113 protein-coding genes and 1 rRNA gene (1 of these 114 running past the window's edge) are annotated in these 111,398 nt (G+C 64.6%); 52 read left to right on the top strand and 62 right to left on the bottom strand.

Annotated elements, in window-relative coordinates; all coding sequences use genetic code 11:
* The 4 genes from cas3f to ACE3OV_RS15270 form a co-directional block, all read right to left on the bottom strand.
* Window positions 1-571, bottom strand: partial view of a type I-F CRISPR-associated helicase Cas3f gene (cas3f, locus tag ACE3OV_RS15285; protein WP_374328320.1) — the 5' end (the start) only. 2,714 nt of this gene lie to the left of the window's left edge; the window shows 571 of its 3,285 coding nt (coding positions 1-571); its start codon is at window positions 569-571; its stop codon lies beyond the left edge, outside the window.
* Window positions 568-1,545 carry a type I-F CRISPR-associated endonuclease Cas1f gene (cas1f, locus tag ACE3OV_RS15280; RefSeq protein WP_374328319.1) on the bottom strand — a complete coding sequence of 326 codons (978 nt, stop codon included), beginning with the start codon at window positions 1,543-1,545 and terminating at the stop codon, window positions 568-570. Before cas1f ends, cas3f begins: the two co-directional genes overlap by 4 nt.
* Window positions 1,546-1,599: 54 nt before the next feature.
* Window positions 1,600-2,595: a helix-turn-helix transcriptional regulator gene (locus ACE3OV_RS15275; RefSeq protein WP_374328318.1), complete on the bottom strand. Its 996-nt coding sequence runs from the start codon at window positions 2,593-2,595 to the stop codon at window positions 1,600-1,602.
* A 99-nt stretch (window positions 2,596-2,694) separates the two neighbouring features.
* Entirely contained in the window at window positions 2,695-3,303 is a 609-nt protein-coding gene (locus ACE3OV_RS15270; protein WP_374328317.1) for a M15 family metallopeptidase, read from the bottom strand.
* A gap of 202 nt (window positions 3,304-3,505) precedes the next feature.
* Between ACE3OV_RS15270 and ACE3OV_RS15265 the strand changes: the two genes are divergently transcribed.
* Window positions 3,506-3,871, top strand: a complete 366-nt coding sequence (locus ACE3OV_RS15265) for an arsenate reductase (RefSeq protein ID WP_374328315.1) — start codon at window positions 3,506-3,508, stop codon at window positions 3,869-3,871.
* Window positions 3,868-4,749, top strand: a complete 882-nt coding sequence (locus ACE3OV_RS15260) for an Hsp33 family molecular chaperone HslO (RefSeq protein WP_374328313.1) — start codon at window positions 3,868-3,870, stop codon at window positions 4,747-4,749. Before ACE3OV_RS15265 ends, ACE3OV_RS15260 begins: the two co-directional genes overlap by 4 nt.
* A 9-nt stretch (window positions 4,750-4,758) precedes the next feature.
* Here the strand turns inward: ACE3OV_RS15260 and ACE3OV_RS15255 are convergent, their stop codons facing one another.
* Both ACE3OV_RS15255 and ACE3OV_RS15250 read right to left on the bottom strand, forming a co-directional pair.
* Window positions 4,759-5,265, bottom strand: a complete 507-nt coding sequence (locus tag ACE3OV_RS15255; protein ID WP_374328312.1) for an OmpA family protein — start codon at window positions 5,263-5,265, stop codon at window positions 4,759-4,761.
* A 1-nt stretch (window position 5,266) separates the two neighbouring features.
* Window positions 5,267-5,773, bottom strand: coding sequence for a MarR family winged helix-turn-helix transcriptional regulator (locus ACE3OV_RS15250; protein ID WP_374328310.1), 507 nt, complete (start codon window positions 5,771-5,773; stop codon window positions 5,267-5,269).
* A 296-nt stretch (window positions 5,774-6,069) separates the two neighbouring features.
* Between ACE3OV_RS15250 and ACE3OV_RS15245 the strand changes: the two genes are divergently transcribed.
* A complete protein-coding gene (locus tag ACE3OV_RS15245; protein ID WP_374328309.1) occupies window positions 6,070-6,867 on the top strand; it encodes a 4-hydroxy-tetrahydrodipicolinate reductase in 798 nt (265 codons plus the stop codon).
* Here the strand turns inward: ACE3OV_RS15245 and ACE3OV_RS15240 are convergent.
* Window positions 6,806-8,203, bottom strand: coding sequence for an FAD-binding oxidoreductase (locus tag ACE3OV_RS15240; RefSeq protein WP_374328361.1), 1,398 nt, complete (start codon window positions 8,201-8,203; stop codon window positions 6,806-6,808). The genes ACE3OV_RS15245 and ACE3OV_RS15240 overlap by 62 nt on opposite strands.
* Window positions 8,204-8,347: 144 nt before the next feature.
* On the opposite strand from ACE3OV_RS15240, the gene ACE3OV_RS15235 reads away from it, so the two are divergent.
* Window positions 8,348-8,695, top strand: a complete 348-nt coding sequence (locus tag ACE3OV_RS15235; RefSeq protein WP_374328308.1) for a DUF3024 domain-containing protein — start codon at window positions 8,348-8,350, stop codon at window positions 8,693-8,695.
* On the opposite strand, the gene rimO is transcribed toward ACE3OV_RS15235, so the two are convergent.
* Window positions 8,696-10,018, bottom strand: a complete 1,323-nt coding sequence (rimO, locus tag ACE3OV_RS15230) for a 30S ribosomal protein S12 methylthiotransferase RimO (protein ID WP_374328307.1) — start codon at window positions 10,016-10,018, stop codon at window positions 8,696-8,698. It lies immediately after the preceding gene.
* A gap of 78 nt (window positions 10,019-10,096) precedes the next feature.
* Between rimO and ACE3OV_RS15225 the strand changes: the two genes are divergently transcribed.
* The 6 genes from ACE3OV_RS15225 to ACE3OV_RS15200 all read left to right on the top strand — a co-directional run bounded on the left by ACE3OV_RS15225 (window position 10,097) and on the right by ACE3OV_RS15200 (window position 13,484).
* A complete protein-coding gene (locus tag ACE3OV_RS15225; RefSeq protein WP_374328305.1) occupies window positions 10,097-10,618 on the top strand; it encodes a DUF2478 domain-containing protein in 522 nt (173 codons plus the stop codon).
* A gap of 174 nt (window positions 10,619-10,792) precedes the next feature.
* On the top strand, window positions 10,793-11,179 hold the full coding sequence (locus ACE3OV_RS15220) for a hypothetical protein (protein ID WP_374328304.1): 387 nt from the start codon (window positions 10,793-10,795) through the stop codon (window positions 11,177-11,179).
* A complete protein-coding gene (locus ACE3OV_RS15215; protein WP_374328303.1) occupies window positions 11,151-11,342 on the top strand; it encodes a hypothetical protein in 192 nt (63 codons plus the stop codon). The genes ACE3OV_RS15220 and ACE3OV_RS15215 overlap by 29 nt, the downstream gene beginning before the upstream one ends.
* Entirely contained in the window at window positions 11,323-12,081 is a 759-nt protein-coding gene (locus ACE3OV_RS15210; protein ID WP_374328301.1) for an ATP-binding cassette domain-containing protein, read from the top strand. Before ACE3OV_RS15215 ends, ACE3OV_RS15210 begins: the two co-directional genes overlap by 20 nt.
* Entirely contained in the window at window positions 12,054-12,779 is a 726-nt protein-coding gene (gene modA / locus ACE3OV_RS15205) for a molybdate ABC transporter substrate-binding protein (RefSeq protein WP_374328300.1), read from the top strand. Before ACE3OV_RS15210 ends, modA (ACE3OV_RS15205) begins: the two co-directional genes overlap by 28 nt.
* Complete coding sequence (locus tag ACE3OV_RS15200) at window positions 12,780-13,484, top strand: molybdate ABC transporter permease subunit (RefSeq protein WP_374328298.1); 705 nt, start codon at window positions 12,780-12,782, stop codon at window positions 13,482-13,484. It abuts the gene before it with no gap.
* A gap of 49 nt (window positions 13,485-13,533) precedes the next feature.
* On the opposite strand, the gene ACE3OV_RS15195 is transcribed toward ACE3OV_RS15200, so the two are convergent.
* Window positions 13,534-13,962 carry a molybdopterin-binding protein gene (locus ACE3OV_RS15195; protein WP_374328296.1) on the bottom strand — a complete coding sequence of 143 codons (429 nt, stop codon included), beginning with the start codon at window positions 13,960-13,962 and terminating at the stop codon, window positions 13,534-13,536.
* 177 nt (window positions 13,963-14,139) lie between these two features.
* Here ACE3OV_RS15195 and ACE3OV_RS15190 point away from each other — a divergent pair, with 177 nt between their 5' ends.
* The 6 genes from ACE3OV_RS15190 to ACE3OV_RS15165 are packed head-to-tail and all read left to right on the top strand — an operon-like array spanning window position 14,140 to window position 18,759.
* Window positions 14,140-14,958, top strand: coding sequence for a TOBE domain-containing protein (locus tag ACE3OV_RS15190; protein WP_374328294.1), 819 nt, complete (start codon window positions 14,140-14,142; stop codon window positions 14,956-14,958).
* 29 nt (window positions 14,959-14,987) lie between these two features.
* Complete coding sequence (modA, locus tag ACE3OV_RS15185) at window positions 14,988-15,734, top strand: molybdate ABC transporter substrate-binding protein (RefSeq protein ID WP_374328292.1); 747 nt, start codon at window positions 14,988-14,990, stop codon at window positions 15,732-15,734.
* Between the two features lie 12 nt (window positions 15,735-15,746).
* Window positions 15,747-16,424: a molybdate ABC transporter permease subunit gene (modB, locus tag ACE3OV_RS15180; RefSeq protein WP_374328290.1), complete on the top strand. Its 678-nt coding sequence runs from the start codon at window positions 15,747-15,749 to the stop codon at window positions 16,422-16,424.
* Window position 16,425: 1 nt separating this feature from the next.
* The gene (gene modC, locus ACE3OV_RS15175) at window positions 16,426-17,496 is read left to right on the top strand and encodes a molybdenum ABC transporter ATP-binding protein (RefSeq protein WP_374328288.1); all 1,071 of its coding nucleotides are present in this window, start codon (window positions 16,426-16,428) and stop codon (window positions 17,494-17,496) included.
* A gap of 4 nt (window positions 17,497-17,500) precedes the next feature.
* The gene (gene modD / locus ACE3OV_RS15170) at window positions 17,501-18,337 is read left to right on the top strand and encodes a ModD protein (protein WP_374328286.1); all 837 of its coding nucleotides are present in this window, start codon (window positions 17,501-17,503) and stop codon (window positions 18,335-18,337) included.
* Window positions 18,338-18,366: 29 nt separating this feature from the next.
* Window positions 18,367-18,759, top strand: coding sequence for a NifB/NifX family molybdenum-iron cluster-binding protein (locus ACE3OV_RS15165; RefSeq protein WP_374328284.1), 393 nt, complete (start codon window positions 18,367-18,369; stop codon window positions 18,757-18,759).
* Between the two features lie 10 nt (window positions 18,760-18,769).
* On the opposite strand, the gene ACE3OV_RS15160 is transcribed toward ACE3OV_RS15165, so the two are convergent.
* The gene (locus tag ACE3OV_RS15160; RefSeq protein ID WP_374328282.1) at window positions 18,770-19,444 is read right to left on the bottom strand and encodes an SIMPL domain-containing protein; all 675 of its coding nucleotides are present in this window, start codon (window positions 19,442-19,444) and stop codon (window positions 18,770-18,772) included.
* A gap of 148 nt (window positions 19,445-19,592) precedes the next feature.
* Between ACE3OV_RS15160 and ACE3OV_RS15155 the strand changes: the two genes are divergently transcribed.
* On the top strand, window positions 19,593-20,552 hold the full coding sequence (locus ACE3OV_RS15155; protein WP_374328280.1) for a hypothetical protein: 960 nt from the start codon (window positions 19,593-19,595) through the stop codon (window positions 20,550-20,552).
* Between the two features lie 6 nt (window positions 20,553-20,558).
* On the opposite strand, the gene ACE3OV_RS15150 is transcribed toward ACE3OV_RS15155, so the two are convergent.
* On the bottom strand, window positions 20,559-21,497 hold the full coding sequence (locus ACE3OV_RS15150) for a diguanylate cyclase (RefSeq protein ID WP_374328279.1): 939 nt from the start codon (window positions 21,495-21,497) through the stop codon (window positions 20,559-20,561).
* Between the two features lie 203 nt (window positions 21,498-21,700).
* Here ACE3OV_RS15150 and ppk1 point away from each other — a divergent pair, with 203 nt between their 5' ends.
* Together ppk1 and ACE3OV_RS15140 are read left to right on the top strand one after the other, a co-directional pair.
* Complete coding sequence (ppk1, locus tag ACE3OV_RS15145; protein WP_374328277.1) at window positions 21,701-23,779, top strand: polyphosphate kinase 1; 2,079 nt, start codon at window positions 21,701-21,703, stop codon at window positions 23,777-23,779.
* Between the two features lie 137 nt (window positions 23,780-23,916).
* Window positions 23,917-24,327, top strand: a complete 411-nt coding sequence (locus ACE3OV_RS15140) for a DUF4332 domain-containing protein (protein ID WP_374328275.1) — start codon at window positions 23,917-23,919, stop codon at window positions 24,325-24,327.
* Window positions 24,328-24,384: 57 nt separating this feature from the next.
* On the opposite strand, the gene lolA is transcribed toward ACE3OV_RS15140, so the two are convergent.
* Both lolA and ACE3OV_RS15130 read right to left on the bottom strand, forming a co-directional pair.
* Window positions 24,385-25,005, bottom strand: a complete 621-nt coding sequence (lolA, locus tag ACE3OV_RS15135; protein ID WP_374328273.1) for an outer membrane lipoprotein chaperone LolA — start codon at window positions 25,003-25,005, stop codon at window positions 24,385-24,387.
* A gap of 69 nt (window positions 25,006-25,074) precedes the next feature.
* Entirely contained in the window at window positions 25,075-27,339 is a 2,265-nt protein-coding gene (locus ACE3OV_RS15130) for a DNA translocase FtsK (RefSeq protein WP_374328271.1), read from the bottom strand.
* A 199-nt stretch (window positions 27,340-27,538) separates the two neighbouring features.
* Between ACE3OV_RS15130 and trxB the strand changes: the two genes are divergently transcribed.
* Together trxB and ACE3OV_RS15120 are read left to right on the top strand one after the other, a co-directional pair.
* Window positions 27,539-28,498: a thioredoxin-disulfide reductase gene (gene trxB / locus ACE3OV_RS15125; protein WP_374328270.1), complete on the top strand. Its 960-nt coding sequence runs from the start codon at window positions 27,539-27,541 to the stop codon at window positions 28,496-28,498.
* Entirely contained in the window at window positions 28,458-29,345 is an 888-nt protein-coding gene (locus tag ACE3OV_RS15120; RefSeq protein WP_374328268.1) for a Smr/MutS family protein, read from the top strand. The genes trxB and ACE3OV_RS15120 overlap by 41 nt, the downstream gene beginning before the upstream one ends.
* Before the next feature lie 53 nt (window positions 29,346-29,398).
* Here the strand turns inward: ACE3OV_RS15120 and ACE3OV_RS15115 are convergent, their stop codons facing one another.
* The 22 genes from ACE3OV_RS15115 to gyrA all read right to left on the bottom strand — a co-directional run bounded on the left by ACE3OV_RS15115 (window position 29,399) and on the right by gyrA (window position 54,236).
* A complete protein-coding gene (locus ACE3OV_RS15115; protein WP_374328267.1) occupies window positions 29,399-31,441 on the bottom strand; it encodes a sodium-translocating pyrophosphatase in 2,043 nt (680 codons plus the stop codon).
* Window positions 31,442-32,065: 624 nt separating this feature from the next.
* On the bottom strand, window positions 32,066-32,404 hold the full coding sequence (locus ACE3OV_RS15110; RefSeq protein ID WP_374328266.1) for a P-II family nitrogen regulator: 339 nt from the start codon (window positions 32,402-32,404) through the stop codon (window positions 32,066-32,068).
* A gap of 27 nt (window positions 32,405-32,431) precedes the next feature.
* Entirely contained in the window at window positions 32,432-34,048 is a 1,617-nt protein-coding gene (locus ACE3OV_RS15105; RefSeq protein ID WP_374328264.1) for an NAD+ synthase, read from the bottom strand.
* Window position 34,049: 1 nt separating this feature from the next.
* Window positions 34,050-34,598: an inorganic diphosphatase gene (ppa, locus tag ACE3OV_RS15100; protein WP_374328263.1), complete on the bottom strand. Its 549-nt coding sequence runs from the start codon at window positions 34,596-34,598 to the stop codon at window positions 34,050-34,052.
* Between the two features lie 64 nt (window positions 34,599-34,662).
* Complete coding sequence (locus tag ACE3OV_RS15095) at window positions 34,663-35,448, bottom strand: 3'-5' exonuclease (protein ID WP_374328261.1); 786 nt, start codon at window positions 35,446-35,448, stop codon at window positions 34,663-34,665.
* A gap of 118 nt (window positions 35,449-35,566) precedes the next feature.
* Window positions 35,567-36,466, bottom strand: a complete 900-nt coding sequence (cysM, locus tag ACE3OV_RS15090) for a cysteine synthase CysM (protein ID WP_374328260.1) — start codon at window positions 36,464-36,466, stop codon at window positions 35,567-35,569.
* Window positions 36,459-37,457: an ADP-glyceromanno-heptose 6-epimerase gene (gene rfaD, locus ACE3OV_RS15085; RefSeq protein ID WP_374328259.1), complete on the bottom strand. Its 999-nt coding sequence runs from the start codon at window positions 37,455-37,457 to the stop codon at window positions 36,459-36,461. The genes cysM and rfaD overlap by 8 nt, the downstream gene beginning before the upstream one ends.
* Before the next feature lie 105 nt (window positions 37,458-37,562).
* Window positions 37,563-38,489 (bottom strand): D-glycero-beta-D-manno-heptose-7-phosphate kinase, encoded by a 927-nt coding sequence (gene rfaE1, locus ACE3OV_RS15080; protein WP_374328257.1) that lies wholly within the window; start codon window positions 38,487-38,489, stop codon window positions 37,563-37,565.
* Window positions 38,490-38,496: 7 nt separating this feature from the next.
* Complete coding sequence (gene lapB, locus ACE3OV_RS15075; protein ID WP_374328254.1) at window positions 38,497-39,669, bottom strand: lipopolysaccharide assembly protein LapB; 1,173 nt, start codon at window positions 39,667-39,669, stop codon at window positions 38,497-38,499.
* The gene (locus tag ACE3OV_RS15070) at window positions 39,666-39,947 is read right to left on the bottom strand and encodes a lipopolysaccharide assembly LapA domain-containing protein (protein ID WP_374328253.1); all 282 of its coding nucleotides are present in this window, start codon (window positions 39,945-39,947) and stop codon (window positions 39,666-39,668) included. Before ACE3OV_RS15070 ends, lapB begins: the two co-directional genes overlap by 4 nt.
* Before the next feature lie 67 nt (window positions 39,948-40,014).
* A complete protein-coding gene (locus ACE3OV_RS15065) occupies window positions 40,015-40,299 on the bottom strand; it encodes an integration host factor subunit beta (protein WP_374328250.1) in 285 nt (94 codons plus the stop codon).
* 9 nt (window positions 40,300-40,308) lie between these two features.
* Entirely contained in the window at window positions 40,309-41,985 is a 1,677-nt protein-coding gene (rpsA, locus tag ACE3OV_RS15060) for a 30S ribosomal protein S1 (RefSeq protein WP_374328248.1), read from the bottom strand.
* Between the two features lie 91 nt (window positions 41,986-42,076).
* A complete protein-coding gene (locus ACE3OV_RS15055; RefSeq protein WP_374328247.1) occupies window positions 42,077-44,008 on the bottom strand; it encodes a bifunctional 3-phosphoshikimate 1-carboxyvinyltransferase/cytidylate kinase in 1,932 nt (643 codons plus the stop codon).
* A 67-nt stretch (window positions 44,009-44,075) separates the two neighbouring features.
* Window positions 44,076-44,624 (bottom strand): dTDP-4-dehydrorhamnose 3,5-epimerase, encoded by a 549-nt coding sequence (gene rfbC, locus ACE3OV_RS15050; RefSeq protein WP_374328246.1) that lies wholly within the window; start codon window positions 44,622-44,624, stop codon window positions 44,076-44,078.
* Window positions 44,624-45,511: a glucose-1-phosphate thymidylyltransferase RfbA gene (rfbA, locus tag ACE3OV_RS15045; RefSeq protein WP_374328245.1), complete on the bottom strand. Its 888-nt coding sequence runs from the start codon at window positions 45,509-45,511 to the stop codon at window positions 44,624-44,626. The genes rfbC and rfbA overlap by 1 nt, the downstream gene beginning before the upstream one ends.
* Window positions 45,508-46,572: a dTDP-glucose 4,6-dehydratase gene (gene rfbB, locus ACE3OV_RS15040; RefSeq protein ID WP_374328243.1), complete on the bottom strand. Its 1,065-nt coding sequence runs from the start codon at window positions 46,570-46,572 to the stop codon at window positions 45,508-45,510. Before rfbB ends, rfbA begins: the two co-directional genes overlap by 4 nt.
* Before the next feature lie 47 nt (window positions 46,573-46,619).
* Window positions 46,620-47,453, bottom strand: a complete 834-nt coding sequence (locus ACE3OV_RS15035) for a DNA ligase (protein WP_374328241.1) — start codon at window positions 47,451-47,453, stop codon at window positions 46,620-46,622.
* A 2-nt stretch (window positions 47,454-47,455) separates the two neighbouring features.
* Window positions 47,456-48,334, bottom strand: coding sequence for a prephenate dehydrogenase (locus ACE3OV_RS15030; RefSeq protein WP_374328240.1), 879 nt, complete (start codon window positions 48,332-48,334; stop codon window positions 47,456-47,458).
* Window positions 48,335-49,423, bottom strand: coding sequence for a histidinol-phosphate transaminase (gene hisC / locus ACE3OV_RS15025; RefSeq protein WP_374328237.1), 1,089 nt, complete (start codon window positions 49,421-49,423; stop codon window positions 48,335-48,337). It lies immediately after the preceding gene.
* 9 nt (window positions 49,424-49,432) lie between these two features.
* The gene (pheA, locus tag ACE3OV_RS15020) at window positions 49,433-50,524 is read right to left on the bottom strand and encodes a prephenate dehydratase (protein ID WP_374328236.1); all 1,092 of its coding nucleotides are present in this window, start codon (window positions 50,522-50,524) and stop codon (window positions 49,433-49,435) included.
* Window positions 50,525-50,528: 4 nt separating this feature from the next.
* Window positions 50,529-51,614 carry a 3-phosphoserine/phosphohydroxythreonine transaminase gene (gene serC / locus ACE3OV_RS15015; RefSeq protein WP_374328234.1) on the bottom strand — a complete coding sequence of 362 codons (1,086 nt, stop codon included), beginning with the start codon at window positions 51,612-51,614 and terminating at the stop codon, window positions 50,529-50,531.
* Window positions 51,615-54,236: a DNA gyrase subunit A gene (gyrA, locus tag ACE3OV_RS15010; RefSeq protein ID WP_374328232.1), complete on the bottom strand. Its 2,622-nt coding sequence runs from the start codon at window positions 54,234-54,236 to the stop codon at window positions 51,615-51,617. It abuts the gene before it with no gap.
* Between the two features lie 102 nt (window positions 54,237-54,338).
* Between gyrA and ACE3OV_RS15005 the strand changes: the two genes are divergently transcribed.
* From ACE3OV_RS15005 to gph, 4 genes are all read left to right on the top strand, one after another.
* Window positions 54,339-55,685: a TRZ/ATZ family hydrolase gene (locus ACE3OV_RS15005; RefSeq protein WP_374328231.1), complete on the top strand. Its 1,347-nt coding sequence runs from the start codon at window positions 54,339-54,341 to the stop codon at window positions 55,683-55,685.
* A 43-nt stretch (window positions 55,686-55,728) separates the two neighbouring features.
* Window positions 55,729-56,397: an OmpA family protein gene (locus tag ACE3OV_RS15000; protein ID WP_374328229.1), complete on the top strand. Its 669-nt coding sequence runs from the start codon at window positions 55,729-55,731 to the stop codon at window positions 56,395-56,397.
* A 70-nt stretch (window positions 56,398-56,467) separates the two neighbouring features.
* Complete coding sequence (gene ubiG, locus ACE3OV_RS14995) at window positions 56,468-57,166, top strand: bifunctional 2-polyprenyl-6-hydroxyphenol methylase/3-demethylubiquinol 3-O-methyltransferase UbiG (protein WP_374328227.1); 699 nt, start codon at window positions 56,468-56,470, stop codon at window positions 57,164-57,166.
* Window positions 57,159-57,815, top strand: a complete 657-nt coding sequence (gph, locus tag ACE3OV_RS14990; protein WP_374328225.1) for a phosphoglycolate phosphatase — start codon at window positions 57,159-57,161, stop codon at window positions 57,813-57,815. Before ubiG ends, gph begins: the two co-directional genes overlap by 8 nt.
* Here the strand turns inward: gph and ACE3OV_RS14985 are convergent.
* The gene (locus ACE3OV_RS14985; RefSeq protein ID WP_374328224.1) at window positions 57,799-59,946 is read right to left on the bottom strand and encodes an ABC transporter substrate-binding protein; all 2,148 of its coding nucleotides are present in this window, start codon (window positions 59,944-59,946) and stop codon (window positions 57,799-57,801) included. The two genes, gph and ACE3OV_RS14985, sit on opposite strands and share 17 nt — an antisense overlap.
* 80 nt (window positions 59,947-60,026) lie before the next feature.
* On the opposite strand from ACE3OV_RS14985, the gene ACE3OV_RS14980 reads away from it, so the two are divergent.
* Both ACE3OV_RS14980 and ACE3OV_RS14975 read left to right on the top strand, forming a co-directional pair.
* Window positions 60,027-60,482, top strand: a complete 456-nt coding sequence (locus ACE3OV_RS14980) for a peroxiredoxin (protein ID WP_374328222.1) — start codon at window positions 60,027-60,029, stop codon at window positions 60,480-60,482.
* Window positions 60,483-60,508: 26 nt separating this feature from the next.
* A complete protein-coding gene (locus ACE3OV_RS14975) occupies window positions 60,509-61,927 on the top strand; it encodes a PhoH family protein (RefSeq protein ID WP_374328220.1) in 1,419 nt (472 codons plus the stop codon).
* Between the two features lie 40 nt (window positions 61,928-61,967).
* Here the strand turns inward: ACE3OV_RS14975 and ACE3OV_RS14970 are convergent, their stop codons facing one another.
* Window positions 61,968-62,162, bottom strand: a complete 195-nt coding sequence (locus ACE3OV_RS14970) for a hypothetical protein (protein ID WP_374328219.1) — start codon at window positions 62,160-62,162, stop codon at window positions 61,968-61,970.
* Between the two features lie 40 nt (window positions 62,163-62,202).
* Here ACE3OV_RS14970 and ACE3OV_RS14965 point away from each other — a divergent pair, with 40 nt between their 5' ends.
* Entirely contained in the window at window positions 62,203-63,249 is a 1,047-nt protein-coding gene (locus ACE3OV_RS14965; RefSeq protein ID WP_374328217.1) for a transglutaminase-like domain-containing protein, read from the top strand.
* 319 nt (window positions 63,250-63,568) lie between these two features.
* Here ACE3OV_RS14965 and dnaB read toward each other — a convergent pair whose 3' ends face one another.
* From dnaB to ACE3OV_RS14920, 9 genes are all read right to left on the bottom strand, one after another.
* Window positions 63,569-64,975, bottom strand: a complete 1,407-nt coding sequence (gene dnaB, locus ACE3OV_RS14960) for a replicative DNA helicase (RefSeq protein WP_374328216.1) — start codon at window positions 64,973-64,975, stop codon at window positions 63,569-63,571.
* A gap of 62 nt (window positions 64,976-65,037) precedes the next feature.
* The gene (rplI, locus tag ACE3OV_RS14955; protein ID WP_374328215.1) at window positions 65,038-65,484 is read right to left on the bottom strand and encodes a 50S ribosomal protein L9; all 447 of its coding nucleotides are present in this window, start codon (window positions 65,482-65,484) and stop codon (window positions 65,038-65,040) included.
* Window positions 65,485-65,502: 18 nt separating this feature from the next.
* Window positions 65,503-65,778, bottom strand: coding sequence for a 30S ribosomal protein S18 (rpsR, locus tag ACE3OV_RS14950; RefSeq protein ID WP_028995326.1), 276 nt, complete (start codon window positions 65,776-65,778; stop codon window positions 65,503-65,505).
* Window positions 65,750-66,070, bottom strand: a complete 321-nt coding sequence (gene priB / locus ACE3OV_RS14945) for a primosomal replication protein N (protein WP_374328360.1) — start codon at window positions 66,068-66,070, stop codon at window positions 65,750-65,752. The genes rpsR and priB overlap by 29 nt, the downstream gene beginning before the upstream one ends.
* Window positions 66,071-66,105: 35 nt before the next feature.
* Entirely contained in the window at window positions 66,106-66,480 is a 375-nt protein-coding gene (rpsF, locus tag ACE3OV_RS14940) for a 30S ribosomal protein S6 (protein ID WP_374328213.1), read from the bottom strand.
* Window positions 66,481-66,655: 175 nt separating this feature from the next.
* Complete coding sequence (locus ACE3OV_RS14935; RefSeq protein ID WP_374328212.1) at window positions 66,656-68,311, bottom strand: FimV family protein; 1,656 nt, start codon at window positions 68,309-68,311, stop codon at window positions 66,656-66,658.
* A 104-nt stretch (window positions 68,312-68,415) separates the two neighbouring features.
* Entirely contained in the window at window positions 68,416-69,081 is a 666-nt protein-coding gene (locus ACE3OV_RS14930; protein WP_374328211.1) for an energy-coupling factor ABC transporter permease, read from the bottom strand.
* A 9-nt stretch (window positions 69,082-69,090) separates the two neighbouring features.
* A complete protein-coding gene (locus ACE3OV_RS14925; RefSeq protein ID WP_374328210.1) occupies window positions 69,091-70,023 on the bottom strand; it encodes an electron transfer flavoprotein subunit alpha/FixB family protein in 933 nt (310 codons plus the stop codon).
* A gap of 1 nt (window position 70,024) precedes the next feature.
* On the bottom strand, window positions 70,025-70,774 hold the full coding sequence (locus tag ACE3OV_RS14920) for an electron transfer flavoprotein subunit beta/FixA family protein (RefSeq protein WP_374328208.1): 750 nt from the start codon (window positions 70,772-70,774) through the stop codon (window positions 70,025-70,027).
* Window positions 70,775-70,889: 115 nt separating this feature from the next.
* Between ACE3OV_RS14920 and ACE3OV_RS14915 the strand changes: the two genes are divergently transcribed.
* Window positions 70,890-71,513 carry a TetR/AcrR family transcriptional regulator gene (locus ACE3OV_RS14915; protein WP_374328207.1) on the top strand — a complete coding sequence of 208 codons (624 nt, stop codon included), beginning with the start codon at window positions 70,890-70,892 and terminating at the stop codon, window positions 71,511-71,513.
* 6 nt (window positions 71,514-71,519) lie between these two features.
* Here ACE3OV_RS14915 and ppx read toward each other — a convergent pair whose 3' ends face one another.
* The 4 genes from ppx to ACE3OV_RS14895 form a co-directional block, all read right to left on the bottom strand.
* Window positions 71,520-73,007, bottom strand: a complete 1,488-nt coding sequence (gene ppx / locus ACE3OV_RS14910; RefSeq protein WP_374328205.1) for an exopolyphosphatase — start codon at window positions 73,005-73,007, stop codon at window positions 71,520-71,522.
* A 115-nt stretch (window positions 73,008-73,122) separates the two neighbouring features.
* Window positions 73,123-75,015, bottom strand: coding sequence for a propionate--CoA ligase (locus ACE3OV_RS14905; RefSeq protein WP_374328204.1), 1,893 nt, complete (start codon window positions 75,013-75,015; stop codon window positions 73,123-73,125).
* A gap of 50 nt (window positions 75,016-75,065) precedes the next feature.
* Window positions 75,066-76,181: a response regulator gene (locus ACE3OV_RS14900; protein ID WP_374328203.1), complete on the bottom strand. Its 1,116-nt coding sequence runs from the start codon at window positions 76,179-76,181 to the stop codon at window positions 75,066-75,068.
* Between the two features lies 1 nt (window position 76,182).
* The gene (locus tag ACE3OV_RS14895; protein ID WP_374328202.1) at window positions 76,183-77,178 is read right to left on the bottom strand and encodes an oxidoreductase; all 996 of its coding nucleotides are present in this window, start codon (window positions 77,176-77,178) and stop codon (window positions 76,183-76,185) included.
* A 134-nt stretch (window positions 77,179-77,312) separates the two neighbouring features.
* Here ACE3OV_RS14895 and ACE3OV_RS14890 point away from each other — a divergent pair, with 134 nt between their 5' ends.
* The 3 genes from ACE3OV_RS14890 to ACE3OV_RS14880 all read left to right on the top strand — a co-directional run bounded on the left by ACE3OV_RS14890 (window position 77,313) and on the right by ACE3OV_RS14880 (window position 79,653).
* On the top strand, window positions 77,313-77,822 hold the full coding sequence (locus ACE3OV_RS14890; protein ID WP_374328200.1) for a C40 family peptidase: 510 nt from the start codon (window positions 77,313-77,315) through the stop codon (window positions 77,820-77,822).
* A gap of 111 nt (window positions 77,823-77,933) precedes the next feature.
* Window positions 77,934-78,950 carry a Fe(3+) ABC transporter substrate-binding protein gene (locus ACE3OV_RS14885; RefSeq protein WP_374328199.1) on the top strand — a complete coding sequence of 339 codons (1,017 nt, stop codon included), beginning with the start codon at window positions 77,934-77,936 and terminating at the stop codon, window positions 78,948-78,950.
* Window positions 78,951-79,026: 76 nt separating this feature from the next.
* Window positions 79,027-79,653, top strand: coding sequence for an ankyrin repeat domain-containing protein (locus ACE3OV_RS14880; protein WP_374328196.1), 627 nt, complete (start codon window positions 79,027-79,029; stop codon window positions 79,651-79,653).
* 2 nt (window positions 79,654-79,655) lie between these two features.
* Here ACE3OV_RS14880 and ACE3OV_RS14875 read toward each other — a convergent pair whose 3' ends face one another.
* A complete protein-coding gene (locus ACE3OV_RS14875; protein ID WP_374328195.1) occupies window positions 79,656-81,311 on the bottom strand; it encodes an ABC transporter permease in 1,656 nt (551 codons plus the stop codon).
* A gap of 24 nt (window positions 81,312-81,335) precedes the next feature.
* Between ACE3OV_RS14875 and ACE3OV_RS14870 the strand changes: the two genes are divergently transcribed.
* From ACE3OV_RS14870 to ACE3OV_RS14840, 7 genes are all read left to right on the top strand, one after another.
* Window positions 81,336-82,466 (top strand): ABC transporter ATP-binding protein, encoded by a 1,131-nt coding sequence (locus tag ACE3OV_RS14870; protein WP_374328194.1) that lies wholly within the window; start codon window positions 81,336-81,338, stop codon window positions 82,464-82,466.
* 6 nt (window positions 82,467-82,472) lie between these two features.
* Window positions 82,473-83,174 (top strand): leucyl/phenylalanyl-tRNA--protein transferase, encoded by a 702-nt coding sequence (gene aat / locus ACE3OV_RS14865; RefSeq protein ID WP_374328192.1) that lies wholly within the window; start codon window positions 82,473-82,475, stop codon window positions 83,172-83,174.
* A gap of 5 nt (window positions 83,175-83,179) precedes the next feature.
* Complete coding sequence (locus tag ACE3OV_RS14860) at window positions 83,180-83,911, top strand: arginyltransferase (RefSeq protein WP_374328191.1); 732 nt, start codon at window positions 83,180-83,182, stop codon at window positions 83,909-83,911.
* Between the two features lie 66 nt (window positions 83,912-83,977).
* The gene (locus tag ACE3OV_RS14855; RefSeq protein WP_374328190.1) at window positions 83,978-85,270 is read left to right on the top strand and encodes an EAL and HDOD domain-containing protein; all 1,293 of its coding nucleotides are present in this window, start codon (window positions 83,978-83,980) and stop codon (window positions 85,268-85,270) included.
* A 42-nt stretch (window positions 85,271-85,312) separates the two neighbouring features.
* Window positions 85,313-85,906, top strand: a complete 594-nt coding sequence (locus ACE3OV_RS14850; RefSeq protein ID WP_374328188.1) for a LemA family protein — start codon at window positions 85,313-85,315, stop codon at window positions 85,904-85,906.
* A gap of 3 nt (window positions 85,907-85,909) precedes the next feature.
* Window positions 85,910-86,725, top strand: coding sequence for a YgcG family protein (locus ACE3OV_RS14845; RefSeq protein ID WP_374328187.1), 816 nt, complete (start codon window positions 85,910-85,912; stop codon window positions 86,723-86,725).
* A gap of 1 nt (window position 86,726) precedes the next feature.
* On the top strand, window positions 86,727-87,227 hold the full coding sequence (locus ACE3OV_RS14840) for a TPM domain-containing protein (protein ID WP_374328186.1): 501 nt from the start codon (window positions 86,727-86,729) through the stop codon (window positions 87,225-87,227).
* Here ACE3OV_RS14840 and ACE3OV_RS14835 read toward each other — a convergent pair whose 3' ends face one another.
* Genes ACE3OV_RS14835 through ACE3OV_RS14820 form a run of 4 tightly spaced genes read right to left on the bottom strand, consistent with a single transcriptional unit; the run spans window position 87,228 to window position 91,763 of the window.
* Entirely contained in the window at window positions 87,228-88,448 is a 1,221-nt protein-coding gene (locus tag ACE3OV_RS14835) for an ABC transporter permease (protein WP_374328184.1), read from the bottom strand.
* Window positions 88,445-89,143, bottom strand: a complete 699-nt coding sequence (locus tag ACE3OV_RS14830; protein ID WP_374328182.1) for an ABC transporter ATP-binding protein — start codon at window positions 89,141-89,143, stop codon at window positions 88,445-88,447. Before ACE3OV_RS14830 ends, ACE3OV_RS14835 begins: the two co-directional genes overlap by 4 nt.
* Complete coding sequence (locus ACE3OV_RS14825; RefSeq protein WP_374328180.1) at window positions 89,143-90,375, bottom strand: efflux RND transporter periplasmic adaptor subunit; 1,233 nt, start codon at window positions 90,373-90,375, stop codon at window positions 89,143-89,145. Before ACE3OV_RS14825 ends, ACE3OV_RS14830 begins: the two co-directional genes overlap by 1 nt.
* A complete protein-coding gene (locus ACE3OV_RS14820; RefSeq protein WP_374328178.1) occupies window positions 90,372-91,763 on the bottom strand; it encodes a TolC family protein in 1,392 nt (463 codons plus the stop codon). Before ACE3OV_RS14820 ends, ACE3OV_RS14825 begins: the two co-directional genes overlap by 4 nt.
* Window positions 91,764-91,837: 74 nt before the next feature.
* On the opposite strand from ACE3OV_RS14820, the gene ACE3OV_RS14815 reads away from it, so the two are divergent.
* The 10 genes from ACE3OV_RS14815 (at window position 91,838) to ACE3OV_RS14770 (ending at window position 100,391) form a co-directional block, all read left to right on the top strand.
* Window positions 91,838-92,554 carry an AzlC family ABC transporter permease gene (locus ACE3OV_RS14815; RefSeq protein ID WP_374328176.1) on the top strand — a complete coding sequence of 239 codons (717 nt, stop codon included), beginning with the start codon at window positions 91,838-91,840 and terminating at the stop codon, window positions 92,552-92,554.
* Window positions 92,551-92,871: an AzlD domain-containing protein gene (locus ACE3OV_RS14810; RefSeq protein WP_374328174.1), complete on the top strand. Its 321-nt coding sequence runs from the start codon at window positions 92,551-92,553 to the stop codon at window positions 92,869-92,871. The genes ACE3OV_RS14815 and ACE3OV_RS14810 overlap by 4 nt, the downstream gene beginning before the upstream one ends.
* 67 nt (window positions 92,872-92,938) lie before the next feature.
* Window positions 92,939-93,994, top strand: a complete 1,056-nt coding sequence (locus ACE3OV_RS14805) for a quinone-dependent dihydroorotate dehydrogenase (RefSeq protein ID WP_374328359.1) — start codon at window positions 92,939-92,941, stop codon at window positions 93,992-93,994.
* 76 nt (window positions 93,995-94,070) lie between these two features.
* Window positions 94,071-94,655, top strand: a complete 585-nt coding sequence (gene rsxA / locus ACE3OV_RS14800; protein WP_374328172.1) for an electron transport complex subunit RsxA — start codon at window positions 94,071-94,073, stop codon at window positions 94,653-94,655.
* 5 nt (window positions 94,656-94,660) lie between these two features.
* Window positions 94,661-95,233, top strand: coding sequence for an electron transport complex subunit RsxB (rsxB, locus tag ACE3OV_RS14795; RefSeq protein WP_374328358.1), 573 nt, complete (start codon window positions 94,661-94,663; stop codon window positions 95,231-95,233).
* Window positions 95,233-96,945: an electron transport complex subunit RsxC gene (gene rsxC, locus ACE3OV_RS14790; protein WP_374328170.1), complete on the top strand. Its 1,713-nt coding sequence runs from the start codon at window positions 95,233-95,235 to the stop codon at window positions 96,943-96,945. Before rsxB ends, rsxC begins: the two co-directional genes overlap by 1 nt.
* The gene (locus ACE3OV_RS14785) at window positions 96,942-97,964 is read left to right on the top strand and encodes an RnfABCDGE type electron transport complex subunit D (protein WP_374328169.1); all 1,023 of its coding nucleotides are present in this window, start codon (window positions 96,942-96,944) and stop codon (window positions 97,962-97,964) included. Before rsxC ends, ACE3OV_RS14785 begins: the two co-directional genes overlap by 4 nt.
* Window positions 97,961-98,626 (top strand): electron transport complex subunit RsxG, encoded by a 666-nt coding sequence (gene rsxG / locus ACE3OV_RS14780; RefSeq protein WP_374328167.1) that lies wholly within the window; start codon window positions 97,961-97,963, stop codon window positions 98,624-98,626. Before ACE3OV_RS14785 ends, rsxG begins: the two co-directional genes overlap by 4 nt.
* Complete coding sequence (rsxE, locus tag ACE3OV_RS14775) at window positions 98,623-99,315, top strand: electron transport complex subunit RsxE (RefSeq protein WP_374328166.1); 693 nt, start codon at window positions 98,623-98,625, stop codon at window positions 99,313-99,315. Before rsxG ends, rsxE begins: the two co-directional genes overlap by 4 nt.
* Window positions 99,316-99,326: 11 nt before the next feature.
* Window positions 99,327-100,391 carry an RNA methyltransferase gene (locus ACE3OV_RS14770; protein ID WP_374328165.1) on the top strand — a complete coding sequence of 355 codons (1,065 nt, stop codon included), beginning with the start codon at window positions 99,327-99,329 and terminating at the stop codon, window positions 100,389-100,391.
* Here the strand turns inward: ACE3OV_RS14770 and ACE3OV_RS14765 are convergent.
* Together ACE3OV_RS14765 and ACE3OV_RS14760 are read right to left on the bottom strand one after the other, a co-directional pair.
* Window positions 100,356-102,938, bottom strand: coding sequence for an EAL domain-containing protein (locus ACE3OV_RS14765; protein WP_374328163.1), 2,583 nt, complete (start codon window positions 102,936-102,938; stop codon window positions 100,356-100,358). The two genes, ACE3OV_RS14770 and ACE3OV_RS14765, sit on opposite strands and share 36 nt — an antisense overlap.
* Entirely contained in the window at window positions 102,935-103,948 is a 1,014-nt protein-coding gene (locus ACE3OV_RS14760) for a cytochrome-c peroxidase (protein WP_374328162.1), read from the bottom strand. The genes ACE3OV_RS14765 and ACE3OV_RS14760 overlap by 4 nt, the downstream gene beginning before the upstream one ends.
* A 185-nt stretch (window positions 103,949-104,133) precedes the next feature.
* On the opposite strand from ACE3OV_RS14760, the gene nth reads away from it, so the two are divergent.
* Genes nth through ACE3OV_RS14745 form a run of 3 tightly spaced genes read left to right on the top strand, consistent with a single transcriptional unit; the run spans window position 104,134 to window position 106,206 of the window.
* Complete coding sequence (nth, locus tag ACE3OV_RS14755) at window positions 104,134-104,766, top strand: endonuclease III (protein WP_374328160.1); 633 nt, start codon at window positions 104,134-104,136, stop codon at window positions 104,764-104,766.
* Complete coding sequence (locus tag ACE3OV_RS14750) at window positions 104,763-105,794, top strand: FIST C-terminal domain-containing protein (protein WP_374328158.1); 1,032 nt, start codon at window positions 104,763-104,765, stop codon at window positions 105,792-105,794. The genes nth and ACE3OV_RS14750 overlap by 4 nt, the downstream gene beginning before the upstream one ends.
* A complete protein-coding gene (locus ACE3OV_RS14745; protein WP_374328156.1) occupies window positions 105,775-106,206 on the top strand; it encodes a DUF1841 family protein in 432 nt (143 codons plus the stop codon). The genes ACE3OV_RS14750 and ACE3OV_RS14745 overlap by 20 nt, the downstream gene beginning before the upstream one ends.
* Window positions 106,207-106,213: 7 nt before the next feature.
* On the opposite strand, the gene ACE3OV_RS14740 is transcribed toward ACE3OV_RS14745, so the two are convergent.
* The 5 genes from ACE3OV_RS14740 to rrf form a co-directional block, all read right to left on the bottom strand.
* On the bottom strand, window positions 106,214-106,987 hold the full coding sequence (locus ACE3OV_RS14740; RefSeq protein WP_374328155.1) for an MBL fold metallo-hydrolase: 774 nt from the start codon (window positions 106,985-106,987) through the stop codon (window positions 106,214-106,216).
* Window positions 106,988-107,092: 105 nt separating this feature from the next.
* Window positions 107,093-108,886 (bottom strand): GspE/PulE family protein, encoded by a 1,794-nt coding sequence (locus ACE3OV_RS14735; protein WP_374328154.1) that lies wholly within the window; start codon window positions 108,884-108,886, stop codon window positions 107,093-107,095.
* Between the two features lie 68 nt (window positions 108,887-108,954).
* Complete coding sequence (locus ACE3OV_RS14730; RefSeq protein ID WP_374328151.1) at window positions 108,955-109,182, bottom strand: DUF3820 family protein; 228 nt, start codon at window positions 109,180-109,182, stop codon at window positions 108,955-108,957.
* Between the two features lie 29 nt (window positions 109,183-109,211).
* The gene (gene htpG, locus ACE3OV_RS14725; RefSeq protein WP_374328149.1) at window positions 109,212-111,134 is read right to left on the bottom strand and encodes a molecular chaperone HtpG; all 1,923 of its coding nucleotides are present in this window, start codon (window positions 111,132-111,134) and stop codon (window positions 109,212-109,214) included.
* Window positions 111,135-111,291: 157 nt separating this feature from the next.
* A 5S ribosomal RNA gene (gene rrf / locus ACE3OV_RS14720) occupies window positions 111,292-111,398 on the bottom strand; the annotation flags it as partial.

Genomic DNA, 111,398 nt, shown 5'->3' with positions numbered 1-111,398 from the left:
CGTCCTTGAGCAAACGAGTTTCGACTTCCTTGGCTGCGCCATCCGGAAGCTCGACCAGCCGCGCCAGCCAGTCGGCATCGTCATCGCCATTGACGAAGGCTTCGAACAGGCGCAGCGAAACCCATTCGTGGCGATAGGCATCGGCCAGGGGTTTGCTGCTTTTTAGTTTGGCCTGAAAAGCTTCGCTGGCCTTGCCGAAGTCGTGGAACAGCGCGGCAATACTTGCGAGCAGGCGGATCACTTCGGCGCTGTGCCAGTCGTTTTCATCGTTGGCACGCAGGATGTCGCGGCTGGAGGTGTTGGTCGGCGTGGCGCCGCGTTCGTTGAATTGGCGGGCATCGCCGACGATCCAGATCAGTTCGCTGTGGTCCTTGCCGCGTATCCAGTGGCAGGCCACCGCCGTATTCTTGCGGGCAGTCTGGCGCAGCAGGCGGCGCAAGGTATCCAGGCCATTTTGGGTAATCGCCGTCTGCCAGGTGCGCTCGCCGCGCCGTTCGGCGAACTGGTCGAGGATGCGCCGGGTTTCGACCAGCGCATTCTTACTGCACTGGGAAATCAGCATGATGTTCATGACTCGGCCGCCCCCGTTTTGAGCGCAACGGCCTTGATCGTATCGATGGCGAAGTCGAGCGCCTCGGTCTGGGTAAAGCGTTCGATGCAGCCCTGACGGAAAGTCTGCTCATCGTCGCCGCGCATGGCCGAGATGAAGGCTTGCGGCAGAACCAACGCATCCTTGATCAAATCGGCGACATCAAAGACCAGTCCGCCACGCCGCGTCTTGCCGTGCAGGATCGCCAGCCCGTGCGGCAGGCCGAGCACCCAGGTAGCCGTCGCCCCGAGGCCGTAGGCGAGATAGTTGCCGTGATCGAGGAAACGATTCGCCGGATCGGTGCCGCCACCGCGTTTGGCGCGCGTGAATTCACCGTAGCCAACCGCGTTCACTGCCAGTTTGAAGAGATGCTTGGTCAGCCGCGCCTCTTCGGTCAGCAGCGCGGTGTTGTCGATTGCCGCTTCGACATGCTGGCGCGATGATTCCAGCGCATTGAGCAGGACCTGAGCATCGACCTGAAAACCGGCATCGGACAACTGCCGATTGTTGGTCCACTGCTTGGCAATGAAGTCGAGACGGACCCGCTGGAAGGCTTTCGCGGCTTCGAGGCGCTTGGCGTCGTCGAACCAGAAACGAACCCAGGCCTGCAGATACTCAGTCGGACGATATTCGCTTTGCGGCGAAAACCAGGCGACTTCGACATCGATTTCGTTGGCACTGAACAAGGGCGTACCGCCGCCCCCGCAGAAGCCGACCATCACGCCAGCCTTGGCCAACTCCCGCATGGCAGCTTGCGTGATTGACGTCCCCGTCCCGAGCATGACCGACGTGGTATTGGCGATGGGAATATTCCAATACATGGAGCGAGCTCCCTCGTCGGTCACGTATTCGACGCGACCACCATTGACCAGAACCCGGCAGTGTTCGAGGTAGTAGAGATTGGCCCGCTTCGAGTGCAGGATGGTTTTCAAGTCGGAGGGGGTGAAGTCGTCCATTTCGCTATCCGTTTGAGGTATTCAAAGGGCTAAGGCATAAATTTTCTGTCGATCCTACCCGCCCCCAGTCTCACCATCTGCGACTCCCCGATACATCCCCCGCGTTTCCTCCAGCAGCCCGATCACCCGCTGGCGCAGGGTTTCGGGTTCGAGGACTTCGCAGTCCGGCCCGTATTTGAGGATGTCCATGAGCAGTTCCGGGTCGGCGCTGTAGGGTAGGCGTAGTTCGTAGCGGCCGTCGGGGAGCAGTTGGCCCTGCTGTTGCGGGTGCCACTGTTCGCCGGCGACCCAGCGGGCGCGCATGGCGGAGAAGCGCAGGCGCGCCCAGCGTACTTCGCTGCCGGCGAAGATGCCGTAGCCGGCGGCGAGTTGGCGGTCGAGTTCGCTGTCGGCGATGTCCTGGGCCGGGGTGGCGAGGGTTCTTGCCTTTTCGATGGCGTCAACGGCAAAGCTGCGCAGCGCCTGCCGGGTGTGGCACCAGGCGTCGAGATACCAGTTGTCGCGGTAGTGGACGAGACGTTGCGGGGAGACTTCGCGGGTCGTGGTGGCGGCGCTGGCCCGGGCGCGGTAGCGGATTTCCAGGCGGCGGCGGGCGAGCAGCGCGTCGGCAACGGTCTGGAAGCTGGCGGCGTGGCATTGGCGCGGCGTGGCGGCGATGATGCGGATGCGCCGGGCGATTTCCTCGGCGGTGTGGCTACCCGCGCCGAGCATGCCGATCAGGCGCTGGCGCAGGGGTTGGAGCTGGTCGCGCAGGATGCCGCTGGCGTCGATGTTTTCCAGCAGCTGCTGCATGCTGAGCAGGGCGTGGATTTCGTCGGCGCTGAGCCAGACGCCAGGCAGTTCGGCGCTGCCTGTCGGGGCGCTCAGGCGGTAGGCGCCAAGTTCGCGGTCGAAGTCGACCGGCATGCCGAGGCGGTTACGGAGGAAGGCAATGTCGCGGAAGATGGTGGCCCGCGAGACTTCGAAGTGGGACATCAGTTCCTGCAGGCTGACGCTGCGGCGGGCGCCGAGCATGCTGCGGATGTGTTGATAGCGCTCGGTTTTCGCCAATTTTCTCCCTTTCCGGACAGCAATCCCTTGGCGTGGCTCACCAACGCCGCTTTGGCAGCGGATAAAAATCAGCCGGGACTGAACCCGGCTGTATTCGCTTCAGGCGTAGATCGGTCGCCCGGCGCTGGTGCGGGCGCGCAGTTCGGCCAGCATGTCGCGTTCGCGCAGGTCGGTGGCCCAGGCGGGGCGGAGCTGGAAGTGCGGCTGGTCGACGATGGTTTTCCAGCTGCCGCCCCATTCCAGGCCGAGGTCCATGCCGAGCGCGCCGACCGCCTTGTACTTCGGGGAATCGGCCAGGTAGCGGGCGCCTTCGAAGACGCCGATGTCGAAGGCGATGCCGAAGTTGTGGTTGGAGTAGCCGGCGCGGGCGTTGGTGACTTTCGGGCCGGGGGCGGTGCGGCCCTTGGCGTAGAGGGCGTCCTGTTCGGCGTAGCTGCGCAGGCCGCTGAGCACCTTGATGCTGATGCCGTGCAACGCGGCTTTCTGGACCAGGGCGCGGGCCATCGGCTGGACTTCGGGGAGCAGCGTCAGGATGTTCTTCTCGCTGCGCGGGTCGACCGGCGAGACGGCGACGCTGACCGCCGGGGTCGCCGCTTTCGGCTTGACGATGCGGGTGTGGATGGCGCTCCAGGTTTCCGGGCCGGCCTTGCCGTCCACGCCGACGCCGAGTTCCTGCTGGACTTCCCTGATCATTTCTTCGATCTTCATTTTTCGCTCCTCCAAGTTTCACATGGGGTTGCCCCGGTTGTTCTTCAGAAACGACAAAACCAGATGTCATGATGCCATCTTGCTACCGGAAGTTCCTGCCTTTTTTGCGGCCGGCGGGATGGCTGCGGCGGCCGCGAGCGGGCTGTTATCATTGCGCCCTGTCGCGGGCCCGGCCCGCTTCCTTACCTGCAGAGCCCCGGACATGAACCCAGCCTCCCCGAGCCAGCCGATCCTGTTCGGCATCAAGAATTGCGACACCATGAAGAAGGCCATGCACTGGCTGAGCGAAAACGGCGTCGCCTACGAGTTCGTCGATTACAAGAAGGCCGGCATCGCCGCCGCCAATCTGCCCGACTGGGCGGCGCGCGCCGGCTGGCAGAAGCTGCTCAACACGCGCGGCCTGATGTGGAAGAAGCTGTCGGAGGCAGAGCGCAGCGCTGTCGACGAAGCGAAGGCGCTGCAGTTGATGGCGCAGTATCCGGCGCTGATCAAGCGGCCGGTGCTCGATCTGGGTGGCGAGCTGCTGGTCGGTTTCAGCCCGGAAAGCTACGCGGAGAAACTGAAGTGAGCGGCGGCAGCGTACGGCGTTTCCTGTTCGAGGGGCTGGATATCCGTGGTGCCGTGGTGCATCTGGGCGAAGCCTGGCAGCAGATGCAGGCGGGGCGCGATTACCAGCCGCCGGTGGCGCAACTGCTCGGCGAGGTGGCGGCGGTCACGGCGTTGATCGCCGGCCAGTTGAAGCAGCCCGGGCGGCTGACGCTGCAGTTGCGCGGCAGCGGGCCAGTGCAACTGCTGGTGATGGATTGCAACGAGGCGCTGCAGATGCGCGGCATGGCGCGCAGCAACCCGGTGGTGCTGCCGGCGCCGATACCGGAACTGCTTGGCGCGCAGCAAGGCGGCCAGCTATTGATGAGCCTGGACCTACCGACCGCGCGCCAGCCTTACCAGAGCTACGTGCCGCTGGTCGGCGACAGCATCGCGGCGATCTTCGAGCATTACCTGGTGCAGTCGGAGCAGCAGCCGTCGCGCCTGTTCTGCACGGCGGCGCCGCAGGCCGCGGCCTGCCTGTTCCTGCAGAAGATGCCGGACGCCGACCGCCACGATGCCGACGGCTGGCAGCGCGTGACCCAACTGGCGTCGACGGTGAAGACGGCGGAGCTGCTGACGCTGGATGCCGAAGAACTGCTCGGCCGGCTCTTCCACGAAGAGATCGCGGCTGGCGGCGTGCGCGTCTATGACCCGCAACCGGTGGTCTATCACTGCCCGGAAGATTGGGACAAGGTGCGCGACATGATCCGCGGCATCGGCCGCGCCGACGCCGAGACGATCCTTGCCGAACACGGCGAAATCCTGATCCGCGACGATATCTGCAACCGCGATTACCGCTTCACGGCGACCGACGTGGCGGCGATCTTCGCCGCCAGCGAGGGCAAGGCGCTCAACTGAGCGCCCCGCTCACTTCTGGTAGACCAGCTGCACGCGGCGCATCAGCTTGCGGCATTGCGGCGAGCGACAGGCTGGGCTGACCTCTTCCGAGCCGACCGCCTCGCGCCGGATCTGCGTTACCGGTATGCCGGCGCCGCGTAGCACGGCGAAGACGGCGTTGATCCGCTGTTCGGCGATGGCCAGGTTGTAGGAGCGGCTGCCCAGGTGGTCGGCGTGCCCGACCAGGGTGACGACCAGTTCCGGGTCGGCCTTCAGGCGAGCGGCGTGTTCGAGCAGGCGCTGCCGCCCTTCAGCGTCGATCGTATTGCCCGACGAGGCAAAGAAGACGCTGTTGTCGACATCGACCGCCGCCATCGCGGCTTTTTCTTCCTGCGCCGGGTTGCTGGCCGGCCTGGAGGCATCGCTGCGCACGGGCTGAGTTTCCGGCGGCGGAGCTTCGCTGACTGGTGGTTGAGCGGCGCAAGCGCCGAGCAACAGGACAGCACCGAGGACAATCACTAGCTTGGTGGTCGGCAATTCAGTCTCCTTCGCTGTTCCTGACCATATCGGCCAGCGGCATGTTGGCGTATTTTTCGTCCTTGCCGGGGATATGCTGCAGCAGTTCCGCAAGATTGATCTGCAATGTTTTCAGGACGACTTCCGGCACCGCCGCCAGCGCCTCAGGCACGACACCTTCGGCCGGGCCGGGCAAGGCGGCCAGGGCCTCATGACCGCGCTCGGTCAGTTGCAAGCCAACCCGGCGCTGGTCGCCCTTTTTCTTCTGTTTGTCGAGGCAATCCTGGGCCACCAGCTTGTCCACCAGCTGGCTGCAGGTGGACTGGTGAACGCCCATGCGCTCGGCGAGCTCGCCGATGCCGATGCCTGGCGAACGCTGCACTTCCTGCAGCACCCACATCTGCGAACCGGACATGCCGCAGCGTTCTTCGACCAACCGGAAATGCCGGCGCATGGACCCGTAAATCAGGCGGAATTGTTGCAGGACATCAATGACCCGCTGCTCCTTGGAGCTACTCAAAGCGTTCAAAACTGGCTCTTTCGAATAATAGTATTGCGCGAATTTTAAGCCTCAATTATATTGAGCACCAATGGAGTTGTAACTTAGGTCATAACCCCATTCCTTTTCGACGAGGTTTTCCATTGGGGGGTGTAACCCCCCATTTTTTTCCCGCCCGTCGCCCAGCAGCGCGCGCCGCACCTTTTGCCGGCGCCCAGGATGCGTCAAAGAACGTACACAAATCGTCCCCGCCGGGACGTCAGGCTTAGCGTTGCCCGCCAACCGGAGCGACCTGGAGATGACAAACTGCACTTGGAGGAAGAGCCATGATCAAGATTGGACTCATTGGTTACGGCAAGGCCGGCCAGGCCGTTGCCAGCGTACTGCGGGAAGACCCGCGTTTCGAGTTGTGCTGGGTGGCACGCGGCTCAAGCAGCGAGGGCGTCGACGGCCTGCCGGCAGTGAAACTGGAAGCAGAGAGTTTCGGCGACTGGCTGGACGCCCACCCGGTGGACGGCATCATCGACTTTTCGAACCCGCAGGCGATCCTCGGCTACGGCGAAGCGGTCCGCCAGCGCGGCATCATGGTGGTGACGGCGATTTCCGGCTACCCGCCGGAAACCCTGGATTACATCCGCGACCTCGGTCGCGACATCCGCATCATGTCGTCGCCCAACATCACCCTGGGCATCAACTTCCTGCTGCTGGCGGCGCAGATCCTGCGCCGCATCGCCCCCTTCGCCGATGTCGAGATCGTCGAGCAGCATTTCCGTGACAAGCCCGAGGTCTCCGGCACCGCGCGCCGCATCGCCGAGGTGCTCGATGTCGACGACGAGCGCATCACTTCGCTGCGCCTGGGCGGCATCGTCGGCCACCATGAAGTGATCTTCGGCTTTCCCTACCAGACCGTGCGCCTGATCCACGACTCGATCCGCCGCGAGGCTTTCGGCACCGGCGCCGCCTTTGCGATCGAACAACTGTCGCGCTGCGAAACCGGTTTCTACACGCAGGACAAGCTCCTGATGCGGGTGATCCGCGAAGAACTGCAGGCCGAGGAAACGCTTAGCGCGGCCCGGGCAGTTTCCCCGGATTCATCAGACCACGCGGATCCAGTGCCTGCCTGATGGTGCGCATCAGGTCGATTTCCAGCGCCGGCTTGTAGCGCAGGATTTCCTCGCGCTTCAACTGGCCGATCCCGTGCTCGGCGGAGATCGTGCCGTTCAGCGCGTGCACCGTGTCGTGCACGATGCGGTTGACCTCCGGCTGGCTGGCCAGAAAGGCGGCGTTGTCGGCGGCATCCGGCTTCGACAGGTTGTAATGCAGGTTGCCGTCGCCGACATGGCCGAAGGCGACCACGCGGATGCCGGGGAAGGCCGCCGCCAGCGCGGCATCGGCGCGCGCCAGGAAATCCGGGATGCGCGAGACCGGCACCGCGACGTCGTGCTTGATGCTGACGCCCTCGACTTTCTGCGCTTCCGAGATGGCCTCGCGCAGCGCCCACAGCGCCCGCGCCTGGCCTTCGCTGGCGGCAAGGGTGCCGTCGCCGACGGCGCCGCTGGCCAGGCAGTCGGCGAGCCAGCGCTCGACCGCCGCCGGCTCGGCATCGGAAAACTCGGCCAGCACGTACCAGGGGCTGGCGGCCGCCGGCCGCCGGGCGCCGGGGATGTGGCGCAGGACGAGGCCGAGCGCGGTTTCGGAAACCAGTTCGAAGGCGGTCAGTTGCGCGTCGAAGGCACTGCGCGCGCGGTTCAGGAGATCGACCGCGGCGGCCGGCGTCGCCACGTTGAGCCAGCAGGTGGTCTGCGTCTTGGGCAGCGGGAAGAGCTTGAGCACGGCGGCGGTGATGATGCCGAGCGTGCCTTCGGCGCCGATGAAGAGCTGCTTGAGGTCGTAGCCGGTGTTGTCCTTGCGCAGGCCGCGCAGGCCGTCCCAGAGTTCGCCGCTGGGCAGCACCACCTGCAGGCCCAGCGTCAGTTCGCGGGTGTTGCCGTAGCGCAGCACCTGGACGCCGCCGGCATTGGTCGACAGGTTGCCGCCGATCTGGCATGTCCCTTCCGATGCCAGCGCCAGCGGAAAGAGCCGGCCGGCGGCGCGCGCCGCGCCCTGGACGGCGGCCAGCGTGCAGCCGGCTTCGACGGTGATCGTGTTGTTTTGCGCGTCGACGCCGAGGATGTGGTTCATCCGCGCCAGGCTGACGACCACTGCCCGACCGCTGTCGTCCGGGGTGGCGGCGCCGCACAGGCTGGTATTGCCGCCCTGCGGCACGATCGGCGCACCGGCAGCGACGCAGGCGCGGACGACGGCGGCGACCTCGGCACTGCTACCGGGCTGCACCACGCACAGGGCGCGACCGCGGTAGCGGCCGCGCCAGTCGGTCAGCATCGGCGCCATGGTGGCCGGATCACTGAGCACCCGGTCGGCGCCCAGCAGTTGGCGCAAGTTGTCGAGCAAAGCCTGCATCACGTCGTGCATCACGTCGTATTTCCGTCGATTGCCGCCCTTGGCGGCGCAAAGCGCATTGTCGGCAGCCACCGGCGCAGCGTCAAACGCTTTCCCGGCAGCGGCCCAGCCGCTATGATTCGTTCATACCCAAGGCCCGAACCCATGCCCCTGCCCGTCCTCGCCCAGCACCTTGCCCGCAATCGCCTCGCTGCCTATTGCGAGCAACGCTACCCCCCGGAACTGCAGGACAGCGTCCGCCTCGACCTGCGCTTCGAGGACGACGCGGTCGTCCTCTACGAATCACGCCCGTCGCCGCAGCAGGCCGGCGAGTGGATCCACCTCGACATCGCGCGTTTCCGCTACAACCTCGGCTCCGGCACCTGGCTGCTCGACGCGCCGAGTTTCGGCGGCCATTCGCCGTGGCGCCAGTATTCGCACCGCCCGGAGCGCGAGCTGCGCCGCCTGCTGGCGCTGCTCGACGAAGACGCCGAGGGCGTCTTCTGGTCCTGATCAGGCAGGCTGGGCGTAGAGGTCGTGGTGGTCGGCGTCGATGACGCGGACCTTGAGGAAATCGCCGGGCTGGGCGTCGAAGAAGCCATCGAGGTAAACGACACCGTCGATTTCCGGCGCGTCGGCCTTGGAGCGGGCGATCGTCCCTTCGTCGTCGACTTCGTCGACCAGTACCTCGATCACCGTATCGATCTTCGCCGCCAGCTTGTCGGCGGAAATGTCTTCCTGGACCTGCATCAGCCAGCGCCGGCGATCCTCGCGCACGTCTTCCGGCGGCAGGCCGGGCAGTTCGTTGGCGGTGGCGCCCTCGACCGGCGAGTAGGCGAAGCAGCCGACGCGATCGAGCCTGGCGTCTTCGAGGAACTGGATCAACTGGTCGAAATCCTCGTCGGTCTCACCGGGGAAGCCGGTGATGAAGGTCGAGCGGATGACCAGTTCCGGGCAGATTTCGCGCCATTTGGCGATGCGCTCCAGCGTGTTCTCGCTCGAACCGGGACGCTTCATCGCCTTCAGTATCTTCGGGCTGGCGTGCTGGAAGGGAACGTCGAGGTAAGGCAGGATCTTGCCTTCGGCCATCAGCGGGATGACGTCGTCGACCGAGGGATACGGATAGACGTAGTGCAGGCGGACCCAGATGCCGAAGGAGGCGAGCGCGTCGCACAATTCCTTCAGGCGGGTCTTGACCGGCTTGCCGCCCCAGAAGCTGGTGCGGTACTTGAGGTCGACGCCGTAGGCGCTGGTGTCCTGCGAGATGACGAGAATTTCCTTGACCCCGGCGCGGGCCAGGTTCTCGGCTTCGGCCAGCACATCGCCGACCGGGCGCGAGACGAGCGGGCCGCGCAGGCTGGGGATGATGCAGAAGGTGCAGCTATGGTTGCAGCCTTCGGAAATCTTCAGGTAGGCGTAGTGTTCCGGCGTCAGGCGGATGCCCTGCGGCGGCACGAGGTCGGAATACGGGTCGTGCGGCTTCGGCAGGTGCTGGTGCACGTGGCCCATCACCTCTTCCATGGCGTGCGGGCCGGTAATGGCGAGCACCGACGGGTGCGTGCTGTGCACGATGTCGCCCTTGGCGCCGAGGCAGCCGGTGACGATCACCTTGCCGTTCTCGTTCAGCGCCTCACCGATGGCGTCGAGCGATTCCTCGACGGCGGCGTCGATGAAGCCGCAGGTATTGACGATGACCAGGTCGGAATCGTCGTAGCTGGGCGAAATCTCGTAGCCTTCGGCGCGCAGCCGGGTGAGGATGAGTTCGGCGTCGGAGCTGGCCTTCGGGCAGCCGAGGGAAACGAAGCCGACGGTCGGCACTTTCTGAATTTGTGTCATGCGGGATTCCAGACTGGACCGGCCGGGCCGGTGGAGAAAACGCGTATTTTATGGGGAAACGCCGAGTAAAATCGCGCCATGATGCCGCCAGCCGACCACGACCCCGAACTGCCGCCGATCGCCACCATCGTCGCCACCGCCCGCGGCGCTGCCGATACGGCGCTGCGCGACTTCGTTGCTGACCTGCGCCGGCGCGGCGTGCGGGTGCGCGGCCTGCTCCAGGAAAGCCAACCGGACAGCAGCGGTTGTCGGCACCTCCTGGTCGACATCGAAAGCGGCCGCCACTTCCCGATCTCGCAGCAACTCGGCAGCCAGTCCAACGCCTGCACCCTCGACACCGCGGCGCTGGTCGAAGCGACCTCGGTACTGCGCCGGATTGCCGACGAAGGCGCCGACCTGGCGGTATTCAACCGCTTTTCCAAACTGGAAAGCAGCGGCGAAGGCTTCGCCGCCGAAATGCTGCAGGTCATGAGCAACGGCATTCCGGTGCTCACCATCACGCCCCCCGCCTACCTGGAAAGCTGGCGCCACTTCACCGGCGGCATCGCCCGCGAACTGCCGCCCGACGCCGGCGCCCTGAACGACTGGTTCGCTGCCTGAATATTTTGTGAACGGCATTGGCGGATAGCTGACAATCGTTATATACACTACAACATATCGTAACGAATCCGACACGGCACAACAACCAAACAGCCGAAAACGCATGGCATCACTTTTGCTGAGTGAAGGGTAGTCGCTATATATGCCCTTATATTTCTAGACGAGATCCCAACAATGCAGCAGCCGCAAACCGAACAGCAACGCCGCCTGGCCGGCGACCAGGAAGCCAGGATCGACTGGTTGCGCCTGTTGCCGGCCGAATGGCGCGACGCGGTGGACGCGCCGCTGTATTTCCGGCGCTACCGCGAATACGAAATCCTCGCCGAGCGCACCATCGGCTACGACGAAGACGCCCGCCCCTGTTTCATCACTCATCAATTCGCGCTGACCCGGCTGCTGAGCGACGACGACGAGGAGTTTTACGAAAGCGTCAGCCTGGCCGAGGAAATGACCGCCTGGCGCCTGCACGACGGGCGCTGGCTGGTGCTGCGCAACACACAACCCGACCCCGGCAGCAAGAATGGAGACTTCTATGCCATCCACCCCGACGCCCCCCGCTGACGAAGCCTTCGCCATCCCGCCCGGCGCCGCCCGCGCCCACGGCTGCTGTTGCGGCTGGCGAGCGCCCGGCGGACGACCGACGGCCGAGGTCATCGAACTGGCAACGGCGCAAGCACCAGTCAGCAACACCGAAGACAAAACGCATGACGACCCCGCGCGCTGAAACCGCCGCCCGCCAGCTCTCCTTCACCCTGCGCAAGCCGCTCAATTTCGCCTGCGGCGCGGCGCAGCTCGACGCCAGCCTGCGCCTGCCGCCGGGGCAGTGGCTGGCCCTGCAGGGGCCGTCCGGCGCCGGCAAGACGACGCTGCTGCGCCTGCTCGCCGGACTGGAAAACGCCACCGAAGGGCTTATCCGCATCGACGACGAAACCTGGCTCGACAGCCACCACAGCATCTGCGTTCCCACCCGGCTGCGCCGCGTCGGCGTTGTCTTCCAGGAACTCGGCCTGTTTCCGCACATGAGCGCGCGCCGCCAGGTCGATTTCGCGCGCCGGCCGGACAGCCAGGTGCTGCCGACCGGGCAGTTGCTCGAGCTGGTCGGCCTGGAAAAGCTCGCCGAGCGTTATCCGGCCGAACTCTCGGGCGGCCAGAAACAACGTCTGGCGCTGGCCCGCACGCTGGCTTCGGCGCCGCGCCTGCTGCTGCTTGACGAGCCGCTGTCGGCGCTCGACCCGGAACTGCGCCGCGCAATGCAGACGCTGCTGCAGGAAGTGCGCGCCAGCGCCCTGGTCGATTACGCGATCCTGGTCAGCCACGATTTCGACGAAGCCTGTCAGCTCGCCACGCGCATCGTCCGCCTGCAGCGCGGCCAGGTCTGCGCCGACACCCCGCTTTCCCTCCCCCTCGCCCAGCCCTCACTGTTCAAGGAAACCTCATGTCCCTCTTTCGCCGTCTGCTGCTGATCGCCGGCCTCTGTGCCGCCCTCCCCGCCTTTGCCCAGAACCTGCTGATCGCCGCCGGCGCCGGCTACAAGCGCCCGCTCGGCGAACTCTGTGCCGCCTTCCAGAAACAGAGCGGCATCAAGGTCGAGCAGGTCTACGGCAACATGGGCAACATCGTCGCGCAAACCAAGCAGGGCGGCGACATCGCCGTCATCTTCGGCGACCAGGCTTTTCTGGCCGGCGTCGACGAGCTCGACTTCGCCAGCTTCCTGCCGCTCGGCAACGGCCGCCTGGTCGTCGCCTGGCCGAGCGGCGGCAAGCTGGGCTCGCCGGCCGAGCTGGCCGACGCCCGCTTCGCCCGGATCGCCATGCCCAACCCGAAGGCGGCGATCTACGGCATCGCCGCCAGCGAGTTCATGGAACGCAGCAAGCTCAAGGCAGCGTTGCAGGATCGCCTGCAGGTCGTCGCCACCGTGCCGCAGGTTTCCGCCTACCTAATTTCCGGCGACATCGACGCCGGCTTCATCAATCTGACCGAGGCCCTCGCCATCGCACCCAAGATCGGCGGCTACCAGGAAATCGACGGCGCCCTGTATACGCCGATCCGCATCGTCGGCGGCGTCCTCCGGGCGCAGGCGCAACGGCCCGAGGTGCTGGCGCTCGGCCGCTTCCTGGAAAGCGACGAGGCCCGTGCCATCCTCAAGCGCAACGGGCTTTGAATGGAGGTTTCCAGCGCATTCCTGGAATTGCTGGCGACGCCGGGCAACCGGCAGATGCTGTGGCTGACCGCCCGCGTCGCGCTGGCCGGCACGCTGCTCCACGCCGTCTGCGGTCTCGCCCTCGGCTACGCGCTGGCGCGGCCGGGCTGGCGCGGCCGCAACCTGCTCGACATCGTGGTCACGCTGCCCTTGGTCTTCCCGCCGATGGCCACCGGCTTCCTGCTGCTTCTTCTGCTCGGTCGCCGCGGCCCGCTCGGCGAGCCGCTCCAGCAATGGTTCGGCATCGCCCCGGTGTTCGCCTTTTCCGGGCTGCTGATCGCCGCCTTCATCGCCGGCCTGCCGCTGGTCGTCAAGCCGGTGCAATCGGCCTTCGAAAGCCTGCCGAAAATCCTGCCGGAAGCGGCGCGCACGCTGGGCAAGAACGAATGGCAGATTTTCTGCTACGTGCTGCTGCCCAACATCCGCAACGCGCTGGCCGGCGGCCTGATCCTCGCCCTCGGCCGCTCGCTGGGCGAAGTCGGCATGACCATGATGGTCGGCGGCAACATCGAGGGGCGCACGGTGACCGCCTCACTCGACATCTACAATGCGGTGAGCAGCGGCGACTTCGCGCGCGCCGCCGCCGTCTCGCTGCTGCTCGGACTGGTCAGCAGCGGCCTGTTCGTCCTGCTGCGCCGTAATGCCCGCGCCCCGCTCGGCTGGTGAACGAAAAAGGCGGCCCGCCGGCCGCCTCGCGTTCACGCCCGGCGCAAGCTCAGGCCGGCACGCCGAGGATCACGTGACTGGCCTTGATCAAGGCCGTCGCCGGTTCGCCGAGCTTGAGGCCGAGTTCGAGCACGGCTTCGTTGGTCACCACCGAATGAACGACGGTACCGCCAGCCAGCGTGATGCCGACTTCGGTATTGACGGCGCCCTTGGTCAACGCGCTGACCGTGCCGGCGAGCTGGTTGCGTGCCGAGAAACGAACGTCCGGCGCGCCCGACAGCAGCATCACCCACGGCGCCTTGACGTAGGCGACAGCGTCCTTGCCGACCGCCAGACCGAGCGACTGGACGCTGGCCTCTGTGACGATTGCGACAATTTTGTCGCCTCCCGACAAAGTGAGTTCGACTTCGGCGTTAACCGCACCATCGGTCAAGGCGGTGATTTTTCCTGCAAAAACATTGCGTGCGCTGACATTCATGAGCTTCTCCTTGGTTATCAATCCGGCTGGCCCGCTTTTCGCTATATACCTTGGCAAGCAGCGGAATCATCCCGGTCTGTCGGCAATATAACGAAACCATTTATGCACGAGCAACCATAGCGCCCCCTGGAATTTCCGGTAAACTCGAATCCGCTATATATCGAAAGACATAACAGTATGGATCAAGCCCTTCCCCGCCTGCGCAGCAAACTCGAATTCGCCGGCCCGCTCGGCACCTACCTGGGCGACACCCGCATCCGCCTGCTCGAGGCAATCGACCACCAGGGCTCGATCTCGCAGGCAGCAAAAGCCGTGCCGCTGTCGTACAAGGCGGCCTGGGATGCGGTCGACGCCATGAACAACCTGGCCGAGCAGCCGCTGGTGCTGCGCTCGACCGGTGGCAAGCACGGCGGCGGTACCCAGCTGACCGATTACGGACGCAAGGTGATCGCCCTCTACCGGGCGCTCGAAGCCGAGTACCAGGCGGCGCTCGACCGCCTGACGGCAAGCATGAACGACGGCCAGGCGAGCGACTTCCAGCAGTTCAGCCAGTTGCTCAAGCGCATGTCGATGAAAACCAGCGCCCGCAACCAGTTCGCCGGCAAGATCGTCGGCCTGCGCGAGGGCGACGTCGATTTCGAGGTCCGCCTCCGGCTCGACGACGAAAACGAGCTGGTCGCCGTGATCACCGGCGAATCGGCGGAAAACCTCGGCCTAGCGATCGGCATGGAAATCAGCGCCCTGGTCAAGTCGTCGTCGGTCCTGCTGCTCAACGACCCGGCGGTCAGAACCACCGCCCGCAACCACCTGTGGGGCGAAATCACCCGTATCCACGAAGGCCCGGTCAATTCCGAAGTGACGCTGGCGATGCAGAACGGCAAGTCGGTGTGCGCCGTCGTCACCCACGACAGCGTCGACAAACTCGGCCTCGCCGTTGGCGGCACCGCCTGCGCGGTGTTCAAGGCTTCGTCCGTGATTCTCTGCAAGTACGCCTGACCTCTTCCAACCTTTCCAGGAGAACCCCCATGAAGCGCCTGTCCACCCTTGTTGTCGCCCTGCTCGCCGCTGTCGGCGCGCACGCCGCCGAAGTCCAGGTTGCCGTCGCCGCCAACTTCACCGCCCCGGCCCAGCAGATCGCCGCCGAGTTCGAACGGCAGACCGGCCACAAGGCCGTGCTTTCCTTCGGCGCCACGGGCAAGTTCTACGCCCAGATCGTCAACGGCGCGCCGTTCGAGGTCTTCCTGGCGGCTGACGACACGACCCCGGCCAGGCTCGAAAAGGAAGGCCAGGCCGTCGCCGGCACGCGCTTCACCTATGCCGTCGGGACGCTGGTGCTGTGGTCGGCGAAGCCCGATTTCGTCGATGCCAAGGGCGACATCCTGAACAAGGGCAGCTTCAACAAGCTGGCCATCGCCAACCCGAAAACCGCGCCCTACGGCGCCGCCGCCATCGAAACGCTGAGCAAGATGAAGCTGCTCGCCGCCGTGCAGCCGAAATTCGTCCAGGGCGAGAACATCGCGCAAACCTTCCAGTTCGCCAGCACCGGCAACGCCGACCTCGGCTTCGTCGCGCTGTCGCAGGTGTTCAAGGATGGCAAGCTGACTGCTGGCTCGGCCTGGATCGTCCCCGGCGCCATGCACGAGCCGATCCTGCAGGACGCGGTGATTCTCGGCAAGGGCAAGGACAAGCCGGCAGCCCAGGCATTCCTGGATTACCTGAAGACGCCGCGCGCCCACGCCATCATCACTTCCTTCGGTTACGCGCTGCGCTGAGCCAGGGCAAGAATGCTGACCGACACCGACCTCCAGGCCTTGTGGCTAACCGTCCGCCTGGCGGCAACGACGACCCTGATCCTGTTCCTGCTCGGCACGCCGCTGGCCTGGTGGCTGGCGCGCAGCCGGGCCTGGTGGAAACAGCCGATCGGCGCCGTCGTCGCGCTGCCGCTGGTGCTGCCGCCGTCGGTGATCGGTTTCTACCTGCTGCTGATGCTGGGGCCAAACGGCCCGGTCGGCCAGTTCACCCAGTCGCTCGGCATCGGCACCCTGCCCTTCACCTTCTGGGGGCTGGTCGTCGCCTCGGTCTTCTATTCACTGCCCTTCATGGTGCAGCCACTGCAAGGCGCCTTCGAGGCGATCGGCGAGCGGCCGCTGGAAGTGGCGGCGACCCTGCGCGCCTCGCCGCTCGACACCTTCTTCAGCGTCGCCGTGCCACTGGCGCTGCCCGGCTTCATCACCGCCGGCATCCTCAGCTTCGCCCACACCGTCGGCGAATTCGGCGTCGTCCTGATGATCGGCGGCAACATCCCCGGCGTCAGCCGAGTGGCATCGGTGCAGATCTACGACCACGTCGAAGCCATGGAATATGCCGACGCGCACCGCCTGGCCGCCGTCATGCTGATCTTCTCCTTCCTCGTCCTGCTGGCGATGTACGTCTGGCGGCCGGGTCACCGGAAGGGAGCTTGAGATGCCGGGAATCGCTGCCCGCTTCAAGCTCGACTGGCCCGGTTTCAGTCTCGACGTCGACCTGCACCTGCCCGGCAAGGGCGTGAGCGCGCTGTTCGGCCACTCCGGCTCCGGCAAGACCACGCTGCTGCGCTGCATCGCCGGTCTCGAACGGGCGGCGCACGGCCGCCTGGCATTCAACGGCCGCACCTGGCAGGACGCCGGCACCTGGCTGCCGACGCACCGCCGACCGATCGGCTACGTCTTCCAGGAAGCCAGCCTGTTTCCCCACCTGTCGGTGCTCGGCAATCTCGACTACGGACGCCAGCGGATCGGCGGTGCCGGACGGGTGGCGCTCGACCAGGCGGTGGAACTGCTCGGCATCGGCCACCTGCTGCAGCGCAAGCCGGACAGTCTGTCCGGCGGCGAGCGGCAGCGCGTCGGCATCGCCCGGGCGCTCGCCGTCAGCCCGGAAATCCTGCTCATGGACGAGCCGCTGGCTGCACTCGACCTGAAACGCAAGCAGGAAATCCTGCCCTACCTCGAACGCCTGCACGACGAACTCGACATCCCGGTCATCTACGTCAGCCACGCGCCCGACGAAGTCGCCCGACTCGCCGACCACCTGGTCGTCCTCGACGGCGGCCGCGTCGTCACTGCCGGCCCGCTGGCCGAGACGCTGGCCCGCATCGACCTGCCGATCCGCCTTGGCGAGGATGTCGGCGTCGTCCTCGAGGCCACGGTCGAGCACATCGACGAGACCTGGCAGCTGATGCGCGTCGTCTTCCCCGGCGGCAGCCTGTGGACGCGCGCCCGCGACCTGCCGCCGGGACGGCGCGTGCGGGTGCGCGTGCTGGCGCGCGACGTTTCGCTGGCGATCGACGAACCCGGGCCCAGCAGCATCCAGAACATCCTGCCGGCGACGGTCGACGCCGTTGGCCCGGACGAACACCCCGGCCTGCTGCTGGTCCGCGTCGCGCTCGGCGAGAGCCGGCTGGTCGCCCGCCTGACCCGGCGCTCGGCCGAGCAACTCGGCATCGTCGCTGGCCGGCCGGTGCATGTGCAGGTCAAATCCGTTGCCTTGATGGAGTGAAACCGTGAATCCCTACACCCTGCCCGATCCCGAACTCGAGCGCCTGCTCGGCGAGGACGTTCCCGCTGGCGATGCGACGACGCTGGCGCTGGACATCGGCGAGCGCCCCGGCCGCCTCGACTTTCGCGCGCGTTACGAAATGGTCGTCTGCGGCAGCGAGGAAGCCCGCCGCCTCGGCGAACTGCGCGGCCTCACCGTAAGCGGCGCAGTGGTCGCCAGCGGCACGCCGCTCGCCGCCGGCGCCACCATCCTCAGCCTCGAAGGCCCGGCGAGCGGCCTGCACACGGTCTGGAAAACCGCCCAGACGCTGATGGAATACCTGTCCGGGATCGCCACCAGCACTGCCGCCATCGTCGCCGCCGCGCGCCGTGGCGACCCCAATTGCGCGGTGGTGTGCACGCGCAAGAACTTCCCGGGCACCAAGGCGGCGGCCGTCAAGGCGGTTCTCGCCGGCGGCGCCAGCCCGCACCGCCTGAGCCTCTCGGAAACCCTGCTCGTCTTCGCCGAACACCGCGCCTTCCTCGACGCAACGCCGGCCGCCAGCATCGCCCGGCTGCGCCGCCGCTGGCCGGAGCGGGCGGTCGTCGTCGAAGTCGGCAACATTGGCGAAGCGCAAACCTGGGCGGCGGCCGGCGCCGACATCCTGCAACTGGAAAAATGGCCGGTCGAGGCAGTCGCCGACATCATCCGGCAATTGCCCGGCACGCGAATTGCTGCAGCGGGTGGTATCAACGCCAGCAACGCCGAGGCCTACGCCCGCGCCGGCTGCCGCATCCTGGTCAGCAGCGCGCCGTATTTCGCCGGCCCGCGCGATGTGGCGGTGACCCTGTCCGCGCTGTAGGCGCCTGTAGGTTTCCCGACAAATCGACCATGAAAATCGCCATCGCCACCAAGAACTACCTCGAAGTCAGCGGCCACGCCGGCCAATGCCGGCACTGGCTGCTCTACGACCTGAGCCAGCACCAGAGCAAGCAGCTATTGCCGGCGCCCGCCTTCGTCGAACTGGACAAGACGGAAATCCTGCACAGCTTCGCCGACGACCGCCCGCACCCGCTCGACGGCGTGGACCTCATGGTCTGCGCCAGCGCTGGCGACGGCTTCATCCGCCACATGAAGAAGCGCGGTTGCGAGGTGCTGCGCACCGGCGAAACCGACCCGGCGCTGGCGATCACCCGCATCCTCGCCGGTGAAGCGCTGTCCGACCCGCGCTTCGACATCACCACCTCGCTGTGCAAGCTGCGCGACCTCTTTTCGCGCCACTGACTCCAGCCAGTTAGTCAGCCAGCTCGATCTGACCGCTGACCGTCGTCGTCAACTGGCTTTCGCCGGCTTCCAGCGGCGCCGGCGCGGCGTCGGCCAGCATCGCCTTGGTCGCCCGGAAGACCGGCATCGGCTGCGGGCCGCCCTGCTGCGACACCGCCAGTTGCTTGATCTTCCAGGATTTGCCAAGCGCCGCGGCGATCACTTCGGCGCGCGCCTGGAAGGCGCGGATGGCGTCGCGCGTCGCTTCGTCCTCGACCTTGCGCCGGGTTTCCGGCGACGGCATCTGGCTGACCTGACCGACCGCCAGCTTGCGCTGCTGCAGTTCGCCGAGCAATTCGGAGACTGCCGCCAGATCGCGCGACTCGAGGACGAGTTCGCTGCGCATCTGCCAGCCCTCGATCTTCTGCTCCCGGCCATAGACCGGATAGGTGGACTGGTTGCCGCTTTTCGCCTGCACCCCGGCCTTGCCGCGGATCAGTTGCAGTGCGCCGGCGATTTCCTGATTGACCTGGCGCGCCAGCAGCGCCGGGTTGGCGCCGCGCGCCTCGACATAAACCACTGCCTGCACCTGGTCGTTGACGGCTGGCCGCGAGGCCTCCGCTGCCAGATCGACGGTGGTACCGGCCTGTGCCGCGGAAACACCAAGCAGGGCGAAGGCAGCAATGCGCGGAAAAAGGGTTTTCATGGGCGGACTCCAGCATTGATCTGGAACGATCATAGCGAGAGCCCAGTCGAAAGGACTGTTGCCAAAAGTAAAAATATGTTGCTTCGTAGTAAAGCGGAGATCGCTTTATCTTGTTTCCGACTCTGCCTTTTGTAATACTTGCTCCCCCATGATCAACGCAACCCACATCGATCAGCTGTCCGTCCACGAGACGCTTCCCGAAGAAGGCTCACGCCGCATCATCAACGGGGAAGAACGCGTCTACTACGACGGTTACTGGATCAAGGTCTATCAGGTGCCGGCGGATACGCTGGAGGCAAAGAAACGTCTGATCGATGCGCTGACCCGCCGTCTCTTCAACCACACCGAGCACGGCCTCAACATTCCCGGCACCCGGCTCGCCGAAGCGCGCGCCTCATTCGAAGCGGAAAGCGATATTGCCCGCCGCCGGATCAAGGGAGCAATGCTGGCCGGCGCGCTGTTCAACCGCGCGGCCGACATTTTCCGCAAGCTGGTCGAGTTGCAGGCCTGTGGCATCGAAATTCTCAGCGACAATCCGCTGATGCGTGAATGCGGTCGCTGCCTGCTGGAAGCGATGGAGCTGGGCAAGAACGTGCTGCACCGCAGCGGCGAGGAAGGCATCGACGAACTGTGGGGCGAGCCTTTCCGCGCCTTCTCGATTCCACTCGAGGATTTCTACGAAAGCCGCTACATCAAGATCGGTCAGACGATGCGCGACATCGACCGGATCGCCAGTTGCATGATCACCAACCTGGCCCGCCTGCCGGCCTTTGTCGGTGCCGAACCGGTGATCCTCGACCTGGCCCGGGCAGCCAAGATCAAGACCGAGACGCTGCGTACCGACCCCGACATTTTCGACGTCTGGGCCATCATGGTGACTGCCGGCGAACGCCTCGACGGCCTCACTCCGAACCCGCTCGACTGCAGTTGCAACGTCGTCCACGACACCGCGGTCGGCCTGCAGTTGCTGCGCCAGGGGCGCGACCTGATCTTCTACATCACCCGCGCCCGCACGCCGATGCCGAAGAGTACCCGGGAATTCATCGAGCGCTGCGCGGCCTTCCATGCCAGCGGCCACACGCCGCTGATCCATTTCCGCCAGGACTGAAACCCTTCAGTTCGATTCGCAGCGATTGCGGCCAGACGCCTTGGCCTTGTAGAGCAGTTCGTCGGCCTCGCGGAAAACCTGCTTGACCAGGCTGCTGGCCGGCGACACGCAGACCGCGCCGACCGACACCGTGACCCGCCCCCAGGCTTCGTTGCGTTCATGCGGCAGATTGAGTGCCGCCACCGCCTCGACAATGGCCATGCCGACACCGACATGCACGCCCGACGGTGCTTCCGGAATCACTACCGAAAACTCCTCGCCACCGTAACGCGCGGCAAACGCCCCCGGCGCCAGCCGGTCGGCATCGGCTCGCAAGGCCACCCCGTCGATAGCCTGGGCAACGGCACGCAGGCAGTCGTCGCCGGCCTGATGCCCGTAGTGATCGTTGTATTTCTTGAAATTGTCGACGTCGATCATCAGCAGGCTGAAGGGCTTGCCGTTCTGCACCGCGGTTTCCCACAAGGTATCGATGCGTAGATCCATGGCCCGCCGGTTGAAGAGACCGGTCAGCCCGTCATGATTCGCCTGGTCCTGCAGCTTGCCGTTGGCTTGCGCCAGACGCGAGCGCAGCGCGGCAATCCGCGACATCGCCTTCATCTTCGCCTGCAGCACGCTTTCCGGTGAACTCTTCGAGATGAAATCGTCACCGCCGGCCTCGATCGCGGTCACCAGGTTGGTATCGCTGTCAGTCGCGGTAACGAAGATGATTGGCGTCCAGGCCCAGGGTTCGTGTCCTTCCAGGCCGCGAATCCGCGTCGTCGTCTCGAAGCCGTTCATGCCCGGCATCTCGATGTCCATCAGGACGAGATCGAAGGATTCGTTGCGAAACATGTCGATCGCGGCCTGACCGTTGTTCGCATGGTGCACTTCGTGACCGAAGGATTCCAGACGTGCCGTCGTGATCATGGCGATCGCCCGCGAGTCATCGACCAGAAGGATTTTCATGACAATGTGAATTCACAAAAAGAGCCGACAGCATACCCTGTTATGTCGCACTGGGGTAGAACGAAAGTCGTATATCCCCTACGCTGGCAGCAAGTCCCCAGTCGCTGCCAGACCGCCGGCAGATTAATCTGGCTGTAACATTAACGCAACAAAATGAGCAGCTTGAAGCCTATACTTGAGAAACCCCTTCCGGATCGCGCGCCATGATCAACAACGACCAATCCTCACGCTTCCCGTCCGACAATTACCTGAACCGCGAACTCGGCCTGCTCGCCTTCAATCGCCGGGTACTCGCCCAGGCGCAGGACGAGAGGATGCCGCTGCTGGAACGCCTGCGTTTCCTGTGCATCGTTTCCAGCAACATGGACGAATTCTTCGAGATCCGTGTTTCCGGCCTGAAAGAACAAATCCGCGCCAAATCGTCGGTGACGACGATAGACGGCAAGACGGCGCAGGAAACCTTCCGCCTGGTTTCGGCAGAAGCCCATGCCATCGTCCATGAGCAGTACCAGCACCTCAACGACGTGATCCTGCCGGCACTGGCCGAACAGGGCATCCGCTTCCTGCGCCGTTCCGGCTGGAACGAAGCGCAGCGTGAATGGATCCGCGACTATTTCCTGCGCGAAATGGTGCCGGTGCTGACGCCGATCGGACTCGACCCCTCGCACCCCTTCCCGCGCGTCCTCAACAAGAGTCTCAATTTTGCCGTCGAACTGGAAGGCAAGGACGCTTTCGGGCGCAGTTCCAACATCGCCATCGTCCAGGCGCCGCGCGTGCTGCCGCGCGTCATCCAGCTCCCCGAGGAACTCGCCGGCTGCGCTTACGGTTTCGTCTTCCTGTCGTCGATCCTGCACGAGTTCGTCGGCGAACTGTTCATGGGCATGACCGTGCTCGGCTGCTACCAGTTCCGGGCGACGCGCAACTCCGACCTCTTCGTCGACGAGGAAGAAGTCACCAACCTGCGCACCAAGCTGCAGGGCGAACTGCCGCAGCGCCATTTCGGCAATGCTGTGCGCCTGGAGGTTGCCGACAACTGTTCGTCGGCGATCACCGAATTCCTGCTCTCGCAGTTCGCGCTGCAGCCGGTCGACCTCTACCGTGTGCATGGCCCGGTCAACCTGGTGCGCCTGATGCAGGTGCCGGACTGGGTCGACCGCCCGGACATGAAGTTCCGCCCCTTCATTCCCGGCTCGCCGAAAGGCCTGAGCAAGGGTGTCAGCATCTTCGACAGCATCCGCAAGGGCGACATCCTGCTGCACCATCCCTACCAGTCGTTCGCGCCGGTCATCGAACTGCTCAGCCAGGCAGCGACCGACCCCAGCGTGGTGGCGATCAAGATGACGGTGTATCGCACCGGTACCGATTCGGTGCTGATGGAATCGCTGGTCCGCGCCGCCCAGAACGGCAAGGAGGTCACCGTCGTCGTCGAACTGATGGCGCGCTTTGACGAGGAGGCCAACATCAGCTGGGCGACCAAGCTCGAACAGGTCGGCGCCCATGTGGTTTACGGCGTCGTCGGCTACAAGGTGCACGCCAAGGCGCTGCTCATCGTCCGCCGCGAAGAAACCGGCCTCAAGCGTTACGCCCACCTCGGCACCGGCAATTACCACCCGCGTACCGCCCGCCTCTATTCCGACTTCGGCCTGATGACCGCCAACGAGGAAATCACCCACGACGTTTCCGAAGTCTTCAAGCAGCTCACCGGCCTGGGCAAGGCGCGTACCCTGCGCCACCTGTGGCAGGCGCCGTTCACACTGCAGCCGAATGTCGTCGCGGCAATCCAGGCTGAAGCGGAAGCAGCGCGCAACGGTCAGAAGGCGCGCATCGTCGCCAAGATGAACTCGCTGGTCGAGCGCGAGGTCATCCACGCACTCTACGAAGCCTCGCAAGCCGGCGTCGACATCGACCTCATCGTGCGCGGCGTCTGCATGCTGCGCCCGGGCGTTCCCGGACTGTCGGAGAAGATCCGCGTCCGCTCGATCATCGGCCGCTTCCTCGAACATCACCGCGTGATGTATTTCTACGCTGGCGGCAAGGAAGACGTCTACCTCTCGTCGGCCGACTGGATGGACCGCAACTTCTTCAAGCGCATCGAACTCGGCTTCCCGCTGCTTGATCAGAAACTCAAGAAACGCGTCATCACCGAAGGTCTCAAGTTCTATCTGGCCGACAACCAGCAGGGTTGGGACATGAACAGCCAGGGCCACTATCAGCGCCGCCGTTCGGCCCGCAGCAAGCCGCACAACGCACAGGGCGAACTGATGCTGACACTGGGCGGCTGAGCCCACCACTCCGGCGCGGGCGCTGCCATGCCAACGCTGCGCGCCGGTCGACAGGGCAGTCCTACAAAATATTACCTTCGGCGTAGGCCGATCCCCTAAACTGGACCCTCCTTCAATACCGCTTCAGGAGTCAACACATGGCCAACAAGAAGATCGAGGACGTCGAGGGCATCGGACCGGTTACCGGGGAAAAGTTGCGTGCCGCTGGCGTCAAGGACACCGACAGTCTGCTGGAAAATGCGCGGACGCCGAAACAGCGCAAGGAACTGGCGGAGAAGACCGGCCTCACGGAAAAGCAGGTACTCAAGTTCGCCAACATGGTCGACCTGTACCGGATCAGCGGCATCGGCTCGGAATATGCAGAATTGCTTGAGGTTAGCGGTGTCGATACGGTGCCGGAACTGGCCCGGCGCAACGCCGCCAACCTGGCAGCGGCAGTCGCCGAAATCAACGCCGAGAAGAAGCTGAGCGGCCGCACCCCCGGCGAAACCGAAGTTGCCAAATGGATCGCCCAGGCCAAGGACTTGCCGCGCGTGCTCGAATACTGAGCGGCACCGTCGGGAAAAATCCAGGCAGGCCATACGGCCTGCCTTTTTTACGCCGCTTTACTGCCCGATGACGTCGGCACCGGCGGGCGGCGTGAAGCGGAACAGGGTCGCCGGCAGCGCTGGGTTGCGCTCGCTGCGCAGGAGCCGGATCAGCGTCGTCTGGCCGAAGTTGTCGAACAGCTCCATCGCCTTCATTTCCTTGCCGAGCAAGCCGATGCGCACCTTCTCGAAGCCGCTTTCGGTGGTTTTCGGCGTTGCCTCGACCCATGAGAGGCCGTCGCGTTCGCCCCCCTCCTTGAGCACGAAGTTCTTTTCCAGCGCATTGCTGCCGGCGAGCAGCGCCGCCGGCGTGGCGCCGATCGCTTCGCCGGCCGGGCGCACGGTGACCTGCTGCAGTTCCGGATCGTGGATCCAGATCTTTTCGCCGTCGCCGACCACCAGTTGCGGATAGGGCTTGAGGATTTCCCAGCGCAGCTTGCCCGGCCGCAGGATCGCCAGCTTGCCCGAGGACTCCTGGGGCTTGCGGCCGTTGCGGGCGAGCACCGACTGCTCGAAATCGGCGCGGTAGCTGCGGGTATCGTCGAGGAAGGCGCGCAACTGGTCGATGGCGCCGGCGTGGGCGAAGGCCGGAGCAAGGACGAAGGCGGCAGTAGCGAGGAGTTTTTGGGCGAGGTTCATGGGCGCAGCTTACGCCGGCTCAAAGGCCGGCGCTGTTTCAATGTGTAAGGGTTTGTCGTGCCGGCGGCGTCATTCGGCCGGCTTCTTCATCAGCACTTCGCGACCGCCGCGGCCGTCCATCGCCGACACCAGGCCGGCGTTCTCCATCGCCTCGATCAGCCGCGCCGAGCGGTTGTAGCCAATGCGCAGGTGGCGCTGCACCAGCGAGATCGAAGCGCGCTGGTTCTTCAGCACGATGTCGACCGCCTGGTCGTAGAGCGGATCACTCTCGGCGTCGCCGCCACCCTCGCCGGCCTCGCCGCCGCCCTCCTCGTCGCCGCCGGCGCCGCTCAGGATGTCGGCGACGTACTCGGGCGCGCCACTCGCCTTGAGGTGTTCGACGACGCGATGCACTTCGTCATCGGAAACGAAGGCGCCATGGACCCGCGTCGGATAGCCGGTGCCGGGCGCCAGATAGAGCATGTCGCCCTGGCCGAGCAGGGCTTCGGCGCCCATCTGGTCGAGGATGGTACGCGAATCGATCTTGCTCGACACCTGGAAGGCGATGCGGGTCGGGATGTTGGCCTTGATCAGGCCGGTGATCACGTCGACCGACGGACGCTGTGTCGCCAGCACCAGGTGGATGCCCGAGGCGCGCGCCTTCTGGGCGAGGCGGGCGATCTGCTCTTCGACCTTCTTGCCGACCACCATCATCAGGTCGGCCAGTTCGTCGATGATGACGACGATGTAAGGCATGTGCGTCAGCGGCTCGGGCGCTTCCGGGGTCAGGCTGAGCGGGTTCGGGATGTGCTCGCCGCGCTTCTCGGCGTCCTTGATCTTGGTGTTGAGGCCGGCGATGTTGCGCACGCCCATCGCCGACATCAGCTTGTAGCGCTTTTCCATCTCGGTAACGCACCAGTGCAGCGCGTTGGCCGCCTGCTTCATGTCGGTGACGACCGGCGCCAGCAGGTGCGGGATGCCTTCGTAGATCGACAGTTCGAGCATCTTCGGGTCGACCATGATGAGACGGACGTTTTCCGGCTCGGACTTGTAGAGCATCGACAGGATCATCGCGTTGACCCCGACCGACTTGCCCGAACCGGTGGTGCCGGCAACCAGCAGGTGCGGCATGCGGGCCAGGTCGGCGACCACCGGCAGGCCGCCGATGTCCTTGCCGAGGCAGACGGTGAGCGGACTGCCCATGTCGTTGTAGGGCTTGCTCGAAATGATCTCGGACAGCTTGACCATCTGCCGCTTGGTATTCGGCAGCTCGAGCGCCATGCACGACTTGCCGGGCACCGTCTCGACGACGCGGATCGACACCATGGCCAGCGCGCGCGCCAGGTCGCGCGCCAGGTTGACGATCTGCGCGCCCTTGACGCCGACCGCCGGTTCGATTTCGTAACGGGTGACGACCGGCCCCGGCAGGGCGGCGATCACCTTGACCTGGACGCCGAAGTCGGCGAGCTTGCGTTCGATCAGGCGCGAGGTGAATTCCAGGGTTTCGGCACTGACCGTCTCGGTCGCCGGCGGCGCCGGGTCGAGCAGGTGCAGCGGCGGCAAGGTGCCGCCGACGATCGCCTCGGGGAACAGCAACGCCTGCTTCTCGCGCTCGACGCGGGCTTCCGCCTTCTTCGACACCGGCACTTCCGGCGGCGGCGTATCGATGAAGATCGGCTCGTGCAATTCGACCCGCCGCTTTTCCTCCTCGACGACGACTTCGCGGCGCTGCGCGACCTCCTTGCCGATGCGCCGGTCACGCCAGGCGTCGATGCGGCCGTAGACAAACAGGGTCAGCGCCTCAAGCAGCAGGCCGAGCTTTTCGAAGGCCCAGATCCACGACATGCCGGAAAACGCGCTCCAGGCAACGCCGATCAGCGCCAACAGCAGTAGCGTCGCGCCGGTAAAACCGAACAGGCTGGCCAGCCAACGGCTCAGTTCGACGCCGAGCATGCCGCCTGCCGCCAGCGGCAACTGGACATCGAGGGTATGGAAACGCAGCGCTTCCAGCGCACAACTGGCGAGCAGCAAGACGATGAACCCCGGTACCGCCAGGTAGGGCGAATGCGCCGCCCCCTGCGCGCCGGCGTGCAACCTGCGGAAGCCCCACCAGACCAGCATGCCGAGCAGGACCACCCACCACCAGGCGGAGAGTCCGAAAACGTAGAGCAGCAGATCGGCGACCCAGGCGCCGGCACGACCTGCCGGATTCTGCGGACTGCCGTTGCCGATCGCGTGCGACCAGCCGGGGTCGGTACGCTGGAATCCCCACAACGCCATGACCAGGAACAGCGCCAGCGCGCCAACCCCCAGCCAGCGGGATTCCTGGAGCAGGCTGCCGATCTTGTCGGGCATCGGACTGGGGTCGTTTCGTCTTGCCATTGAATTCCTTAATCCCGTTCCATGACTACCACGAACGGTGTAAATCATTTCAAGTCATACAGTTAGCTGAGAATTATAAACCGGTTTGATAGATTGGTTACGATCCGGCATAAAACGGCGCTTCATTAGGCGGCTATAATTTTTGCCGTTCAACCCATAGGCAGAGACCAACATGACGACCCGTCACACCCCGCTGATCATTCTCGGTTCCGGCCCCGCCGGTTATACCGCCGCCGTTTATGCGGCGCGCGCCAACCTCAAACCGGTGCTGATCACCGGCATGGCCCAGGGCGGCCAGCTGATGACCACCACCGAAGTCGACAACTGGCCGGCCGACGCCGACGGCGTGCAGGGACCGGAGCTGATGCAGCGCTTCGAGAAGCATGCCGCCCGCTTCGACACCGAGATCATCTTCGACCACATCCACACCACCAAGCTGACCGAAAAGCCGTTCACGCTGGTCGGCGACAGCGGCACCTACACCTGTGACGCGCTGATCATCGCCACCGGCGCCTCCGCCATGTACCTCGGTCTGCCGTCCGAACAGGCTTTCATGGGCAAAGGCGTCTCCGCCTGCGCCACCTGCGACGGCTTCTTCTACCGTAACAAGCCGGTCGCCGTCGTCGGCGGCGGCAACACCGCGGTCGAAGAAGCGCTCTACCTGGCCAACATCGCCAGTCACGTCACGCTGATCCACCGCCGCGACAAGTTCAGAGCCGAGAAGATCATGCAGGACAAGTTGTTCCAGAAGGAAAAGGAAGGCAAGGTCACCATCCTCTGGAACAGCACCCTCGACGAAGTGCTCGGCGACGACTCTGGCGTCACCGGCCTGGCGATCAAGAACATGTCCTCTGGCGAAATAAGCAAGATCGACGTGCACGGCGTCTTCATCGCCATCGGCCACAAGCCGAACACCGACATCTTCATCGGCCAGCTCGAGATGGACCACGGTTACCTCGTCACCCAAGCCGGGCGCAACGGCAACGCGACGCAGACCAGCATCCCCGGCGTCTTCGCCGCCGGCGACGTGCAGGACCAGATCTACAAGCAGGCCTGCACCTCGGCCGCCAGCGGTTGCATGGCGGCACTCGATGCCGAGCGCTACCTCGACAACCTTGGCCACCAAGGCTGAGCAAAACGCGCTGAAAGACGGCCTGCGGGCCGTCTGGCGGCAACGCGCGGCGACCCCGGTCGCCGCGTCGCCCACACCACCGCGCGACACGGCGCCGGACCCCGGCAAGGACGACGAAGCTGCCCTCTTCCGCCAGGCGGTGGCTGGTGCCCGGCCGCTGCCCGACGCCAACCGGGTGATTCTGGAACAACCGCCGTCACGCCGCGTTGCCGTTTCCCGGCCGCCAGCCGCAAGCCATCCGGGACGCCCTGCGCCCCGCGACGACGCGCTGCCCGCCCGCTGGCAGGACGACACCCGCCCGCGGCGCCTGCCCGACGATCCCGAGCAGGCGGCTTTCGTCCTGGCGATGAGCGGCGTCGAGCCTTTGCCCGACCGCAATCTGGCCGCCCTCGACTCCCCCCGGCCACAGCCAGCGCCGCAGCAGTCGCTGGCCGACCGTCAGGCGGTACTGCACGAGAGCCTGCACGCGCCGATCGCCCTACAGGACCGCCTCGAGGGCGGCGACGAAGCGGCCTACCTGCGCCCCGGCCTGGCGCAGACGGTATTGCGCGATCTGCGTCGCGGCCGTTGGGTGGTGCAGGACGAGATCGACCTGCACGGCCTGAACCGTGAGCAGGCGCGCCACCTGATCGCCGGTTTCCTGCACACCTGCCTGCACCAGGGCAAGCGCTGCCTGCGCATCGTGCACGGCAAAGGGCACGGTTCGCCGCACAAACTGTCGGTGCTGCGCCAACTGGTACGCGGCTGGCTGGCGCAGCGCCACGAAGTCCTCGCCTATTGCCAGGCCAAGCCGCAGGACGGCGGCGAAGGCGCCCTGCTGGTCCTGCTGCGCGCGCCAAAAAGCTGAAGCAAAAAAAATGCGCCCCGCAGGGCGCATTCCTTGAACCGAAAAGCTGGCGATCAGACGATCAGCGGCACGATCAGCAGCGCGACCAGGTTGATGATCTTGATCAGCGGATTGACCGCCGGACCGGCCGTATCCTTGTAGGGATCGCCGACGGTATCGCCGGTGACCGCCGCCTTGTGCGCATCCGAGCCCTTGCCGCCGAAGTGGCCATCCTCGATGTACTTCTTGGCGTTGTCCCAGGCACCGCCGCCGGTGGTCATCGAGATGGCGACGAAGAGGCCGGTAACGATGGTGCCGACAAGCAGGCCGCCGAGCGCCTGCGGGCCGAGCAGCAGACCGACGACGATCGGCACGGCGACCGGCAGGATCGACGGAATCATCATTTCCTTGATTGCGGCAACGGTCAGCATATCGACCGCGCGCGAGTAATCGGGCTTGGCCGTGCCTTCCATGATGCCGGCGATTTCCTTGAACTGACGCCGCACTTCGACGACCACGGCACCGGCCGAACGCCCCACCGCTTCCATCGCCATCGCCCCGAACAGGTAGGGAATCAGGCCACCGATGAAGAGGCCGATAATCACCATGTGGTTCGACAGATCGAAAGTGAATACCTGGCCGGTCGCCGCTTCCAGCGCATGCGTGTAGTCGGCGAAGAGGACCAGCGCGGCAAGGCCGGCGGAACCGATGGCGTAGCCCTTGGTCACCGCCTTGGTGGTGTTGCCGACGGCGTCGAGCGGATCGGTAACGTTACGCACATCGGGCGGCAGCTCAGCCATTTCGGCGATACCACCGGCGTTGTCGGTGATCGGACCGTAGGCATCAAGCGCGACGACGATACCGGCCATCGACAGCATCGAGGTGGCGGCGATCGCCAGCCCGTACAGGCCACCGACCGAATAGGCGGCCCAGATCGAGGCGCAGACGGAGAGCACCGGCAGCGCCGTCGCCTTCATCGAAACGCCGATACCGGCGATGATGTTGGTCGCATGACCGGTCTGGCAGGCCGAAGCGACATGCTTGACCGGCGCGTATTCGGTGCCGGTGTAGTACTCGGTGATCCAGACCATCGCCGCCGTCAGCACCAGACCGATCACCGCGCAGGTGAACATGCTGGCGGTCGTTACCTGCACCGCCGCATCGCCTGCGCCGATCAGCCACGAGGTCACCGGGTAGTAGAAGGCCAGCGCCAGCACGCCGGCGACGATCAGGCCCTTGTACAGCGCGCCCATGATCTTGCCGCCGTCCGAAGTCTTGACGAAGTAGCAGCCGACGATCGAGGCAATGATCGACACCGCGCCCAGCGCCAGCGGGTAGAGGATCAGCGCATCGCCGAGGACGGCCGAGGTCTTCAGCATCAGCGCGCCGAGCACCATGGTAGCGACGACGGTGACGACATAGGTTTCGAACAGGTCGGCGGCCATGCCGGCGCAGTCGCCGACGTTGTCACCGACGTTGTCGGCGATCACCGCCGGGTTGCGCGGATCGTCCTCGGGAATGCCGGCTTCCACCTTGCCGACGAGGTCGGCGCCGACGTCGGCCCCCTTGGTGAAGATGCCGCCACCGAGACGGGCGAAGATCGAGATCAACGACGAGCCGAAAGCCAGACCGATCAGCGCGTGCAGCGCCGCATCCTGGCTCAGGCCGAAGGCCTGCATGCCACCGTAGTAGCCGGCAATGCCGAGCAGGCCGAGGCCGACCACCAGCATGCCGGTGATCGCGCCACCCTTGAAGGCCACGTCAAGCGCCGGCGCAATTCCGCCGCGTGCCGCTTCGGCGGTACGCACATTGGCGCGCACGGAAACGTTCATGCCGATGAAGCCGGCGGCACCGGAGAGCGTGGCGCCGATGACGAAACCGACCGCCGTCGCCATGCCAAGGAAGATGGCGATCAGCACCGCCATCACCACACCGACCATGGCAATGGTCTTGTACTGCCGGCTCAGATAGGCAGCCGCCCCTTCCTGGATCGCCTTGGCGATTTCCTGCATGCGCTCGTTCCCCGCCGGCAACGCAAGAATGGAACGACTGGACAACCAGCCGTAAATGACCGCCAACCCCGCACATAACAACGCCAACCACAATGCAGAAGACATTACTACTCCCTCTCTTTATTTAGACTGACAAGAATTGAACAGGCTATATCTCCGGGAAACCCTCCGGACAAGCGGCCTCCTCCCGGAACGGAAGCGCAAGACAGCGCGCGCCACGTTCCCGGATGGAAAACCTCCGGAAATGAAAGGAAAACGGGGTGTTATCGGTCTGTGCCGAATCGGGTCTTGACTGGAAAACCGCTTCGCTCGCGGCAGCACTTCCGGATACTGCGTGGAAGGCTGGCCGCGTCGTCATGCTCTGGCCCTTAATTCAGGGACATGGCGCAGCCGGACATACCGACCCTGCCATCGTCACATGCCTTGCGGCATGCCGGGAAGATTGGGGATGAGTGACGGCGGTTGCCGTCACATCTTCTCTCTACCTGAATGATGTTCATGAAATCCCGCTTGCCATTGAATCGTTGGAGAATCCTGACTGACGGATACGAGGAGAAAGCCTCCTCTGGCAAGGAAATTACCCGGTTTTCCCGGGGCGGTCAAACGGTTTGCTCAAGCTTTGCGCAAAACGCCGAAACCCACAAAATCAATACATAAGCATATCCTGATGCCCCTGCAAAAACGGGACGGCCGTGGCCGTCCCGTTCCTGAAACAACAGCAGGCGGATTTCAGATTGCCGCTTCGTTGGTCTCGCCGGTGCGGATACGGACAACCTGCTCGACCGAGGTGACGAAGATCTTGCCATCGCCGATCTTGCCGGTACGCGCCGCCTTGACGATGGCATCGATGGCCGGCTCGACCTGTTCGGTGGTAACGACGATCTCGATCTTGATCTTGGGCAGGAAATCGACGACGTATTCAGCCCCGCGATACAGTTCGGTGTGGCCCTTCTGGCGCCCGAAACCCTTGACCTCGGTGACCGTCAGGCCGGTGATGCCGACTTCCGACAGCGCTTCGCGCACTTCGTCGAGCTTGAACGGTTTGATGATGGCTTCGATTTTTTTCATGTCTGTTTCCCTCTTCTCGATTGATGCTCAATATTCGTCAGCATACCGGTTGGTGATCGGATAGCGCCAGTCCTTGCCGAAACCGCGCGGCGTGATGCGGATGCCGACCGGCGCCTGGCGGCGCTTGTACTCGGCAATGCGCAGCAGGCGGACGACGCGGCGCACGTCGGCCTCGGGCAGGCCGGCGGCGATGATCTCGCGCGGGCTGCGGTCCTCTTCCATGTAGGCGCGGACGATGGCGTCGAGTACCTCGTACTCGGGCAGCGAATCCTGGTCCTTCTGGTCCGGCTTCAGTTCAGCCGACGGCGGGCGGACGATGATGTTCTCGGGAATCACCGGGTCGCCGCCGCACAGGGTGTTGCGGTAACGTGCCAGACGATAGACCAGCGTCTTGTAAACATCCTTGATCACCGCAAAACCGCCGGCCATGTCGCCGTACAGCGTGCAGTAGCCGACCGCCATCTCCGACTTGTTGCCGGTGGTCAGGACCAGCTTGCCGGTCTTGTTGGAGAGCGCCATCAACAGGTTGCCGCGGATGCGCGCCTGGATGTTCTCTTCGGTGGTGTCGCTGGGCAGGCCGGCAAAGAGCGGCGCCAGCATGCTTTCGTAAGTGGCCATCGCCGGGGCGATGGCGATCTCGTCGTAGCTGCAGCCCAACTGGCGGATCATCTCGCGCGAATCGTCGAGACTCATCTGCGCGGTGTAGGGCGACGGCATCATCACCGCGTGCACCTTGTCAGCGCCAAGTGCATCGACCGCGACGCACAGCGTCAACGCCGAGTCGATGCCGCCGGAGAGGCCGATGGTCGCCCCTTTGAAACCGCTCTTGCCGATGTAGTCGCGCACACCCATGACCAGCGCCGAATAGGCTTCGGCCTCCAGCGCCAGCGGCTCGACGAGGTCGGCAGAGCGGAGTCGCGGCCCGTCGACCTCGACGATACCGAGCGCTTCCTCGAATTGCGGCAAGCGCATGACGACCTGGCGGCGGGCATCAAGGGCGAAGGAGCCGCCGTCGAAGACCAGTTCATCCTGGCCACCGACCAGGTTGCAGTAGATGGCGGGAATGCCGGTGGCGGCGATCCGTTCGCCGAGCACCTCGGCGCGTTCCTGGTGCTTCTCCAGGTGGCAGGGCGAGGCGTTGAGCACCAGCACGACTTCGGCGCCGGCCTGGCAGGCCTGTTCATAAGCGCCCTCTTCCCAGATGTCGGCACAGATGTTGATGCCGCAGCGGACGCCGCCGAGTTCGACGACACAGGCCGCGCGCCCGGCATCGAAATAACGCTTCTCGTCGAAGACGTCGTAATTGGGCAGGCGCATCTTGCGGTAAACGGCAAGCTGGCGGCCGTTTTCGATCACCGTCGCAGCGTTGTAGCAGGCGCCTTCATGTTCTTCCGGATGGCCGACGACCAGCGCAATGCCGTCGATGCGGGCAGCCAGATCATCGAGCGCGCGCTGGCAGGCGCGGTAAAAATCCGGGCGCAGCAGCAGGTCTTCCGGGGGATAGCCGCTCAACGCCAGCTCCGGCGTCAGCAGCACCTGGGCGCCGCGGGCCTTGGCCGCGGCAGCACAGGCGACGATGCGGTCGACGTTGCCGGTCAGGTCACCGACGACGGCGTTGAACTGGGCAACGGCGATACGCAGCATCTTAGTAGTTCGGCTTGTCTTTCGCGTCGTTGTAACGCTGGATGCCGGTCATGACTTCTTCGCGCGCGGCGTCGATGCCCTGCCAGCCATTGACCTTGACCCACTTGCCCGGCTCCAGATCCTTGTAATGCTCGAAGAAGTGCGCGATCTGCTGACGCAGCAGTTCCGGCGTGTCTTCGTAGGTCTTGACGTCGTTGTACAGCGGGGTCAGCTTGGACACCGGCACGGCGAGCAGCTTGGCGTCTTCGCCGCCTTCGTCGGTCATCGACAACTGGCCGAGCGGACGGCAGCGGACGACGACGCCCGGCGGCAGCGGGAAGGGGCTCATCACCAGGACGTCGACCGGGTCACCGTCGCCGGCGATGGTGTGCGGGATATAGCCGTAGTTGCACGGATAGTGCATCGACGTGGACATGAAACGGTCGACGAAGATGGCGCCGCTTTCCTTGTCGACTTCGTACTTGACCGGGTCGGAATGGGCGGTGATCTCGATGATCACATTGAAGTCGTCGGGAAGGGACTTGCCGGAGGGAACGTTGTTAAGAGCCATTGTTTTCTCTCTGCGTTTGGGTTTGAAAAAAAGCTTCGCGATTATAGCTTGCTGCGCTGCACTATCAGCCCCAGGCAGCAAGAAACTCGCGCCAGTGCTGGGCATCGATCCTGGCCAGTTGCGCCTTGATGAATTCCTGTTCGGCCATCTCCTCGTCGGCGGTGAACTCGCCACGCATGCGCCGGAAGCGGTTGTAGACCAGGTAGGTATTGACCACGTCGGTCTCGCAGTAATCGCGAATGTCGGCGGCCTGCCCGGCCTGCCAGGCGTCCCACACCTTGCTGCCGTCCATGCCGAGCTTGCCGGGAAAGCCGAACAGTTTGGCCAGCTCGTCGAGCGGCGCGTTGGCGCGACCGTTGTACATCGCCAGCAGGTCCATCAGGTCGAGGTGACGGGTATGGTAGCGGCTGATGTAGTTGTTCCACTTGAAGTCGCGCGAGTCGGCGTAGTCGCCGTCGCCCATGTCCCAGTAGCGCGGCGCGCTGACACCGTGCAGCATGCCGCGGTAGTGCAGCACCGGCAGGTCGAAGCCGCCGCCGTTCCAGGAAACGATCTGCGGCGTGAATTTCTCGATGCCATCGAAGAAGCGCTGGATGATCGCGCCTTCGTCGAGGTCGGGCTCGGCCAGCGACCACACGCGAAAACCGTCGAGCGTGCGCAACACACAGGAAATGGCGACGATGCGCTGCAGGTGCAGCGGCAGGAAGTCGCTGCCGTTCTTCGCCCGCCGTTGCTGGAAGGCCAGTTCGGCAACCTCGGCATCGGACAGTTCGCCCGGCAGTTCGTTGATCCGGCGCAAGCCGGGCACATCGGGAATGGTCTCGATGTCGAAGACAAGGATGGGTTTCATGATTTAAAGGCGCCTCACCGCAAAGACGCCAAGGCGCAAAGGAAACGCGAAGAAAAGGGACGAATTGCCTTTCTCTGCGCAATCTTCGCGTCTTCGCTTCTTTGCGGTGAAAGATTTTTCACGCTGGAAACACACCAGTCGACAGATAGCGGTCGCCGCGGTCGCAGACGATCGAGACGATGGTCGCGTTCTCCACTTGCGCGGCAATGCGCAAGGCGACGGCGAGCGCCCCGCCGGACGAGATGCCGGCAAAGATGCCTTCCTCGACGGCGAGCCGCCGGGTCATGACTTCGGCGTCGGCCTGGCTGACGTATTCGATGCGGTCGACGTTGGTCGGCGCGTAGATCTTCGGCAGATAGGCTTCCGGCCACTTGCGGATACCCGGAATCTGGCTACCCTCTTCCGGCTGACAACCAACGATGGTGATCGCCGGGTTCATTTCCTTGAGGTAGCGGCTGGTGCCCATGATGGTACCGGTGGTGCCCATGCTGGAAACGAAATGGGTGATGCGACCGCCAGTATCGCGCCAGATTTCCGGTCCGGTGCCTTCGTAATGGGCGACCGGGTTGTCCGGGTTGGCGAACTGGTCGAGGATGATGCCCTTGCCCTCGTCACGCATTCGTTCGGCGACGTCGCGGCACAGCTCCATGCCGCCGTCTTTCGGGGTCAGCACCAGTTCGGCGCCGTAGGCGCGCATGCTCTGGCGGCGCTCGACGCTCTGGTTCTCGGGCATCACCAGGATCATCTTGTAACCCTTGATCGCCGCCGCCATGGCCAGTGCGATGCCGGTGTTGCCGGAGGTTGCCTCGATCAGCGTATCGCCCGGCTTGATGTCGCCGCGCGCTTCGGCACGCTGGATCATCGACAGCGCCGGGCGATCCTTGACCGAACCGGCCGGATTGTTGCCTTCGAGCTTGGCCAGAATGACGTTGCCGCGGCCTTCGTTATCGGCGCCGGGTATGCGCTGCAAGCGAACCAGCGGCGTGTTTCCGACAAAATCCTGCAGGGTTTTATACATGTGCATGCAACCAGGCGATGTATTGGGAAACGCCCTCCTCGACCGTCGCCATCGGCGCCTCGTAGCCGGCTTCGCGCAGCCTGGTCAGATCGGCTTGCGTGAACGCCTGGTACTTGCCCTTGAGCGCCTCGGGAAAGGCGATGTATTCGAGCAAGCCCTGTGCCCGGAGTTCCTCGAGCCCGAGCGGCGCCTCGTTTCTTGCCTGGCGGCAGCCGTTGACCGCAGCCACCGCGACATCGTTGAAACTCTGCGCGCGCCCCGAACCGAGGTTGAAGATGCCGGATTTTTCCGGATGGTCGAGGAAGAACAGATTGACCTTGGCAACGTCGCCGACGAAGACGAAGTCGCGCATCTGGCCGCCGTCCGGGTAGCCGTGCGAGCCTTCGAACAGCTTGACCTTGCCGTCGGCGCGGAACTGGTTGAAGTTGTGAAAGGCGACCGACGCCATCCGCCCCTTGTGGTTCTCGCGCGGGCCATAGACGTTGAAGTAGCGGAAACCGACAATCTGCGACGACGGTTGCTGCGCCAGGCGCTGACGGACGATCTGGTCGAACAGGAACTTCGAGTAGCCATAGACGTTGAGCGGCCCTTCGCACTCGCGTTCCTCGCGGAAAATGCTGGACGCGCCGTAAGTCGCCGCTGACGACGCGTAGAGGAACTGCACGTCCTGGTCGAGGCACCAGTCGAGCAGGATGCTGGAGTAACGGAAGTTGTTCTCCATCATGTAGCGACCGTCGGTCTCCATGGTGTCGGAACAGGCCCCCTCGTGGAAGATGGCCTCGACATCGCCGTCGAAACAGCCGCTCTGGATGCGCTCGATGAAATCCTGCTTGTCGATGTAATCGACGATCTCGCAGTCGATCAGGTTCTTGAACTTCTCGGCCTTGCTCAGGTTGTCGACGGCGATGATCTTGGTCACGCCGCGCTCGTTGAGCGCCTTGACGATGTTGGAACCGATAAAACCGGCCGCGCCGGTGACAATTGTTTTCATAAGTATCTCCTGCCGGTTTCAGAGAAGGCTCATGCCCGCCATGGCGGGGGTGATGCCGGAACTAAAACCGGCCGCGCCGGTGACGATGGTCTTCATCTCTTCTCCTTAGAAGGCGCCCGCGATTTCGTCGCGGGTGACGACGGCAGTACCGAGCTTGCCGACGACGATGCCGGCGGCGACATTGGCAATGCGGATGGCTTCAGCCCAGTCGGCGCCAGCCGCGAGCATGACGGCAAGGGTGGCGATGACGGTGTCGCCAGCGCCGGAAACGTCGAACACTTCGCGCGCCTGCGCCGCCTGGTGGAAGGTCTGGCCGTCGGCGAAGAGGGTCATGCCCTCCTCGCTGCGGGTGACCAGCAGGGCTTCCAGCCCGAGTTCGCCACGCAGCTTGTCGGCCTTGGCGAACAGGATCTCTTCCGAGGCCCAGCGGCCGACGACGTCACGCAGTTCCGATCGGTTCGGCGTGATCACCGTCGCCCCGGCGTACTTTCCCCACTCGTCGCCCTTCGGATCGACCAGCACCGGCTTGGCAGCGGCGCGGGCGAGTTCGATCATCTCGGCGATGTGGGTGAGGCCGCCCTTGCCGTAATCGGAGAGGATGACGATGTCGCAATCGGCCAGGCGGCGCTCGTATTCAGCCAGCTTGGCCTGCAGGATTTCATGCGACGGGGTGGTTTCGAAATCGATGCGCAACAACTGCTGCTGGCGGCCGATGACGCGCAACTTGACCGTGGTGTCGATCTCGCGGTCGATCTGCAGGTCGGCGGCGATCCCCTCGGCGGCCAGCAGGCGGGATAGCGAACGGCCGGCGTCGTCGTCGCCGACCACCGACAGCAGCGTGGTCTGCGCGCCAAGCGAAGCGGCATTGCGGGCAACGTTGGCGGCACCGCCGAGGCGCTCTTCCATGCGCTCGACCTTGACCACCGGTACCGGCGCTTCTGGCGAAATCCGGCTGACCTCGCCGAACCAGTAGCGGTCCAGCATGACGTCGCCGACGACGAGCAGGCGCACCTGCGAGAGTTTTTCCAGCATCGAAGTCCTACAGGGATTGATCGAATTCCTCGCTGCGCCGCGGCGGACTGGTTTCCCAACCGCCGCAGGCCGGGCAGCGCCAGTAGAACTGACGCGCCTTGAAGCCGCAATTATTGCACCGATAGCGCGACAGGCGGCGGGTATAGCCCTGGACGATGGTCTTGCCCAGTTCCAGGTCACCGCGCACTTCCGGCGCCGCCAGCGGCAGGCGGGCGGCGATCAGCCGCTCGAGACCAACCAGCGTCGGGTTGCGCTGCAGCTCGGCGCGCACCAGGCGATAGGCGGCCTCGTTGCCCTCGTTTTCCAGCACCAGCTGGTAGACAACTTCGAGCAGGTCGATCGACGGATAGTGTTCGAGATAGCCCCGCAGCAGCGCCACGCCCTCGGCGAGCCGGGACAGCTTGCGGTAGGCGTCGAGCAGACGCTGGGCGACCAGCGACAGGTAGGCGGGATCCTGCTGTTCGATGCCTTGCCAGATGGCGATCGCTTCCTCGCTCCTGCCCTCCTGGGCACAGAGGTCGCCGAGCAGGATGCTGGCACGCACGCACTTGCGGTTTTCCTGGATCGCCACCTCGAGATACTGACGCGCCGACTCGTGGCGCGAGCGCATGATCTCGCCGGCCGCCAGTTCGCAGTAGTACTCGGCGATTTCCTTGTGCGTCGCGACATCGGGCAGCTCGCGAGCGATCTCGATCGCCTTCTGCCACTCCTTGCCGATCTGGTAGATCTCGAGCAGCGAGCGCTTGGCATCGGCCTCGCGGACGCCACCGAGCAGCTTGTTGAAAATCTCCTCGGCGCGGTCGAGCAGGCCGGCCTTGAGAAAGTCCTGACCGAGTTCGACCATCGCCTGCAGGCGGTGTTTGTCCTCGACCTCCGGCAGCTCGAGCAGGTTCTGGTGCATGCGGATCGCCCGCTCGGTCTCGCCACGCCGGCGAAACAGGTTGCCGAGCGCAAAATGCAGCTCGACGGTCTGCGAATCGACCTTGGCGACTTCGAGGAAGGAATCGATGGCCTTGTCCGGCTGCTCGTTGAGCAGGAAGTTCAGACCCCTGAAATAGGAACGCGGCAGCGCACGTGATTCGTGTACGACCTGCCGCATGTCGACACGCGCGGCAGCCCAGCCCATGGCGAAAAACACCGGGACCAGCAGGAGCTGCCAGTATTCGAAAAGTTCATTCATTGTTGCGGCGGCAGATCCGGCAGCGGGGCTTGCTCGACCTTGAGCAGGGCGCGTTTGAGACGGGCGATTTCGCGGCGCTGACGAAATATCGTGCCGACCAGGGAGAGCACGCCAAGCAGGGCACCAGCGCCGAAAAAGGCGAGCAGGACGATGACCAGCGGTGCCTGCCATTGGTAATCGAGGGCCAGGCTCAGGGTGACCGGCGCCGTGTTCTGGAGGGCAAAGATCACCAGAAAGGCAAAGATGATGAAACGCAGGAACCAGGTTAGCGCTGTCATGACATTCAATGAAAAGGGGCAGTGAAACTCACTGCCCCGAATCTACCACATTGGGCCAAGCCCGGCTTCAGATCGACTGATCGACCCGCTCGCGCAGTTCCTTGCCGGCCTTGAAGTGGGGAACCCACTTCGCCGGCACGCTGACCTTGTCCCCGGATTTCGGGTTACGTCCAACGCGCGGCGGCCGGTAGTTGAGCGCGAAGCTGCCAAATCCGCGGATCTCGATGCGATCTCCGCGCACCAGCGCTTCGGACATCGCATCGAGAATCATCTTGACTGCGAAATCGGCATCCTTCGCCACCAACTGCGGAAAACGCTCCGCCAGCCGGACGATGAGCTCGGATTTGGTCATGTCAGCCTATCAGCCTTGCTGGTTCAGCTTGGCCTTGAGCAGCGCACCCAGGTTGGTCGTGCCGGTAGCGGCGGAAGTGTCGGCAGAGAACTTCTGCATCGCTTCGTGCTGTTCGGCTTGATCCTTGGCCTTGATCGACAGGCTGATGCCACGGGTCTTGCGATCGACGTTGATGATCATCGCTTCGACTTCGTCACCGACCTTCAGATGCTGCGACAGGTCTTCGGTACGCTCGCGCGAGAACTCCGAGGCACGCAGGTAGGCTTCGTTTTCACCGTCCAGCGTGACCACGGCGCCACGGGCGTCGACCGTCTTGACGATACCGCGGACGATGCTGTTCTTCTCGTGCGTAGCGATGAAGTTGGCGTACGGATCACCATCGAGCTGCTTGATGCCCAGGGAGATGCGTTCCTTCTCGACATCGATGCCGAGAACCACGGCTTCAACTTCGTCACCCTTCTTGAAGTTGCGGATCGCTTCTTCACCGGTCGCCGACCAGGACAGGTCGGACAGGTGAACCAGACCATCGATGCCACCCGGCAGGCCGATGAAGATGCCGAAGTCGGTGATCGACTTGATCGCGCCGCGGACCTTGTCGCCCTTCTTGTGGTTCATCGCGAACTCGTCCCACGGATTCGCCTGGCACTGCTTCATGCCCAGCGAAATGCGGCGACGCTCTTCGTCGATTTCGAGGATCATGACTTCGACTTCGTCGCCCAGCGAAACGACCTTGGACGGGTGGACGTTCTTGTTGGTCCAGTCCATTTCGGAGACGTGCACCAGGCCTTCGATGCCCTGCTCGATTTCGACGAAAGCACCGTAGTCGGTCAGGTTGGTGACCTTGCCGAAGAGGCGGGTGCCGGCCGGGTAACGGCGGGCGATACCGACCCACGGGTCGTCGCCCAGCTGCTTCATGCCCAGCGAGACGCGGTTCTTCTCGGCGTCGAACTTGAGGATCTTGGCGGTGACTTCGTCACCGACGTTGAGCACTTCGCTCGGGTGACGGACACGGCGCCAGGCCAGGTCGGTGATGTGCAGCAGGCCATCGATGCCGCCCAGGTCGACGAATGCGCCGTAGTCGGTGATGTTCTTGACGACGCCCTTGACGGTAGCACCTTCCTTGAGGTTCTCCATCAGCTTTTCGCGGTCGGCGTCGGCGGTCGCTTCCAGCACGGCGCGACGCGACAGGACGACGTTGTTGCGCTTGCGGTCGAGCTTGATGACCTTGAACTCCATGGTCTTGCCTTCGTACGGCGTGGTGTCCTTGACCGGACGCATGTCGACCAGCGAACCCGGCAGGAAGGCACGGACGCCGTTGGACATGACGGTGAGACCACCCTTGACCTTGCCGGTGATGGTGCCGGAAACCAGGGCACCGTCGTTGAGGGCTTGCTCGAGGAAGTTCCAGGAGGCGATGCGCTTGGCGCGATCGCGCGAAAGACGGGTCGAACCATAGCCGTCTTCCAGCATTTCGATGGCGACCTGGACGAAATCGCCGATGGCGACTTCAACTTCACCCTGGTCGTTGAGGAATTCTTCTACGGGAACGTAGGATTCGGATTTCAGGCCGGCGTTGACCACGACGAAATTGTGGTCGATGCCCACCACCTCAGCGGTGATGACTTCGCCTTGACGCATTTCCTGGCGAGCCAGGGATTCTTCAAAAAGTTGAGCAAAAGATTCCATTACGGAGCGAGTTCCTTGCCACGAGCCGACAGGCCCACAGCGGGTTAAGGTGAAAAACAAGCTGCCGGCCACCATGGCCGGCAACACCGTGCTACGAGGTTGCTTCCGCGTACCAGTCCAGCACCTGTTTCACCGCCTGTTCGATGGTGAGATGCGTGGTTTCCAGCAGCCTGGCATCCGCCTCCTGTCTGAGCGGCGCCACGCTGCGCTGCGAATCGCGCGCGTCACGTTGCTGCAGGTCAGCCAGAAGGTCCGGGAGATTAGCAGAGAAACCTTTTTCGATCAACTGCTTATAGCGCCGTTCAGCGCGCGCTTCGGCAGTCGCCGTGAGGAAGACCTTGAGCGGTGCCTGCGGGAAGACGACCGAGCCCATGTCACGGCCGTCGCCGACCAGACCGGGCGCCGTGTTGAAGGCCCGCTGGCGGAACAGCAGCGCCGCGCGCACCGCCGGCAAGGCCGCGACTTTCGAAGCGCCGGCCGAGATTTCCTCGGTGCGTATGGCATCGCCGACCGCCACCCCAGCCAGGCGGATGTCATCTTCGGTGAACACCACGTCGAGCCCGGCGGCAATCGCTGCGACGCCGGCTTCGTCGTCCCAGGCGACGTTCGCCCGCAGCGCGGCGAGCGCGGTCAGCCGGTAAAGTGCCCCGGAGTCAAGGTAGGCAAAACCGAGCGCGGCGGCGACGCGCGCCGCAACCGTGCCCTTGCCGGAAGCCGACGGGCCGTCGATGGCGATCACCGGCGCGGCGCGAGTGACTGCAGCAAAACACTCGAAGTAATCGGGAAAGGTCTTGGCGACGCACTTCGGATCGTTGATGCGCAGCGGCGTCGCGAAAGCGGCGAGCGAGAAGCACATCGCCATGCGGTGATCGTCGTAGGTATCAATGGCCGCAGGTTTGACGGTCGCCGGCGTGATCCGGATGAAATCCGCGCCCGCCTCGACCTCGGCGCCGAGCTTGCGCAACTCGGTCGCCATCGCCGCGATGCGGTCAGTTTCCTTGACCCGCCAGCTGGCGATGTTGCGCAAGGTAGTCGGGCCTTTGGCGAAAAGCGCGGCGGTGGCCAGCGTCATCGCCGCGTCGGGAATGTGGTTGCAGTCGAGATCGACAGCGACCAGGCCGCCGGCCGGCGCGCGGGCGGACATCCAGTTCGGCCCGGTTTCGATGATGGCGCCCATCTGTGCCAGCGCCTCAGCGAAGCGGACATCGCCCTGGATCGAATCGGCGCCGACGCCTTCGACACGCAGCGGCCCGCCGCCGATGGCGCCGAGCGCCAGGAAGTAGGACGCCGACGAGGCGTCGCCCTCGACATAGACGGTGCCCGGCGACACGTAGCGGCTGCCGGCATGGACCGTGAAACGCTGCCAGCCGTCGCGCTCGACGACGACGCCGAAGCGGGCCATCGTCGCCAGCGTGATCTCGATATAGGGCTTGGAAATCAGCTCGCCGACGACGTCGAGCGTAACCGTCGCGCCGGTCAGCGGCAAGGCCATCAGCAGGCCGGTCAGGAACTGGCTGGAGACATCGCCGCGCACCTGGATCGCGCCGCCCGGTCGGATCGTTGCCGGCTTCAGTTGCAGCGGCGGATAGCCGGCGTTGCCCAGGTAGGTAACGTCGGCGCCGAGCTGGCGCAGGCCGTCGACCAGATCGCCGATCGGCCGCTCATGCATGCGGGCAACGCCCTTTAATACGTAGTCACCGCCGGCCAGCGCCAGCGCCGCGGTGAGCGGGCGAAAAGCGGTGCCGGCGTTGCCGAGGAAGAGTTCCGCCTGACGGACCGGGAAACGGCCGGCGCAACCAGTGATCCGCCAGTGTTCGCCACCCAGGGAGGTGACGCCAACGCCGAGCGTCCGCAGGGCTTCGAGCATGCGCTCGGTGTCGTCGGAGGCAAGCAGGTCGCGCACCTCGGTCTCACCCTCGGCGAGCGCGGCGAGCAACAGGACGCGGTTGGAAATGCTCTTCGAACCGGGCAGGCGAACTGTGCCAGCAGCGGAGAGCAATTGGGGAAGGTCTAGGAATTCCATGGCGGGCCTGACGATGAAAAATGCGCCAGTTTACCCGGGGACCGTGAAAGTCCGAAGTCCTCTGCCCTCAGAAGCCCTTTTCGGCCTCGGCGAAACCCGGTGCCGCAGCGTCCCGGGTCGATAGTTGCGGTTCCCGGCTGTAGCCCCAGTCGATGGCCAGCTCCGGATCGTTCCAGCGGATGCAGCGCTCGTGTTCCGGCGAATAGTAGTCGGTGGTCTTGTAAAGGAACTCGGCGGTTTCGCTCAGCGTCACGAAACCGTGGGCGAAGCCCGGCGGTATCCACACCTGCCGTTTGTTGGCGGCGGACAGCAGGACGCCGGCCCAGTGGCCATAGGTCGCCGAGGCGCGGCGCAGATCGACCGCGACGTCGAACACCTCGCCTTCGATGACGCGCACCAGCTTGCCCTGGGCTTGCGGCGGCAACTGGTAATGCAGGCCGCGCAGCACGCCGCGGCGGCTTTTCGAGTGGTTGTCCTGAACGAAATCGACGTGCTCGCCGACCACTTCGTCGAAGGCGCGCTGATTGAAACTCTCGAAAAAGAAACCGCGCTCGTCGCCAAAGACGCGCGGTTCAAGCAGCAGCACGCCGGGCAGCAGGGTGGAGACGAGCTGCATCAGCAGCTCCGCTCGCCGAGCAGGCCGATCAGGTACTGGCCGTAGGGATTCTTGAGCATCGGCTGCGCCAGCTTTTCCAGTTGCGCCGCGTCGACCCAGCCCTTGCGGAAAGCGATTTCCTCCGGACAGGCGATCTTCAGCCCCTGGCGCTTCTCGATGGTGGCGATGAACTGGCTGGCATCGAGCAGGCTTTCGTGGGTGCCGGTATCGAGCCAGGCGTGGCCGCGCCCCATGACCTGGACGTTGAGCTGGCCACGTTCGAGGTAGAGGCGGTTGATGTCGGTGATTTCCAGTTCGCCACGCGCCGACGGCTTGAGGTCGCGCGCCATGTCGAGCACCTGGTTATCGTAGAAGTAGAGGCCGGTGACCGCGTAATTCGACTTGGGCTGTTTCGGCTTTTCCTCGAGGCTGACCGCCCGGCCCGCCGCGTCGAATTCGACGACGCCATAACGCTCCGGATCGTGCACGTGATAGGCGAAAACTGTCGCCCCCGAAGGCTGCGCGCCGGCCGCGGCGAGGTCGTCGGCGAACTCGTGACCGTAGAAGATGTTGTCGCCGAGCACCAGCGCCGAATCGCCGCCGCCGATGAAGTCGCGGCCGATGATGAAGGCCTGCGCCAGGCCGTCCGGGCTCGGCTGCACCGCGTATTGCAGGTTCAGCCCCCACTGGCTGCCGTCACCGAGCAACTGCTGGAAGCGCGGCGTGTCCTGCGGCGTCGAGATGACCAGGATGTCGCGGATCCCGGCCAGCATCAGCGTGCTCAGCGGGTAGTAGATCATCGGCTTGTCGTGGATCGGCAGCAGTTGCTTGGAAACCGCCAGCGTCACCGGGTAGAGCCGGGTGCCGGAACCACCGGCGAGGATGATGCCCTTGCGTTGCTGACTCATGCGTTTTCTCCGTAATGCTTGCCCAGCCATTGCTGGTACGCGCCACTGGTGACGTTTTGCACCCAGGCCGGGTTGGCCAGGTACCACTGCACCGTCTGGCGGATGCCGGTTTCAAAGGTTTCGGCCGGCTTCCAGCCCAGTTCGCGCTCCAGTTTGGTCGCGTCGATCGCGTAGCGGCGGTCGTGGCCGGGGCGGTCGGTGACGAAAACGATCTGCGTCCGGTAGGACTGGCCGTCGGCGCGCGGGCGCAGCTCGTCGAGCATGTCGCACAGCGCATGCACGACCTCGAGGTTGGTTTTCTCGTTCCAGCCGCCGACGTTATAGGTTTCGCCGAGGCGGCCGGCCTCCAGGACGCGACGGATGGCGCTGCAATGATCCTTGACGTAGAGCCAGTCGCGGATCTGCCGGCCGTCGCCGTAGATCGGCAGCGGCTTGCCGGCGAGCGCGTTGTGGATGACCAGCGGAATCAGCTTTTCCGGAAAATGGTAGGGACCGTAGTTGTTCGAGCAGTTGGTGGTCAGCACCGGCAGGCCATAGGTGTGATGGTAGGCGCGCACCAGATGGTCGGAGGCTGCCTTGCTCGCCGAGTAAGGGCTGTTCGGCTCGTAACGCTTGGTCTCGGTGAAGGCCGGATCGTCAATGGCAAGCGAGCCATAGACTTCGTCGGTGGACACGTGCAGGAAGCGGAAGGCCGCCTTTTCGTCCGCGCCCAGTCCGCCGAAATGGGCGCGCACCGCTTCGAGCAGGCGAAAAGTGCCGACGATGTTGGTCTGGATGAAATCCTCCGGACCGTGGATGCTGCGGTCGACGTGCGATTCGGCAGCAAAATTGACCACCGCGCGCGGCCGATGCTCGGCGAGCAACTGGCTGACCCGGTCGAAATCGCCGATGTCGCCGTGGACGAAAACGTGGCGCGGATCATCCCCCAATGCCGCAAGGTTCTCGAGATTGCCGGCGTAGGTCAGTGCGTCGAGGTTGAGCACCGGCTCGGCGGATTGGGCGAGCCAGTCGAGGACGAAGTTGCTGCCGATGAAGCCGGCACCGCCGGTGACGAGGATCATGCCGAATACCTAGCGTGGTGAAGCACGCATTTTACGTCAGTCGCGTTTCATTCCTGACGCAGGCGCAGAAAACTGGCAAAACGCGGCAAGCCTTTTCCAGTCAGCTCGCGGTAGCGGTAAGTGACGACGCTGCCGATCGGCGGCGGATTCCGGCGCTGCGCATCGGAAAAACCGGTGCCGAGGCGGAATTCGCGGCCATCCGACAGACGCACGCGCAAGGCGCCCATCTGTCCGGCGTATTTGCCCTTGCCCGGCAGGTGGGCGACGACGACGGCCTCGGCGTCGAGCCAGGGTTTGAGCTTGAGCAGGGTGTCGGAACGGCCGGTTTCATAAGGCGCATCGGCACGGTGCAGCATCAGGCCTTCGCCACCCGCCTTGATGGTTTGCGCCAGCCGCTGGCGCAGCGCCTCCCGGCTGGCCAGCGTTGCCTGCGGCACCTCGGCCAGCCAGGGCAAGGCCGCGGCGGCGACGATTGCGCGGATGCGCCCGGCCCGCTCGGCAAAAGTCCCCGGCGCCCCGGGCAGTTCGAAGATCATGTAGCGGACTTCCCGCCACTCGGCGTCGACCGGCTGCTCGCGGCGGACGATGCCGGACAGCCGCTCGAACTGCCCGCGACCGAGCCACAGCTCGCCGTCGAGCGGGGTTTTGGGCAAGGGATCGGTGAACCAGGCCGGGGCATTGACCCGGTTGCCGCTGCGAAAACGCAGCATCTGGCCGTCCCAGACGGCGCGCACGCCGTCGAGTTTCTCGCTGACCAGGTAGGCAGCGGGGTCGATTTCGTCGCGGTAGACGTTGGCCAGCAGGATTTCCGGCGGCGCCGCGAGCAGCGGCAGCGAGAACAGCAACGCGAGCCCGCCGAGCAGCGCGCGCAGTCGCCGCATGCTCAGCTTCCCGCCCACTCCCGGCGCGCCTGGCGGGCGATGCCGAAGATGTCTTCGAGACGTTCGCCGTCGGCGCGGGCCAGCGCGTCGCGCAGCTCGTCGAGCTGGGCGCGGTAGCTGTCGAGTTCGCCGAGCAGCGCCTCGCGGTTGGCAAGGCAGATGTCGCGCCACATTTCCGGGTGGCTGGCGGCGATCCGCGTGAAGTCGCGGAAGCCGGAGGCGGCGAAGGTGAAGAACAGCTCGGCGTCGTCGCGCACCGCCAGGTCGTGGACCAGGGCGAAGGACAGCAGGTGCGGCAGGTGGCTGACGGCGGCGAAAACGCGGTCGTGCATTTCCGGCGTCAGCTCGTAGATGTCGGCGCCGCACAGCGCCCAGGCGCGCTTGACGCGGTCGAGGCGCTCGTCGTTGTTCTCGGGCAGCGGCGTGACGACGACCTTCCTGCCCTGATAGAGGTCTTGCCGGGCGGCCGACGGCCCGCTGTTCTCGGCGCCGGCAATCGGATGCGCCGGCACGAATTTGCCGATGTAGCCGCGGAAGGCGGCACGGGCCGCGGCGACGACGTCGCCCTTGGTCGAACCGCCGTCGGTGACGATGGTGTTCGGCCCGAGATAGGGCGCGATGCGGGCGAAGATTTCCGGCATCTGCGCCACCGGCGTCGCCACCAGCACGATGTCGGCGTCGCCGATCTCGTGCGCCGGGTTGATCCCGGCGCGGTCGATGACGCCCAGTTCTTGGGCCACGCGCAGGGTTGACGGCGTGCGGCCGAAACCGACTACCTCCTCGACCGCCCCCGCTGCCTTGAGCGCCAGCGCGAAGGAACCGCCGATCAGGCCGGTACCGAAGACGACGATCTTGCCGAACTCGGGCTGGCCGGCGTCCATTTACAGGGCCTTTTCCAGCGCTGCGATGAAGCGGGCATTCTCGGCTTCGCTGCCGATCGTCACGCGCAGCCATTCGGGCATCCCGTAGCCGCCGATGGGCCGGACGATGACGCCCTGCTGCAAGAGTTTCTGGTTTACCGCCGCAGCGTCGCCGGCCTTGAAGGTCACGAAGTTGCCGTAGGACGGGATGTAGGCCAGGCCAAACTTTTCCAGCGCGGCGACGATCTGCGCCATGCCGCGCCGGTTGAGTTCGTAGCTGGCCTGCAGGAATTCGTCGTCGTCGAGCGCGGCGAGCGCCCCGGCGAGCGCCAGGTTATTGACGTTGAACGGCTGGCGGACGCGATTCATCAGGTCGGCGACAGCCGCCGAAGTGACGCCGTAGCCGATGCGCAGCCCGGCCAGGCCGTAGATCTTGGAGAAAGTGCGGCAAACCACCAGGTTCGGGAATTCGGCGACCCAGGCGGCGGTATCGACGCGCGCCTCGGGCGGAATGTACTCGTTGTAGGCCTCGTCGAGGACGACGACGACGTCGGCCGGCACCTTTTCCAGGAAGGCGCGCACTTCCGGATAAGGCAGGAAGTTGCCGGTCGGGTTGTTCGGGTTGGCGATCCAGACGACGCGGGTGTCCGGACGGATCGCGGCGAGCATCGCGTCGAGGTCGTGACCAAAATCCTTCGCCGGCACGCAGATCAGTTCGCCGCCAATCGACAGCGTGGCCAGCGGATAGACGGCGAAAGCATGCTGGGCGAACACCGCCGAACGCCCCTGGGCGAGGAAGGCGCGGGCAACCAGATCAAGCACGTCGTTGGAGCCGTTGCCGAGCACCACCTGGTTCTGGGCAACGCCGCAGCGTGCCGCCAGCTTGGCGATCAGTTCGAACTGATCCGGATAGCGCTCGACGCCGGCCAGCGCCGCTTCCACCGCCAGCCTGGCTTTGCGGCTCATGCCGAGCGGATTCTCGTTGGAGGCGAGCTTGACGATGCTGTCGACCGGGATGCCCATTTCACGGGCCAGTTCGGTGATCGGCTTGCCCGGCTGGTAGGGCGAGATGGCGCGGACGTAGGCGAGTGCTTGTTCGGCGAGGGACATCAACATTCCTCAGAAGACGGCAACCGGATAGGAGCCGAGGATTTTCAGGTAAGCGGCGTTGCCAGCCAGTTCGACGAGTGCGGCCTTGACCGCCGGCTCTTCGCGATGGCCTTCGACATCGACGTAATAGACGTATTCCCACAAGGCGTTGCGCGCCGGCCGCGATTCCAGCCGGCACATCGAGACGCCAGCAGCGGACAGCGGCGCCAGCAGTTCGTGCAGGGCACCGGCCCGGTTGGGCGCCGACATGATCAGCGAGGTCTTGTCGCGCCCCGAGGGGCCGGCATCGTACTTGCCGAGAATCAGGAAGCGCGTGGTGTTGTTCGGCTCGTCCTCGATGTTCTCGACAAACAGTGGCACGCCCGCCTGCTCGCTGGCCGCGCGCCCGCCAATCGCGGCGGCACCCGGCTCGCTGGCGGCCATCTGCGCGGCCAGCGAATTGCTGGCGACCGAGATGCGCGGCACCCCCGGCAGATTGTGATTGAGCCACTCGTGACATTGCGCCAGCGACTGGGCGTGCGAATACACCTTGGCAATTTCGCCCAGCGTCGCGGCCTTCGTCATCAGGTTCTGGTGGATGCGTAGCACGACCTCGCCACAGATTTTCAGCGGCGTGCTGAGCAGCAGGTCCATGGTGCGCCCGACCGCGCCTTCGGTCGAGTTCTCGATCGGCGCGACGACGTAATGCGCGTGGCCCGACTCGACCTCGCGGAAAGCATCGTCGATCGAGGCTTGCGGCAGCAAGCGGGCAGCATGCCCGAAATGCTTGGTGGCGGCGGCACAGGTGAAAGAACCGAGCGGGCCGAGGCAAGCGATACCGAGCGGCTGTTCGAGCGACAGGCAGGCCGACATCACCTCGCGAAAGAAAAAGGTGATGTTCTCGTTCGGCAGCGGCCCGGGATTGACTTCCTGCAGCCGGCGCAGCACCTGTGCCTCGCGCTCCGGCCGGTAGATGAAGCCGGCGTCGCCGAATTCGGCCTTGATCTCGCCGACCCGCTGCGCGCAGCGGGCGCGTTCGTTCAACAGGCGCAGGATGTCGCCGTCGATGCGGTCGATGTCGGCGCGCACGCCGGCCAGGGCCTTCGAGAGATCGTCGCTCATGCGCTCACCCGTTCCGCTTGGCGAAATCGTTCATGAAACCGACCAGCGCCTGCACCGCGGCCAGCGAGACGGCGTTGTAGATCGATGCGCGCATGCCGCCGACCGACTTGTGGCCCTTCAGGCCGAGCACACCGGCATCCTTGGCCGCCGCCAGGAAAGGCGCGTCGAGCGCGGCATCGGCGAGCACGAAGGGCACGTTCATGCGCGAGCGGCAGTCGGGATCGACCGGGTTGGTATAGAAACCACCGGAATTTTCGATGCACTCGTAGAGAATGCGTGCCTTTTCGGCGTTGATCGCGTCGATGCCGGCCAGCCCGCCCTGGCGCTTCAGCCACTGGAAAACCAGGCCGGCGATGTAGATGCCGAAGGTCGGCGGCGTGTTCAGCATCGAGTCGTTCTCGGCCATCACCGCGTAGTCCATCACCGTCGGGATGTTGAGCGGCGCCATGCCGAGCAGGTCGCGATGGACGATGACCAGGGTCACGCCCGAGGGACCGATGTTCTTCTGCGCGCCGGCGTAGATCAGGCCGAATTTTTCGACATTGACCGGGCGCGACAGGATGTGCGACGACATGTCGGCAACCAGCGGCACGCCGGTGTCGGCGATGCGTTCGGCAGGGATTTCAACGCCGTGGATGGTCTCGTTGGTGCACACGTGCAGGTAGGCGGCGAAGGGATCGAGCTTGATTTCCTCAGCCGTCGGCAGGCGGGTGAAGCCGCTTTCGGCCGTGTTTGCCGCGCAGCGAACATTGCCGATGCGTTGCGCCTCCTGGAAAGCCTTCTTCGACCACGAACCGGTGACGATGTAGTCAGCCGAACGCCCGGCCAGCAGGTTCATCGGGATCTGCGCGAACTGCTGCGTGGCACCGCCCTGCAGGAACAGCACCTTGTACTGCTCGGGAATCCCCATCAGCTCGCGCAGGTCGGCTTCGGCCCGGGCCAGGATGGACATGAACTCCTTGCCGCGATGGCTCATTTCCATGACGCTGCAGCCGGCGCCCTGCCAGTCGAGCAGCTCTTCCTGCGCCTGGCGCAGGACCTCTTCGGGAAGTGCAGCCGGGCCGGCGCTGAAATTCCAGATACGCGTCATTTATGCTTCTCCACCTTGATCGTCGGCTACCGGCGCTTCGCCTTCCACGGCCGACTCGCCTTCAGCATCATTTTCCGCCACCGGGTCGGCCACCGACTCGGCAACCTTTTCCAGGCCCGCCAGCTTCTCGCCTTCGTCGAGCGAAATCAAGGTGACGCCCTGCGTTGCCCGGCCCATGCCGCGGATTTCCGAAACGCGGGTGCGGATCAGCACGCCGCCGGTGGTGATCAGCATCACCTCGTCGTCGTCGCCGACCAGCTTGGCGCCGACCACGACGCCGTTGCGCTCGGAATCGGCAATCGCCTTGACGCCCTGCGTGCCGCGCCCGGAGTGACGGAAGTCGGCGAGCACGGTGCGCTTGCCGAAGCCGTTCTCGGTGGCGACCAGTACGGTCTGCTGGTCATCCTCAGCGACCAGCAGCGAGATGACGGTCTGTCCTTCCTGCAACTTCATGCCGCGCACGCCGCGGGCACCACGGCCCATCGGCCGGACGTCTTCCTCGTCGAACCAGACCGCCTTGCCGGCGTTGGAGACGAGCACGATGTCGCTCTGACCGGTGGTCAGTTCGACGCCGATCAGGTAGTCGTCGTCGAGCAGGTCGACGGCGATGATGCCGGCCTTGCGCGGGTTGGAGAAGTCGGACAACGGCGTCTTCTTGACCGTGCCGTCGCGCGTCGCCATGAAGATGAACTTGTCGTCGACGAATTCCTTGACCGGCAGCACGGCGTTGATGCGCTCGCCCTCTTCCAGCGGGAACAGGTTGACGATCGGCTTGCCGCGGCTGGTGCGGCTCCCCTGCGGCGCCTCGAACACCTTCAGCCAGTAGCAGCGGCCGCGGTTCGAGAAGCACAGGATGTAGTCGTGGGTGTTGGCGACGAACAGGTGATCGACGAAATCCTCGTCCTTGATCGCCGCCGCCTGCTTGCCGCGGCCGCCGCGGCGCTGGGCGCGGTAGTCGGCAAGCGGCTGGGCCTTGATGTAGCCGCCGTGCGACAGGGTGACGACCATGTCCTGCGGCGTGATGAAGTCCTCGATGCCGAGCTCCTGCGTGTGTAGCACGATTTCCGAGCGGCGGTCGTCGCCGAACTGGTCGCGCATCGCCGTCAGCTCGCCGACGATGATCTCGGTGATGCGTTCCGGGCGGGCCAGGATGTCGAGCAGATCGAGGATCTTGGCCATGACTTCCTTGTACTCGCCGACGATCTTGTCCTGTTCGAGGCCGGTCAGGCGCTGCAGGCGCAGTTCGAGGATGGCCTGAGCCTGGGCGTCGGACAGGCGGTAGCCCTGTTCGGACAACCCGAACTCCGGCAGCAGGCCGTCCGGACGCGAGACGTCGGACGCCGCGCGCAGCAGCATTTCCTCGACCACCGGGCTGCGCCAGGTGCGCTCCATAAGGCCGCGCTTGGCATCCGGCGGCGTCGGCGCCGCCTTGATCAGGGCGATGATTTCATCGACGTTGGACAGCGCGACGGCCAAACCTTCCAGGATATGACCGCGTTCGCGCGCCTTGCGCAGTTCGTAGACGGTGCGCCGGGTGACGACTTCGCGACGGTGCGACAGGAAGCACTCGAGCATCTGCTTGAGGTTCAGCAGGCGCGGCTGGCCGTCGACCAGCGCCACCATGTTCATGCCGAAGGTGTCCTGCAATTGCGTCTGCTTGTACAGGTTGTTGAGGATGACCTCGCCGACCTCGCCGCGCTTCAGCTCGATGACGATGCGCATACCCGATTTGTCGGATTCGTCGCGGATGTCGGAGATGCCCTCGATCTTCTTTTCATTGACCAGCTCGGCGATCTTCTCGATCAGCGACTTCTTGTTCACCTGATACGGGATTTCGTCGACGATCAACGCCTGGCGGTCGCCCTTGCCGATGTCCTCGAAGTGGGTGCGGGCGCGCATGACGACGCGGCCGCGGCCGGTCTTGTAGCCTTCGCGCACACCCATCACGCCGTAGATCAGCGCGGCGGTCGGGAAGTCCGGCGCCGGGATATGCTCGATCAGTTCGTCGATCGAAATCGCCGGGTTCTCCAGCAGCGCCAGGCAGCCGGCGACGACTTCCTTGAGGTTGTGCGGCGGAATGTTGGTCGCCATGCCGACGGCGATGCCGGACGAACCGTTGATCAGCAGGTTCGGAATGCGCGTCGGCAGAACCAGCGGTTCCTGCTCGGAGCCGTCGTAGTTCGGCCCGAAATCGACGGTTTCCTTGTCCAGGTCTTCGAGCAACTGGTGGCCAATCTTGGCCATGCGCACTTCGGTGTAACGCATCGCCGCCGCGTTGTCGCCGTCGATCGAACCGAAGTTGCCCTGGCCGTCGACCAGCATGTAGCGCAGCGAGAAATCCTGGGCCATGCGGACGATGGTGTCGTACACCGCCGAATCGCCGTGCGGGTGATACTTACCGATGACGTCGCCGACGATACGCGCCGACTTCTTGTAGGCCTTGTTCCAGTCGTTGTTCAGCTCGTGCATCGCGAACAGCACGCGACGATGCACCGGCTTCAGGCCGTCGCGCGCATCCGGCAGCGCCCGGCCGACGATGACGCTCATCGCGTAATCGAGATAGGAACGCCGCATCTCGTCTTCGAGGCTGATCGGCAGGGTTTCTTTGGCGAATTGATCCATGTCTCTGGTATCCGCGCCGGGCAGGCCGGCACTATGTTTGGTTGTTGCACAGGTAATTTGCTATTTTACCACGCCGCCACCGGCCTACCGCTGCCCATTTCCATGACACCGACACCCGAAAAAATCGACCTGCTGATCGAAGCCCGCTGGATTGCCACCGTGGAAACCGACGACGTCCTGCACAACCACGCGGTCGCGGTACGCGGCGGACGCATCCTGGCCATCCTGCCGGCCGCCGAAGCGCGCCAGCGCTACCAGGCTGCCGAGCAGCACCGCCTCGAACAGCACATTCTGATCCCTGGCCTGATCAACCTCCACACGCACGCCGCAATGACACTGCTGCGCGGCATCGCCGACGACAAACCGCTGATGGAATGGCTGCAGCACCACATCTGGCCGACGGAAGGGGCGCTGGTTTCAGCGCCCTTCGTGCTCGACGGCACGCGCCTGGCCTGCGCCGAAATGCTGCGCGGCGGCATCACCTGCTTCAACGACATGTACTTCTTCCCCGAAGCCGCCGCCCAGGCCGCGACGGAATTCGGCATGCGCGCCGCGCTCGGCATCACCACGCTGGAGTTCCCCGGCAACTACGCCAGCGACGCCGACGACTACATCGCCAAAGGCCTGGCCGCCTACGAAGCATGCCGCGACAATCCGCTGCTCAGCTTCTGCCTGGCGCCGCACGCGCCGTACACCGTCTCCGACCGCACTTTCCAGCGCATCGCCACGCTGGCCGAACAACTCGACCTGCCGATCCACTGCCATATCCACGAAACCCGGCAGGAGATCGCCGACAGCCTGCAGCAGCACGGCCAGCGCCCGCTCGCCCGGCTGCAGGCACTGGCCCAACTGGGACCCGGCTTCATCGGCGTGCATGCCGTCCATCTCGACGACAACGAGATCCGGCTGCTCGCCGACGCCGGCTGCAGCATCGCCCACTGCCCGACCTCCAACCTCAAGCTCGCCAGCGGCATCGCCCGCATTGCCGAAATGGACGCCGCTGGCATCAACATCGGCCTCGGCACCGACGGCGCTGCCAGCAACAACCGCCTCGACATGTTCGGCGAAATGCGCCTGGCAGCCCTACTGGCCAAGGGCAGCAGCGGCGATGCCGCCGCCCTGCCGGCGGCGACGGCACTGCGCATGGCCACCCTGAACGGCGCGAAAGCCCTCGGCATGGACGCCATCACCGGCTCGATCGCCCGCGGCAAGCAGGCAGACCTGTGTGCGGTCTCGCTGGCCGATCTTGAATGCCAGCCCTGCTACGATCCGTTGTCGCACCTGGTCAATGTCGCCGGCCGCGAACAGGTCAGCCACGTCTGGGTGGCAGGTAAGTGTCTGCTAGAGCACAAAACTTTACGGGTTGGCAAGGAATTTCGCTTGGATGCATCCACCGCGCTATGGCAGAATAAAGCGGAAGTCTGCACCGGGAAAACCCATGCTCCCTGATGCAAACCGCAGAGATTTTCAATTTCTTCAACGAGGGAAGACCATGATCAAGAACATCGCCAAGAAATCCCTGGCCGTTGCCCTGCTCGCAGGTATCGGCTTTGCTGCCGTCGCTCAGGAACGTGTCTATGTCATCGACCAGCGCGACGTCGTCGCCAAGAGCGGTTTCGGTCTCTGCTGGCGCACCGGCTACTGGACCCCGGCCGCTGCTGCCGCCGACAAGGCCGGTTGCGAATGCGACCGCGACCTGCTGCCGAAGGCTGCCTGCGAAGGCAAGCCGGTTGCCGCCCCGGCAACCCCCAGCGCCCCGGTCGCCACCGTCAAGCCGACCGGCGAGAAGGTCACCGTCGCCGCTGACGCGCTGTTCGACTTCAACAAGTCGGTGCTGCGTCCGGAAGGCCAGGCCAAGCTCGACGAACTGGTCGCCAAGGCTGGCCAGATCAAGCTCGAAGTGATCCTCGCCGTTGGCCACACCGACCGTATCGGCAGCGCTGCCTACAACCAGAAGCTGTCCGAGAAGCGCGCTGCCGCGGTCAAGGAATACCTGGTTGCCAAGGGCATCGAAGCCAACCGCGTCTACACCGAAGGCAAGGGCGAAACCCAGCCGGTCACCGGCGACAAGTGCGGCAAGAGCGAGAAGAAGTCGAAGTCGCTGATCGACTGCCTGCAGCCGGATCGCCGCGTCGACATCGAAGTCATCGGCACCAAGTAATCCGCCGCTGCTACAATGCGGGGCCCTGCTTCGGCAGGGCCTTTTCTTTTTCAGCCTTGCGAAAACGACCATGCTCAACGCCGACCCCAGCGAATTGCAAAAATTTGGCGATCTGGCCCACCGCTGGTGGGACCCGAATAGCGAATTCAAACCTTTGCACGACATCAACCCCCTGCGCCTGGGCTGGATCGACCGCTGCGTCGGATTGCGCGGCAAGCGGGTGCTCGATGTCGGCTGCGGCGGCGGCCTGCTCTCGGAAGGCATGGCAGCCCTGGGCGCCGAGGTCACCGGCATCGACCTCTCGGAAAAGCCACTCGGCGTCGCCCGCCTGCACCTGCTGGAGAGCGGGCAGAAGGTCGATTACCGGCAGATTTCCGCCGAGGAGTTGGCCGAACAGATGCCCGGCGCCTTCGACACGGTCACCTGCCTGGAAATGCTCGAACACGTGCCCAATCCGTCTAGCACCATCACCGCCTGCGCCCGCCTGGTCAAACCCGGCGGCCAGGTGTTCTTCTCGACGCTCAACCGCAACCCGAAGGCCTACCTGTTCGCGGTGATCGGCGCCGAGTACCTGCTCAAGCTGCTGCCCAAGGGCACCCACGACTACGCCAAGTTCATCAAGCCGTCGGAACTCAGCCGCTGGGCCAAGATGGGCAACCTGGAACCGCAGGAAATCCTCGGCATGAGCTACAACCCGCTGACCCGGGAATACAGCCTCGGCCGCGACACCAGCGTCAATTATCTGCTGCGCGCCCAGCGCAATGCCTGAGGCTGTTCTTTTCGACCTCGACGGCACGCTCGCCGACACCGCGCCCGACCTCGCCGCCTGCGTCAATCGGCTGCTGGTCGAGGAAGGCTTATCGCCGAAAGCGCTCGCCGACCTGCGTCCATTCACTTCGCAAGGCGTGCGCGGCATGTTGTACAAGAGCTTCGGCATGAGTCCCGAGCACCCGGACTATGCCGCCTTCGCGGCACGCTTCCTCGCCCACTACGAAACCCGCCTGTGCGAGGAAACGCGGCTCTTCGACGGCATTGCCGCCTTGCTCGACGAACTCGAAACGCACGGCATCCGCTGGGGCATCGTCACCAACAAGCGGATGCGCTACACCGACCCGTTGGTCCGCCTGCTCGGCCTGGCGCCGCGCACCACCTGCGTCGTCAGCGGCGACACGACGGCCGCCGCCAAGCCATCGCCGCTCCCCCTGCTGCACGCCTGCGAACTGCTCGGGGTGGCACCGGCCGCCACCGTCTACGTCGGCGACGACCAGCGCGATGTCATCGCCGGCCAGGCCGCCGGCTGCGCGACGATTGCCGTGCGCTGGGGCTACCTCGGCGTCGAGCACCCGATCGAGGCCTGGGGCGCCGACCGCATCGTCGATCACCCGCAGGAAATCGCCGCCGTCAATCGGCCGACCTGACCGCCGCCCGCTCGCGCCGTCGATAACCGATCCAGGCCGGCACCACCGCCAGCAGCAGCACGCCGAACGCCACCAGCAACGGCCAGCGCACCGGCGCATTCCACTCGCGCCGCGCCAGCGCCCGATCGATAGCGTCGATCCGTTGGTACTTCAGCGTGTTGTTGCCGACATCGCTCGGCTTGCGGTTCTTCAGCCAGCGGTGCGTCAACGTGTAGCTCTTGGGGTGCTGCCCGAAGACCCAGGGCGCGTCGTGGCGCAGGATGTCGTTCATGCGCCGGATGATGGCCAGGCGCTCGGGCGAGTTATCCATGTTCTTCATCTGCTGGAACAGGCTGTCGTATTCCGGATTCTCGTAATTCGACGAGTTCTCGCCGCCCTTGAGGCGCGCTTCCTGGCCGTGCAGCAGGAACATGAAGTTCTCCGGATCGGGGTAGTCGGCGTTCCAGCCCAGGTAATACAACTGCACGGCGCCGCGCCGCAGCTTGTCCTGGAAGCGGTTGAAGTCGGTGGCGCGCACCACCAGTTGTACGTCGATCTTGGCGAATTGCCGGGTCAACCAGTCGAGGCGCGATTTCTCGCCCATCCCGCCGCCGGTGGTGTCGAGGTTGAGAACCAGCGGCTCGCCGGTTTTCGCGTCGCGGCCATTCGGGTAACCGGCTTCGGCGAGCAGTTGTTTGGCGACGGCGGCCGACTTGCGCCGCGCCTGGCCGTCGATCCAGTCATAGACGACGCGGTTGATTCCCGCCTCACCCGCTTCATAGCCGAAGATGCCGGGCGGCAGCGGCCCCTGGGCGGCGATGCCGCGCCCGTTCTGGAAAATCGAGATGAACTCTTCCTGGTCGATGGCGATCGATACCGCCTGGCGCAACTTGGCCGCCTTTTCGCCGAGCCCGCCGACCACCGGGTCCTGCAGATTGAATCCCATGTAGAAGGTCGACGGGCGCACCGAGGTGAGCAAACGAATGCCCTTGTCGCGCATCTCGTCGGACAGCGCGACGTCGCCGCCGACGTTGACGCGGACCGCCTGGTCGAAGCTGTCGGAGGAAATCCCGGAGGCGTCGTAATAGCCTTGCAGGAATTTGTTCCAGTAGGGTATCGCCTCCTTCTCGCGGGTGAATACCGCCTGCTCGATGAAGGGCATGCGCTTGCCGCAATCGGCAAGCAGGCCGGCGCCGGCGTCTTCCGCTTCGCCGTCGCAGGGATAGGTTTCGCCGCGGAAATTCGGGTTACGGGTCAGCACCATGCGCCGATTGGGGTCGTTCTCGGTCAGCATGTAGGGGCCAGTGCCGACCGGCCACCAGTCGAGCGTCAGGTTCTTCTCGCGCATCCCGGGTTGGGCGTAGAAGCGATCGACCTCGCGCGGCACCGGCGCGAAGAAGGGCATCGCCAGCCAGTACGAAAACTGCGGATACTTGCCGCGGATACGGATGCGCCAGGTGCGCGCATCGACGCGTTCGACGCCGCTCAGGGGGTAGGCGTCAAGGTCGAGCCAGGCTTCTTCGGGCTGCGCCTTGGCCGCCGCCCGCAGGCGCTCGCCGAGTTCGCGCAGGCCGACGATCTTGTCGGCCATCATGCCGTAGATCGGCGAATGCAGGCGCGGATGGGCGAGGCGCTTGATCTGGTAGATGTAGTCGTCGGCAGTCAGCTCGCGGCTGGCGGTCGCCGGAAAATCGGCGATGCCCTGCCGACCGGCCGCCGCCTCGGCGCCGAGGAAACGCGGCTGGCCGGCGGCGTCGAGCGCGAAAGCCGGATGCGGCTGGTAACGGATGCCCGGCTGCAGGGTCAGCTCATAGACGCTTTCGGCGATCGTCGCGTCCGGCGCATCGTCCGGCAGGCGGCTGCCGTCGGCCGCCAGGTAGCGCGGATGTGGCACCGCTTCAACGGTCGCCGGGATCAGCTGATAGGGGCGGCGCAGGTAGTGATACTGCAGCGGCGGTTCGTAGATCTGGCCGGTGAAGGCGGCCTCGTCCTCGGTGTAGGACTGGGCGGGATCGAGATGCTTGGGGCGGTCGGTAAAGGCCGTGTAGAGGATTTCGCGACCGGCATCGGCGGCCGGATAAGGCGTGTTCCACGACTCGCCGCAGGCCGCGAGACCCAGGCAGAAAAGCAGGCAGGCAGGCAGTTTTCCCATGGCCGCCAGTGTATAACAAAGGCTTGACCGGGCCAGCGGGCTCCGAACACAATGGCCCAAAACAACCACAGGAAGCCACCATGCTCGACACCCCGGTCCCCGACTTCGCCCTGCCCGCCACCAGCGGCACCAGCTTCCGGCTCGCCGACCAGGCCGGCCGCATCGTCGTCATCTACTTCTACCCCAAGGACAGCACCCCCGGCTGCACCACGGAAGGCCAGAACTTCCGCGACCTGCACGCCCAGTTCGTCGCCGCCGACGCGGTCGTCCTCGGCGTTTCCCGCGACAGCCTGAAGTCACACGAGAACTTCAAGGCCAAGCAGTCCTTTCCGTTTGAACTCGGCTCCGACGCCGACGAGGCCGTCTGCAAACTGTTCAGCGTAATCAAGCAGAAGATGATGTACGGCAAGCAATGCCGCGGCATCGAGCGCAGCACCTTCGTCATCGACCGCAATGGCGTGCTGCGCCGCGAGTGGCGCGGCGTCAAGGTCGCCGGCCACGCCCAGGAAGTACTCGACTTCGTCAAAACCCTCTGATTCCCAACCGTCCCCGCGAGACCCCCATGCCGCGCCAACCCGCCGCCAAGAAGCCCGCAATGACCAAGATCTTCGTGCTCGACACCAATGTCCTGATGCACGATCCGAGCTGTCTGTTCCGCTTCGAGGAGCATGACATCTTCCTGCCGATCATGACCCTGGAAGAGCTCGACAACCACAAGAAGGGGATGTCGGAAATCGCCCGCAACGCCCGCCAGGCCTCGCGCATGCTGGACGAAATGCTGGCCCACGACGACGTCGATATCGACGAGGGAATCGATCTTTACGGACCGTCGGCCAAGCTGGCGAGCGGCCGCCTCTACCTGCAGACTGAAGCGATCAGCACCGAGCTGCCGCAAGGCCTGCCGACTTCCAAGGTGGACAACCAGATTCTGTCGGTCGTCATCCACCTCCAGAAGAAATTCCCCAAGCGCCCGGTGATCCTGGTGTCGAAAGACATCAACATGCGCATCAAGTCGCGGGCGCTCAACCTGCTGGCCGAGGATTACTTCAACGACAAGGTGCTCGAGGACACCGACATCCTCTACGCCGGCACCCGCGCCCTGCCCGACAACTTCTGGGACAAGCACGGCAAGGGCATGGAGTCGTGGAAGAAGGAAACGAAGACCTATTACCGGGTCAATGGCCCGCTCTGCCCGCAACTGCTGGTCAATGAATTCGTCTGGCTGGAGAAGGACGGTTTCGCCGCCATCGTCAAGGAAACCGCGGGCAAGAGTGCGGTGCTGGAAACCCTGGTCGACTACACCCACCCGAAGAATGCGGTCTGGGGTATCACAGCCCGCAACCGCGAGCAGAATTTCGCCCTCAACCTGCTGATGAATCCGGACATCGACTTCGTCACCCTGCTCGGCCAGGCCGGCACCGGCAAGACGCTGCTGACACTGGCCGCCGGCCTGACCCAGACGCTGGAAAGCAAGCAGTTCGCCGAAATCATCATGACCCGCGTCACCGTCCCGGTCGGCGAGGACATCGGCTTCCTGCCGGGCAGCGAGGAAGAGAAAATGGCGCCGTGGATGGGCGCCCTGGAAGACAACCTCGAGGTCCTGACCAACACCGACGACAGCAGCCCCTATGGTGGCGACTGGGGCAAGGCGGCGACGCACGACATCATCCGTTCGAAGATCAAGGTCAAGTCGCTCAACTTCATGCGCGGCCGTACCTTCCTGAAGAAGTACCTGATCATCGACGAAGCGCAGAACCTGACGCCGAAGCAGATGAAAACCTTGGTCACCCGCGCCGGCCCCGGCACCAAGGTGGTCTGTCTGGGCAACATCGCGCAGATCGACACGCCCTACCTGACCGAAGGCAGCTCCGGCCTGACCTACGTCGTCGACCGCTTCAAGGGCTGGCCGCATTCCGGTCACATCACGTTACAAAGAGGCGAACGCTCGCGTCTGGCTGATCACGCAGCCGACGTGCTATAGTCGGCGGCACTTTGGCAAGGCCGTGTCTGACACGGCCTTTTCATTTCAAGCTTGATTTTTTCCCGAGGTTCGCCTTGAAACGCAGAGACTTTCTGGCCGCATCCGCACTGTTCTCGCTCTTTACCGGCGACGCCCTTGCTGCAAAGAAAAAGGCCCAGAAAAAGACCACTACGAAAAAAGCCTCGCGCAAATCCAGCAAGAAGAAAAGCCCCCGTTCCGCACGCTCCAATTTCACCGAAACATCGCGTCCCGCCGTACATAGCGCCGCCACCCCGTTGATCGATGCCTCCCCGGAAGGCACCTCGACCTCGCGCCTGCCGCCGGTTCGCGCCCAGGAAGCCCCCAGCGATTGGCAGACCTATGAAATCGTCACGACGCTGAGCTTGCGCGCCCCGGGACAAAATGCCAACCTCTGGCTGCCCCTGCCCTCAAGCCGGGACAGTCTGCACCAGCGACTGCTCGGCCATAACTGGCAAACCGATGCCCGCAATGTCAGCCTGCAGCGCAAACCCGAAGGCGAACTGGAGGTACTGCGTTGCGAATGGAACGACGCCAGCAACGCCTCCTTGCGTCTCGTCACGCAAGTCAGCACGGCCGACCGGCACTTCGACATCACCCGGCGCAGCGTCCCGCCCGAACGCGACGACATCCTGCGCCATAACCTGCAGGCGAGCACGCTGATTCCGAATGACGGCCTGGCCCGCCAACTGGGTGAACGGATCGTCGGACGGATCAAGGATCCCCTGGCGCAGGTAAAGGCCATCTATGACTGGATCTGCGAAAACGCCATCTACGACCCGACGCTGCCCGGCTGCGGCAACGGCGAGGTCCATCGCCAATTGATTTCCGGGCAGTACGGCGGCCGCTCCGCCGACATCAACGGCCTGTTCGTCGCCGTCTGCCGTTCGATCGGCATCCCGGCCCGCTGCGTCTATGGCATCCGGATCGGCCGCTCCCGGCTCTTCCCCTCGCTTGGCCTGCGCAGCGACGACGCCACGCGCGCCCAGCATGTCCGGGCCGAGTTCTATCTACCCGGCTATGGCTGGATTCCAGCCGACCCCAGCGACGTCCGGCGGGCGGTCGCCTATGAAGCGCTCCAGGACGGCAGCGGCCAGCTGGCATCGCTGCGCCGGGTCCTGTTTGGCGTCTGGGAAATGAACTGGGCAGGATTCCATTCCGGCAACGATCTGCAACTGACCGGCCTGTCGCATGCCTTGCCGCACTTCATCCTTCCACAACTTCGAGTCGGCGCACAGAATATCGACGTGCTCAACCCGAACAACACCTCCATCCGCATCAGCGCCCGCCAGATCGTGCTGTAAAAAATCCGGGCGGCAATTCCTCCGCCCCGCGCGACGCGAGGTTTTGGCTGGCGCCGAAACCTCGAACTTAGTCCCGTGCGTCCTGGAAGCCGCCCGACGCGAGGTTTTGGCTCGCGCCGAAACCTCGAACTTAGTCCCGTGCGTCCTGGAAGCCGCCCGACGCGAGGTTTTGGCTCGCGCCGAAACCTCGAACTTAGTCCCGTGCGTCCTGGAAGCCGCCCGACGCGAGGTTTTGGCTCGCGCCGAAACCTCGAACTTAGTCTCGTGCGTCCTGGAAACCGCCTGACGCGAGGTTTTGGCTGGCGCCGAAACCTCGAACTTAGTCTCGTGCGTCCTGGAAGCCGCCCGACGCGAGGTTTTCAAAGCGGGTGTATTCGCCGAGGAAGGCGAGGCGCACGGTGCCGGTGGGACCATTACGCTGCTTGCCGATGATCACTTCGGCCAGGCCCTTGTCCGGCGAATCTGGCTTGTAGTATTCGTCCCGGTACATCATCAGGATCACGTCGGCATCCTGTTCGATGGCGCCGGATTCGCGCAAGTCGGACATCATCGGCCGCTTGTCGGTACGTTCCTCGACCTTCCGCGACAGCTGCGACAGGGCGACGATCGGCACCTGTAGCTCCTTGGCCAGCGATTTGATCGAGCGGGAAATTTCCGAGACTTCGGTGGCCCGGTTCTCGCCCGCCTTGTTGCCGCTCATCAGCTGGATGTAGTCGATCACCAGCAGGCCGAGCTTGCCACCGTACTGGCGCGCCAGGCGACGCGCCCGGGCACGCAGGTTGGCCGGACTGAGACCGCCGGTTTCGTCGATGTAGATCGGCGCTTCGTGCAGTTTGCCGAGGGCAAACGACAGGCGCGACCACTCGTCGTCGCTCATCCGCCCGGTACGCAGGCTTTGCGAATTGAGGCGCCCGATCGACGCCAGCATCCGCATCGCCAGCTGCGCCCCGCCCATTTCCATGGAAAACACGCCGACCGGCAGGCCACTATCGACTGCGACGTTCTCGGCGATATTGAGTGCGAAAGCCGTTTTCCCCATCGACGGGCGACCAGCGACGATGATCAGGTCGCCCGGCTGGAAACCCGAGGTCTTCTGGTCGAGATCGAGGAAACCCGTCGGCACGCCGGTGATGTCGGAAGGATTGTCGCGATCGTGCAGTTCCTGGATGCGCTCGACAACCTGAGTCAGCAACGGATTGATATGCACGAAACCTTCGGCATGGCCGGCGCCGGCTTCGGCGATCTTGAAGATTTTCGACTCGGCTTCATCGAGCAGGGAGGCCGCATCCCGGCCCAATGGATTCAACGCATCGGACGCGATTTCGTCGGCCGTCGCCACCAGTTGCCGGAGCACCGCGCGCTCACGGACAATTTCCGCGTAACGCCGGATGTTGGCGGCCGACGGCGTGTTCGCCGCCAGCTCGCCGAGGTAGGCCAGTCCGCCGGTCTGGTCGTTTTCGCCGGCGGCATCCAGCGCTTCGGCGACCGTCACCACATCGGCCGGCTTCGCCTTCTCGAGCAGGTTGCGGATCTGCCGGAAAATCCGCCGGTGTTCGTCACGATAGAAATCACTCTCGGCGACCTGATCGCCGATGCGGTCCCAGGCGTTGTTGTCGAGCAGCAGGCCACCAAGGATCGACTGTTCCGCCTCGATCGAATGCGGCGGGACGCGCAAGGTATCGAGTACGGGATCGGCGGTCCGGGACTTGTTCTGTCGCTGGTTCATGGTGTTCTGCAAATTAAAAAGGCCTCGCAATTGCGAGGCCTTGAAGCGTAAGTTAAAGCGTCTTACTCGGCAACCACGGCAACCGTGATGTTGGCCACGACGTCGGTGTGCAACGCGACGTCGATCGGGAATTCGCCAATCGCCTTGAGCGGACCTTCCGGCATGCGGACGGCAGCCTTGTCGACATCGAAACCGGCAGCCTTGAGGGCGTCGGCGATGTCAGCATTGCCGACCGAACCGAACAGACGACCGTCCATGCCGGCCTTGCGGGCGACCGAGACAGCGGTACCGTTCATCTTGTCGGCGACGCCCTGGGCGGCAGCCAGCTTCTCGGCGGCAGCCTTTTCCAGTTCGGCGCGACGCGCTTCGAATTCAGCCATGGCGGCCGGCGTGGCACGCTTGGCCATGCGTTGCGGGATCAGGAAGTTACGGGCATAGCCATCCTTGACCTTGACCACGTCACCCAGATTACCGAGGTTGACAACCTTTTCGAGCAGAATGATTTGCATGTTTCGTCTCCCCGATGATTATTGATGGTTGTCGGTGTAAGGCAGCAGGGCCAGGAAGCGGGCGCGCTTGATCGCGGTGCCCAGCTGGCGCTGATAGCCGGCCTTGGTGCCGGTCAGGCGAGCCGGCATGATCTTGGCGTTTTCCTGGATGTATTCCTTGAGGACATCAACATCCTTGTAGTCGATCTGTTCGACCTTTTCCGCGGTGAAGCGGCAGAACTTGCGACGCTTGAACAGGCTGTTGCCGCGGCGCTTTTTCTTGTCATCAATCTTCTTCTTGAAGAATCGTGCCATTTTCGTTTCCTTCCAAATATTCGATAGTGTTGGCGTGTAGCACGGCGGTTCTGCTGTTCCTGCCCCGGGCAGCCAGGAATCCGTGGATTCCGATGCTGCTGCCGAGCGGTGCGGCTTCCAGCCAGCGTGCTGTATCACCCAGAGCGACAACTGCCATTTCGACTTCCACCTGTCTTTCGCTACCGTTTTCGGTCAGCGTCGATTGGTGGCTTATCCTGGCTTCGCTGACCGGAATTCCGCTCGGTGTGTAGCGCAAACGCTTGCGCTCGACCAGGCAACCGGACAGGGTGATCTGATTCAGTACGCTATTCCCCGTGCAATCCGCGATCAGGCAGCGGCTTCGACAACCGCTTCAGCTTCGCCGGCGAGCAGCGACTTCGACTTCTCTTCCTTCATCATCGGCGAAGGAGAAGTCACGGCGGCCTTCATCTTCACGGTCAGATGGCGCAGAACGGCATCGTTGAAGCGGAAGGAATGCTCAAGCTCGGCGAGGGTCTCACCGTCGCACTCGATGTTCATCAGCACGTAGTGAGCCTTGTGAATTTTCTGGATCGGATAGGCCAGTTGGCGACGACCCCAGTCTTCCAGACGGTGCACCGTACCACCCTTGGTGGTAACGATGGAACGGTAGCGCTCGACCATGCCGGGCACTTGTTCGCTCTGGTCCGGATGGACGATGAAGCAGATTTCGTAGTGGCGCATGCATACTCCTTTTGGGATAAACCCTCCGTCATGCGTAACGGTAGGGCAAGGTGGAAAGCCGGCTATGATAACAGCTAATACCGGACCACAAAACAGTTAAAAGAGAGAATTTTGGAAAATCCGGGCAAAAAAAAAAAGCATCGACTGCCGGTTTTTGGGGGCATCAGCGCCAGCCTCAGAGGCCCCGAGCGCCTTCCTTTTCCATGCGGTTTGACGTTTCCTTGAGCTCAATCAGGAACAGGATATCCTCGACAACAGGCAAGGAAAAACCCTGTCGCTGGCCGCCCCGGTTATCGCGCAATAGCTCGTACAGATAGCCAACAACGTCTTCGCCATCCCACATCTTGACGACACCGCTGATGATCCTCGGCATGTCTTCCAGAGCCTGCGCGCGAACCGTCATCCCTGCCGCCGGAAGCCCGCCGTCGCCATCGAGCATGAGATCAACGTCAGCGGCATCCTTGCCCTCATCCCAGGACTGCACCTCGACATTGAAATGCTGGTTCAGGTTGCGAGCAACCGCTTCGAACTCCTCGCGCATGCCAGCCATGCGATACACGTCCATCAATCGTATCCAGGGCTGCAAGGCTTCCTGGGGATTGTTGTCGATGTATTCCTGCAAGGCCTGGGCAGCGCCCTTGACCCGACCAAAGGAAAGCATGATGTCAGCCAGTTCCATGACTGGATTGGCCTCGAAATGCTCGTCGAGCGTCGTTGCATTGATGGAAAGAACGGAGTCGCCAGGCAATGGACGCGGCTGAGGTTTTTCCGAAGCAAGCGGGGCAGCAACGCCCCCTGCCAGCTCCACGTCAACTTTCTGGGCGGCGCCGGCAACCGGTGCATCAAGCGGCAGATCAACCTTGCGCTTGCTGTCGTCAACTTCTCCTTTACGCGGCGCATCAATCAGCTGTTCGGGCGCGGCATTGGGGAATATTTCCTCCTGCGCCCGACGCCCCTGCCGACTTCTGAAGAAAAGCCACCCACCAAGCACCAGCACAACACCGAGCAACAGACCATAAAACCACCAGCCCGAATCTTCTTCAACCGGCTTGTTTCCGACCGGCGCCGGCGAAACCGGTGCCGGCGCGGCAGCCTTGTTGTCGGAAGCACTTTCGGTCAACGACAGTGCCCGCCCCTGGAGTTCCGCCAGAGCCCCCTCCATGGCGCGCAACTTTTCAGCCATTTCGAGCTGCCCACCCGCCTGCTCATGCAAGGCCTGCAGCATGCGAAACTCGAGACGCAGCATTTCACGCTGGGTATCGCTGGGCGGCGCCGACTGCTCGCGCAACAGGGGTGAGACGCGCAACGGAAGATCGCCCCCGACATCTGCCGCAGAAACCAGAAGCTGATCACCCGCCGGTCGCACCACATCTTTCGGACTAGCGGCCAGTGACGGGGCAAGCTCGCCGCGCGCAACCTGACGCGACGGCGCGCTCGCCGCAGGCTTGGCCGCCCGCCGTACCGATACCGGCGGTTTTTCCTGGACAGCCGCCGGACTGACGACAGACTCCTGGCGGGCATCCATGCTGGGCGAAGCCAGAATGGTGTACTCCCGGAATACCTCGTGGCCACAAGCCAGATGCACAGCGAGCCGCACCACCGGGTCACGCAGGACCTGATGCGAAGTTATCTTCAGTTGCGACGGTTTGCCCGGCACGACACGCAAGTCCGCCTGCTTCAGCCACGGCAACTCGTCACCGCCACCCGGCCGGACCAGACGGAAGCAACTGGCATCCAGCCCTTCCTTTTCCTGCCCCAGGATGCTGATTGACAATTCCAGGCGATTGCCCAGCGCGGGCTGACCACGCAGTTCGCCCAGTCCAATCGCCATCGCGCCGCCATGTACGACAAAGCACAGCAAGCCTAGCGCTATTCGAAATCCCTGCTGTTTCAACAATGCCCCCAGATGACGATCAAATAATCGGATTGTATCAACTATTTGCCAGAAAGATAGCTCGAATCGTCAAAAGACGCCACCCATTGCGGCCTGTAAACCACAAATAGTGTCACTACCATACCCGACAGCCAGGACTCCGAAAATGCCAAAAGCAGGTAGTAAGGAAAATGCTCCTCGAAAAGAAAGGCCCACGAATAAGCGCCAGACAGGCCGAGCAATACGCTGGAAGCCAAGCCGACGCTCATGATGACAAGGCCTGAGGAGACAAAGGCATTGACGAAAATGTACACAAAAAAATGCTTGGGCAGGATACTGGACAGACAGCGGAACAGCTGACTACTGACGAGTACACTGAAGCCCGCCAGCAACAGGGCATTGACCCCGTAAGCAAAGACACCCGCCCCACCGTTGAGCGTGACCCCCAGGACCACCAGGGAAAGCCCGACAAAAGCCAGATGCGGCCCGAAAGCCAGGGTAAAAATGTTTGCCCCGAGCAGATGCAGCGCCAGTCCCGGCTTTACCCCGGCCTTCAAGCTCCAGACCAGCATCAGCAATACGATCATGCCGAGCCATAAATTGGACTGTTCGGAGGCCGCCAAGCGCTTCCAGGGGGCTCGCCAGATGCTGCGGGCGAAAAGCGGCAGCCAGGCAAGCCAAGCCACCCAGTACCACGTTTCGCCCAACAGGTCGTCGGTGAGATTCACCGAATCATTTTAGCCGAGAGCGTTCTCGAGTTGCGGAATTGTTTCGAACAAATCGGCCACCAGACCGTAATCCGCCACCTGGAAGATCGGCGCGTCCGGATCCTTGTTGATCGCAACGATCACCTTGGAATCCTTCATGCCAGCCAGATGCTGGATGGCACCGGAAATACCAACGGCAACATAGAGCTGCGGCGCAACCACCTTGCCGGTCTGACCAACCTGATAGTCGTTCGGAACGAACCCCGCGTCGACCGCTGCCCGGCTGGCGCCGAGCGCGGCACCGAGCTTGTCGGCGAGCGGCTCAAGCAGGCGGTGATAGTTTTCGCCGCTACCCAGACCGCGACCACCGGAAACGATGATCTTTGCCGCCCCCAGTTCAGGACGCTCGGACTTGGTCAATTCGCGCCCCTGTAGCACCGTCAGGCCCGTGTCCGCCGCAAGCGCCAGACTTTCCACGGGAGCAGCCGCACCGGTAGCGACCGGGTCGAATGCCGTCGTACGAACGGTGATCACCTTGACCGGATCCTGGCTTTGCACCGTCGCCATCGCATTGCCGGCATAGATCGGACGGACGAAGGTATCGGCCGACTCCACCGCGGTGATTTCAGAGATTTGCGCCACATCGAGCAAGGCAGCAACCCGCGGCAACAGGTTCTTGCCGAAGGTGGTCGCCGGCGCCAGGATGTGGGTGTAGGCAGAAGCATTGGCCACCACCAGCGCTGCCAGATTTTCCGCCGTCTGGCTTGCATACTGCGCAGCATCAGCCACCAGCACCTTGGCCACGCCTTGCAGCGCGGCAGCTTGTGCTGCAGCGCCCGAGCAGGCACTACCAGCAACCAGCAGATGAACCTCGCCACCGATCTTGACGGCGGCGGCCACGGTGTTCAGGGTGGCGGACTTTATCGTTTGCTGATCATGTTCGGCAATAACAAGAATCGTCATCTCAGATCACCTTTGCTTCGTTCTTGAGTTTATTGACCAGGTCGGCCACGTCGGCAACCTTGACACCGGCCGAGCGCTTCGCCGGCTCGACGACCTTCAGGGTTTTCAGGCGCGGCGCCACGTCTACGCCAAGGGCGTCCGGCTTGACCGTATCGAGCGGCTTCTTCTTCGCCTTCATGATGTTGGGCAGGGTCGCGTAGCGCGGCTCGTTCAGACGCAGATCGGTGGTCACCACCGCCGGCAGCGACAACTGCAGGGTTTCCAGGCCGCCATCGATTTCGCGAGTCACCGTCGCCTTGCCGTCGGCAATCACCACCTTGGAAGCGAAGGTCGCCTGTGGCCAGCCGCTCAACGCAGCCAGCATCTGGCCGGTCTGGTTGGCATCGTCGTCAATCGCCTGCTTGCCGCAGACAACTAGCTGCGGCAGCTCGCGATCGCAGAGGGCTTTCAGCAACTTGGCGACGGCCAGCGGCTGCAGTTCGACGTCGGTCTCGACCAGGATGCCGCGGTCGGCACCGATGGCCATCGCGGTGCGCAAGGTTTCCTGGCAGGCGGCAGGACCGCAGGAAACGGCAACGACTTCGGTCGCAATGCCGGCCTCCTTGAGCCGCACCGCTTCTTCGACGGCGATTTCGTCGAAGGGGTTCATGCTCATCTTGACGTTGGCCAGATCGACGCCGCTACCGTCGGCCTTGACCCGCACCTTGACGTTGTAATCCACCACCCGTTTGACGGGAACAAGAATTTTCACTGTTTTCTCCTATTTACTTCGGTCAGTATTTTTATTGATCTTCGCCGTTTGACAGACGACTTGGCAAACCGGACAATTCCCATACTGTGTCGTATGGAAAAGCATACGGTAGCGTATGGAAAATCAAGCTGTCAAGCCCCCGATCAAGAGCCAAGGTCTTCGTGCCAGTCGCAAGGCGGTTAGCGGCCGCACCCAACTCGACCCGGAACGCTGGATCGATGTCGCCACCGATGTCCTCGCCAAGGAGGGCATCGCCGGTTTGCGGGTGGAAGTCCTAGCAAAACGCTGCGGTGTCACCAAGGGGAGTTTCTACTGGCACTTCAGGGATCGTCAAGCGCTGCTCGACGCCGTGCTTGAACGCTGGCGCGAGGGACGGATTCGCGACATCGAGAAGACCACGGCCGTGCAAGCCGGGCAGGAACTGGAACAGCTCCATTACGCGATCGAACTGTACGGCGCCAACCGCAATCGCAAGGGCATGTCGATCGAACTCGCCGTCCGCGACTGGGCCCGTCACGACAGCCGCGCCGCGGCCGTCGTCGAGGCTGTCGACCTGTACCGGCTGGAATGTACCCGCCGCCTGTTCGTTGCTTCGGGAATGACGGAAGCCAGCGCCAAAAGCCGCAGCCTGCTGCTCTACGCCTGCGTCTTCGGCCTCTCCTTGATGCATTACGACCACTTCGACGACGACCCGGCCGATCTCAAGCGACGCATCGCCCAGCACATCGTCGCCGGCTGAGCCGTTTCAGTCGAGCGCACGCACCACGCACTCACGGCCGATCTGCTTCCAGATCAGCGACTCTTCAGCCAGCGCCGCCGCAGTCCAGGGATTTTTCGCCAGCCATTTGCCAGGCAGAGACAGCATGAAACCGCGCTCGGTACTTGCCACCCGCCAGGCCGGTAGCTGTCGATCATCGCGGGTACGATGCAGCGCGACTGCCAGCCGCAGGCAGAAGATCAGGCGCCATACCCCATCCACAGCCGGCACCTCGGCCAGTTTCTCCAGCTTGCCGCGATGCCCGAGCACCAGCAGCGCCAGGCGCGCCTGGTCTTTCTTGGAAAAACCCGGCATGTCGGCATAAGTCAGGATATAGGCACCGTGCTTGTGATAGGCGTTGTGCGCCACGGAGATGCCAATCTCGTGCAAGCGACAGGCCCAGGACAGGTACTGGATGTCCGCCTCCCCGGGCGCGCCGCCGGATAGCTGGGTCAATGCCGACAGCGCGACCGCCTCGACCCGCTCCACCTGGTCGCGCTCCACCTGGTAACGTTTGCGGAAGTGGGCGACGGTCGCATCGCGCATGTCGTGCTGATGGAAACGCCCGAGCAGATCGTAGAGGACGCCAAGACGTAGCGCACCGTCGGCGTAGGTCATGCATTCGATGTCGAGTTCCTCGAAGATCGCCGCCATGATCGCGATCCCGCCAGGCAGAACCGGCATCCGGTCGCCCCTGACCCCCTTGAGGTCGAGATTTTCGGCCGAACCGGCCTTGACCAGCAGGGCGCACAAACGCTCCAGACCTTCCCGGGTGATCCCGCCGACGTTGCCGGGGTTCAACTCGTTCATTTCCAGGATGTCGGCGATCGCCCGCGCCGAACCGGAGGAGCCTACAGCCTCCTTCCAGCCCAGTTTCTGGAAATCGTGGGCGATCAGTTCGATTTCCTTGGCTGCCGCCGCCTGCGCCTCGCGCAAGCGCCGCTTGTCGATGCGTCCGCCGGGGAAATACTTGAGCGTGAAGCTGACGCAGCCCATGTAAAGCGATTCCATGAGTTGCGGGTCGTGGCGCTTGCCGATGATGAATTCGGTCGAACCGCCGCCGATATCAACGACCAGACGCTTGTGGTTGGCGCTCGGCAAGGAATGCGAGGCACCGATGTAAATCAGGCGGGCTTCCTCGCGGCCGGCGATGACTTCGATCGGAAAGCCCAGGGCTTCTTCCGCATGGGGCAGAAACTCGCCAACGTTCTTGGCCACCCGCAGGGTGTTGGTGGCCACGGCGCGCACCGCGCCGCGATCGAGACCGCGCAGACGCTCGCCAAAACGGCGCAAGGCGCTCAGCGCGCGCTCCTGCGAAGGCGCATCGAGCAGCTTGTCTTCAGTCAACCCGGAGGCCAGACGTACCGGCTCCTTGAGCGAGTCCAGCGGGTAAATCTGGTCGTCGACCACGCGCCCGACCTGCAACCGGAAGCTGTTCGATCCAAGATCGACGGCCGCCACAGTTTCGTAAATCATTCGATGGGATCTGTCCGTTCTGTCAGGCGGCGATTTTAGCACCCGATATCGGCACGGATTCTTACAAAAAAAACCGCCGGCAACTGCCGGCGGTTTTCGCGAAGCCTGTGGGCGATCAGCCAGCCAGCAGCTTCTTGATGTTTTCCAGCGTCGACGGATCCTCGATCGTCGTCAGATCGCCCGGGTCGCGGCCTTCGGCCAGCGCCTGCAGCGAACGGCGCAGCATCTTGCCGGAACGGGTCTTGGGCAGGCCGACGACGAAGTGCACGCGGGCCGGACGGGCGATGGCACCAAGAATGCCGTCGACGGTGGCGAAGACTTCCTTCTCCAGCGCCTTGACCAGTTCCGGCGTGGCGATCTTGGACGCATCCTTGACCACGGCGAAGGCCATCGGCATCTGCCCCTTCAGCTTGTCCTCGACCCCGACCACGGCGACCTCGGCGATGGCAGCGTGGTTCTGGATCGCCTCCTCGATTTCGCGGGTACCGAGACGGTGACCGGCAACGTTGATGACGTCGTCGGTACGACCGAGGATGGTGAAGTAACCGTCGTCATCCTTGATCGCCCAGTCGTAGGACGAATAAACCAGCGGATCCTTGAACAGCGTGAAGTAAGTCGACACGAAACGGTCGTCCTGACCCCAGACGGTGGACAGGCAGCCGGGCGGCAGCGGCGGAATCACCGCGGCGATGCCCTTCTCGTTGGCGCCGCACTCGGAACCGTCCTCGCGGAAGATCTTGAGGTTGTAGCCATAGACCGGGAAGGACGGCGAGCCGAACTTGATCGGCGTCTTCTCGACGCCGTGCAGCGCGGCCAGCATCGGCCAGCCGGTTTCGGTCTGCCAGTAGTTGTCGATGACCGGCTTCTGGAGTTCGTTCTGGAACCACTCGTGGGTCGGCTGGTCGAGCGGCTCGCCGGCCATGAAGATGTGCTTCAGCGACGACAGGTCGTACTTGTGCATGTACGCCGGATCCTGCTTCTTCAGCACGCGGGCGGCGGTCGGCGCCGAGAACATCACGTTGACCTTGTACTTCTCGACGATCTGCCACCAGATGCCCGGATCGGGGCGCAGCGGCGTGCCTTCGTACATGATCGTCGCCATGCCGGCGATCAGCGGGCCGTAGATGATGTAGGAGTGACCGACCACCCAGCCGATGTCGGAGGTGGAGAAGTAGGTTTCGCCTTCGCCGCCGCAGTAGATGTGCTTCATCGACGAAGCCAGCGCCACCGCGTAGCCGCCGGTGTCGCGCTGCACGCCCTTCGGCTTGCCGGTGGTGCCGGAGGTGTAAAGAATGTAGGACGGCTCGGAGGATTCCAGCCATTCGCACTCGACGCGCGCGTTCATCAGTTGCTCGCGCAGCGCGGCGTAATCGACGTCGCGGCCGGCAACCTTGTTGAAGCCCTTGTCCAGGCCGCGGTCGACCATCAGCACCTTGGTCGGCTTGTGTTCGGCGATTTCGATCGCTTCATCGAGCAGGTGCTTGTACGGCACCGCCTTGCCGCCGCGCATGCCGGCGTCGGAGGAAACGATCAGGGTCGGCTTGGCGTCGTCGATGCGGGTGGCCAGCGAACCGGATGCAAAGCCGCCGAACACCACCGAGTGGATGGCGCCGATGCGGGCCGCCGCGAACATCGCGAACGCCGCCTGCGGGATCATCGGCATGTAGATCAGGACGCGGTCGCCCTTCTTGACGCCGAGGCTCAGGTAGATCGCCGCCATGCGCTCGACTTCGGCTTGCAACTCGGCGAAGGAATAGATCTTCTCTTCGTCGGTCTCGGTCGAGATGTAGATCAGCGCGTTGTCGTTCGGACGCTTGGCCGCGTGACGGTCGATCGCGTTGTGGCAGAGATTGGTCTTGCCACCGACGAACCATTTGGCAAACGGCGGCCGCGAAAAATCGCAGACCTGGGTAAACGGTTCCTTCCAGTCGATGAGCTGGGCCTGTTCAGTCCAGAACCCATCCGGATTCTCAATCGAATACTGGTGAAACTCCTTGTAAGTCGTCATAAAGCTCCCTCTAGCTAGCTAATGTTTCCTGCACAAAATAAAAGAACGGATTATTGGTTTTTACTGTTCCGTTCGCCCAGATAACGCTCGAGCTCCGCGATCGGGAGCGTCAAGTCGAGTTCCTTGTCGATCAGCACGAGCAAGGGCATCAGTTGCCCCAGCAAGGCATCGAGATGCGGTACCACCGGCGCCGGCCGGTTGGCACGCAGCAATTCCAGCGCATGCGGCAGCGAAATCGGCCGCGTCGCCGGCAACACGCCACCAGCCTCGACCCGGTTGCCGCCGGCCGCCATCGCCTGCTGCATGCGATGCGTCGCCAGTTCCAGCAAGGCGCCAGCAGAACTCACGACATCCACCGGCACGCTCGCCAGACCGATGCTGACGGTCAGCGCCAGTGCCTCGCCATGCACCGAGAGGCGCGCCACTTCGACCGCCTGGCGGACCCGTTCGGCAAAGCAGGCGCAGAAGTTGGCCGCCGTACCGGGAGAAACCACGGCGAACTGCCCGGCCGCCACGTGGCCGAGACTGTCTTCCTGGCGGACCTTGCCGGCCAGCATCCGGGCGAAGCGATTGCCAACCTCTTCGGCCATTTCCGGCCCCAGTTTTTCGCACAGCCGGTCATAGCCGTCGAAGCCGAGCACCATCATGCTGACGTCCATGCCATGGCGCGCCGAATGCGACAGCGCCTGGGCCACCTGCAACTCCAGGTAACGACGGGTGAACAGGCCGGTCGCCGGATTCTGGACCATCTGCTCACGACCACTGTCGAGGCTTTCCTGAGCCTGTTGCAGGGCCAGCAGGTTGCCCAAGCGAGCCAGCACCTCGCTGGCGCCACTGCTCTTGGTCAGGAAGTCGGAAGCCCCCAGGCCGCGCGCTTTGCCTCTTTCTTCTTCGGTTTCCTCGCCGGTCACCAGGATGCAGGGCATCTGCTGCAAGCGCCGCAGGCGCGACGAACGCAGACGTTCCAGCAACTGGTAGCCATTCATCTTCGGCATCTGGATATCCGAGACCACCGCCCGGATCGACTGGTCGAGGACCAGCGTCTGCCAGGCGGCCTCGCCGTCGGCCTCCTCCCGCACCTCGTAATGATCGCGCATGTGCTGGGCCAGCGAGGTCCGCACCACTTTCGAATCATCGACGATGAGAATGCGCGGCAGGGTAGCCATGTCAGCCCCCGGCCAGTTCGACGACGACCCGCCCCTTGGCCTTGCCGGCGATGTATTGCTCGAAAGTCTCCGGCAACTGGGAAAAACTGATCGTCCGCGCCATGTCGAGCAGGTGCGGCGGCCGCAGATCGCTGGCCAGACGCTGCCAGACGCCGTGCCGATAAGGTTCGCGGATGTAGCCGGAATCGATGCCGAGCAGCGAAACCCCGCGCAGGATGAATGGCGCGACCGAGGTATTCAGCTTCATGCTGGCAGCCAGGCCGATGCTGGCGATGGTGCCGCCCTGCTCCATCGTGCTGGCGATCCAGGCCAGCACATCGCCGCCCAGATTATCGACGGCGCCCGCCCAGCGCGCCCGGTCAAGCGGCCGAATCTTGCTCAGATCAAGGCTCTGGCGCAGCATGACTTCGGCCGCACCGAGGCTGCGCAGGTAATCCGCTTCGCTTTCCTTGCCGGTCAGCGCAACCACGTGATAACCGCGCTGCGCCAGCATGTCGATGGCCAGACTGCCGACCCCGCCTGTCGCGCCGGTGACGATCACCGGCCCCTTGGCCGGCGTCAGTCCGTTTTCTTCCATCCGGACCACGCCCAGCGCCGCGGTGAAACCTGCCGTGCCAAGCACCATCGCCTCGTAAAGCGACATGCCGGCCGGCAGCGGAACCACCCAGTCGGCCGGCACCCTGGCCATTTCGGCGTAGCCGCCATGATGCGCAACGCCAATGTCGAAACTGGTCGCAATGACCGGATCACCGGGCTTGAAACGCGCATCGTCGCTGGCGACGACGGTGCCGGAAAGATCAATGCCGCCGACGCAGGGAAAGCGCCGGATGATCTTGCCGGCGCCAGTGGCAGCCAGCGCATCCTTGAAATTGACGCTCGAATAGGCGACCCGGATCAGGACTTCGCCAGCGTCGAGGTCAGCGACCGTCATATCGACGAAGCGATGGGCAACCTTGCCTTCGCTCTCTTCAATCAACAATGCCTTGAACGAATCCACGGTGACCTGCCTCCTCACGCTTAGGGGTTGGGATTGTATTCATAATTACGGATTATGAACATAGTTTCATTTCTACTCGCCAACAGCTTCGATGGACTTTACACACCGGCAGATTTCAAATAGATTACGCGCCCATGCATCGAAAAATCCTCTCCCTCCTGGCTGCCTCCGCACTACTGCTGACCAGCGCCTTCCCGGTTGGTGCCGCGGAAACGCCACGCTCGCCGGAGGCCCCGATGTCCTTCGTCGAACGTTACACCAACGTCACGCAGGATGTCATCCTGGAAGGCCTCAAGCTGGTTGGCGTGCGCTACAAGATGGGCGGCAACAGCGTTGAAAACGGTCTGGATTGCAGCAGCTTCGTCCAGATGGTGTTCAAGGAAAGCATCGGCGCCTACCTACCGCGCACCGCGCGCGAACAAAGCCAGGTTGGCAAACAGATCGACGCCAGCCAGTTGCAGCCCGGCGACCTGGTCTTCTTCAACACCATGCGCCGCACCTTCTCGCATGTCGGCATCTACCTCGGCGACAATCACTTCATGCACGCGCCGCGTGCCGGCTCCGAAGTTCGGGTCGAAAACATGAACAACAGTTACTGGCAAACCCGTTTCAACGGGGCCAGAAGAATCATCGAAGCCCGCTGAGCAAGACAACGGCCGCCAGGCCGTTTTTTTTGGACCACAATCAGTAACAGTTCCCATTAACAAATTTTGTTATAAACTAGAACAATTCTTATACGCAACGCGGAGATCCCCATGAAGATAGCAGCCTCGCTCGTCGCCCTGTCCATTGCCGCAGTCCTGCAACCGGCACTGGCTCAGGAAAAGGTCCTCAATCTGTATTCGGCCCGTCACTACCAGACCGACGAAGCGCTTTACGCCGATTTCACCAGGCAGACCGGCATCAAGATCAACCGGATCGAAGGCAAGGAAGACGAGTTGCTCGAACGCATCCGCAACGAAGGCGCCAACAGCCCGGCCGACGTACTCCTCACCGTCGACGCTTCACGCCTGGCGAAGGCTCGGGAAATGGGCCTGTTCGCGCCGCTCAGTTCGCCGATCCTCGAGAAACGCATCCCTGCCCATCTGCGTACTGCCGAGTGGGCAGCCTTTTCCACCCGCGCCCGCGTCATCGTCTATAACAAGGCGAAAATCCCCGCGGCCGATTTGCAGAACTACAGCGACCTTGCCAATCCGCAGCTGAAAGGAAAATTCTGCTCGCGTTCAGGATCGCATCCCTACAACCTGTCGCTGCTCGCCTCGGTGATCGCGCATGACGGCGAAGCCAGGGCCGAAGAACTGGCGCGCGGCATGGTCGCCAATTTCGCGCGTAGCCCGAAAGGTGGCGACACCGATCAGATCAAGGCTGTCGCCGCCGGCGAATGCGGCGTCGCCATTTCCAACAGCTATTACGTCGCCCGCCTGATGCGTTCGGACAAGGCCGCCGATCAGAAGGTCATGGAGCAGGTCGGCGTCGTCTGGCCCAATCAAACGACAACCGGCACCCACATCAACGTGTCTGGTGGCGGCGTCCTGAAGCATGCGCCAAACAAGGCGGCGGCGATCAAGTTCCTGGAATACCTGGCCTCGGATTCAGCACAGCGCTACTTTGCCGATGGCAACAACGAATGGCCGGTCGTCGAATCGGTCAAGGTCGACAACCCGGCGCTGGCCAGACTCGGCAAATTCAAGGCCGACAAGTTGCCGGTCAATAGCCTGGCCATGTATCAGGTCAAGGCGCAGATGATATTTGATCGAGTCGGCTTCAAGTAAAGCCTGAATCCCTCTTGCCTCTCGCCAAAGCGGCTGCCATCCCCTAGAATCTCCCGCCAGGACAGGAGAAAGCGTCATGGGATCCAACCGCCTTGGTGCAGCTAATTCATTGATCGAGGCGATCCGTGCCAACAGTCTGCACCGGGTCGCCTCCGCGCTTGATGACAATGCCGACATCGAAACGCCGGATATCCACGGCTACCGTGGGCTGCCGTTGCGTACCGCCTGCTTCGTCGGCAATGTACCGATCGTCCGTGAATTGATCCGGCGCGGCGCCGATCTCAACGCACCAACTGCCGACGGCCCCGGCGCCCCCATCCGCCTGGCGATGCGTGCCGGCCATACGGAAATTGCCGCATTGCTGCTTGCCCACAACGCCCAGATTCCTTTCGACCTGGAAATTCCGCCGTCCATCTTCGAGCGCGCCAAGGAGTTGTCCTCGGGCAACAAGCCGATTCTCGACATGCCCATGCTGGAATTCGATGTTCCGCCAGCGAAGCCAGCAGGCGCGCCGGAATCCCGCCACGACAGCATGGTCAGGTTCATCACCTCGCAGCCCAAGGATGCCATCGAGCAGGTCGACATGAAGGGCGTTTATGGCGTGGACACCAGCGTCCTGGCGCTGGACTTCGAACGCTCCGGCGGCGCCTGGGAAAAAACCGACCCGACCCCTCCCGCCTCGCTCGACGACGAGCCCAAGTAACTTCAGCGGCGACGGCTTGCCGCGATCTGGCGCGAGAGCAGGATCAGCGGCAGGATGCCGACGGCGACGATGGCCAGCGACGCGCTTGACGCTTCCGCCAGCCGCTCGTCGGAAGCCAGGGTATAGGCCTGCGTCGCCAGCGTATCGAAATTGAACGGGCGCATTACCAACGTTGCCGGCAACTCCTTCATCACATCGACAAAAACCAGCAAGCCGGCGGTCAGCAGGCTGCCGCGCAAGAGCGGCGCATGCACCCGGCGCAGGCTCGCGCCCTGACCGAGCCCGAGACTGCGGGCGGCGTCATCCATGCTGGGCGTGATCTTGCCCAGCCCGGACTCCACGGTATGCAGCGCCACCGCCAGGAAACGCACGAGATAGGCGTAGACCAGCGCGGCGATGCCGCCGGTCAGCAGCAGACCCGGGTTGTTGCCGAACCAGCTTTCCCACTGGCCGGCCAGCCATTGATCGAGGCGCGTCACCGGGATCAGCACACCAACGGCGATCACCGCCCCCGGCACTGCATAGCCAAGACCGACCAGTCGATTCAGCCCGGCCGCCAATCCGCCCTTGGCCAGACGTGCCCCGTACGCCAGCAGGAGCGCCAGCAGAACAGCGATCAGCGCCGTCGTCCCGGCCAGCACAAAACTGTTGCGCGAGAGAACCAGGAAACGTTCGCCGAACTGCGCATCGCCATCGGTCAGCGCCATCTTCAACAGCAAGCCGGCGGGCAGCAGGAAGCCAAGTAGCAAAGGCAGCAGACACAGGCTAGACGCCAGCCACGCCCGGGCACCACTCAGGCGCCTGCCGGCCAGCGGACGATTGCGTCCGGTCGTATCGTGATAGCGGGCACGCCCGCGCGACACCCGCTCGACCATCAGCAGCAGCAGCACGAAACCGAGCAGCATGGCCGCCAGCTGGGCCGCCGCAACGCGGTCGCCGAGCGAGAACCAGGCGCGATAGATGCCGGTCGTGAAGGTATTCACCGCGAAATAGGCGACGGTTCCATAGTCGGCCAATGTTTCCATCAGGGCCAGCGCGATGCCGGCGGCAACCGCCGGCCGGGCGAGCGGCAGCGACACCGAAAAGAAGGCGCGCCACGGCCCCATGCCCAGAGTCCGCGCCGCCTCGAGCATGCCGCTCGCCCGCTCGAGGAAGGCGCTGCGCGCCAGCAGATAAACATAAGGATAGAGAACGCTGACGAACATCAGCACCGCGCCGGGCAGGCTGCGGATATCGGGAAACCAGTAGTCGCCGTGCTCCCAGCCGAAGGTCTCGCGCAGTGCGGTCTGCAGCGGACCGACGAACTGCAGGAAATCGGTATACACGTAGGCCATCACGTAGGCCGGCACCGCCAGCGGCAGGACCAGCGCCCATTCGAAGAGGCGGCGCCCGGGAAAATCGTGCATCGCGGTCAGCCAGGCGGTGGTCACGCCAACCAGGGCGACCCCGAGCGCAACGCCAAGGCACAGCCACAGCGAATTGGCGATGTACTCGCTCAGCACCGTCTGCGTCAGATGGGCCCAGGTTGCGCTGGTGCCGCCGACGAACAGGTTGAGGCCGACGCTGGCCACCGGCATCGCGGCCAGGGCAGCAATGACGAGAGCGACGACGAGAAGCGGCGACAAGCGCCGCGCGAGGAAGCTTGAGCGCGAGTTCATGAATGCGAATTATAATCGAGCACCATGGCACAACTCGAATTAACCCACATTCTTCAGCGCTACGGTAAACACCCGGTGGTCGATGGCGTCGGCTTTCGTCTCGAAACTGGCAGAATCGCCTGCCTGCTCGGCCCCTCGGGTTGCGGCAAGACGACCCTGCTGCGTTGCATCGCCGGTTTCGAGGAAATCGTCGGCGGCGAAATCCGCATCCACGGCCAGGTCGTCAGCCGCCCGGGCCTGCACATCGCCCCGGAAAAGCGCCGGATCGGCATGGTCTTCCAGGATTACGCGCTGTTTCCCCATCTCAGCGTCGGCGAAAACATCGCTTTCGGTCTCGATCGGCGTCGCGACGAAGCGGCCAGCCTGCGCGTACGCCAGATGCTCGCCACCGTCGGCCTGGCCGGACTTGGCGAGAAGTATCCACACGAGCTCTCCGGCGGCCAGCAACAACGCGTCGCCCTGGCCCGGGCGCTGGCGCCGCGTCCGGAACTGATCCTGCTCGACGAACCCTTCTCCAACCTCGACGTCGGCCTGCGCGAGCGCCTCTCGTTCGAGGTGCGGGAAATCCTCAAGCGCGAAGGCTCGACCGCGATCATGGTCACCCACGACCAGAACGAAGCCTTCGCCATCGCCGACGAAATCGGCGTCATGTACCACGGCCGCATCCAGCAATGGGATACGCCGTACAACCTCTACCACCGCCCGGCCAACCGCTTCGTTGCCGACTTCATCGGCCAGGGCGTGCTGCTGCCCGGCGTCGTCGGCGACGGCAACAGCGTGCGCATGGAACTGGGCACGCTGCTTTCCGACACCCCGGTCGAATGCCACGAAAGCTGCGCCCATTGCGAGGACGGCTGCCGGGTCGACGTCCTGCTGCGCCCCGACGACGTGATCCACGACGACGCCAGCCCGGTCCGTGCCGAAGTCCTGCACAAGGCTTTCCGCGGCGCCGAAATCCTGTACACCCTGCGCCTGGCTAGCGGCAGCGAGGTGCTGTCGCTGGTTCCCTCGCATCACAACCACGCGCTCGGCGAACGGATCGGCATCCGTCTCGACGCCGACCACGTCATCGCCTTCAAGAAACACGAGGCCTGCGGCGACGACCCCGCCTGCGAACGCCGCCTCGAACAGCAGGCGGCTGCCTCACCGGCCTGACCCCGGATGATCCCCTACCTCGGCCCGCACACGCCATTTCCGCCGGTCGCCACGGCCAGCGCCGAGATGGGCGGACTGCTCGCCGTCGGCGGCGGACTCTCGGCAACCCGGCTGCTCGACGCCTACCGGCGCGGCGTCTTTCCCTGGGGCACGGTCGAGGGTCACCCGCTGTGGTACAGCCCGGACCCGCGCATGGTCATGTTCCCCGAGGAATTCCGCCTGTCGCGCTCGCTGCGCCGACTGCTGCGCGGCGGGCCGCTGCGGGTCAGTTTCGATGGCGATTTCCGCGGCGTCATCGCCGGCTGCGCCGCCACCCCGCGCCCTGGCCAGGACGGCACCTGGATCAACGCCGAAATGATGGCCGCCTACGTCCATCTGCATGAACTCGGCTGGGCGCATTCGGTCGAAACCTGGGAAGACGGCAAGCTGGTCGGCGGACTCTATGGCCTGGCCATCGGCCGCATGTTCTACGGCGAATCGATGTTTTCCCGCCGCGACAACGCCTCCAAATTTGCCTTTGCCCACCTGATCCGCCACCTCCGCGCCCATGACTTCGGTATGATCGACTGCCAGATGCACACGCCCCATCTCGCTTCGCTGGGTGCCCGCGAAATCCCGCGCGCCGACTTCCTGACCCGTCTCGCCGAACTGACGGGCAGCGGGTCCGCCGGCCGCTGGAGCGCAGACCATCCGGCAAGCGGGGAATGACCGCCATGTCCCAGCCCGACGACGCCGACCTGCCCTTCTCGCTGCTCCAGTTCTACGCCACCTCGCGCTATCCCTGCAGCTACCTGCCGGAGCGCGAGGCGCGCTCGCAGGTGGCAACGCCCGCCCACCTGATCGACAGCCAGATCTACGGCGTGCTGATCCGCACCGGGTTCCGGCGCAGCGGCCTGTTCACCTACCGGCCGCACTGCGACTGCTGTCGCGCCTGCGTCCCGGTCCGCCTGCCAGTCGCCGAACTGTGCCCGACGCGCAGCCAGCGCCGCGCCTGGAAGCAGCATGCCGGGCTGCAGGTGCGCGAACTGCCGCTGCGTTTCGAGCCCGAGCATTTCGACCTCTACTGCCGCTACCAGGACAGCCGCCACCCGGGCGGCGGCATGGACGAGGACAGCCGCGAGCAGTACGCCCAGTTCCTGCTGCAAAGCCACGTCGACAGCCGCCTGATCGAATTCTCGGACAACGGCAAGGTCCGCATGGTCAGCGTCATCGACGTCCTCGACGACGGCCTGTCGTCGGTCTACACCTTCTTCGACCCCGACATCCCCGGCGCCAGCTACGGCACCTTCAACATCCTCTGGCAGGCCAGGCAGACCCAGGCGCTCGGCCTGCCCTACCTGTATCTCGGCTACTGGATCGCGGAAAGCCGCAAGATGGCCTACAAGACGCGCTTCCAGCCGATCGAGGGCTACCGCGACGGCAACTGGGCGCGCCTGCCGGAATAAAGGCAAGGCTGCCGGCATTCCCGAAAGCTGCGCTCTGGCCTATGATGCCAGGCAGATCAACCCGCCTTGCTCACTCCCTTGTTCAAGAAACTCTTCGCTCGTCTGGGCAGCACGCCCGCCGCAAAAGCCAGCGCCCCCAAGGTCGAGGCAACGCCTCCGGCAGCGGCAGCGCCACGCCTCCTCTTCGCCTGGCAGGAACTGATCGGCGCCGACCGCCGGATCGCCGGCTACCGGCTGCTGCCGCGCGCCCTCGACGGCGATGCGGCGATCAGCGGCGCCCAGTTGAGCGCCGGCCTGGCGCACGAAAACGTCCGCCCGGCCGCCGAGCAGCGCCCGCTGCTGATCCCGCTGAGCGCCGCCCAGTGGGCCGACGCCGACTTCACGCCACTGCTCGCCGCGCACAGCCACCTGCTGATCACCGACCTTGCCGCCTGCGCCGACCCGCGCGCTTTGATCGATGCCATCCACGTCGCCGACGCCCGGGTCGCCGCCTACCTGCCCTGGCAGCTGGACGCCCAGGCCGAACTGCCGGTTGACCTGTTCCTCGTCGAATTCCGCGACGTCCCGCTGGCCGCGCTCGAACAACGGCTGCAGGCGCTCGCCCGGCGGCGCCCCGGCGTAAAACTGCTCGCCGACGGCATCGAATCCTGGGACGAATTCCGGCTCTGCCAGCGCCTCGGCATCACCTACTGCAGCGGCGCTTTCGCCGCCAGCCGCGATCAGGCGGCGAGCGCCGAGCGGATCAGCGAAAGCCGGCTGGTGGTCATCGACATGCTCAACCAGATCCGCGCCGAGGCACCGCTGAAGGCGATCGCCGCCACGGCCATGCGCGACCCGGCGGTGGTCGTCAAGCTGCTGGAGATGGCCAACTCGCCGCTCTACGGCCTGCCGCGCAAGGTGGCGGGAATCGAGGAGGCAATCACCCTGCTCGGCCGCGACGCGCTGTACCGCTGGCTGTCGCTGGCGATGTTCCGGATGGACGGCGACAACGGCCGCGACGGCACCCTGCTGATGCTGGCCATGGGCCGCGCCGCCCTGCTGTCCGGCCTCGCCCGCGACAGCGGAGAGGCCGCCGACGAAGCCTTCCTGGTCGGCCTGCTGTCGCTCATTGACTGCCTGCTCGAACGGCCGCTGGCCGAGATCCTCGCCCGCATCCAGTTACCGGAAGCGGTCGCCGCCGCCTTGCTGCGCAACGAGGGGCCGCACGCGCCGCCGCTGCAACTGGCGATCATGCTCGAACGCTGCCGGCTCGACCAGGCAGTGATCCTCGCCGGCGCCCTGCAGATCCGGCCGGCCCGGCTGGTCGCCTGCTACCGCGAGGCGCTGAGCTGGGCCAGCGCCCAGGTCGGCGACGCGTGAACGCCGCCCCAAACTTTCACTGAAGCCCCCAGGAGTCCTCCCATGCGCCTGCGCATCCTTGCCCTGCTCGCCCTCATCACCGCCCTGCTCTCCGGTTGCGGCTACAACCAGATCCAGATCAACGACGAAGGCGTCAATGCCGCCTGGTCGGAAGTCCTCAACCAGTACAAGCGGCGCGCCGACCTGGTGCCCAACCTGGTCGCCACCGTCCAGGGCTACGCCGCCCACGAGAAGGAAGTGCTGACCCGCGTCACCGAGGCCCGCGCCGCTGTCGGCGGGATCAAGGCGACGCCGGAACTGATCAACGACGAAGCCGCCTTCGCCAAGTTCCAGCAGGTGCAGGCCGAGATGAGCAGCGCCCTGGCCCGCCTGCTGGTGGTCGCCGAAAACTACCCGCAACTGAAGGCCGACGCCAATTTCCGCGACCTGCAGGCGCAGCTCGAAGGTACCGAGAACCGCGTCACCGTCGCCCGCAACCGCTACATCGACGCGGTGCGCGTCTACAACATCTCGGTGCGCACCTTCCCGAACAACCTGACGGCGATGGCCATGGGCTGGAAGCCGAAGGCCAACTTCAGCGTCGACAACGAAAAGGCGATCGCCGACGCGCCGGCCGTCAAGTTCGACAGCAAGTAAGCGATGCTGCGCTGGCTGCTGGTCTGCCTGCTCGCCCTCCTGCCGGTGGCCGGCTGGAGCGCCGACCCGATTGCCCTGCCGGCGCTGAACGAGCGCGTCGTCGACCTGACCGGCAGCTTGTCGGCCAACGACCGGGCCGGTCTGGTCGAGCGGCTGACCCGGCTGGAACAGGAAAAAGGTGCGCAGATCGCCATCCTGCTGCTGCCGAGCACGGCGCCGGAAAGCATCGAACAGTTCGGCATCCGACTGGCGGAAGGCTGGAAAATCGGGCGCAAAGGCGTGGACGACGGCGTCATCGTCATCGTCGCCAAGGACGACCGGCGCATGCGCATCGAAGTCGGCTACGGCCTGGAAGGCGCGATTCCCGACGCGATTGCCAAGCGCATCGTCGACGAGCAGATGGCGCCGCGTTTCCGTGACGGCGATTTTGCCGGCGGCCTCGGCGCAGCGGTCGACACGCTGGTCCGCGTCATCGATGGCGAAAGCCTGCCGCCGCCGAAGGAGAAAAAGCCCCAGGACAGCGGCTTCGACACCAACAGCCTGATCTTCTTCGCCATCTTCGTTGCCAGCCTGGCCCGCGCCATGTTCGGTCTGCTCGGCGCCCTCGGCATCTCGCTGGTGGCCGGCGCCCTGGCCTGGTTCAGTTTCGGTTCGCTGGGCGCCGCCGTGATCGCTGCAGTGATCACCTTCCTTGCTTCCTTCTTGCGCGCCGGCAACGGCGGCTGGCATAGCGGTGGCGGCGGCAGTCGTGGCGGTGGTGGCGGATTTTCCGGCGGCGGTGGCGGCTTTGGTGGCGGCGGCGCCTCGGGGAGATGGTGAGATGGGACTGCTGCGCAAACTCAAACACCTGACCGCGCCCGGCTGGCTGGTCCGTCGTCATTTCGGCAAAGCCGACCTTGATGCCGTCGAAGCCGCCATCGCCGCTTCGGAAAAGAGCCATCGCGGCGAAATCTGCGTGGTCATCGAAGGCGCCCTGCCCTATGCCGCACTGTGGCATGAAACCGACTGCCGTCAGCGGGCCGGCGAACTGTTCCGGGAATACGGCATAGACCGGACACGCGAGGCAACCGGCATCCTGCTCTACATCCAGTTGCTCGACCACCAGCTGGAAATCCTGGCCGACCACGGCATCTCGGCACAGGTGCCGCAAGCCGTGTGGGACGAAATCTGCCACGCGGTCGAACGTGAATTCGCCGCCGGTCGCTACCGCGAAGGCACGGTCAGCGCCATCGGACGAATCGGCGCCCTGCTCGCCGAGCACTTCCCGGCGACGGCCGACGACAACCCGGACGAACTCGCCAACCGGCCGCGCCTGCGCTGATCACTGGTAGCGCAAGGCTTCGATCGGGTCGAGCCTTGCCGCCTTGCGCGCCGGGTACCAGCCGAAGAAGATGCCGACCCCGGCTGCTACGGCAAAGGCCAGCAGGGCGGCGCTGCCGGAAATGACGACGACCATGCCGGTGAAGGCATTGATCGCCAGCGCGATGCCGATGCCGAGCAGCAGACCGAGCAGGCAGCCGGCAAAGGAAATCATCACCGATTCGAGCAGGAACTGGCTGAGGATGTCCTTGCGCCGGGCGCCGATCGCCATCCGGATGCCGATCTCGCGCGTCCGCTCGGTGACCGAGACAAGCATGATGTTCATGATGCCGATGCCGCCGACGAGCAGCGAGATCGAGGCGATCGCGCCGAGCAGGACCGACATCGTCCGCGTCGTCGCCGCTTCCGATTCGGCGGCCGCCGACAAGTTGCGCATGTAGAAGTCGTCGGGCATTTCCTCGCGCAGACGGTGACGCTGGCGCAGCAGCGCGGTCGTCGCGTCCATCACCCGTTCCATGTTGTCGGCCGAATCGGCCTGCACCATGATCATCCGCACCGAACCCAGGAAGGGCGTGCCGAAGACCTTGCGCTGGGCGGTGCTGAGCGGAATGATCACGCTGTCGTCCTGGTCGCGGCCGTCGAGGTTCTGGCCCTTGGCGCCGAGCACGCCGACGACGACGAAGGGGCTCTGCTGGATGCGCAGCGTCTTGCCGACCGGGTCCTCGTCGCCGAACAGGCTTTCGGCGACGGTCCTGCCGATCACCGCCACCCGCGTCGCCGAGCGCACGTCGGAAGCGCCGAAGGCGCCGCCGTTAACGATGCTCCAGGCGCGCGCGTCGAGGTAGGCGGGCGTCGTGCCGATCACCTGGCTGCTCCAGTTCTGCGCGCCGTAGACCAGTTGCCGCGTTCCCTGGTGGGTCGGCGCGACGTTGACGACGCCGTCGAGTTCGGCGATCGCCTCGGCGTCGGCGACGGTCAGCGTCGGCCCGCCGCCGCTGCCGCTGCGCACGCCGGAGGCGGTGAAGGAACCGGAAAGGACGATGAACAGGTTGGCGCCCATCGTGCTGATCGTCTGCTGCACCGCGTACTGCGCGCCCTGGCCGATGGCCAGCATGATCACCACGGCGCCGACGCCGATCACCATGCCGAGCATGGTCAGCGCCGTGCGCAGGCGGTTGGCGCCCATTGCCAGCCAGGCTTCGCCGAGCATCGGATGAATCATGCGGCGGCTCCGGTGAGGTGGTCGCTGACGATGCGGCCGTCGAGGAAACGCACCTGGCGTTTGGCGTGCGCCGCAATGTCGGGTTCGTGGGTGACCAGGACGATGGTGATGCCGTCGCCGTTGAGTTCGCCGAACAGGCGCATGATTTCCTCGCTGGTATGGCTGTCGAGGTTGCCGGTCGGCTCGTCGGCGAGGATCAGACGCGGCGCGTTGACCAGCGCCCGGGCGATCGCCACCCGCTGCTGCTGACCGCCGGAAATCCGGTTGGGCAGCGACTCGGCGTACTTGCCGAGGCCGACCCGTTCGAGCAGGGTTCGCGCCCGCGCCCGCCGGGTCGCCTTGTCGACGCCGGCATAGACCAGCGGCAGCGCGACGTTGTCCTGCAGGCTCATGCGCGGCAGCAGATTGAAGCCCTGGAAGACGAAACCGAGCGTCCGGTTGCGCAGGACGGCGAGCGCGTCCTTGTCCAGCGTCGCGACGTTCTCGCCGGCCAGGAAATACTCGCCGACGCTCGGCGTGTCGAGGCAGCCGAGCAGGTTCATGAAGGTCGATTTACCGGAACCGGACGGGCCCATGATCGCAATGTACTCGCCCGCCGTAATCGCCAGGTCGACGCCGCGCAACGCCGGAAACTCGCCGGCGGCGGTCGGGTAGGACTTGCCCAGGCCGACCACCCGGATGACGTCGCCGGTCATCAGAACATCCGCATGCCGACCGACGACGGCGACTTGCCGCCGCCCCCGTTCTCGCCGACGACAACCCGCGCCCCTTCGGCCAGTTCGCCGCCGAGCACCTCGGTGTTGCGGCTGTCGGTGATGCCGAGCTGCAGCGCCACCGGCTGCAGCTTGCCGTCGGCCAGCACGTAAACCGTCGCCTGCTGGCCGTCGCGCTTGCGGCCCTTGGCGTTGCCGGACTTGGCACCGCCGCCGTCGGCCCCGGCGCCCATGCCCGGCGCCATGCCGGCCGGTGGCCGGCCGCCTTGCGCCTTGGCGGGAGCGGCCTCCGCCGGCTTGAAGCGCAGTGCCGCGTTGGGCACCAGCAGGGCATCCTTGCGCTGCTGAACGCCGATCGTCACGTAGGCGGTCATCCCCGGCAACAGGATCTGGTCGGGGTTGGCGACGGAAATGCGCACGTTGTAGGTGACGACGTTCTGCTGCGTCGTCGGGTTAAGGCGGATCTGCTGGACGACGCCCTCGAACTTGCGGTCGGGGAAAGCATCGACCGTGAAGCGCGCCTTCTGCCCCTCGCGGATGGCGCCGATGTCGGCTTCGGCGAAGCTGGTATCGATGCGCATCTCCGACAGGTCCTTGGCGATCTTGATCAGCGTCGGCGTCTGGAAGCTGGCCGCCACCGTCTGGCCGAGGTCGACGACGCGGTCGATGACGACACCGTCGACCGGTGAGCGGATCGTCGTGAACCCCAGGTTGGCCCGGTCGCGCGCGTTCTGCGCCTGGCTCAGCGCCAGTTGCGCGCGCGCCGCCTTGAGCGCCTGCGCCGCCTGATCGTATTCCTGCTTCGAGACGTACTCCTCGGCGAGCAGCGCCTTCATCCGCGCCTCGTTGGCCGTCGCCAGTTCCAATGTCGCCTGCGCGCTGCTGACGCTGGCCGCGCTCTGCCGCTCGCTCGCCGAGACCAGCGCGTCGTCGAGTTCGAGCAGCGGCTGGCCGGCGGTGACCTTGTCGTTGAAATCGACGTAGAGCTTCTTCACCGTTCCCGAAACCTGGGTACCGACGCTGATCAGCACCACCGGGTTCAGCGTGCCGTTGGCCGACACCGTCTGGACGACGTCGCCGCGCGCGATCTCAGCCGTCCGGTAACGCTGCTCCGGCGTCTGGCCGGCGCCGCCGGCGAAATACCAGTAAGCACCGCCGCCGAGCGCGGCGATCAGCAGCGCGCCGAACAGCAGCCGGCCTGTCTTCCTGTTCATCGTTTTTCCTCCGCCGCCCGCAGCAGCGTTTCATCGAGCGCCCCCATGGCCTGGGCCAGGGTGGCGCGGTAAATGTTCCAGTCGAGTTCGGCGCGGATGCGCTGGACCCGGGCGTCGGCCAGCGCGCTCTGGGCGTTGAGCAGGTCGAGCAGGTTGCCGACGCCGGCGCGGTAGCGGCCGCGCGCGACGCGGTCGGCCTGTTCGGCGCTGGCCAGCAGGTCGCGCGTCGTCTGCAATGTCTCGGTCGCCGTCGCCAGGTTCTGGTAGGCCTGCCAGACGTCGAGCGAGACCTGGTTGCGCAGGCGGTCGCGCTGGGCGACACGTGCTTCCTGCTGCGCCTCGGCGGCGCGCACGCGGTAGGTGGTGTCGAAACCGGAAAACAGCGGCACGTTCAGGGTCAGGCCGATGCTGCCGCCGTGCGTCGTCGTTCCCGCCAGGCGCTGCCAGTCCGGCCCAGCCGACAAGCCGAGCGTTGGCCGGCCCTGGGCGCGGGCGGCATCGACCGCGGCGGCGGCGGCGCGCACCTGCGCTTCGGCCGCCTTGAGGTCGGGACGACGGTCGACGGCGCGACCGATCAGCGCCTCGACTTCATCCCGGAAGGTGGCGGTTTCGCCGATCTCGGCCGGCGGCGCCAGTTGCAGCGGCGTCTGCGCCGGGAAGCCCAGCGCGTTGGCCAGCCCGCCCAGCGCGTTGCGCGCTTCGCCGGCCGCCCGCTGCCGGGCCAGCCGCGCCTGCGCCAGCGCGGTCTGCGCCTGCAGGCGGTCGGCCGGCGTGGCGACGCCGACCTTGTAGCGCAGTTCGGCGGCCTCCAGGCTGGCGCGGGCGGCGGTTTCGCTATCCACCGTCGCCTGCACCGCGGCCTGCGCCGCCTGGGCGCCGTAATAACCCTGCAGGGCGGCGAGGAACAAGGTCTGCACGCTGGCATCGCGGGTCGCCAACGCGACTTCCAGCAACTGCCGGGCATTGTCTTCGGCGGCGCTGCGCCGGCCGGCGTCGAACAACAGCCAGGAAAAATCGAGCGCCGCGCTACTTGAGTTGGTCCGACTGTCCTCGTTGAAGTTGCGCGCGGTCGAAGCGCGGGCGTCGAGCGTCGGCAGCCAGGCGGCCCGGGCGACTCCGAGCTGCGCCGCCTGCGCCCGCGCGTTGGCCCACAGTTCGCGCGTCTGCGGATGGCGACAGAGGGCGAGATCGACCGCCTCCTGCGCCGTCAGCGGCGTCTCCGGCAGGGCGTCGGCGCAGGGCGCGGCGCCAACGCGGGCGGCCAGCGCCGGCGCCTGACGCAGGGGCAGCAGTGCCTCGGTGGCCAGCGGATCGGCCAGGTCGACCGCGACCGCCGCCTGGGCGGTCAAAACGAGTAAAACCGGGAAGATTCGGGTCAGGGCTTGCATGGCCGACAGTTTAGCCGGGGCGGCGGAATCCGCGCTGTTACAAATTGTTTGCCGGCTGTTGTATCTTCGGACCCATGTCTGGAACCACGACATCTCCCTTCCTCGCTGGCGCTCGCGCCGGTTTCGCGGTTTTCCTGCCGTTCTCGGTCGGCCTGATGCCGTGGGCGCTGGTCATGGGCATGGCGATGCGCAGCGCCGGTTTCTCGCCGGTCGAGGCGATGGGCATGAACCTGATCGTCTTCGCCGGCACCGCCCAGCTCGGCACCCTGCCGCTGATCGTCGCCGGAGCGCCGCTGTGGCTGATTTTCTTCACCGCGCTGGCCCTCAACCTGCGCTTCCTCATCTTCAGCGCCGCCCTCGCCCCAGCCTTCCATGGCGTCGGTCCGGGCGCCCGCTGGCTGTCCGGTCACCTGCTTACCGACGGCGTCTTCGCCGCCTGCGTCGACGGTTTGCAGAAAGCCGACGACGCGCGCTGGCGACTCGGTTACTACCTGGCGCCATCGCTGTGGTCGTGGCTGCTCTGGCAGACCTTCACGCTGCTCGGCATCCACGCCGCGGCGGTGGTGCCGCAAAGCTGGTCGCTGGAATTCATGGCGACGATCGCCCTGATCGTGCTGCTGGTGCCGATGTCGCGCGTCCGCCCGATGCTGGTCGCGGCGCTCGTGGGCGGTGGCGCGGCAACGCTGCTGCGCGACATGCCGCTGAAGCTGGGCGCCGTCGTCGCCATCGTCCTCGGCATCGCCGCCGGTTTCCTGGCGGAAAACCTCGAACACCGGAGGCAGCGCCGATGAACGATACCGACCTGTGGCTGATCTTCATCGTCATCGGCCTGGCGACGACGCTGCCGCGGGCGAGCTTCATCGTCCTCGGCAACCGCGTCAGCCTGCCCGGCACCGTCCAGCGCGCCCTGCGCTACGCCCCGGCGGCGGCGCTGGCGGCGATCGTCGCCCCCGACCTGCTGGTCGTCGGCGGCCAGTTCGCACCGATCAACGCCAAACTCGCCGCCGGCCTGGCCGCGGCGGCAACCGCGCTGCGCTGGCGCAACCCCTGGCTGCCCTTCATTGTCGGCATGGCGGTGCTGCACTTGCTGCGCCAGGGGACGGGCTGAGTCATATCACGAAAGATAGAGGCGAACGGCTGCGATTTACGCCAGATGCGTTAAAATGCCGGCCACCATGCTCTATCCGCTCATCCGCAAGTTCTTTTTCGCGCTGGACGCCGAAACGGCGCACGGCATCGGCCTCGCCGGCATGTCCTTTCTGGAGTCCGCCGGCCTGCTCGGCCTGCTGGCGAAGCCGGCGCCTGCCTGCCCGGTCGAGGTGATGGGCCTGCGCTTCCCCAACCCGGTAGGCCTCGCCGCCGGACTGGACAAGAACGGCGCCCATATCGATGCGCTGGCCGGGCTCGGTTTCGGCTTCATCGAGATCGGCACGATCACCCCGCGCCCCCAGGACGGCAACCCGAAACCGCGGCTGTTCCGCATTCCGCAGGCGCAGGCCATCGTCAACCGGATGGGCTTCAACAACGCCGGCGTCGACGCGCTGCTCGCCAACGTCCGCTTCGCCAAATTCCCGAAGCATGGCGGCATCCTCGGCATCAACATCGGCAAGAACGCGACGACACCGATCGAGAAGGCGGCTGACGATTACCTGATCTGCCTCGACAAGGTCTATGGCGATGCAAGCTATGTCGCCGTCAACATCTCGTCGCCGAACACCCGCAACCTGCGTGAACTGCAGAAGGACGAGGCGCTCGACGACCTGCTGTCGCGACTGAAGGCACGCCAGCAGGCGCTCGCCGAGCAGCACGGCCGCTATGTGCCGATGGCGCTGAAGATCGCGCCCGACCTCGACGACGCGCAGATCGCGACGATCGCCGACGCGCTGCGCCGGCACCGTTTCGACGGTGTCATCGCGACCAACACCACGCTCTCGCGCGAGGGCGTCGATCACCTGCCGAACGGCAACGAAGGCGGCGGCCTGTCCGGGGCGCCGGTATTCCGCAAATCGACCGACGTACAACACAAGCTCGCGACGGCGCTGGCCGGCGAAGTGCCGATCATCGGCGTCGGCGGCATTCTCAAGGGGGAGGATGCCGCCGAAAAAATCCGTGCCGGAGCGAGCCTGGTCCAGGTGTATAGCGGTTTCATCTATCGTGGACCGGAACTGGTGGCCGAAATGGGCCAAGCCGTCGCCCGCGCACTGGCCGAGAAAAAACCCGTCACGACATGAATATCCCTGTCCGGCGCGCGGTTGTTCGCGCCCCGGCAAACTCCGATAATAGCCGCCTTCGCTCCCTCCCCCTTTCATGAGCCACTACATCTTCCTTCTCGTCGGCGCGGTGCTGGTCAACAACGTCGTGCTCGTCAAGATCCTTGGCCTGTGCCCGTTCATGGGCGTTTCCAAGAAACTGGAAACGGCCTACGGGATGGGCGCTGCGACCACCTTCGTGCTGACCCTGGCGACCGGTTCGAGCTACATCATCGACCATTTCCTGCTCATGCCGTTCGGGCTGGAATACCTGCGCACCCTGTCCTTCATCGTCACCATCGCCGCCATCGTCCAGTTGACCGAAATGGTCATCGCCAAGACCTCGCCGACGCTGCAACAGACGCTGGGCATCTACCTGCCGCTGATCACGACCAACTGCGCGGTGCTCGGCGTGCCGCTGCTCAACGTCGCCAACGGCTACGACTTCGTTGAATCCCTGCTCTTCGGCGCCGGCAGCGCGCTCGGCTTCTCCGGGGTGCTGATCCTCTTCGCCGGCATCCGCGAACGCATCGAGGGCGCCGACGTGCCGACCCACTTCCGCGGCTCGGCCATCGCCCTCGTCACCGCCGGCCTGATGGCGCTGGCCTTCATGGGCTTCGCCGGTCTGGACAAGTACCAATAATGGACATCCTGCTCGCCATCGCCGTCATGGCCCTCGGCGCCCTGCTGCTCGGCGCCGCCCTCGGTTTCGCCTCGATCAAGTTCAAGGTCGAAGGCGACCCGCTGGTCGAAAAGATCGACGCCATCCTGCCGCAGACGCAGTGCGGCCAATGCGGTTTCCCCGGCTGCAAGCCCTACGCCGAAGCCATCGCCAAGGGCGAGGCCGACATCAACCTGTGCCCGCCGGGCGGCATGGAAGGCGTGCAGCGCCTGGCCGACTTGCTCGGCCGCGAAGTCAAGCCGCTGGAGGCCGAAGAGAAGCCGAAGCAGATCGCCCGCATCGATGAGAACACCTGCATCGGCTGCACCCTGTGCATCCAGGCCTGCCCGGTCGATGCCATCGTCGGCGCCGCCAAGCAACTGCACACCATCCTCACCCAGCAATGCACCGGTTGCGAACTCTGTCTGCCGCCCTGCCCGGTTGAATGCATCCACATGGAAGTGGTGCCGGAAACGCTGGAAAACTGGAAATGGAAATACCCGGTGCTCGCCATCCGTCCCGCGCCCCAGGCAGTCACGAGCTCCGAGGAGGCTGCCTGATGCTGAGCAAGCTGTTCCGATTCCACGGCGGCGTCAAGCCGGCCAGTAACAAGGACCTCTCCAACCAGTCGCCGATCGTCGCCGCGCCGCTGCCTTCGCGCTTGATCGTGCCGCTGCATCAGAGCATCGGCGGCACGCCGCGGCCGGTGGTCGAAGTCGGACAACGGGTACGCAAGGGCGAGATGATCGGCGAGGCCGACGGCTGGCTGTCCGCCGCCGTCCACGCGCCGACCTCGGGAACGGTCACCGAAATTGCCATGCACACCCGCCCCCATCCCTCCGGACTGGGTTCGCTATGCGTGCTCATCGAACCGGACGGGCAGGACGAATGGATCGCGCACGGCCCGTCCGACTATGCGGCAATGACGCCGGCCGACATCTGCAATTACCTGCAGCGTTACGGCATCGTCGGACTCGGCGGCGCCGGCTTCCCGACGCACGGCAAGCTGACCGCCAACCCCAAGGTGGCGATGGCGGAACTGATCATCAACGCCGCCGAATGCGAACCCTACATCACCTGCGACGACCGCCTGATGCGCGAGCGTGCCGAGGAAATCGTCCGCGGCACCGCGATCTTCCGCGACATGCTCAAGCCGCAGCAGGTGATCATCGGCGTCGAGGACAACAAGCCGGAAGCGATCGCTGCCCTGCGCGCGGCGGTGACGGCGCTCGCCGAGCCGTTTGACGTCGTCCCGGTGCCGGCGCTCTATCCGGCCGGTGGCGCCAAGCAGTTGATCCGCGTCCTGACCGGCAAGGAAGTCCCCGGCGCCATGCGCTCGACCGCCGACATGGGCGTCCAGGTGTTCAACGTCGGCACTGCCTACGCCGCCTGGCGCGCCATCGGCCACGGCGAACCGCTGATCTCGCGCGTCGTCACGCTGACCGGCAACGTCCGCCAGGCGCACAACGTCGAAGCGCTGATCGGTACGCCGATGGACGAACTGTTGCGCCTGGCCGGCCCCAACCCGGACACCGACGGCATCATCATGGGCGGCCCGATGATGGGCTTCCTGGTCCCCGACGAAACGGCGCCGATCGTCAAGACCAGCAACTGCCTGATCGCCCACTCGGCGCGCCTGTTCCCGCCCAAGGCGCCGGAAATGCCGTGCATCCGTTGCGGCGCCTGCGCCCGCGCCTGCCCGCACGAACTGCAGCCGTTCGAACTGTACTGGCACTCGCGCGCCAAGGATTTCGGCAAGACCCAGCAGTACCACATCTTCGACTGCATCGAATGCGGCTGCTGCTCCTTCGTCTGTCCGTCGCGCATTCCGCTGGTCCAGTACTTCCGCTTCGCGAAGAGCGAGATCTGGGCCCGCGAACGGGAAAAGAAGGCGGCCGACGAAGCCAAACAACGTTTCGAATTCAAGCAGTTCCGCGAAGAACGCGAAAAGGCCGACAAGGCGGAAAAGCTGGCCAAGGCCGCCGCCGCCCAGGCCGCCAAGAAAGCGGCGGAAGCCGCTGCGGCGGCTGGCGGCACGGTCGCCGCCGAAGCGGCGCCGGCCGCTGCCGACGACCCCGCCGCCGCGGCCAAGAAGGCCGCCATCGCCGCCGCGATGGCGCGCGCCAAGGCGCAGCGGGAAGCCGTGCAGGCGAAGAATACCGACGAACTGACCCCGCAACAGGCAGCGGAAATGGCCGCCATCGAAGCCCGCCGCGCCGCCGCCGGCGTTACCGAAGCCCCCGCCGCCAGCACCGACCCCAGGACCGAATGATGTTCGCCCCCGCCCCTTTCCTGCTCAAGGACGCCAGCGTCAGCCAGGTGATGACTCAGGTCTGCCTCGCGCTGGTCCCCGGCATCGCCGTCTATGCCTGGCTGGTCGGCCCGGCGATCCTGGTCCAGCTGGCGATCGCCTCGCTCACCGCCCTGCTCGCCGAAGCCGCCATCCTTCGCCTGCGCGACAAGCCGCTGGCGCTCTTCCTGTCCGACGGTTCGGCGGTCGTCACCGCTTGGCTGATCGCCCTCACCTTCCCGCCGCTGGCGCCGTGGTGGCTGGTCGCCACCGGCACCCTGTTCGCCATCGTCGTCGCCAAGCACCTGTACGGCGGTCTCGGGCAGAACCCGTTCAATCCGGCGATGGTCGCCTTCGCCGTCTGCATCGTCTCCTTCCCGGCACTGATGTCGCAGTGGCCGAGCATCGGCCTCAAGCTGCCGCTGCTCGACCAGCTCAACATCATCTTCGGCTTCGCGCCGCGCGTCGACGCCCTGTCCGGCGCGACCCCGCTCGACGCGATGAAGACGGCACTGAAACTCGGTGAAGGCCAGGTCAACGTTGCCCACCTGCTGGAAAACCAGGACATTTACGGCAACTTCGCCGGCCGCGGCTGGGAATGGGTGACCGGCGCCTACCTGCTCGGCGGCCTCTGGCTGTGGCAGCGCAAGGTCATCACCTGGCACGCGCCGCTCGCCTTCCTCACCGCCATGGTGCTGATCTCGGGCGGCCTCTGGCTGTACCGGCCGGAGAGTTTCGCCAGCCCGCTGTTCCACCTGCTGTCGGGTGGTGCCATGCTCGGCGCCTTCTTCATCATCACCGACCCGGTGTCCGGTTGCACGACGGTGCGCGGCAAGCTGATCTTCGGCTTCGGCGCCGGGCTGCTCGCCTACATCGTCCGCGTCTTCGGCGGCTATCCCGACGGCGTCGCCTTCGCAGCGCTGCTGATGAACCTCTCGGCACCGCTGATCGACCGCCTGACCCAACCGCGCATCTTCGGCATGAAGGAGGGGCGGCCATGACCAGCACGCCGCGCGAATTCACCGCCTCCGGCATGGCGCTGCGCACCGCCGCCATCCTCTTCCTCTTCGTCATCGTGTTCACCGGCCTGCTCTCCGCCGCCTACCAGTGGACCAAACCGTCGATCGAAGCCTCGGCGCTGGCCGAGAAGATGAAGCTGCTCAACGAGGTGCTGCCGGCTGCCGATTACGACAACCAGTTACTCGAGGATAGCCTGCTCTTGCCACCCATCCCGGAACTGGGCTTGAAGGAAGCCAGCACGCTGTACCGGGCGCGCAAGGCGGGTCAGCCCGCCGCACTGATTTTCGAAGCCGCGGCACCGGACGGCTATGCCGGCCGCATCCGCCTGCTGATCGCGGTTCGCGCCGACGGCCGGGTGGCCGGGGTGCGCGTCACCCAGCACAAGGAAACGCCGGGCCTGGGCGATTACATCGACCCGCGCAAGGACAAGAACAAGGCGGCGCCCTGGATTGACCAGTTCGTCGGTCTTTCGCTCGCCAGCGCTGGCGACAAGGCCTGGAGCGTGCGCAAGGACGGCGGCCGTCTCGACTACCATGCCGGCGCCACGGTCAGCCCGCGTGCTGTCGCCAAGGCGGTGCAGCGCGCCGTGCGCTGGGTGGACGGCGAACGCGACCGGCTGTTTTCGGAGGGGAAGCAACCATGACGCGCGACCAGTTCTCGAAAATCGCTTACAACGGCCTGTGGAAACAAAACACCGCACTCGCCCAGCTACTCGGCCTCTGCCCGCTGCTGGCGGTCAGTACCAACATCGTCAATGGGGTGATGCTGGCGTTGGCGACGATCCTGGTGATGGCCATGTCGAATCTGGCGATCGCCGCGCTGCGCAACCTGATTCCGCATGAGATCCGCATCCCGGTCTTCATCCTCATCGTCGCCGCGCTGGTCACTGTCGTCGACCTGCTGTTCAACGCCCAGTTGCACGAACTCTACGTGGTGCTCGGCATCTTCATTCCGCTGATCGTCACCAACTGCATCGTGCTCGCCCGCGTCGAGGCCTTCGCCGCCAAGAATCCACCGCTCGATTCGACGATCGACGGCATCTTCATGGGGTTTGGCCTGCTCTGGGTACTCGCCCTGCTCGGCGGCCTGCGCGAGCTGCTCGGCAACGGCATGCTGTTCGGCGGCATCGACATGGTCTTCCCGGCGCTGAGCCCGATCCGCATCCTGCCCGAGACTTATCCCGGCTTCCTGCTCGGTCTGCTGCCGCCCGGCGCCTTCATCCTGCTCGGCTGCCTGATCGCCTGGAAGAACTGGATGGACGCCCGCGCCGCCGAACGCGCCCGGCGCAAACCGGCGCTCGCCAGCGAAGCGACCGCCGAAGCCGGCGCCTGACAGCCCGCGCAGTGCACCTGGACGATTTCCGCGCGCGCTTGCGCGCGCTGGGCGCCAAACCGGCTCACGAAGCCCGCCTGCTGCGCGCCTGGCTGCAGGGCATGGCGCTGGACGCCGGCAGCCGCCGCCAGGCGGCGGAAAATTACCTGCCGCTGGCATTGCGCCAGGCCCTGCCCGAACTAGGCGAACAGTTGGCCGGGCTCGCCCGCGTCGTTTCCGAACATCCGGCCAGCGACGGCAGCCGCCTGCTGGTTGAACTGAGCGACGGTCAGACCGTCGAAAGTGTGCTGCTGCCGCGCGACGGCGTCTGCATCTCGACCCAGATCGGCTGCGCTGTCGGTTGCACCTTCTGCATGACCGGCCGCAGCGGCCTGCTGCGCCAGGTGAGCAGCGCCGAGATGCTGGCCCAGGTGGTCCTCGCCCGCCACCGCCAGACCTTGCGCCGCGTCGTCTTCATGGGCATGGGCGAACCGGCGCACAACCTCGACAACGTGCTCGAGGCGATCGACCTGCTCGGTACCGCCGGCGGCTTCGGGCACAAGAACCTGGTCTTTTCGACGGTCGGCGATCCGCGCGTCTTCGAACGCCTGCCGCAACAAAAGGTACGCCCGGCGCTGGCCTTGTCGCTGCACACCAGCGACGCCGCGCTGCGTGCCCGCCTGCTGCCGCGGGCGCCGCAGATGGCACCGGAACTGCTGGTGGCGCTGGCCGAGGACTACGCCCGCCTGACCGGCTACCCGATCCAGTTTCAATGGACGCTGCTCGCCGGGGTCAACGACAGCCTTGCCGAAATGGACGGCGTGATCCGCCTGCTGCGCGGCAAGTACGCGCTGATCAACCTGATCCCGTACAACACGACGGCCGCCCTCGACTTCCAGCGACCTTCCATCGAACGCGTCACCGAACTGGCGCATTACCTGCACGCCCACGGCATCCGCACGACGGTCCGCCAGTCGGCCGGCCAGGAAGTCGATGGTGGTTGCGGCCAGTTGCGCGCCCGCCAACTGGACGGTTCGCTGGCCCTCAGTCGCCGTGCCAGCTCAGGCGGCGCTGCCAAGCTGGCGGTTGGCCAGTAGCTTGCCGAATTCCTCGACGGCCTGTGGCCGGCCGTAGAGATAGCCCTGAAAATGGTCGCAGCCATGCGCCACCAGATAGTTCGCCTGCACTTCGTTCTCGACGCCTTCGGCGATCACCACCAGATCAAGTTCGTGCGCCATGGCGATGATGGCTGAGGCGAGGCGGACCGGCTCGCCGTTTTCGTCGATCTGGCTGACGAAACTGCGGTCGATCTTCAGCGCATGCAGGGGAAACTGGCGCAGGTAGCTGAGCGAGGAATAGCCGGTGCCGAAATCGTCGAGGGCGACCTGGACGTGCATCCGGCGCAGGGTTTCAAGCACCAGCGCAGCGCGCGCCGAATTGCGCATGAGCAGGGACTCGGTCAGTTCAAGCTCGATCAGCTGCGGCGGCAGGCCATAATCGGCGAGGACGTGCGCCAGCATGTTGGGCAGATCCTGCTGCGCGAACTGCAGCGCGGAAATGTTGACTGCCACCGGCACCACCAGCAGGCCGGCGTCGAGCCAGGCACGCTGCTGGGCGCAGACATTGCGGATCGCCCACTCGCCGATCGCGTTGATCAGGCCGTTTTCCTCGGCCAGACGGATGAACTGCTCCGGTGGCACCAGGCCGCGCTCGTGGTGCTGCCAGCGAATCAGTGCTTCGGCGCCGACGATCTCGCCGCTGCCGGCATCGACCTTGGGCTGGTAGTACATCAGCAGTTCCTGGCGATCGAGGGCGCCGAACAGGTCGTTCTCGAGCAGCAGGTCGCCCAGCGTCGCGGTACTGATTTCTGCCGAGAAGAAGCAGAAGGTGTTGCGCCCTTCCTCCTTGGCCCGGTACATCGCCGCATCGGCCTTGCGCAGCAGTTCGGAGACGGTCTCGCCGTCTTCCGGGTAAAGGGCGATGCCAGCGCTGCCGCTTACCGTCAGTTCGTGCCCGGCCAGCAGGTAGGGCTGGCAGAAGGCGCTGAGGAGCTTGCTGCAAACATGCGCTGCGTCCTGACCATTGTCCAGTTCGGGCAGGACAACGACGAACTCGTCGCCCCCCTGCCGGCACAGCGTGTCGGTTTCGCGCAGGACGTGCAACCCGCGCTGCGCCGCCTGGATCAGCAGCTCGTCGCCGACCGCGTGACCTAGCGTGTCGTTGATGTTCTTGAAGCGGTCGAGGTCGATGAAGATGATCCCCATCTGCCGGTGCATGCGCTTCGACTTGAGCATTCCCTGCTCGATCCGGTCTTCCAGCAGCAGCCGGTTGGGCAGGCCGGTCAGCGCGTCGTGGTGCGCCAGATGGTGAATCCGCGCTTCGCTCTGCTTGCGTTCCGAAATGTCGGTGAAAACGCCGATGAAATGCCCGGACTCGCCCGGCTCGTCGGGCACCGCCGCGATCGACAACCACTCCGGGTAGATCCCGCCATCCTTGCGCCGGTTCCAGATTTCGCCCTGCCACTGGCCGATCTGGAGCAGCGACTGCCACATGTTGCGATAGAAATCCTCGCCCTGGCGCCCGGAATTGAGCAGCGCCGGCGTCTTGCCGATCACGTCTTCAGGCGCATAACCGGTGATCGCACAGAAGGCCGGGTTGACGGCGACAATGCGTGAACTGGCGTCGGTGATCAGCATGCCTTCGGTGGCGTGCGTAAATACCGTGCCATACAGCCGCAGCTCGCCCTCGGCGCGGCGCTGAGCTTCGTAACGTGTCGCCAGGTCGGCGTGAGCAAGGCGCAGGGCCCGGCGGTCGCGCTCGATACGGAACACTGCATACAGCGCATAGCCGAGCAGCATCATGGCAATCGCATAGAGCAGGGTGCGGTGATAGGAGGCGGCAGCCATCGCCGTCCGATAGGCTTCCTGATAGCTGCGCATCAGCTTGTCGTGCAATTCGGCAGTCGGTGCCTTGACGATATGATCGACCAGCGTCGCCACCACCGGGCTTTGCTCGAGCAGGATTTCGGCATGCACAAGAATTCCCTGCAGCGCCGGCGGCCCGCCCGCCGTGCGCAAGTCCTGCAACTCGCGGCGCAACTGGGCCAGTTCCGACTCGTCGGGGTTGCGTGTCATGCTGATACCGACCAGATGCCGGACAAAATTGCCAAAAGCCTTGGCATTCGGCCATTCCTCGGCGGCCAGCAGGGCGTCGGCAGCGCGCGGCAGATAGAGCTTGGAGTTGCGCAGCACCGCATTGGCCCGCTGGAAGCGATCAATATCGAGCGCTTTCGCCTCTTCAGCCCGGATCAGTGCCTGCAAGGCATTTTCGATCGGCTGCCGCTGCGCCTCGGACAACCAGGGCGGCAGGGATTTCAGGTGCTGACCGGCCTCGCGCAGACGCGCCAGATAAAAGGCCATCCCGTCGTAGTTCTGCACCAGTCCGGCATGACTGGCCACCACCTTGGAAGCGACTTGTTCGTCGTAACGCTGAAACTGGCGCAAGGTGCGCGTGTAGTTATCGTGCGCCTTCGAGGAGATTTCGTCGGCCTTGAAGAAAAGCCAGGTCAGCAGAGCGGTGAGGATGCCCAGCAGCATCACCTTCCAGACCCGATGCGCCCGTAATTCGGCGAAACTCAGGCTCATCGGGCGAGCCCCGCAACCGGCTGTTTGCCGGTCAGACTCTCGAGAAAGGCAACGATCGCCGTCACATCTTCTTCGGAAAGCTCTCGTCCGAGCTGGTAACGGCCCATGATCGCCACCGCCGCCGCCAGCGAGTCGGTGGCGCCATCATGAAAATAGGGGGCAGTCAGCGCAACATTGCGCAGACCGGGGACCTTGAAGACATGTTTGTCCTCCTCACGCCCGGTGACGTTGTAGCGTCCAAGATCCGCCTTCGTCACGGCACGGCCGGCGAAGTAATCGCCGAGGACGCCGAATTTCTGGTACATGTTGCCGCCCAGCAACACCCCCTGATGGCAGCTGATGCAGCCGTAATCCCGAAACCTCTGGTAACCGTCGATTGCCTGCGGACTCATGGCCTGCCGCTCACCGGCCAGATAACGGTCGAAAGGCGAGTCAGGGGTGAGCAGGGTGCGTTCGAAACTGGCAATCGCGTCGGCGACGCTGGCGGCACTGAGGCCCTCCGGATAGGCCAGCGCAAAGTCGCGGCGCATCGCCGGGTCGGCATTCAGGCGTTCGAGAACGATAGACCAGGAAGAGCCCATTTCCAGCGGATTGTGCAGCGGCCCGGCGGCCTGCTCTTCGAGGGTGGCCGCCCGCCCGTCCCAGAACTGGGCAAAGGCAAGGGCGGCATTGAACACCGTCGGCGCATTGATCGGCCCACGGGCGCCGCCGATGCCGACCGAAACCGGCATGCCATCCGCGCCACCGCGGTCGAAACGGTGACAGGCGGCGCAGGACACCGTCTGATCGGCAGAAAGACGCGGATCGAAAAACAGGCGCTCGCCCAGCGAAACACGCAACGGCACCTGCGGCGCTGCGGCTGGCAAGGGTAGCAACGCCTGCATCGTTTCATCGTTGAGCAGCGTTACATCCTCGTCGAGCAGGCTGTCGATGGCACGCCCGGTCATGGAGTCCCAGGCAACTCCGACGACGATCATCAGCAGGACCAGAATGGCCAGCAGCCTCTTCACGCACGCCTCGGCGAATCAACGCAAACGTCATCAATCAGCATGATTCATCGTCCGCCATGCCAGTGGCAGATGCGCCAACCGTGCAACAGTTCAACTTCGTTCGCGTTATTCTTCATCAGTTAAAATACCTTTCCTGCCAATATCGCGCATTCCCAAGCGACTGACAATCCCCGAGCTTTGCCAACGTGAAGAAATCCGTCGTCGAACAGTTCTATCAGCGCCTGCGCGAAAGCAATCCGGCACCGACCACCGAGCTGCATTACGCCTCCCCGTTCCAGCTCCTGATCGCCGTCATCCTTTCTGCTCAGGCGACCGATGTCGGCGTGAACAAGGCCACCGCCCGCCTCTTTCCGGTTGCCCCCGACGCCGCTGCCATGCTCGCCCTCGGCGAGGATGGCCTGCGCGACTACATCAAGACCATAGGGCTCTACCGGACCAAGGCGAAAAACGTCATTGCCACCTGCCGCATCCTGCTCGAACAACACGCCGGCACGGTTCCCGCCGACCGCGCGGCACTCGAGGCGCTGCCCGGCGTCGGCCGCAAGACCGCCAATGTCGTCCTCAACACCGCTTTCGGTCAAGCGACGATCGCCGTTGACACGCATATTTTCCGCCTCGGCAACCGGACCGGTCTGGCTCCCGGCAAGACCGTCGTCGAAGTGGAAAACCGGCTGCTGCGGGTCACTCCCCGGGAATTCCTCAAGGATGCGCATCACTGGCTGATCCTGCATGGCCGTTACGTCTGCAAGGCGCGGCAGCCGGCCTGCGCCGGATGCTGTGTCTACGATCTTTGCGAGTTCGAGGACAAAACGGCGTGATTGTCGCCAGCGGTCAGGCAAAGGCCTTTGTCGCGGCGCCCGAACTGGCCGCCGAGGCGATAGCGCAGGCACTGGCTAGGGCGGGCCTGCAGCGCGCCGAGTTCGTCCTCTTGCTGCTGACTCACGACTTCTCCCGCCTGCTGCCGGAAACCCTGCGCTGTGCGGCCAGCGCTGCTGCCTGTCTGCAGATCAGCGGCTGCACGGCGAGCGGCCTGTTCACGGAAGAAGGCTGGCAGATCGACCAGCCGGCTGCTGCCGCGCTGGTGTTTTCGGGCCTGTCGAAACCGCCGACCACGACCCGCGAGCCGCTGCTGTCGCTGAGCAACCAGGGCTGGCTGGCCATGGACTGGCAGTACGGCCGACGCCGTGTCGGCCTCATCGAAAGCCAGGGGGAGGCCTGGAACAACGCCCGCCCCTGTACCGATACCCGATGCACCGTGGCGCTGCCCGATCTGCCGGCAATCCCCCTGCTCGCCCGAGGATTGCTGCCGCTGGGCGAAACCCTGACGGTCAGCGCAGCCAGCGGACATGAATTGCGCGAAATCGACGGGCGAGCGGCAAGCGATAGCCTGCGCCAGGCGCTATCCGAAGAATGGCAGGCGCCAGCACTGTTACACCGCCTGCAGCTGCTGACCGCCGACGACGCACCAGCCACCGGCATCCTGGCCTGCAACGCGGATGGCTCGCTGACCACGGCCGCGCCGATCGCCACCGGCGCCACGGTGCGCTGGGCGATCCGCCAGGCACCAGCTGCCGGCCAGGAAATCCGCAAACAGCTGCGCGAGGCGCGCACCGCCGCCAGGAATCCGGCTTTCGGGCTGATGTTTTCCTGTCTCGGCCGCGGCCCGCTGTTCTATGGCAACGATGACCTCGATCGGCGTGCCTTCACCGAGAACTTTCCCGGCCTACCCCTGCTCGGCGCCTACGGCACCGGGCAGATCTTCCCGCTGGCCGACGGTAACCGTCTGTTCAGCAATGCTGTCCTGACCCTGCTCTACGAGAACGATGATGTTCAATCCCAGCCGTGATCAGGTGCGCCAGTTTTTCTGTGCCGCCTGGAAAAAACACCTTGAGCGCCTGCCGGTGGTCGGCGCCGAAATCGCCGCAGCCGATATCGCCGCCCGGCATCCGGAATACCACGCCCTCCTCGCTGCGCCGGAAACAGCGCTGACGCAGGACTGGACCCCCGACGGCGGACAGATGAACCCCTTCCTCCACCTCTCGCTGCACCTGGCAATTCATGAGCAGTTGAGCATCGACCAGCCAGCCGGCATCAGGGCGGCGTTCGACCAGTTGCGCTCCAGAATGGACGCACACGACGCCGAGCATGTGTTGCTGGAATGCCTGGGAGAAACCCTCTGGCGCGCCCAGCGCCAGGGAACGGCGATGGACGCGCAGGCCTACATCGAGGCCATCCGGCTAAGGGCCGGCCAGCGCTGAGGGGGAATCAGCGGGGAATCTGGTAGTTGCCCTGAGTCATCAGGTCAACGCCGCACTCCAGGCTTTCGACCCAGCTGATGAAATCCTCGACGGCGCGCCGACCGACGAAGCGTGAGCCGTGCTGCGGGACAATCTGGTCGATCTCCAGTTGGCGCACCATGTTGGCCCAGAAACGGCACACCTTGCGCGAAACGATATAGCGCTTGTGGAAGCCTTCCATGTAGCGCACGTGACCGTGAAAATCGGTCACTGCCTCGGCAGCCAGCTCGCGCGGCACCAGCGAGGCACCGAGATCACCGGTAAACAGGATCCTGGCCACCGGATCGTAAAACTGGAAGTTGCCTTCGGCATGCATGAAATGCGCCGGCAAGGCCAGAACGTTGCACTGACCGAGGCGGATCACCGAGCCCTGGTCGGGAATGCCGATGATGCGATGGGAAACATCCTTGCCGGTGGTGAAATGCGGTACGAACCGCGTCCACAACGCGGAAATCATCACCTTGCAGTGTGAGGCGACGAACCACTTGTTGACCGAGGCGATAATGTCCGGATCAGGGTGGGAGGCCAGGATGTAATCCAGATCCTTGGACGAGAAATACTTCTGCATGTCCATCAGGAGGCCGGAGTAAGTCATGTTGCCACCGGGATCGATCAGGGCGCCGTGACCGTTGTCCACGATCAGGAACTGGTTGCACTGCACCGCGCCCCCCGGGGAATCGTCCACCAGGTCGTAAAACGCGTGAACGATGTGCTTGCCGTCATTAAACAATTCAACTGCCATATCACCCCCAATTCCGAATGGCCAATTATCCTCCGGCCATCGGCTTCTGCCTAGCCCAAGCGATGCTGGCTGATTTGCCGGATCGCCGGAAATTGAGCCACAACCTCAAACCTCTTCGGCAGGCGGTACCTGCTTGATCAGTTCTTCCATCGTCGTCTGGCCCTGGGCGACCTTCAAGGCGCCGGAAATGCGCAGGGGGCGCATGCCCTCGCGGAAGGACTGGTCGCGCAGCCGGGGAATTTCCAGGTTGGGCCGGATCAGGCGCCGGACTTCCGGCGAGTTGAGCAGGATTTCGTAAACACCGACGCGCCCGCTGTAGCCGGTCATCCGGCATTCCAGACAGCCGACGGCGTGGAACAGATGGGTCGGCTCGGCCGCCTTCCACGGCTGCACCAGCGAGCGCCAGGCGGCGCGTTCTTCCTCGTTGATCGGCAGGCTCTTCTTGCAGTGCGGACAGAGGGTGCGCACCAGGCGCTGCGCCATGACGCCAAGCAGCGTCGAATTGATCAGGTAGGCCGGCACGCCGAGATCGAGCAGGCGCGTGATCGCCGCTGGCGCATCGTTGGTGTGCAGCGTGGATAGCACCAGATGGCCGGTCAATGCCGCCTGGATCGCCATTTCGGCGGTCGCCAGGTCGCGGATTTCGCCGATCATGATGATGTCCGGGTCCTGCCGCATCAGGGCGCGCACGCCATCGGCGAAATCAAGGCCGATCGCCGGATGCACCTGCATCTGGTTGAAGGCGAGTTCGACCATTTCGATCGGGTCCTCGATCGTGCACACGTTCACTTCCGGCGTCGCCAGATGCTTCAGGGTCGTATAGAGGGTCGTCGTCTTGCCCGAGCCGGTCGGCCCGGTAACCAGGACGATGCCGTTGGGCAAGGCCGTCATCTGCTGCCAGCGCGCCTGGTCGTCCTGCGAGAAACCGAGCGAGCGGAAATCGCGGACCAGCACTTCCGGATCGAAGATGCGCATCACCAGTTTTTCGCCGAAGGCGGTCGGCAAGGTCGACAGGCGCAATTCCACTTCCTGGCCGCCCGGCGTCCGGGTCTTGATCCGCCCGTCCTGCGGCCGCCGCTTCTCGATCACGTCCATGCGCCCGAGCAGCTTGATCCGGCTGGTCATCGCGTTCATCACCGTCATCGGTATCTGGTAGACCTGATGCAGCACGCCGTCGATACGGAAGCGGACGATGCCGAGATCGCGCCGCGGTTCGATGTGGATGTCGGAGGCCCGCTGGTCGAATGCGTACTGCCACAGCCAGTCGACAATATGGACGATGTGTTGGTCGTTGGCGTCGTATTGCCGGTTGCCCTTGCCGAGCTCGACCAGTTGTTCGAAACTCGACAGACCGCTGGTCACCTCGCCCTTGGCGGAAGCCTTCTTGACCGAGCGGGCGAGGTTGAAGAATTCGATCAGGTAACGGCCGATATCCTCGGGATTGGCCATCACCCGGCGGATTTCCTTGCGCAGGATCTGGCGCAGTTCGCCTTCCCACTCGCGCAGGAAGGGCTCGGCGGTAGCGACCACGACTTCGCGCGTCGTCACCTGCACCGGCAGGATGCCGAAACGGCCGGCGTAGGCGCTGGACATCACTTCGCCAATGCCGGTGAAGTCGATCTTCAGCGGGTCGATATGGAAATAATCGAGGCCGCAACGCGCTGCCAGCCATTCGGTCAGCACGTCGAGCGTCAGGAGTTTGGCTGGTGCCGACGGGGTGCGCCACTTCTGGTCGGCGATGACGATCAGCGGATGGACCTTGTTGCCGTGCAGCTTGCGCTCGGTCTTCAGCGCCTCCGCCGCGTCGGTCTCGACCAGGCCATCGGCAATGGCCATTTCGAGCACCTCCGCCAGGGAAAGGCGATGCTCATGTACTGCGCTGTCTTGCGTCGAATCCATTCTTGGGCCTGCCCGAGCCAGAAAAACAGCTTGCGACTATAGCCCAAAAACATGCCCCGGTTCTGCTTTTAAACCCCTTTTACGCCCTTCTGCCGCAAGGGTGCGAGCAAGCCAGCGAGACCGTTGTGATCGAGTTCGTGCATGAGCGCGAGCAGGCGCCCGAGTTCGCCCTCAGGGAAACCTTCGCGGGCGAACCAGGCGAGGTAATGCCCGGGCAGATCGGCCAATAGACGCCCCTTGTATTTGCCGTAGGGCATCGTCCACCGGACCAGCAGTTCGAGATCTTTGGCCTGCATGAAAGAAACGGGGCCGTAGCCCCGTTTGCTCACTTGGCGGAAAGCGCCAGCATCAGGTCGTTGATGCGCTTGACGAAACCGGCCGGATCGTCGAGCTGGCCGCCTTCGGCCAGTTGCGCCTGCTCGAACAGCAGGGCCGCCCAATCGTCGAAACGGCTTTCCTCGTACTTCAGCCGGAGAACCGCTGGATGCTGCGGGTTGATTTCGAGGATCGGCTTCGCGGCGGGGATCGGCTGACCGGCCGCCTTCAGCATGCGGGCGAGATTGCCCGAGGGATCGTGTTCGTCGGCAACCAGGCAGGACGGCGAATCGGTCAGGCGATGCGTGATGCGGACTTCCTTGACGCGCTCGCCGAGCGCGCCCTTGACCTTGTCGAGCAGTTCCTTGAACTCGTCGGCCGCCTTTTCGGCTTCCTTCTTCTCGGCTTCATCTTCCAGTTGGCCGAGATCGAGACCGCCCTTCGCCACCGACTGCAGGGACTTGCCCTCGAACTCGGTGAGGTGACCGACCACCCATTCGTCGACGCGGTCAGAGAGCAGCAGGACTTCGATACCCTTCTTGCGGAAGATTTCCAGATGCGGGCTGTTCTTCGCCGCGTTGAAGCTGTCGGCGGTGACGTAGTAGATCTTTTCCTGGCCTTCCTTCATCCGGCCGATGTAATCGGCCAGCGAGACCACCTGCTTGTCGCCGTCGCCATGGGTCGAGGCGAAGCGCAGCAGGCCGGCGATCTTGTCCTTGTTCGCGAAGTCCTCGCCAATCCCTTCCTTGAGCACGGCACCAAAGGCTTCCCAGAACTTGGCGTACTTCTCCTTTTCCGCGGCATCGTCGCTACCGGCCATGCCTTCGAGCATGGCCAGCACCTTGCGCGTGCAACCGGAGCGGATGTTGTCGATGTCCTTCGATTCCTGCAGGATTTCGCGCGAGACGTTGAGCGGCAGGTCGGCGGAATCGACGACGCCGCGCACGAAACGCAGGTAGAGCGGCATCAGCTTTTCGGCGTCGTCCATGATGAAGACGCGCCGGACGTAGAGCTTGATGCCATGGCGGGCGTTGCGATCCCACAGATCGAACGGTGCCCGCGCCGGGATGTAGAGCAGTTGCGTGTATTCCTGCTTGCCCTCGACCTTGGCGTGCGTCCAGCACAGCGGATCCTCGAAATCGTGCGCGACATGCTTGTAGAACTCGGTGTACTGCTCGTCGCTGATCTCGGATTTGCTACGCGCCCACAAGGCGTTGGCCTGATTGACCGTCTCATCTTCGTCACTGACGACCTGCTCGCCCTTCTCCTGGTCCCACTCCTCCTTCTTCATCAAGATAGGCAGGATGATGTGATCGGAGTACTTGCGGATGATCGACTTGAGTTTCCAGCTATTCAGGAAATCGTCCTCGCCGTCGCGCAGATGCAGGATGACGTCGGTACCGCGGCTGGCCTTGTCGACCATCTCGACGGTGTAGTCGCCCTCGCCGGCTGATTCCCAGCGCACCGCCTGAGCGGCATCCAGACCGGCACGCCGGGAGATTACTGTCACCTTGTCGGCGACGATGAAGGAAGAATAGAAACCGACACCGAACTGGCCGATCAGATGCGCATCCTTCGCCTGATCGCCGGTCAGCGCGGAGAAGAACTCCTTGGTCCCCGACTTGGCGATGGTGCCGAGGTGGGCGATCGCTTCCTCGCGGCTCAGGCCGATGCCGTTATCGGAAATGGTGATCGTGCGCGCCGCCTTATCGAAGGCGATGCGGATCTTCAATTCGCTGTCGTCGCCATAGAGCGCGGCGTTGTTCAACGCCTCGAAGCGCAACTTGTCGCAGGCGTCGGAAGCGTTGGAAACCAGTTCGCGCAGGAAGATTTCCTTGTTGCTGTACAAGGAATGGATCATCAGGTGCAGCAGTTGCTTGACTTCCGTCTGGAAGCCGAGGGTTTCGCGGCTGGCGGTTGCTGATTCGGACATGCGTCAAACTCCCAATCGAGGTATCAAAAAGTACTCAGAAGTTGGGGATAAGCTAGCGGATTTCAAGCCGTCTAGCGCAAATTTTCTTTGATTTCTTCGGTCGTAGACGGCAAAAGGCCCCGCCTAGAGGACTAGGGGGGGCCTTTTGGGATGGGGAGCCTGGCGGTGACCTACTTTCGCGAGCGAGAAGCTCACTATCATCGGCGCGTTTCTGTTTCACGGTCCTGTTCGGGAAGGGAAGGGGTGGGTCCAGAAGGCTATTGC

This window comes from Azonexus sp. (assembly GCF_041909095.1).
In the GTDB taxonomy this organism is placed as follows: domain Bacteria; phylum Pseudomonadota; class Gammaproteobacteria; order Burkholderiales; family Rhodocyclaceae; genus Azonexus.
The sequence above is the reverse complement of the archived record's forward strand: the minus strand, read 5'-3'. Positions and strand labels throughout refer to the sequence as shown.

Bases quoted from the DNA above. Each gene is read 5' to 3' on its own strand.
- cysM (WP_374328260.1), bottom strand. From the start codon at position 36,466: ATGTATAAAACCCTGCAGGATTTTGTCGGAAACACGCCGCTGGTTCGC.
- serC (WP_374328234.1), bottom strand. From the start codon at position 51,614: ATGACGCGTATCTGGAATTTCAGCGCCGGCCCGGCTGCACTTCCCGAA.
- cas1f (WP_374328319.1), bottom strand. From the start codon at position 1,545: ATGGACGACTTCACCCCCTCCGACTTGAAAACCATCCTGCACTCGAAG.
- rpsR (WP_028995326.1), bottom strand. From the start codon at position 65,778: ATGGCACGATTCTTCAAGAAGAAGATTGATGACAAGAAAAAGCGCCGC.
- ACE3OV_RS14810 (WP_374328174.1), top strand. From the start codon at position 92,551: ATGAACGATACCGACCTGTGGCTGATCTTCATCGTCATCGGCCTGGCG.
- ACE3OV_RS14890 (WP_374328200.1), top strand. From the start codon at position 77,313: ATGCATCGAAAAATCCTCTCCCTCCTGGCTGCCTCCGCACTACTGCTG.
- rpsA (WP_374328248.1), bottom strand. From the start codon at position 41,985: ATGGAATCTTTTGCTCAACTTTTTGAAGAATCCCTGGCTCGCCAGGAA.
- hisC (WP_374328237.1), bottom strand. From the start codon at position 49,423: ATGTCCCTCGCCGAACAAGCACTCGCCTACGTCCGCGCCATCTCGCCC.
- ACE3OV_RS14935 (WP_374328212.1), bottom strand. From the start codon at position 68,311: ATGGCGATTGGACTGGGCGAACTGCGTGGTCAGCCCGCGCTGGGCAAT.
- modB (WP_374328290.1), top strand. From the start codon at position 15,747: ATGCTGACCGACACCGACCTCCAGGCCTTGTGGCTAACCGTCCGCCTG.
- rfbB (WP_374328243.1), bottom strand. From the start codon at position 46,572: ATGATCCTCGTCACCGGCGGTGCCGGCTTCATCGGCAGCAACTTCGTC.
- ACE3OV_RS14975 (WP_374328220.1), top strand. From the start codon at position 60,509: ATGCCGCGCCAACCCGCCGCCAAGAAGCCCGCAATGACCAAGATCTTC.
- ACE3OV_RS15165 (WP_374328284.1), top strand. From the start codon at position 18,367: ATGAAAATCGCCATCGCCACCAAGAACTACCTCGAAGTCAGCGGCCAC.
- ppx (WP_374328205.1), bottom strand. From the start codon at position 73,007: ATGATTTACGAAACTGTGGCGGCCGTCGATCTTGGATCGAACAGCTTC.
- ACE3OV_RS14785 (WP_374328169.1), top strand. From the start codon at position 96,942: ATGATGTTCGCCCCCGCCCCTTTCCTGCTCAAGGACGCCAGCGTCAGC.
- ACE3OV_RS14765 (WP_374328163.1), bottom strand. From the start codon at position 102,938: ATGAGCCTGAGTTTCGCCGAATTACGGGCGCATCGGGTCTGGAAGGTG.
- ACE3OV_RS14820 (WP_374328178.1), bottom strand. From the start codon at position 91,763: ATGCAAGCCCTGACCCGAATCTTCCCGGTTTTACTCGTTTTGACCGCC.
- htpG (WP_374328149.1), bottom strand. From the start codon at position 111,134: ATGTCCGAATCAGCAACCGCCAGCCGCGAAACCCTCGGCTTCCAGACG.
- ACE3OV_RS14850 (WP_374328188.1), top strand. From the start codon at position 85,313: ATGCGCCTGCGCATCCTTGCCCTGCTCGCCCTCATCACCGCCCTGCTC.
- pheA (WP_374328236.1), bottom strand. From the start codon at position 50,524: ATGAGCGACGATCTCTCGAAGGCCCTGGCCGGCGTGCGCGCCGACATC.
- ACE3OV_RS15160 (WP_374328282.1), bottom strand. From the start codon at position 19,444: ATGAAAACCCTTTTTCCGCGCATTGCTGCCTTCGCCCTGCTTGGTGTT.
- ACE3OV_RS15030 (WP_374328240.1), bottom strand. From the start codon at position 48,334: ATGGACGCCGGCCAGCCCGAGTTCGGCAAGATCGTCGTCTTCGGTACC.
- ACE3OV_RS15150 (WP_374328279.1), bottom strand. From the start codon at position 21,497: ATGAAAATCCTTCTGGTCGATGACTCGCGGGCGATCGCCATGATCACG.
- ACE3OV_RS14880 (WP_374328196.1), top strand. From the start codon at position 79,027: ATGGGATCCAACCGCCTTGGTGCAGCTAATTCATTGATCGAGGCGATC.
- modA (WP_374328300.1), top strand. From the start codon at position 12,054: ATGTCCCTCTTTCGCCGTCTGCTGCTGATCGCCGGCCTCTGTGCCGCC.
- ACE3OV_RS15120 (WP_374328268.1), top strand. From the start codon at position 28,458: ATGCCGAGCGCTACCTCGACAACCTTGGCCACCAAGGCTGAGCAAAAC.
- ACE3OV_RS14835 (WP_374328184.1), bottom strand. From the start codon at position 88,448: ATGATTCATCCGATGCTCGGCGAAGCCTGGCTGGCAATGGGCGCCAAC.
- rsxC (WP_374328170.1), top strand. From the start codon at position 95,233: ATGCTGAGCAAGCTGTTCCGATTCCACGGCGGCGTCAAGCCGGCCAGT.
- ACE3OV_RS15095 (WP_374328261.1), bottom strand. From the start codon at position 35,448: ATGAAACCCATCCTTGTCTTCGACATCGAGACCATTCCCGATGTGCCC.
- lolA (WP_374328273.1), bottom strand. From the start codon at position 25,005: ATGAACCTCGCCCAAAAACTCCTCGCTACTGCCGCCTTCGTCCTTGCT.
- ACE3OV_RS15115 (WP_374328267.1), bottom strand. From the start codon at position 31,441: ATGTCTTCTGCATTGTGGTTGGCGTTGTTATGTGCGGGGTTGGCGGTC.
- ACE3OV_RS15265 (WP_374328315.1), top strand. From the start codon at position 3,506: ATGAACCCAGCCTCCCCGAGCCAGCCGATCCTGTTCGGCATCAAGAAT.
- ACE3OV_RS15070 (WP_374328253.1), bottom strand. From the start codon at position 39,947: ATGACAGCGCTAACCTGGTTCCTGCGTTTCATCATCTTTGCCTTTCTG.
- rsxE (WP_374328166.1), top strand. From the start codon at position 98,623: ATGACGCGCGACCAGTTCTCGAAAATCGCTTACAACGGCCTGTGGAAA.
- ACE3OV_RS15215 (WP_374328303.1), top strand. From the start codon at position 11,151: ATGCCATCCACCCCGACGCCCCCCGCTGACGAAGCCTTCGCCATCCCG.
- ACE3OV_RS15130 (WP_374328271.1), bottom strand. From the start codon at position 27,339: ATGCCCGACAAGATCGGCAGCCTGCTCCAGGAATCCCGCTGGCTGGGG.
- rfbC (WP_374328246.1), bottom strand. From the start codon at position 44,624: ATGCAGCTCGTCTCCACCCTGCTGCCCGGCGTGCTGCTGCTTGAACCG.
- rsxA (WP_374328172.1), top strand. From the start codon at position 94,071: ATGAGCCACTACATCTTCCTTCTCGTCGGCGCGGTGCTGGTCAACAAC.
- ACE3OV_RS15065 (WP_374328250.1), bottom strand. From the start codon at position 40,299: ATGACCAAATCCGAGCTCATCGTCCGGCTGGCGGAGCGTTTTCCGCAG.
- ACE3OV_RS15140 (WP_374328275.1), top strand. From the start codon at position 23,917: ATGGCCAACAAGAAGATCGAGGACGTCGAGGGCATCGGACCGGTTACC.
- ACE3OV_RS15220 (WP_374328304.1), top strand. From the start codon at position 10,793: ATGCAGCAGCCGCAAACCGAACAGCAACGCCGCCTGGCCGGCGACCAG.
- ACE3OV_RS15200 (WP_374328298.1), top strand. From the start codon at position 12,780: ATGGAGGTTTCCAGCGCATTCCTGGAATTGCTGGCGACGCCGGGCAAC.
- ACE3OV_RS15195 (WP_374328296.1), bottom strand. From the start codon at position 13,962: ATGAATGTCAGCGCACGCAATGTTTTTGCAGGAAAAATCACCGCCTTG.
- ACE3OV_RS14980 (WP_374328222.1), top strand. From the start codon at position 60,027: ATGCTCGACACCCCGGTCCCCGACTTCGCCCTGCCCGCCACCAGCGGC.
- ACE3OV_RS14730 (WP_374328151.1), bottom strand. From the start codon at position 109,182: ATGCAGGCCAAAGATCTCGAACTGCTGGTCCGGTGGACGATGCCCTAC.
- modC (WP_374328288.1), top strand. From the start codon at position 16,426: ATGCCGGGAATCGCTGCCCGCTTCAAGCTCGACTGGCCCGGTTTCAGT.
- aat (WP_374328192.1), top strand. From the start codon at position 82,473: ATGATCCCCTACCTCGGCCCGCACACGCCATTTCCGCCGGTCGCCACG.
- dnaB (WP_374328216.1), bottom strand. From the start codon at position 64,975: ATGAACCAGCGACAGAACAAGTCCCGGACCGCCGATCCCGTACTCGAT.
- ACE3OV_RS15240 (WP_374328361.1), bottom strand. From the start codon at position 8,203: ATGCAGGCTTTGCTCGACAACTTGCGCCAACTGCTGGGCGCCGACCGG.
- ACE3OV_RS14915 (WP_374328207.1), top strand. From the start codon at position 70,890: ATGGAAAATCAAGCTGTCAAGCCCCCGATCAAGAGCCAAGGTCTTCGT.
- ACE3OV_RS15245 (WP_374328309.1), top strand. From the start codon at position 6,070: ATGATCAAGATTGGACTCATTGGTTACGGCAAGGCCGGCCAGGCCGTT.
- rfbA (WP_374328245.1), bottom strand. From the start codon at position 45,511: ATGAGTCAGCAACGCAAGGGCATCATCCTCGCCGGTGGTTCCGGCACC.
- ACE3OV_RS14985 (WP_374328224.1), bottom strand. From the start codon at position 59,946: ATGGGAAAACTGCCTGCCTGCCTGCTTTTCTGCCTGGGTCTCGCGGCC.
- ACE3OV_RS14875 (WP_374328195.1), bottom strand. From the start codon at position 81,311: ATGAACTCGCGCTCAAGCTTCCTCGCGCGGCGCTTGTCGCCGCTTCTC.
- ACE3OV_RS15155 (WP_374328280.1), top strand. From the start codon at position 19,593: ATGATCAACGCAACCCACATCGATCAGCTGTCCGTCCACGAGACGCTT.
- ACE3OV_RS15225 (WP_374328305.1), top strand. From the start codon at position 10,097: ATGATGCCGCCAGCCGACCACGACCCCGAACTGCCGCCGATCGCCACC.
- ACE3OV_RS15210 (WP_374328301.1), top strand. From the start codon at position 11,323: ATGACGACCCCGCGCGCTGAAACCGCCGCCCGCCAGCTCTCCTTCACC.
- ACE3OV_RS14840 (WP_374328186.1), top strand. From the start codon at position 86,727: ATGGGACTGCTGCGCAAACTCAAACACCTGACCGCGCCCGGCTGGCTG.
- gyrA (WP_374328232.1), bottom strand. From the start codon at position 54,236: ATGGATCAATTCGCCAAAGAAACCCTGCCGATCAGCCTCGAAGACGAG.
- ACE3OV_RS14900 (WP_374328203.1), bottom strand. From the start codon at position 76,181: ATGGCTACCCTGCCGCGCATTCTCATCGTCGATGATTCGAAAGTGGTG.
- rimO (WP_374328307.1), bottom strand. From the start codon at position 10,018: ATGACACAAATTCAGAAAGTGCCGACCGTCGGCTTCGTTTCCCTCGGC.
- modA (WP_374328292.1), top strand. From the start codon at position 14,988: ATGAAGCGCCTGTCCACCCTTGTTGTCGCCCTGCTCGCCGCTGTCGGC.
- ACE3OV_RS14745 (WP_374328156.1), top strand. From the start codon at position 105,775: ATGTTCAATCCCAGCCGTGATCAGGTGCGCCAGTTTTTCTGTGCCGCC.
- ACE3OV_RS15110 (WP_374328266.1), bottom strand. From the start codon at position 32,404: ATGAAAAAAATCGAAGCCATCATCAAACCGTTCAAGCTCGACGAAGTG.
- ACE3OV_RS15270 (WP_374328317.1), bottom strand. From the start codon at position 3,303: ATGAAGATCGAAGAAATGATCAGGGAAGTCCAGCAGGAACTCGGCGTC.
- ACE3OV_RS15005 (WP_374328231.1), top strand. From the start codon at position 54,339: ATGACACCGACACCCGAAAAAATCGACCTGCTGATCGAAGCCCGCTGG.
- ubiG (WP_374328227.1), top strand. From the start codon at position 56,468: ATGCTCAACGCCGACCCCAGCGAATTGCAAAAATTTGGCGATCTGGCC.
- trxB (WP_374328270.1), top strand. From the start codon at position 27,539: ATGACGACCCGTCACACCCCGCTGATCATTCTCGGTTCCGGCCCCGCC.
- rfaE1 (WP_374328257.1), bottom strand. From the start codon at position 38,489: ATGCTGGAAAAACTCTCGCAGGTGCGCCTGCTCGTCGTCGGCGACGTC.
- ACE3OV_RS15000 (WP_374328229.1), top strand. From the start codon at position 55,729: ATGATCAAGAACATCGCCAAGAAATCCCTGGCCGTTGCCCTGCTCGCA.
- rpsF (WP_374328213.1), bottom strand. From the start codon at position 66,480: ATGCGCCACTACGAAATCTGCTTCATCGTCCATCCGGACCAGAGCGAA.
- ACE3OV_RS14860 (WP_374328191.1), top strand. From the start codon at position 83,180: ATGTCCCAGCCCGACGACGCCGACCTGCCCTTCTCGCTGCTCCAGTTC.
- ACE3OV_RS14740 (WP_374328155.1), bottom strand. From the start codon at position 106,987: ATGGCAGTTGAATTGTTTAATGACGGCAAGCACATCGTTCACGCGTTT.
- ACE3OV_RS14735 (WP_374328154.1), bottom strand. From the start codon at position 108,886: ATGGATTCGACGCAAGACAGCGCAGTACATGAGCATCGCCTTTCCCTG.
- rplI (WP_374328215.1), bottom strand. From the start codon at position 65,484: ATGCAAATCATTCTGCTCGAAAAGGTTGTCAACCTCGGTAATCTGGGT.
- ppa (WP_374328263.1), bottom strand. From the start codon at position 34,598: ATGGCTCTTAACAACGTTCCCTCCGGCAAGTCCCTTCCCGACGACTTC.
- ACE3OV_RS15105 (WP_374328264.1), bottom strand. From the start codon at position 34,048: ATGCTGCGTATCGCCGTTGCCCAGTTCAACGCCGTCGTCGGTGACCTG.
- ACE3OV_RS14825 (WP_374328180.1), bottom strand. From the start codon at position 90,375: ATGAACAGGAAGACAGGCCGGCTGCTGTTCGGCGCGCTGCTGATCGCC.
- ACE3OV_RS14885 (WP_374328199.1), top strand. From the start codon at position 77,934: ATGAAGATAGCAGCCTCGCTCGTCGCCCTGTCCATTGCCGCAGTCCTG.
- ACE3OV_RS14925 (WP_374328210.1), bottom strand. From the start codon at position 70,023: ATGACGATTCTTGTTATTGCCGAACATGATCAGCAAACGATAAAGTCC.
- rsxG (WP_374328167.1), top strand. From the start codon at position 97,961: ATGACCAGCACGCCGCGCGAATTCACCGCCTCCGGCATGGCGCTGCGC.
- ACE3OV_RS14805 (WP_374328359.1), top strand. From the start codon at position 92,939: ATGCTCTATCCGCTCATCCGCAAGTTCTTTTTCGCGCTGGACGCCGAA.
- ACE3OV_RS14830 (WP_374328182.1), bottom strand. From the start codon at position 89,143: ATGACCGGCGACGTCATCCGGGTGGTCGGCCTGGGCAAGTCCTACCCG.
- gph (WP_374328225.1), top strand. From the start codon at position 57,159: ATGCCTGAGGCTGTTCTTTTCGACCTCGACGGCACGCTCGCCGACACC.
- ACE3OV_RS14870 (WP_374328194.1), top strand. From the start codon at position 81,336: ATGGCACAACTCGAATTAACCCACATTCTTCAGCGCTACGGTAAACAC.
- ACE3OV_RS15055 (WP_374328247.1), bottom strand. From the start codon at position 44,008: ATGGAATTCCTAGACCTTCCCCAATTGCTCTCCGCTGCTGGCACAGTT.
- ppk1 (WP_374328277.1), top strand. From the start codon at position 21,701: ATGATCAACAACGACCAATCCTCACGCTTCCCGTCCGACAATTACCTG.
- lapB (WP_374328254.1), bottom strand. From the start codon at position 39,669: ATGAATGAACTTTTCGAATACTGGCAGCTCCTGCTGGTCCCGGTGTTT.
- rfaD (WP_374328259.1), bottom strand. From the start codon at position 37,457: ATGAAAACAATTGTCACCGGCGCGGCCGGTTTTATCGGTTCCAACATC.
- ACE3OV_RS15190 (WP_374328294.1), top strand. From the start codon at position 14,140: ATGGATCAAGCCCTTCCCCGCCTGCGCAGCAAACTCGAATTCGCCGGC.
- ACE3OV_RS14905 (WP_374328204.1), bottom strand. From the start codon at position 75,015: ATGACGACTTACAAGGAGTTTCACCAGTATTCGATTGAGAATCCGGAT.
- ACE3OV_RS15235 (WP_374328308.1), top strand. From the start codon at position 8,348: ATGCCCCTGCCCGTCCTCGCCCAGCACCTTGCCCGCAATCGCCTCGCT.
- ACE3OV_RS14815 (WP_374328176.1), top strand. From the start codon at position 91,838: ATGTCTGGAACCACGACATCTCCCTTCCTCGCTGGCGCTCGCGCCGGT.
- ACE3OV_RS15035 (WP_374328241.1), bottom strand. From the start codon at position 47,453: ATGCGGCGACTGCGCGCGCTGCTCGGCGGGCTCGCGTTGCTGTTCTCG.
- ACE3OV_RS14845 (WP_374328187.1), top strand. From the start codon at position 85,910: ATGCTGCGCTGGCTGCTGGTCTGCCTGCTCGCCCTCCTGCCGGTGGCC.